This is a genomic window from Lysinibacillus sp. RS10, from assembly GCF_041956855.1.
Taxonomy (GTDB): domain Bacteria; phylum Bacillota; class Bacilli; order Bacillales_A; family Planococcaceae; genus Lysinibacillus; species Lysinibacillus xylanilyticus_A.
This window is the reverse complement of record NZ_CP167122.1, coordinates 692,056-807,398: the sequence shown is the minus strand read 5'-3', so window position 1 is coordinate 807,398 and position 115,343 is coordinate 692,056. Positions and strand designations below refer to the sequence as shown.

The following is a 115,343-nucleotide window of genomic DNA, read 5'->3' as shown; positions in this document are numbered from 1 at the left end:
TCATATTTTTTTCTTCAACTAAAGCCTCGGTTACTTTGAATACATTTCTTCACAAACTTTATACTGAAAGCAGCTATTAATAGGTATGTTCAATATTAAATTGAGTTATTATTTCGATGATAATTTTTAGCTTACTTTAAAAATTCTAGCTCTTTTTCGGTAAAAGGGTTTTAAAATAAAATTGGTTCTGTAAATGGCAACTTTTCTTTAATTGAATCTAATTTTCCTTTTGCAGTTTCATCCATTAGTTTTAGTAGTATTTCTATTGTTTCTGATATTTTTTTGTCTTGACACTTAATTGTACTAGTTTGTATTATAATGATAATTACATATAATACCCATTAATATTAAAAGGAGCTTATTCATGAAACTAAAAAAACCGTTAACAATTATGGCAGGTGTTATGCTTACAGCTGCACTAAGCGGATGTGCAACAGAAAAAGCACCTGAAACAAAGCAAGAATCTGTTGTAAATACGGAGTCCAACAATGAAACAAACAAAGCAACGACTTCTGAGAAAAGTGAAATCGTTTCCACTGATGTTACAGTTGAAAATGAAGGAAGAAAAATTCCAGCAACATTAGTTCTTCCTAAAGGAGAGGGCCCTTTCCCGTTGGTAGTAATCAATCATGGTTTTGCAGGAAACAGACATGAAGGAGAAGGTTTAAAAGCTATTGCACAAAGTTTAGCGGAATCTGGAATTTCATCAATTCGTATGGACTTTGCTGGATGTGGGGATTCAACAGCTGATTTCCTTGAATTTAACCTAACAAATAACGAATCAGATTCAAATGCAGTATTAAACTACGCCTTAAAAAATGCACCGATTGATACCAATAAACTAGGAATTTTAGGCTACAGTCTGGGTGGGCGTTTATCACTGATGATTACGGATCGCGATGATAATCCTTATAAAGCAATGGCATTGATTGCACCTGCTGCGAATAGTTATATAGATAATAAAGCAGAGTTGGCAACTGCACAAGAAAAAGGATACAATGAGATTGAATGGTTTGGTAATACATTACATGTCGGCGCTAAACATTATGAGGATTTAATAGCTTCTAACGCAATTATCGAGAAGTTGACTAAAAAAATTGATACAGTCGTTATCAGCGGAAGCAAAGATGACTTGGTTACACCTGAAGTAGCTATGGATGTTGCTAATAAAATTGGAGCAGAATTTGTTAATGTTCAAGGTGCTGACCACGGCTATGGTTTCTATAGTGATCAAACGGAACACCGTGAACAAGTGGTAAAAACAGTGACTGAATTCTTTTCAGAAAAAATTAAATAAATAAAAAAGGATGACTGAAAAATAATAACGGGTTCTCCTTTGGGAGAGAAAAGTAAGAAATAAATCACTAATTGACAGACCAAATAGCAAAACGATGGTCTGTCTTTTTTATTGTAGAATCAATCCTTTTTCTACAAATCGAAAGAAAAACACAAAAAATTAGCATACAAAACGGCAAAGGACAATAACTATTGTCTTTGATGCTTTCACTGCGATTTCAAAAGTTAAAATTGATACTAAACATGGTGTGAAAATCACCCAAGAACAACAACTGGGAATTGTCTCCAAAAAATTCAATATAAATGATATATTATATTTGAAATAATGGCGGGGTGATGAAATGGATTATCATCAACACTTCTGATATCGTAAACTCTTCCATGTCTCAATTCTTCCGTTTCAATAAGTCGGTGCCTCCCGTGGGAGGTAAACCTCTTTTAGTCTTACGAGAACCTTATTAACCGTTAAAGATTTGCCTTGCATGATTAAATGATTCTTCATTAGTCTAGTGGCTATCCCTCCATGTTGATTAGACACTTCATTGGTACTGTTCCACCACTTTCACTGATATAAAGATAAGTTATACAACAGCTACTCTCACTCCTGCTTTCCTTATCAACGTTTCTTTAGGAGTAAGCCCTCCACGTTATCAGCTTACAATGTTGAATTATATCTATTATAGAATGAACTTAGGTGCTTCCTGTAAGCCTGTTAGCGTTCATACGCCTGTAACGTATCGTGGATTTTCATATTAGTTAGTCTTACTCACCCACATCTAACCTCACAATTTGGTGATATACACATTTCTATGTATCGCAGTTATAGACCCGTACATTCAGAAGTTCGTCAGCTTAACCCTTTCTTTTAGGTTTATTCGCATTCTCACCATATTCATTCAAATCAAGCATCATGATTTACACCACCCCCGCGGGTAGGCTTTCGACAGCCGAACTGTTACGGTAAATTCTTACGCCTTTTCACCGAGCTTATAACACTATTATTCTTACTAGGAACATTTCGCACAACTAACCTGCTTACATTAGTTGAATAGCAGCAATCTTTTAGAAAACAACCTTTTAAAAAAACCCATAAAACCTTATACATTCCCATACATTATAGGTTGACATAACAACTGAATTAGGCAGTAACGATAAAGAATAAACCCTTGTCATTACTGCCTGTTAAATTCGACACCTTACAAATAAAAAAGCCGTTACAAAAGCTCCTCTTAGCAGAAGTTTACTTTTGTGACAGCTCCAGTTACTATATATTACTTATTGTTTGTTTCCGCTGATTTAGTAGCTTCAGTTGTTTCAGCAGCTTTTGTCAGCTTGCCCTCTTTTTCAAGCTGAGCAATCAGTTCATCTAATGTGACCCCTTTTTCTTTAGCCATTTCTTCTAAGTTGACAACTTCAGTTGATTCAATAGCCTCTGTTGTTTTTGCAGCTTTTGTCAGCTTTCCTTCTTTTTCAAGCTGAGCAATCAGTTCATCTAATGTGACCCCTTTTTCTTTAGCCATTTCTTCTAAGTTGACAACTTCAGTTGATTCAATAGCCTCAGTTGTTTCAGCAGCTTTTGTCAGCTTTCCTTCTTTTTCAAGCTGAGCAATCAGTTCATCTAACGTGATTCCTTTTTCTTTAGCCATTTCTTCTAAGTTGACAGGTTCACTAGATTTAGTAGTTTCCCACATGTCGTTGCTCGCAGCATATGCTGATCCTGCAACAACAGATAACCCTAGCACTAATGTCGCAATTGATAATGTTTTCTTCATATTAAATTCCTCCTAGAATGTTTTTAGCCTCTACCCTACGATGGGTAAATTCCATAATATAACAATAGAATCTGGTTGCCTGCACCCTTTCTATTGGATGTCACCAATATATAACAATCCATGTTAAATCCGTGTTAAGAGGAATACTTCTTATAAATTTTTTCAAAAAAAGCTTTAAATAAACAGTTTCAGCTGCCATTCAAAGCCTTTTTCATTTTCTTATTTTATTTTACCAATTGTAATTTCGAAACAAGTACCGCCGTTTTCATTATCCGTAACTACGATGTTTCCGTTGTGCTTGGTTATGATACTTTGCACAATGGAAAGTCCCAAGCCTGAGCCACCCAATTCACGAGAGCGTGATTTATCCACTCTGTAAAACGGCTCAAATATATTCTTTTTTTCCTCATCAGGGATACCAATTCCCGTGTCTTTAATTTCAACCATTATCTGCTTTTTATCCGATTTAACTTTAATCATTACCTTACCGCCGTCGATATTGTATCTAATACCATTTTCAATAAGGTTATAAAACGCTCGATAAAGTAAATCTGTATTTCCGTAAACAACACTATCAGCGCAATCCAAATATAGTTTAACCTCTTGTTCATCAGCAATATGAGAAAGTTCGGAAACAATATCCTCAAAAACATCCTTCAAGCAGATGGTTCCATTCTCAAATCCATCATTCATATTTGTCATATCTAAAAGGGTAAATACAAGCTCGGATAATCGCTGTGTTTGCTTTTCAAAAACGTTAATGAGTGCATCATATTCTTCTGTAGAATGTGCGTTTTTCTTTTTAAATACATCAACTTTTGTTTTTAAAACCGCAAGTGGCGTTCGGAGTTCGTGGGCTGCATTTGCGGAAAAGCGACTTTGTATCAAAAAAGCATTGTTTAGCTTATCTGTCATTTCATTAAAAGATTGCGTTAGCTCAGCTATTTCATCATTGGTTGGTGGAATGTCCATCGTTTCCGATAGATTATGCACAGTCCTATTCTTAATTTGACTATTTAGTGTATCAAGCGGTTTTAACACTTTGCCCGATACATAATATGTCAATACGCCACCACAGACAATGATTAAAAGCATATAAAAAATACTTTCAAACTGAAAGTCCGTTTTTGCTTTTTGTACATCTCCAGATGGTGTAAGCATCATGTCATTTGATGGCATTTGAAAATTGTCAATAACATTGCTATCTTCACCAACCTCTTGTGCAGGTAATAAAATGGCTGCATCAATTTTTGTTGCCATTATACCAGCAGAAAAATTCAAAATTAATGTTAGCCCTACACAACAAATCGTTAATAAAATTACCATCATTGCAGTAAGTCGCAGCCGAATTGGCATTTTTCTAAACATCAAGTATTACCATCATTTTTAGTAATAAAATAACCCTCACCAATCTTTGTACATATTGGATCATAATCTAAAAGAGCTTTAAGCTTTTTTCGTAATGTTGCTATGTGAACTCGAATAACTCCACTAAAACTATCAGCATTTTGGTCCCATACATGTTCAATTAATTCTTCTTGACTAACTACTTTTTCTTGATTAAGCAGAAAGTATTCAAGCAATCCGAATTCTTTTTTTGTGAGTATCAGTTCTTTTTCACCCACAAATGCGGTGCGTTTTGATAGATTAATAGATATATTACCGCAAATCAAAAGGCTATTTTCCTGCACAAATTTCCATCTTAATAAATTCCTTATTCTTGCTTCCAATTCCGCAAATTCAAATGGTTTAGTTAAATAATCATTCGCACCAATATCTAAGCCTTTAACTTTGTCGTTTACGCTACTTCTTGCACTAAGGATTAAGATTTTTAATTCTTTATTTTCTTCTCTTAACTTTTCTAAAACCTTTAATCCGTCCATTTTCGGAAGATTTAAGTCAAGGATTATTAAGTCATAATTTTCAACGTACGCCAGTTCATAAGCATCTTCTCCATTACTACATGTATCAACTGCATACCCTTCTATTCTAAGTCCCTCAGCGATAGCTTCCTGTAAATCCAACTCATCTTCAACAACAAGAATTCTCATATCTTAATCACCTCATTTTCATAATTATAAAGAGTGTGTGTTAAATCTATGTTAAACAATTATTACCAAGAAATAATTTCCATCCCTGAAGGAATACATCCATGGTCACTGATTTATGTTTACAAGTACCAAACACCTATAATAGTGTAGCTGTCACTTTGGGCGATAAATAGTAGTGCGAGACACGCCACACTTTTTCCGCGATACCCTTTATAGGTGTACCACTTTCGATAAGTGATTTCTGTAGCTTTAGAATAAAGATTCATCAAAATGGAGTTTCTCTTTTTAGCTAAGTATGAGACTTCTATAAAAAGTTTGATCATTTCAATAAGTCTTCTTTCACAACCTGCGTCGTTAGTTTAAGTGCAATCCTTCACAATCTTTTCTATATTCTAACATAAATATCCAATCCTTTTTAAAGGTTGCTCCACAATATGGCCCTTTAATGAAAACGAGCGCCGATCCTTATTACAGTATCGCGCCCGATTGTTGAATAAGCAGCCAAAAGCAACCCCCATTCAAAATAAATGGGGGGTATAGTTACCTAACTTGCGTTTGAGAACGATATTAGGTTTATGTTATAAATCCTTGTTGCACTAAAGAACCCAAGTAGAGTTAAAATTATTGTGTTATCTGTTCAATGGATTTACCGTCTGAAGACAAACCTGTAATAGTAGAGCCTATAAGGTCTTCTCCGTTTGTGACTAAAAACCAAAACTTCTCAACATTGTTATATTTTATTAATTTGGCTTTATACTGGTTTCCACCATTAGTTTTAACGTTCACTTCTTCTATTTGAGGGTCAAGTATCTTCCCTTTTCTTCCTATTCTTTGAATAAAGAATCATAAATATTAGTTAATTTATGCATACCCTTCCTAATTTTCTGTTCATTCACAAAGGAATAACTGAGCCTTATATACGGAATATCTTTCTCATGTGGATCACAGATATACCCTGAAACATAGGATATAGAACTTTCTAGTGCCATGTCTTTTAACAAGTCTTTATCTATTTCCTCATCAAACCGAACCCATAGATTTAGTCCTCCTGCGGGGCTATCCCATTTAAAGTGGTTTTTGAGGGCTGCTTCCATTGTCTCTTTTCTTATCTGTAAAGCAATCCTTAGTTTTTCCATATGTGTTCGGACTCTATCGGAAGTAAGATAAACCAAAAAGGCTTTCTGATTTAGTAAGGGGGTTCCAATATCCGCAAGCGCCTTTCCTTTAATGAGCCATTTAACTAAGTTCGGGTGGGCAACCATCGCACATATTCTCAATCCTGGAGACATGTATTTACTAAAACTGCGTAAATAAATGACATAGCCTCCTATATCATAAGCAAAAATAGGCGGCGGCGGAGGCTCTCGAAAATAGATTTCATGAACAGAATCATCTTCTAGTATTATACATTTATATTTTTCTGCCAGCTCTGCGAGTTGCTTTCTTTGTTTAGCTGGCACCGTATAACCTGTCGGGTTATGAAAAGTTGGATTTGTATAAAAAAGTCTTGGTTTATATTTTTTCATAAGCGACTCCACTTCTTTCAGGCAAAAACCTGTTGCTGATATGGGCAAAGAAATTAGTTTTGCTCCCCTGTTTATAAATATATCAGTTGCTCCACTGTATGTTGGACTTTCAATCAGTACATAATCACCCCCTTGGATAAACACCTTCGCAATAATATCAATGGCTTGCTGTGCTCCAGTAGTAACTACAATAGATTCTTCATCAATATATAGTTGGTCATACTTTCGGAAATAGACGGATAATGCTGCAATTAATTCACCATCCCCTTTTACAGGAGCATGAGTTCCAAGCAAATATGGGTACCTGTCAAATAACTCCTTCACATGTTGGGAAAGGTATCTATTGGGCATTAAGGACGGATCTATAATAGCGGTAGAAAATTCATAGAAGGTAGGCTCAAGATGGATTTCCGACAGATGGCTATTTTTAATATAGGAATGGATAACAGGTTGTTCCGTCTTTTCGTGTAAATGGTCAATGTCCTTATAATAATAGCCCGTTTTGTCTTTTGCATAGACATGACCTTCCTCTTTTAGAAGTTGATATGCTTTTAAAACTGTCAGTCTGTGAACCCCTAGCGACTCTGCAAGATTTCGTACAGAAGGTAGCTTGTTGTCTTTTTTCCATTCTCCACTTTTGATATGAGTTAAAATATATTCAGAAACTTGCTTGTACAGCGCAGTATTTTGTGATTTTACCTTCATTAAAATCCCTCCTACTCTATTATCGTCCTATTTGCTTAAATCTGGTCTGTATAAAATCATCTGGTCTGTGCTATCTAGTTTACAATTAAGCGCAGGAGGAATTACAATGATAATAATTTTGTATAGTATTATGTGTTTTATTTTTGGAACTACTTTTTTGGCAATTAAGGTTGGAGTAGACGTAGGATTCCCCCCCTTCCTTTCCGCAGGTATTCGTTTTTTAGTTGCAGGTGCCGTACTTTTTCTTTATCTGCTTATACGCAAGCGAACATCGTGGAAACTACTATTGCGGAAAGAGCTCATGCTCACTGGATTTTCTTTAACCTTCATTACTTTTGCGAGCCTGTATTGGGCAGAACAATTTGTTTCCTCTGGTGTTGCAGCAGTGCTTTCGGCTTCAGGAACCATTTTGATTATCCTCTTCCAAACTGTCTTTTTGCAAGTAAAGATAAACAAATCAAGTATATATGGAGTAATAATAGGATTTATCGGTGTCTTCTTTTTATTTTTGCCAGGCCTTACAATTGACTGGAGCATGCAATGGATATTAGGATGCGGGATTATCCTCATTGGGGAAATGGGTTATGCAGCTGGTTCCATTTATTCAGGAAAAATTATTCGCTTGTTTAAGGAAGAAAGCCCAATAGCATTGAATGCTGTGCAAATGATTTATGGAGGTTTATTCTTGCTGCTTTTATCTCTACTTACTAGGGAAACAACACCTGTACTAACAATGCCTGTGTTTGTATCGATTGTTTACCTGACGATTGCAGGATCAATGATTGCCCAAACTATTTATTATTATCTAGTGGCAAAAACAAATGCCTTTCTTCCTTCGACATGGTTGTATGTGTCGCCACTAATTGCTTTAGCTATCGGACACTTTTTCTACGAAGAAGATGTCCATCCAGTTATGCTTATTGGGGTGATTTTAATATTAAGCAGCCTTGTTTTAATAAATCTCAAAAAAGTTATTCAATTAGTGTCAAAAAAAATGCCATCCTCTAATTGAAGATGCCATGCATTTATCATAAGAATGTACCATTCTCAAAAATAAATTTATGGCACAATTTTATTATTTAATAAGTGAGGACTTCTTCGTTTGAAGTCCTTTTTCTTATGATAGGTCTAGGAACACCTTCTTGAGCTAACCTGCCCTGTTAGCTTAAGTACATTGTTTCACAAACTCACATCAAGATTAACATAAAATCCTATTTTTAATTTAGAAGTGTTATTCAATTAAATGGCCCTTTAATGAAAACGAGCGCTGATCCTTATTACAGAATCGCGCCCGATTGCGGAATAGTGGAAAATGCGAAAGAGCTGCAAAATGTCATTTCTAAATTTTTTCTAATAAACCCCCATTCTTGATTATAGTAACATCTTTTTTAGTCTCGCTAAATTTCCTTTAAGAAATAATAAAGCATTTTTTTAATTCCAAGGCGTTTACACCACCCGATACTATTAAAAGCATCTGTAAATCGATAAAAAGCAATATAATTAACTGTTAAAGGATATCTAAAATAGCTTTTATCCGTTATTTATTTTGGTGCAATTATTTCTTTACCACCCATGTATGGTCTTAGAACTTCTGGAATTACTACGCTTCCATCTGCTTGTTGGTAGTTTTCTAAAATAGCAGCAACTGTACGTCCAATAGCAAGACCTGAACCGTTTAATGTATGAACATATTCTGATTTTGCATTTGGCTCACGACGGAAGCGAATATTCGCTCGTCGTGCTTGGAAATCCTCAAAGTTAGAGCAAGAAGAAATTTCACGGTACATGTTTTGTGCAGGAATCCAAACTTCTAAATCATATTTCTTCGCTGCAGTAAAACCTAAATCAGCAGTACACATTTTTAGTTTACGATACGGTAAGCCTAGTAATTGCAGTACTTTTTCAGCATGACCTGTTAACAACTCTAGCTGTTCATAAGATTCCTCTGGTTTTACAAAGCGTACTAATTCCACTTTGTTGAATTGGTGCTGACGGATTAAACCACGTGTATCACGACCTGCAGAGCCTGCCTCTGAACGGAAGCACGCACTATAGGAAGCAAAGCTTTGTGGTAAAGACTCGGCCAGTAAAATTTCATCACGATAGAAGTTTGTTACAGATACCTCTGCTGTTGGAATCATGAAATAATCTGTTTCCTCTAATTTAAATACATCTTCTTCAAATTTAGGAAGATTTCCAGTACCCGTCAAGCTATCACGATTAACAATGACAGGTGGTAGCATTTCTTCATAACCATGCTCTTCTGCATGTAAATCCATCATAAAGCTCATTAATGCACGTTCCAAGCGAGCGCCAAGTCCACGATAGAATAAGAATCGGCTACCCGTTACTTTTGCGCCGCGTTCAAAGTCTACAATTTGAAGATCTGTAGCAATGTCCCAGTGTGCCTTGATTTCAAAATCAAAAGTTGGTACTTCACCCCATTTTAATACTTCAACATTGTCATCTTCTGTTGTCCCTACAGGCACAGATTCGTGCGGAACATTTGGTAAGCGCATCATCATATCTTTGAAGCGATCTTCTACATCATTTAACTGTATGTCTAGCTCTTTAATTTCGTCGCCTACCTGACGCATACGTGCAATTACTGCATCTGCATTTTCTTTGTTACGCTTCATCACAGAAATTTGCTCAGATACTTTATTACGTTCAGCTTTAAGTTCTTCTGTTTTAGCGATTAACTCACGACGTTTCGCGTCTAAGCCATCAAAGTCGTCTAAATTTCCTAAATCTTCATTGCGTGTTAACAACATTTCTTTAATTTCCGCGAAATTGTCGCGGACGCGTTTAATATCTAACATAGTTCATACCTCCAGTAGATTGATAATGATGGCAGTAGGTTTTATAAATGAACACAAAAAAGCCCTCATCCCATGAAAGGGACGAGAGCTACCCGCGTTGCCACCCTAATTGATTAGACATTCGCCTAATCCACTTATCTCATAACGGCATTTCAACCGGCGACAGCCTACTTTACTCACTTCGACTGCGCAACTCCAGGACGGATTCACAAGTGCTTTTATCAGCTTCCACCACCCGCTGACTCTCTAAAAAAAACGTGATTGCTACTACTTCCCATCATCGTGTTCAGTTATTTAAATTTTAACAATACTGTACTATATGAAAATAGATTTTGCAAGCTATACCATAGGATACAAAATATTCTAGAATCCTTGAATCACCGGTTAATTCCGGATGAAATACACACCCAATAAAATGACCATTTCGCGCTAAGGTAATTTTCCCCTCATAATTCAGCAAAAATTTCAACATTTTTACCGACTGCTTAAATACGAGGAGCCCGAAGTCTTCAATGGAAAGTTACAATAAAGTAGTTATAATTCATCTAGAATACCCCTTTAAGTCTCTTTCTATTGTTTAGTTTAAGGACAATCCTTCAGAATCCTTAATACCTTTACAAGTTATTATAGTGATAGGTAAGCCTTTGAAGTTATCTCCAGCTTTTCCCCCACTTCACACCGTACGTGCGAGTTTCCCAGCATACGGCGTTCCAATTAATTCAATTCATTCGATTTCTATGTAAGGACAAGATGTAATGTGGAATTAGATTGCTTCGTTCAGACATTGCTCACGCAATTCATTTACTTTCATTAGTTGCTTTTTATCTAGTTGAAGTACTTTTATGAGTACTTCAATTTTCTCGAGGTCTTTAAGGTGGATTAGTCTATGAACTGATTTATGTAAAATGATTAAGTTGCTATAAGAATCATCTTGCGATAAATAATATGGAGTCCTGTGGTGACAGTGCCAGTCATCAAAGCTAAGTTCAACCCCAGTTACAGCACATTTACCATATTGCGCAATAAATCGACTAATCCGATTATCGTTATACTCAATGGATCGTTGAGGAATAAACTGTTGCATCACATTTATAAGCGTATGCTTGTTAATTGCTTTTAAACTCTGATGAATTTTATTTCTACCTTCGGTAGTATAGTTACAGATACTTTGCGAGAAGTTTAGATTTATTCGGCAACGTTGGGCATGAATTGGAGCAAGTGCCATATCTTTAATTTTATAAATTTTGCATTTGTATCCGTTATACCTTTTTCGTAAAGATTTCGTGAGGTCTTGAAGCGTCGCTTCTTTTCTAATGCCTTTTAAACGATTGTGTAGCGTTCTATGAATACGGTAGTTCAGCTCAATTAAATCATCTGTTATGTGTGACGCTGCGGCGTAATAGTTTTGAATCCCCGTAACAACCGTATTAAATCGCCAGACATTTTCAATACATTGATGTTTTTGTATTGTTTTTACCGCTTTTTTCAATTTTATTTGTGCATTGTTTAGAGCCTTTTTTGTCATATGTGAATGCGCAACATATAGGGTACGCTTCGCAGTTTTCTTAGAATGAGCTTTAATACGAAAACCTAGAAATTCGGAAGAATTTTTCTTAAGATTCACGACTTGCGATTTTTCATCGCTAATTTCTAGATGCAAACGTGTTGTGAGGAAATCTTCAACTGCATAAAACATACGTATTGCTTGTGAACGTGTTCGACAGAGAATTTTAAAATCATCGGCATACCTCACAATATAACAATGCTTTAAGTTCGATTTCTTTAATGCCTGATTCATATTCGCTTTGTTTTTATAAGCTTTCTTTGATTCAAAGTTTTCCCATTGATTACTAACCCACCAATCAAGTTCATTCAATACAATGTTCGATAGAAGTGGTGAAAGTATTCCTCCCTGTGGGGTTCCTTTTATCGGAAAACCTTCGCCTATTATTTCTGCTTTTAAAAGTCGTGAAATTATAGAAAGTAGTGCTTTATCACGAATCCCCAATGTCCACATTTGTTTTAACAGTTTCGCATGATTAACATTATCAAAGAACCCTTTTATATCAACATCTACACAATGGTACAAACACGCTCGATTTATCAAAGTTTCAAAACGTGCTTTAGCATGATGTGTACTACGATTGGTTCTGAATCCATAGCTATGCTTATAGAATTTTGCTTCACAAATTGGTTCTAATACTTGTAAAATACACTGTTGAAATAACCTATCCCAAATTGTAGGAATACCTAGCGGTCGTGTTTTTCCACTTGCCTTTGGAATAAAAACACGTCGTACTGCTTGTGGGCGATAATATTTAAACATCTTTTGTATCGTAGATACAACTTCTTCTACTGGTAATCGCTTGATATCTTCAATTGTTTGGCCATCAAACCCAGTCGTTTTACTACCCGTATTTTTCTTGATATTACGGTACGCTAATTGAATGTTTTCACGTAATTGCATTATATCTACTAAATCATAAAAATTTTGACCATCAACACTGCGAGCATATAACATATCAAATTGTTTTTGCATGTCATAGTACTCGTTATGTCTCAGTTTCTTTCGTTTTAACAAGTCGGTGGCTCCTTTTGGAGCTGAACCTCTATTAGTCTCACGAGAACCTTATTAATCGTTGAAGAACTGCCTTTCATGGTAAATAAACCTTGTATTAATCTAGTGGCGATCCCTCCACGTTCATTACACGCTTCAACGGTACTGTGCCACCACTTTCACTGATATAAAGGAAAGTTATATTATCGCTAATCTCACGATTATTTTCCTTTCCAACGTCTCATCGAGAGTAAGCTCTCCACGTTATCAGCTTACCACGTTGAATATTAACTATTATGGAACAAACTTAGGTGCCTCCTATAAGCCTGTTAGCATTGCATGTGCCTGTAACACAAGATGGACTTTTATATTGTTGATTCTTACTCATCCATAGCTAACTTCACATTTAGTGATATACACATTTCTATGTATTGCCATTCTAGACCCGTACATTCAGAGGTTCGTCAGCAATTTAGTTTATTGACCTATTATGTTGCATTCTCACCTTATTCGTTCAACCCAAGCACCATGATTTACACCACCCCATCGGGTAGGATTTCGTCAGCAAAACTGTTACGGTAAATTCTTGCGCCTATTAGCCGAGCTTATAACACACTTTTCCTTACTAAATAGCGTGCTATTCGACGCAGGGGGAGCCTTTCAGAGCGTTACTTCATCATTCGACTCCTTGTTAATATCCTTCAATTAAATATAAATTGCCCAGCCTTTACCGAGATTGTGTTAGCCACATCTCATTTAAGCTAGGAACGTGTCGCACCAACAATCTGGCCCGATTGTTGAACAAAAGTTAAACAACGCTCTTCATACAGATAGGTAAGCCTTTGAAATTATCGCCAGCTTTTCCCCCTGTTCACACCGTACGTGCGACTTTCACCGCATACAGCGTTCCAACTAATCCAATTCAATTAATCATCAACACTTCTGATATCAAAATACCTTCTATGTCTCAATTCTTCCGTTTCAATAAGTCGGTGCCTCCCTTGGAAGGTGAACCTCTTTTAGTCTCACGAGAACCTTATTAACCGATAAAGATTTGCCAAGCATGATTAAATAATTCTTCATTAGTCTAGTGGCTATCCCTCCACGTTCATTACACGCTTCAACGGTACTGTGCCACCACTTTCACTGATATAAAGTAAAGTTATATAACCGCTAATCTTACGATTATTTTCCTTCGCAACGCTTCAAAGAGAGTAAGCCCTCCACGTTATCAGCTTACAATGTTGAATTATATCTATTATAGAATGAAATTAGGTGCTTCCTGTAAGCCTGTTAGCATTCATACGCCTGTAACGTATCATGGATTTTCATATTAGCTAGTCTTACTCACCCACATCTAACCTCACAATTTGGTGACATACACATTTCTATGTATCGCAGTTATAGGCCCGTACATTCAGAAGTTTGTCAGCTTAACCTTTTCTTTTAGGTTCATTCGCATTCTCACCATATTCATTCAACTCAAGCACCATGATTTACACCACCCCCGCGGGTAGGCTTTCGTCAGCCGAACTGTTACGGTAAATTCTCACGCCTTTTCGCCGAGCTTATAACACTTTCATTCTTACTAAATCAAGTGCTATTCGACTAAGAGAGAACCCTTCCGAGCGTTACCTCTTCATTTGATTCTTCGATATAACCCTTCAATTCCGAAAGGAACTGCCTAGCTTTACCAGAGTAATGTGACCATTCTCCATTTGAGCTAGGAACATTTCGCACAACTAATCTGCCCCGTTAGCCATCCATGAAATGCAAAAATCAGCACTTCACCACAGAAAATGAAAGATGATTAAGTTCTTTCATGGGAGTACAATAAGAAAAAAGAGCTGTCTAAAACAGCTCAATGATCTTATACAGATAGGTAAACCTTTGAAGTTATCGCCAGCTTTTCCCCCTGTTCACACCGTACGTGCGACTTTCACCGCATACGGCGTTCCAACTAATCCAATTCAATTAATCATCAACACTTCTGATATCAGAATACCTTCTATGTCTCAATTCTTCCGTTTCAATAAGTCGGTGCCTCCCTTGGGAGGTGAACCTCTTTTAGTCTCACGAGAACCTTATTAACCGATAAAGATTTGCCACGCATGATTAAGTGATTCTTCATTAGTCTAGTGGCTATCCCTCCACGTTCATTACACGCTTCAACGGTACTATACCACCACTTTCACTGATATAAAGAGCAGTTATACACTCGCTAATCTCACGATTATTTTCCTTCTCAACGCTTCATCAAGAGTAAGCTCTCCACGTTATCAGCTTACCACGTTGAACATTATCTATTATGGAACAAACTTAGGTGCTCCCTATGAGCCTGTTAGCATCGCATGTGCCTGTAACACAAGATGGATTTTTATATTCTTGATTCTTACTCACCCATAGCTAACCCTACATTTAGTAGTAAATACATTTCTATATAACGTGCGTCTAGACCCGTACATTCAGAAGTTCGTCAGTAATACAGTATCTTATTGTATTTCATTGCATTCTCACCATATTTGTTCAACCCAAGCACCATGATTTACACCACCCCATCGGGTAGGCTTTCGTCAGCCGAACTGTTACGGTAAATTCTCACGCCTATTAGCCGAGCTTATAACACGCTTTCCCTTACTAAATAGCGTGCTATTCGACGCAGGAGGAGCCTTTCTGAGCGTTACCTCATCATTCGGCTCCTTGATAATATCCTTCAATTTAAATCGTAAATTGCCTGACCTTTACCAAGATTGTGTTATCCACATCTCATTTGAGCCAGGAATGTGTCGCACCAAGTAACGCACCCGTTATTTGAAGTTTAATTCTTCACAAACATTGCTGCTAATTTATATAATTACAAGAATGCTGCACAGGTTAGTACGAATTTAAACTCGTTTAACCCCCCACCTTATAAACTTTATTTTTACCAGACAGGTCTTAATCTCAATGATGATTTACATTCATTTTCTTTATAAACAAATTTTGATAAATCTTCTTTTAGCATTTGAATTCGTTCCGTGCCGATGTATTCTATCCATCGTTCCTCAATCTCATTTAGTATCTTCTCTTTTGCTTTTACTACTAACCATCCACGTTCGGTCAAAACAATGATTTTCCCTCTCTTATCAATGGGATGCGCTTTGCGCATTACATAACCACTTTTCTCAAGATAATCCACCATATTACTCACAGCTTGCTTTGTAATTCCTAAATATTCGGCTAGTTCTATTCCTGTTGCTCCATTAGGGGTGATACATTTAAACATATAACCATGTGCAGGTCTAATATCCTCAAATCCCAATTCACTCAATCTGTCATGTAGTTCATTAATTGATGTACTTAAAGATAAAGACAAAAGTGATATAAGATCCAACTCATTATCTACTTTAATATTCATATATACCTCCGTTGTATATAGTCAACTAAGTTGACTATATGGTAAATCTATTGTACTATACGTAAAGTAGTCAATCAAATTGACTATAATCCAATTGTAAAAGAAGTGTGACTCACCGAAACAAATTTAATATATTATGGAGGTTCTAATGACTAATATCGTTAAAGTTAGAGCAAGTGTATTTATTCCAATGTCTTGGATTGATAAGAAAGATACTCAAACAGGAAACCTGATTCAATTCGAAGGTGACTCACGTGAATTTACACCATATGCTGTCAACGCTATGCGTTCTAGAATTGAACAAGAAGTAGTAGTTGATTTTTATAAAAAAGAGATCTTCACATACGCGAATACTGGCATAACAACAGAAAAAATCACAACACCTGATGGTTCCGTTCATAAAAGAACAGGAAAAGCTAGTACGGAACGAATTTTGTGCACGGATGTTATCTGGGGAGAAGATGACGTCAAATTTCAAATGAGTGCTAGTGCTAGTAATCCATTAAATGAATTTGCGCCGCCAGCTGATTATCTATTACTGATACATGCCAAAAATGATGGTACTTTCGATATTCAAGGGGAACATGACGGATTCCCATGCTATGAATTTTATAAGCAAGTTGACTTCGGTCCGTTTGAGAAGATTCATACACATGACTTCAGAGAAACTGGTCATACAGCTGCATCTCTAGGTGGAGATATGGATTGTAGCTTTAAAAAGAATTTGTAAAAAAATAATAAAAATTCAATAAATCACATCATAAGAATGAACGACAGGAGAAAAAGGGAATGACAACAGTTTTATTTGTAAAAGCAAACAATCGCCCCGCAGACCAATCGGTGAGTGTGAAATTATATGAGGCTTTTTTAGCAAGTTATAAAGAATCCCATCCAAATGATACAGTGGTAGAACTTGATCTATACAATGAAGAATTGCCATATGTAGGAGTAGATATGATTAACGGTACATTTAAGGCTAGTAGAGGATTGGATCTTACGGCAGAAGAAGCAAAAACAGTAGCAGTTGCTGATAAATATTTAGACCAATTCCTTGCTGCTGATAAAGTCGTGTTTGGTTTCCCATTATGGAACTTAACAATTCCAGCTGTACTACACACATATATTGATTATTTAAACCGCGCAGGCAAAACATTTAAATATACGCCAGAAGGACCAGTAGGTCTTATTGAAGATAAAAAAATTGCAATATTAAACGCTAGCGGCGGTGTATATTCTGAAGGACCAAAAGCCGAACTAGAAATGGCTGTTAAGTATGTAGTAAATATGATGGGCTTCTTCGGTGTAAAAGATATAGAGAAAGTAGTCATTGAAGGTCACAATCAATTCCCAGATAAAACAGAAGAAATTATTGCTGCAGGGCTCGAAAAGGCTGTTAAAGTAGCAAGTACATTCTAATTTACAAAACACTCTTAAACTGAAAATGGCAGTGTCAGCGCTTTTATTGCGGTGGTACTGCTTTTTTATTCGCATATCTCGCTACTGTATGGTTAGAACTGAATTAAAGCGTGCTTTCATTCTCAACTTATTGAACCACATAAAATGGATTTTCGTGGATAAAAATCATATGAATTTGATTTCTTTATAAAACTAAACTGCTCCATTAGTTCAATAAGAAAAAAGAGCTGCCTATGCAACTCAATGATCTTCAAGTAATGCACCTCGTTAGTTGAATAGTACTATTAATGGCGGCACATCCAACACGTTTAATCTTCTGGTACTTCCAACACTTCATCAAAAACCAGTTTTCCGTTTTCATCACGTATATATGCAGTTCCTGGTGTTGAATCAAGTAATGGTATTATATCTCTGTCGAAATTACAAATCGTGTTAACTTGATATACCGAATGGTTATCGGGATTGTCCATATATTCATCACTTTCGTCGCCAGCCATAAATCTCCAACCGCTATCTGGATTTCCATTTTGGTATGGTTCTTCTCTATACATATAACCAACTTTACATCCGTCAACTGTTATTCTGTCAGTAGCAATACATCCCTCATTAGATTCAATTAATCGTTTAATCTTGTCACCTGATATAACGAATTTTTTACCTTTCTTTTTAAACCCAAACATTTTTCCTAACCACCTATTAATAATTTATTTTAATGGTCTCTTATTGAACAAACCTGCACCGTTAGTTTAAGTACAATTCTTCACAAGATAAAAATCAAATTCAACATAAATGTCCAATAAAAAAATCATCCCAAAGAATAATTAAAGAGGTGTTTTTATCAAACTTTATTACAAATTATCAATCTTTATTATAAACGATCAATCTTTTTTACAAAGCTACACTAAGAACTCTCTAGAGAGAAGATGATTTTAATCAATCTTTATAAAATAAATGCCTACAATTTTAATCGATTGTAGGCATCAAATGAAATAAAATTCCCATTATGTCAATAAAAAGACAAGAGCTCTCGAAATTTAATGTATTCGGTCTCGAAGCAAATTGAATAATTCACATTTCTGGAATTATTAGCGATTTTGCAATACTTTCAATAAAAGTCTTTACGACTAAGTTCTAGAACTTCCTTTATGTAATCCCGAATTTCAGGATTTGCAAATTGCTTCCCTACTTTAACCTTGCTCTGAATGTAACTCTTATTAAGCACTTTCCCTTCTTCAAAAGCTGTAGAAACACATTCACTAATTTGCTGTTTTATTTTTTTTAGTTGTTCAGATTTTTCTTTGGATTTATACGCTTTATATCTGGCGCTTATTAATCGGCATTCATCTGGAAAAAACGCTCTTAATGATTCATTACTTTTATATCCAATTAGTTTAGTTACATCACTTAATTTAAGTGGAGGATACTCTTCACTATTAATATACTGATTCAGTGCAATTCTTTTTTCTTCAATGCTAAGTCTTATAAAGCTCTTTTTGTTAAAAAATTCTTTTTTAATTGGTTTAATTTGATTTATATTAATACTAAACTCATTTTCTTTAAATAGAATTTTTTCTATAGCAACGTTTACGCAAAAGCTTAATATTAATAATGATTCAAAAGAAATCTTCTGAGATTTCTTTTTCCATTGGGCTATAACTCCTCTATTAAAACCTATATTATTCGCCAAATTGTATATCGAATTATTAGTCGGATTGAAATTTTTAGTCAATAAATTACTTACTGCATTTAAAATATTATCACGATTGAGAAACTCTTTCATTTCACTTTTCATAAGTTCTTCTACATTTTTGTATACCCACTTCTGCCACTCGGTAGTTTCTTCACATGTATTATTATTTATTACAAGATTAGAACCTAACCAATTCTTACATTTCGAACAATAACCAATTACAGAATACAAATCTAACTGTTTATTTTCCTTTTTACAGAACGGGCAAATTGATTCCAAATAACAATTATGAATTAAACATAGTGTAACTGAATTTAAGGACCATACAAGCTTCTCATAGGCAATATTTTCACTTTTTTGTTCATATATACAAGCGGGACACCAATGCCTTGAAACTTTAATATCACCTTGAGATAACAATGGCGCTATCTTCAACCATGTTAAATCATCTAAGTCTTTTCTACCCGTTAATTTCCTCAATGCATGTAAAATAAACGAAGCCTGTTGATTAAATCCATTTATAGAATACGATTTATAATACGATTTATAAAGTTTATTAGCGGTATATTCCTGAGTATCATCTGCATATATAGTTGGAAATATTAAATGCTTAACTAAGCTTGAAACAGCTATGGTATGAGCTTCAGAAATCCGTTGGATATAACTAGTCAAACTCTCAACGTCTATACTATCTTTATACATTGGTTCTAATGGGTAGCATATACTTCTCTCAGGCCTTTTAATGTTTTCATCATTCCATAAAGTAAGCATTTAATCACCTCAATTTGATGTATTTATTTTGGCTCTTTGTATTCATCGAGTCCAATTCGATCTCGATTTGGTTTTCTTTCACCTACCTTTCCTCTTTGCTTCGAAGATTTATGAGATGTGCTTATTTCTTCACTTTGATTGGCACCCATTCCAAGCTTTAGGCTAATTCTCTCCCTAAGCTTATACTCATTATCGCTATCTTCTACGTACTTCTCCATTTCGGTTGCCTCATCCGCCATTTTCTCTACCTTTTCTAAACTAAGTTCAAATTTTTCGAAATCATTTATAGTCAAAGTCTTTTTGTTCATATCCTTAGATAAAGAATAATCAAGTGTTCGATTAAACCACAACTTCATGTTGCCAACGCAGCCTACCGAATGCAAGTAAAAATACTCCCAGTGACCTATCAAATTCGGCTCTTCATTAAATGGAAGATGCTTTTGAAATGTCCACAAAACATTTTGAAAAGCCTCCCTGTCATCTGCTATATCGGCTTTGTACCTTGGTAAATGTATGTCAATTCCTCGACGAATTAGTTGACCACTTAGATTTCTAAATTTAAGAATTTCATAGGTTCCAAATAAAACAAACGGAACCATACTGATGGAGGCGAGAGACTTTATTGTATCCATCTGGTTTCTAAGACTTTTTCCTCGTGCTATCCTAGAAATATGTTGAGCTTCATCAATTAAAAATGCATGTGGCTTTCTATATATTAATGCGTTTTCCATTGCCCTTCTATAAGCATTTTTGCTTTTATCAGTTGGCACGATTCCTTTAGAATGAACTTCAATATTAACTTTATAATTTATTAATGGCTCATTAAGAGCTGTCAAAGATCTAATATAGAAATCTTTCCAATCAAAACGCCCATCATCAGGTGCAGCTGCTTCTGTACCAACAATAGATATTAAACCTTTATCTAGAAGCATTTCTGTCAAATATGTTTTAGTATAATCTTCAAATATCCTATTAAATAATGTAGATTTTCCAACGCCACTGGGTCCAAAAATAAGTAAAATCTCATTTTTATCGGCAACACTAATCTTATTTTTAAATTCTTCATAAGCTTTCATCAAATTGGGATGAGCCACAGTGAGGTTTTTAAAGTAAACTATTTTTTCATTAGCTGATTTAAGCATTAGTTCTTTAGGAAATAGCTGTTCATCCATTTCTAAAACTCCTCATAGGTGACGAATTTTTTTGCATCCATTTCCTCCTGTTTTTTAGAAGGAATTATATTTTCTTCACTCACAATAGAAAGATGCTTTCCTTTAGATTTAGGAGCATTATTATTATTTTGATTATCTTCCCCATCAGTCACTTTTGCCGATAATCTCGCTGCCTTATCTTTTAAATGTTGTATTTGTAGAACTTCTTTTGACTCTGCTGAATCAAGGAAATTTGCAATTATCTTTCCTGTAATTTCAATAGCTTTTCCAGCATTCTTCATACGTTTTCTAATTTCGATAGTAGCCATTTGTATCTCTTTTTCAGTACGGTCTTCAAAAAGCATAAAATTTTCAGACCGAAGTTTAATCCAATATTTATTTACATAGGCATAAGCAATAGACATATCAAATGGATCATACCTTACAAAAACATTCTGTCCTTCCAGTTCCGGGTGATCAAGCATATCTCCCCAATAATAAATGTTATTAATACGAACCCCTCGCCCAGGTTGAATTTTAGCCTTTTGTTTTGGAGTAGAGGGCAACGTCATTATTTCAAATAATTCATCATATCTAACAAAGGTATGCTCTCGCTTACCAGTTTTATATAATCGATTTTCATAAAAATTCCTTGGAGAAGTACCTAATGTTGAATGAATTTGCTGATCATATATTTGATAGCACCATTCATCCATCATTTCGTTTAATGATTCAAATGTCCAAATGGCATTATGTTTAGGGTTGAATTTTTTAGTTACTTCTCTAACTTTCTTCATTATTTGTGTATTCCCTAATAGATTATGAATAAATTCAGTGTTAGTAGTACCAAACATTCTTTCACAGACAGAACCGAATTTAGGCTTTGCTCCCGGCCGCTGTGCTTTAGTGACATTATATTTGGCTAACAGTGTATCAAAATAAACACTATGAAATTCCTTACCACCATCTACTACTAACATTTTTGGTAATCTTGAATTTTTCTTAACGCATTCTCTTAAAACCATCATACAAGATCGGTAACTAGGTGGATCGAATGTTAAATGGAAAGCTAGTACTCTTCTGGAATAGGCATCAATTAATAGGCTGAGCCAAGGTCTACCTAAGTTTTCATGTGTATCTGAACAAATTAATTCAATATCTAGTTCAGTATGGTCTAAATGACAAATCTGATATGGGAAATCTCCGTGCCTTGGAGTAGTTGTTTGTATCTCAAAATAGAACTTTTCTGTGTCATATGCAGCTTTCGGCCCTTTTCTTTTTTCTGTTTGAACATGGATGGATCTCTTTTTAGATGCTTGCCAAAATGTCACGTTACTAGGGGGAGTCCATCCTCTATCTATACACTCTTGATAAAATCGCTTATAGATTGAATTAAGATTAGAACTGCGAGGATTTTCATATTTCTCTTTAATATATTCATCCATTAATTCTATAATCTCAGGAGATATCTTTCGTTCTCTATTTCCTTGATTATTTCTTTTGTTTATTAGACCTACAAAACCATTTCCATATTGACTTTGGGCATCTTTGTATTTCTTTACCCAATCCCTAAATGTTCTTGGACTAACCTTTAACTCTTCTAAAGAGATTCCATTCCAGTGGTTTTGCAAAACATTGTATTTACGATTAGCCTCCTCTAAACTTTTGGGTGAAGCACTAAGTATAATGTCTATAACTTCTTCTGAAGTGGTTGATTCATTATTAGAATCATTGAGGGGTTTTATTGCACCTTCCTGATATAGTTTTTCGAAAAGAGCATGTGGGATTTTAACTTCCCGTTCGCCATTCATAATAGAAATACTTGATTCACTTATACTTAAAATTGTACAGGGTTCTGCAGACCATAAGAGAGGTTGTAACGGATAAATGTTGAGAGTTGATACTTTTAATGCATCTTTTACATTTGCGCTAGCCATATTGTAAAATGCATTCGATGACTCTTTATTTAGAAATATTGAGAACTTATCAAAATCGGTGATTAAACTATCTTTGATATCAGCATAAATCTCATTTTGTGTAAGAAGATGGTAAATATCATCAGCGTCAAAATCAAGTTTCATATTTAATAATCTTTCGAGACTAATACCTGGTTTCTCTGCTATCAGATTAATAATAAGCTCTTTCTTTGTTGAAGAAATATCAATTTGATCGTCAACTAGATAATCTTCTAAAAATCTAATATTCCTTTGAAGTATCCAATCAATTTCGCTAGAAGTACGAATTCTAAAAGATAATCCACATGCTTTTGCATACTCTTCGGCTGGTGGACATCGGAAAGAACCTGCATCATCTACACTATATCTACCAGGATACTTTAGAATCAAATTGGATAATTCTTTTTCTGTCTTCCATTCTTCATAACCTATCCATTCTTTTTCAATAACGAAAAAATCTGGAGTATAATAGTGTCCAGTATTACGTCCTTTATTTTGGTATCGAATTGGAAAAGTTTCTGGTTGGTCGTAATACTCAACTACATTTGAATTGAATTCCTTTTCATAGATAGCTGCTAACTCAAGCGTCCTACTTTCAAACTGAATAGTTACCCCCATTTTTTTACTTGGATAAAAGCCAGAAACATTTTTTCCACTTGATCTTACTTTTCGTGATGGTTGTGATTTTCTTATACACTCTATTTTTTTTATTACATCTTCCTCGATATTCAAATTAAGAAACAGTTTCCTTAAATCCTTTTTCAAAATTATTCCTCCCTTCTTCTTTCAAATTGATTTTTATTTTGTCAGCGATGATTTCTTATCTTTCCAATAATCTTGATACTTTTTTTCATGTAATTTTCCATTACCGATTATTTCCTCTACTTTCCCACTACTTGGATAAGTACCCCGTTTCATTAAAGTATAAACTGCATTATCAATACTTTTTTTCATAGCATTATTTTTAAATTGTTTTTTCATTTCTAAGTCGTCCAAATAATTTATTTTTATTTGTTGACATTCGTTTGGATAAATCTGGGTTAATAGCTTTCTGTCACACTCCATCAGATTCGCTATCTCACTTAATGAATAGGGCCTCTTTTCCGCGATTATCAATTTGAGAAAGTCTTGAATCTTTTTATGATCCTTTTTAACTCTTCCAGAGGAAACTATTCTATCAAAACAATCATTTTTTAAAGTTATTTTAGATTTCTCCATATTAAAGAACTCAGCTAGACTAATCTGTAATTTCATAGTAATTTTTATCAATGCATTTAATGGGGGCAGATTAGTACCTTCCTTCCATCCCCATAAAGTTGACTTGGGATATCCGAAGAATCCAGCAGCCTTTGTTAATGAACCTTCAAAATTTCTTTCTAAATAAAAGGATATTGAACGTGAAACACAATAATTTTCAAATGACAAGTTGATAAATGCCGTGAAAAAAGTTCTCATTGAATCATCATTGGTCTCGCCATCATTAATAGTAATATTTTGGCTTTCCTCAAAGTTTCCTAACCAATAAAAACATTTTGAACAATAACCGGTTACACTCTTTCTTTCTAATGTATACATACTTGACTTACAGAATGGACAAACACTTTCTAGTGTCCTGTCGTGAATAATGCATTTAAGAAACGGTTGAAGATTCCAACTTAGCCTTTCATAAACAATCTGTTTACTTTCTAAATCAGCTTGGAAACAGGATGGACACCAATGCCTACTACTTTTTAGTAACCCTCTAAACGGAACTATTTCCCTGCAATTAACAAACGTAGTTTTCCCAATATCCCTTCTCTTTGTTAAGAATGCGATTACTTCAATAAAATTATCTGCAATGTTCCCATGACCGTTAATAGCAGATGATGATTTATAAAAACCATTTCCACCTTTAAACACCAAATTATTAATGTATTTTTTGTCTATTTTAGATGTAATCAAATGAGTCATAATATCACCAACTGTCACACAGTGGGCGTCTGCTAATCTAGAGATATAACTGCTAAGAGACTCTACATTAATTGTTCCAATTCCAATTGGTTCAATTGAATATAAACAACTTCTTTCCAACTTACAATGCACCCCATTTCATATTGTTTATTATCAAAGTGAATAAACTATAAACATAGAATTGTCTAGAATCCTTTCTTTTATGCCATGCTGTCAATAAAATCATATAATATATATCAATCCACACTTAAATCTTGAACTACTATTCTATTTTAAAAAAACAGCTCAATCAGTCGGAGTAATTCAGACTGACAGAGCTGCCTTATCATTAATATAATCATCTATTCCTTTATTTCTATTTCGTTCCTTTTCGTTCTTTTTCGAATTGCATACACGACTACCAACAAAAGAGGTAAGAAAAGTCCAATTGTTAATGTTAAAGAATTACCTGTTGTATCGTCAAAATGTTTTTGATAGATAATATTAGGATAAATTACAAGAGAAAGAACAACGGCAATCATGCCTAACGGTAATGTTAAAGGGCGGTAATCTTTTAAATTCAGAATTTGTGCCATCCCTAAAACGGAAACGTAAAAATAAAGGGTCGTCTTAAAATAGAGAGTGATAATCCAAAGTGATGCCATTAATCCCTCAATACGTTGTATAAAATTCCCGATATTAATCTTTTTGGTCAATTCATAACTTGGATAAATCTCTCCTGCAGTTTTCTCAAAACCTAATACTGTAACACACAAAAATGTAATAAAGATGATGACGATGCCGCCTATTAAGTTTCCAATTAAAAATATTTTTTTCCCTTGTTTCATTTTATTAACAAAAGAAGGAAAAATCATTAAGAGAACAACGGCATTTACTGAAGATACTATGACATAAAAAATGGATGATTGAATGATTTTTTTTGTCCCCATCTCATATACAGGCTGTATGTTTTCAAACTTCATTTCAGGTGAAAGACACACCACTAAAATGAAAAAAAAGACGAAGAACACGACAATTAATATTTCTGCAGTACGAGCGAAGGTTTCCAATCCAAGACGGACTCCCATCACCACAATCCCGGCCATAAGAATATTAAGGACTACCATCGGTGTGTTTGGAAGCATATGGATGTTTAGGAATAGCCCAAAATAATATAAAAGTTCTGAAGCATAAAGAAGAGATATGAATACAAAAAAAGCAGAAAAGGCTTTACCTATCCATCTTCCAAATAGTTTTTCAATGATTTGGACATAGGTGAGGTGAGGGAACCATTGTGCTATAGTGATGAATAGCCATACGACTAATAAACCGATTCCCGTACCAATTATAGCCGCAATCCAGGCGTCTTGTTTTGCGTCGGTTGCTAATGCTGATGGTACAGTTAAGATGCTCGTACCAATCGTAAATAAAATAACTAAAACTAAAAATTGGTATGAATTAATTTTAACGTCTTGCATCATTTCATATCATACCTTCCCCTCTACACTGTTCTTTTATTTCAACAAAAGAGAAATCAAGTCATTAAGCGGTTTAAAAATAAAAGTAAGTAAATCAAATGGATTTGGAATAGATTTTTCAAATCCAAAAAGTGTAATACTTAGACCTACCCCAATTGCGAGAAGAATTGAAAATACAAGTAACTCTTTTTTATATTTTTTTTCCAAGAGAGGTGGAACTTCAATCCACACAATAACTGCTGCAATTAGAATTATTCCTATAATTTTTATCATGATTATTTAACCTCTATCTTTTCTAAGAAGGAATTACCTTCTGTACCCGTGTGCACAAGTTTTACGTCTACTTTAACATTCGCTGTCACCCCAAGGAATTCCTCATCCCACTGCTCTTTCATCTTTTTCCATTCTTTCGGATTAGATCGATGAATAGCTTCACCAAATCCAAAGATGTCTGACTTATATTGTTTTTGTGCCGTTTCAATGGCCATCTTAACAGTTTCTTCCATCTGTTTTTCCGTAATCTTCTCTAGCTCAACAATCGTATCTAGGTCATTAAGATTAATTTGACACTCAACTTCCCCAACATTTCCTTTTACTTTAATATTGACATCCACTTCAGGCATACCTTTGTTTATTTTGCCTGTCACTTTAGAATCCGCTTGAATAATCTCTATAGTGGCTTTCCCCTCTTCAGGACAAGATATAGCAGTTACAGACTTTTGCACTTCGTTGACGATGCCATTATACCCTCTGCTTTCTCGTTCAGTTAACCAGCCAACCAGTTTATCTTTTTTAAACACCGCCAAATCATCATATTCAATTCGCGCAGAAGGAGTAATCGATTCCACATTCTGTTTGCTTGATCCCTTTTCTTGTTCCCCAGTTACTAGTATCCCTGTTAATACAGCTTCCTTTCCATTACTTGTCATAGAGGCTATCAACTCATCTAACTTAATGCCGTTCGTTGCAGCCCAAGAAGCTTCTGACGTCTGAAGGATGTTAAACATTTTATTGGCGGGTATACTTTCAATCGTTGTTCTAACATTCAGTACCTCCTCTGCGGTCCCATCCTTAGCAATTGCAACAAAGAAATCAGATCGAAGTTCCCAATCTCTTGACAGTAAATCTAAGGATTTTGCTATCCCTTCTTCAGCTAAATCCTCACCAAGCACAAGCATTCGAAGATGTCCTGGATATATTTTTCGAGGCGATGACTTTGTAATTTTTCGAAAAGCTTCATATACCGTTTCGCCTTTCTCCTGAAACAGGATGACTGGTGAACGCCCAGTACTTGTTTTCGTGGGTATTTCCGAAGGTACAACCACTTGAGCAGTTACTTGGTATTCATCTTCTACTTTATCGATTCCTATTGCCAACGTAATACCAAGCTCATTTAATTCCCTCTTGTCCCAACATCCCGTAAGAATGGGGCTAAGAATCAAGAGAACAAACATGCACTTTTTCATCGTTTAACCCCCTTCATTTTTTGGTGGTCCTGGTTTTGCAGAGGCTGAATCTTGTTGCCTAACGATATTTTGTTGATTGATTAGACGAGGTCGAGTAAACATTTTCCATATAGGCAAACGAATAAACGTATCCTTTTGATTGGAAAGATTATATGGAGCTAGTGAAGACATATAAGGCACACCAAAAGAACGCAAACTACATAAATGCAGAAGTAGAGCGATTAAACCAATCGTTATTCCTAATAAACCAAAAGAAGCAGCTAGTGCCATAAACCCAAAGCGTAGCATCCTTCCTGAGATAGCTAAATTGTAAGTTGGAGAAACGAAACTAGAAATGGCGGTTATTGAAACCACGATTACCATCGCAGCAGAGATTATGCCTGCTTCAACCGCTGCTGTTCCAATTACAAATGCCCCTACAACAGAAATGGCTGAACCGATGCTTCGTGGCATTCTTAAGCCTGCTTCACGCAAGATTTCAAAGGTGACTTCCATTATGATTGCTTCAACAAATGCCGGAAATGGAGCACCTTCTCGTTGGGCTGCCAGACTTATAAGGAATCCAGTAGGTAGCATTACATGATTAAAAGTTGTGACCGCAATAAATAATGCAGGTGCCAGCATTGCAATTGAAAATGCAAAAAAACGAAGGAGTCGAACAAGACTCGCAATATCCGCTCGTTGATAGTAATCTTCCGAAGATTGAAAAAATTGAACAAATAATGCTGGAACTACTAGGACAAATGGTGTTCCATCAACCAAAATGGCTATACGCCCTTCCAATAATGATGCAGCTACTACATCCGGACGTTCCGTATTAAAAATAGTTGGAAAAGGTGAATAAGGTGCATCCTGAATCAATTCCTCGATATTTCCACTTTCAAGAATTCCATCAATATCTATTTTATCCAAACGCAAACGGACTTCTTTCACTATTTTGTCATTTGCAATTCCTTTGATATACATCATGGCAACATTTGTTTTCGTACGTTTTCCAATAATTTTTGATTCCATCCAGAGATCTGGGTCTTTTAGTCTTCTACGAACTAAGGCGGTATTGACACGCAAATTTTCGGAGAATCCTTCACGGGGTCCTCTTACTACCACCTGGGCTGTTGCTTCCGTTACGCCACGCTCAACCCAATGCCTATTGGAAATGATTAAACCTTGGGCATATCCATCGATTAAAATAATTGTATCCCCCGATAATAGTCCAGTAAGAAGCTCTTCAAAATTAGTTAGTTCTTTAATTTCTCCCACTGTCATGGCAAAATCTTTTAATATGCTAATCAGATTTTGTTCAGGAGATAGCTTTTTCTGTAATTCGGTACCTTCGAAATCTAGCATGAGCGTTTCTAAAATGAAATTTTGTAATGAGATTGTATCAGTTAATCCATCTGTATAGATTATACCGGCTTTAATAGTTTCTTCTTTTCCTACTCGAATTTCTCGAATGATAATATCCGAGCTTTTCCCAAGAGAATCTTTTATTCTTTGTAAATTTTCTTGAAGATTTGTTTTTAATTCGTTTGCTAAATTTGTCTTCATCATTTGGCTAGTTGAAATAGAATTGGAATGCATTTTAGAATTATTTTTCTTTCTGAAAAAGCCCATAAACTACCTCACATTTACTTTTTATTTTTTGGCTAATTAGAAAAATATCGATGGATCCGTTTACTTTTCTATTAAGCATGTTGATAAGATATAGATTCTCATGTTCTTTGCATGGGAATCTCCTTTTAACAAATATTTTCTAATTAAATAAATCATACTACTTTTATTAAATAGCAGGATTTTTTCGACAAAACTTCTAATTAATGAACAAAAAAAGCAAATGGAAAAATACACTTCTCAAATTTACCTGTGAATAAAAATACTGGCTAATCACCATAACGTGTTGTTGATTTCCGTTCCAACTGGGCGCTTTGCTCTCAATGATTAGTGACAATAGTTTTTGCTATAGAAAACTTTGGAATTCAATTCGTATAAATGTCCTTTAGCTTTGTAATAAAGTTTGATTAAATTAACGATATCAACCTTGATATGAGAACAAACCTAAAGAGCATGTTTTGAAAAAAGATTGATCAAAACATGCTCTTATTTAATGTGGCAGATTAACTTCTTTATAAAAAGGTTTGATTATTTTTGAAACCCTTGTTGAAAGCACCTGTTAGCCTTCCATGTAGCGCAAAACTCAGCACTTCACCACAGAAAATGAAAGATGATTAAGTTCTTTCATGGGAGTTGAATAACAAACTTTTATCTTGATAACCGAAAGCATTTAGCTGCTTATATCTATTAACTACAAGTATCCCTATTACCCTTGTTACTTCGAAGTTTTTGGCTTACTGTATCTACAAAATTTTAAACCTTATTGAAAGCGTTATTAATTTTTAATAAGCTTAGATGTATCTCCTTCATCTACACAACACTTTCCAATTAATGCTCGAATTTTTCCTGCTACATCTGCTCGTTCGATGTTTTCTTTCGCATAACGTTTCACGTCATTATTCCCGACGCATACGCTATGTACTGCATGTTCAAACAAGCATTGATCGTTACTATCGTTCCCAAAAGCAATAAACTGTTGAATGTTCAACATATGAAGTCCTCTAACTTTATTAATACCGAGAGGGCTTATATCGATGGCGTGCTCAGTTTTATAGTGTGTGACTGTGACAGGAATTGCTTGAAGAGCTTCTAATACTTCCTCATTTGGTTGGAATAAAACTAATTTGCAGACTGGCAGTAATTGTTCCAACGGAATGTTCGTTGAATTAGTTTTATCGATATTTCGATAAATAGGATGTGCAACATTACCTATAAAGGCGTAATTCCACTGACCATCTGCTAAATATTTTAATTGATGTTGATGAATGAGTTTAATGAGTTTGTCTAAAATTTGTTGTTCAAAATGTATTACTTGAATTTGCCCATGATCATAAGTAAATGTACCATTTCCTCCAACCAATAGACCTTCATGAAAGCTTTTTGGTATAACAGGTACTAAATCTCTAATCGGCCTAGCTGAGGCAAAAATCACTTGATGCCCTGCTAATTTTAATTCTTGAAGTGCATCAATAATTTCTCTATCAATACTCTTGCCATCAAAACAAAGTGTTCCATCTAAATCGAATACAAAGTTCATTTGAATCCCTACCTCTTTATTAATTGACTATAACTATATTAAAATAAATAAAAACAACGATAAAGGACAGATGTCCCGGAGGGAAAAATGAGTCAAAATCTATTTCAATCTATTTATCACTACACTTTAGCAAAAGAGCTAATATCGTCCCTTTTTGTACGTACTTTTCAACCTAATGAATTTATTTTAAAAGCAGGTGACAAGATAGATGGCATATATTTTTTACTTTCAGGAAGATATATGGTGTCTAGCTTAGAAGTGACAGGAAAAGAATTACTATTACGCTACTGTCAACAACCAGCAATTATGGGCGATATCGAAATCTTTGCAGATTGCTTAGTTGTATCAAACTGTATTGCAGTAGAGCCATGTGAAGTATTATTTATTCCTTTAGAAGTGTATGAAACAAATTTAAAATTTGATAGTAAATTTAATCAACTATTGTTGAAAGAGCTAGCCTATAAGCTTTTAACTTGTACCATTTCATCAAAAGTCAATGCACTCTCACCAGTAAGTGTACGTCTAGCTGCTTATTTATGCTCGGTTGAATCCCCTTCACATGTAAATCAATATATAAAAACAAATTCTTTAGATGATGTTGCCTCGTTGATTGGTACTACAAAAAGACATCTAAATAGAATACTAAAGGACTGGACAGAGAAAGGGATTATCAAACGAGAAGAGAAAGAAATTCAAATTTTAGATTGGGACAAGATTAAAGAAATCTCAGAAAATGTACGATTTGAATAGTTTCAAATCGCGAAAAATTTTATAAAACATTCTAATGCTTACATCCAAACTAATCAGGGAACCCCTTCTTGTTAAACTAATCTGCACCGTTAGCCATCCATGAAATGCAAAAATCAGCACTTCACCACAGAAAATGAAAGATGATTAAGTTCTTTCATGGGAGTTCAATAAGAAAAAAGAGCTGCATTATGCAGCTCAATGATCTTCAAGTAAAGCACCTGTTAGTTCAATAGTAAAGTTCTATTCAAACAATGGAACTTTTGGGTCTATTCCATAACAATGAATAAGCATAGAGTGTAATTGCCCTCTGTGATGATAAATATGAGCTACTATCTCTAACAACCATTCATATCGTGAGTATGTAACACCCCAAAAAGAAGTAACTTCCTCTTGAAGTTCGACTTCTGTGAAATTCATAAATTTATCTTCTAAAAATTGATGATTTTTTATCAATGCTTCTTTAATCTCATTTAGACTTTTATATGAAACACTTGAATAAAATTTGTTCATCTTGTCTTGAGATGCCCCGTCCGAAATAAGCGAATCAGCTTCACAAATAATAGCAATATGTTCTAACAGCTCTCCTATGGACTGCTTATTAGGTGTAGGCCTTTTTTGCAAGTCATTTTCTGTTAACTTTTCTATCATTTCAACAATTGTCGTTACAGCGACTTTAATTTGATGTAATGCACTCTTACAATATATATTCATTTTATCCTCCTTTACATCAATCCTCTATTCGACTAAACTCCCTCTATAAACATTGATGTATCAACGGTTTCCACCACTCAGTGATGAAGAAAAAATATTTTTCCACTTGATTTATAAACAGTATTTTTAATTTATAGTTATAATTTACATTCTGGGTGTACGCTTCGCTAAAACTAATGGAAATCATTAGCTTTTTAATCCACTATGTGATGCACAATGGATCTCTGCGTTACTTATGACGACGTACCCTCCCATGTCTCTTAGCGTCATTTGCGCTTACATTCCTTCGTTCGGTCTATTCATAAGGCAGAGGCCTGCTATGCTGCTCCAGAGACTCATAGTCTGAGTTTAGTTATTTTGCTGGCTTCTCCGTGTCATCCTTCTTTTTATAGTTCGATGAAAGAATTAATTACGCTGCCTCTGCGAGACAGTAGAGGTCATTCATCATATGTTGCTCGTTAAAAAAGACTTTCTTTTTGCATATGCCATGTAATACCTTCAGTAATTTACCACAGAGTATCACCATGGACTGCTTTCCCCTTAAGGGATTTTGTTGTCTTGTTGTGTAATATTCATGAAGCTTTTTAAACGCATCGTTATGACGAATAAGCGGGACTATAACCTTGAATAGAGTGTTTCTAAGCTTCTTTCGTCCTCGTTTAGAGATATGTTTTTGTCCCTTATGTTGACCAGACGAGCTTTCACGTAATGTTAATCCCGCTAGTTTTATAAGTTGGCGTGGATTTTCATAAAGTGAGAAGCTTCCTACTTCTGATAGTAAATCAACGATTGTCGCGTCTCCTAAACCAGGAACTGAAGCCAGTATTTCATATTCCATTGTCTTTTGTGCCATTTCAGCTAATTGATTATTTACAGTTTCAATTTCGTTTTCTAATAACCGATACTGACGTAAGAGCGTGGCGATTTCGTGTTGGGCCATCTGTGTTCCTTCTGTCAGTCCGATAGAGCTTTTCGCGGCTTCGATAAGAAGCTTGGCTTTCGGTAACTGCGGAGCTCTCATTCCCTTTACCTGTCGGTAAAGAAAGACTAGCTCTTCAGCTGTTTTCTCTTTAATATCTTTTGGTAATGGCGTCATTTCTAGTGTTGCAAGTGCCATCTTCCCGAAATTAGGAAAGACTTGAGTAAACTCTGGCAAGTAGCGATCAAGCCAACGAATGATTCGATTTTTAATACTAGCCAAATCCTCCGTCAATTTTGAACGAAGAGTAGAACCGATACGAAGCTCAGCTTCAATGTCTTTCAATATACGTGGATAACTGAAACGTCCATCCTTTAATAAGCGAGCGATGACTAGTGCATCTTTTTTATCGTGCTTTGTCGGTAAGTTATCATCTAGTTCTTTCGAACGTCTTACGTGCATTGGATTCACCATGACAAGTGGGATTCCATATTGATCTAAGAAATAGGCTAAGTTCATCCAGTAGTGACCTGTAGGCTCAATCCCTATTATTACTTCAGTTTTCTTAGCTTCCTTCATCGTTTGAAGAATCTTTTCATACAAGTTTTCGAAGCCTTCTTTCGATTGATGTACCGCAAAGGCTTTTTCTATTACTCGCCCGCGTTCATCGACAAAGCATGCGTAATGAATACGCTTTGCAATATCTATACCGACAACGAGTGTATTTTCAGTAACTTGATTAATTTTATTATTCCATTTAAAATGCATAAAGGAGTCCTCCTTGTTTGATGATGGGTCAATGGTCGTTGACACTCATGCATCATACTAGAGAGCTCCTTTTCTTTCAAGACCTCGAATATCCTTCAAACAGGAATGCTCCCTCATTAAGGTCACTTCACTCAGTGACCTTTTTTAAAGGTTGGTTAGTGCCACCGCCATTACATGCAGGATTATCTAGAAAAGTAAAAATGATTTACCTGACAAACCGTCGAGGCTGGGACAAAAAGAAAAAATGTTAGACCGATTGCATTGGTCTAACATTTTTTTGATTTAGGAAGGAACACTCTACTCATTGAAGCGGAAAAGTTATTATCTGTTTTCGCTATTTTTCAAAATAATCGAGTTCTGTCCCAGCCTCTTTTTTGTTTCCTTTTTAACTTCAAAATTATTGTCGAAACCTTCTCCTGCAACTCAAAAAAGGTTCTTTCGATACATGTCTTGGGTGTGCCGAACGCCTACAAAAGAGTCTTTTTTAAACCATAAAACAAAGACATTAAAAAGGCTTAGGAATATCTCCTAAGTCTTTAAATCTTCTTATTTTACAAATTGATTACTTCTTTCTAAATCCTTATATTTTTCACTCAATATACTCCAATTATCTGGTAACAAAATAACACTCTTTTTTTCAATTATGTTAAATAGACTTGTTCTAATTAAAGTTTCTAATAATGTTTTATCTACCGTAATAGTGTTTTCGTTCAAATTATTAGTAAGGTCATCTAATAGAGCATTCAAGCTTTCTGATTGTTTTTCAAGTTCGCTTTCATATTTATTTTTAAACTCTTTAGTTACTTCTACTAGTTTATGTAGTTCTTTTTTTGTGATCGTAACATACTTTTTTACTTCTTTTAATTCAATAGATTGGTCTTGGAACTTAGGAAAATTAGTTACATTTTTTGTTGCTTCTTTTATGGCAGTCTTTTCATCAAATAAATTTTCATAAATAAATCTTAAAGCATGAATAGTAGTAGTAAAATCGATATTTTCAATTTTCACCTTGTCTTTGTTTATAACTGCACAAAGCATTCCATAAATTTGTGTTTCAATAGGTTCGATCAAATCTTTTATCAAAAACCCTTTAAACCTTAATTCATTATCTATTCCTACAAGATGAGGGGGCAAAAATGTTATTGCATTTGCTCTTGTTCGATAATTGTTTGATAGATATAAGTCCATTTTAACCTCCGAAACAAAGTATTTTTTAGAGCTCCTTGTAAATATTAATTGAAAATGTGCTATAGAAGCAAAGCCCGATGCTACTTTTGCACATGTACACACCATTCGCACGTGGTTTGTTTATTTATATACTGACATCCTTGTAAAGGGTTATATATATTTGTTGGATGTTCATGTGTAACAATATGCTCAGGTTTTAACGTTTCTGAAATCCATACTGCAAAGTTGCTATTTCGAGGATTATAATGTTCAGATATAAGATCTACTTGATATTGTGGTAATAAGTCTATCGGTATATCACAAACAAAAATGGTAGGGATTCCGCTATTGGACAACATATCGTGATATTCCCCATATATGCCTTTATCTAATTGCCCAGCAATTGCGGCAAGGTATTCACTCCCCCAACATAAATAGTGTCCGCTTCCGTTGAGTAGTTCTTCCTTGAACAAGCTAAAATAAACATGTTTGGAATCGGAATCTTGCAGTGTAGCTTCGTTTTCCGTAACTATGTTTAATGATATTCCAAAAGTTTCAGCTGCAATTTGACGCATTTCCCCTACGTGAAAAGGTATTATACCCTCTTCAAGGTAGCTTTCCATATTAATAGGACGACAGGCATGATATGCACGAATATGTGTATAATTCCCAAGGTCAATCCCTTGTTTCTTATTAGCTTTATCATCAGGTACAAATACTTTCTTGTTGCTATACTCCATCGCTCTAACTCCTTTTGCAATAATTTGGACTTTGCATTTCCTAGATAACCCAATACTTTCCATTATCCATCGAAGAGTACATAAACACAAGGGAGTTTTTTACGAAACTTTGCTATAAGATCTGCAAAAGTCGCCACAACATTATCTGCCGTTTCGTTTAAGGACGTACCATTTTCAATCATAAAATTTAGTACATCCATTAGAGGGCTCCTTTTCTCTCGACCTCGAACATCCTTCAAACAGGAATGCTGCTCCGTTAGCCATACATGTAGCGCAAAAACCAGCGCTACACCACAGAAGATGAAAATGTATTCAGAACGGGTATTGAATACTACGGCTGGGAGAGGAAGGTCGAGATCGCACCCAACGTGAATTGCGAGAATTAGTTCGGTATCGTCAGAGTATGATTGAAGAACGCGCTCTGGTTAGTGTGAGGTCCATTATCGATAGCGGCCCCTTAGTCACCTTCAGGATATATACGGCACTCCTCTTCTTCTTTTCAATATATATTTCGCTATATACAACAATTATTTATTGATTTACGATAAATTCCGTGATAATCTGTTACCAACATTCAATTGTGAGGTGCTCTATGAAACGATGCAAAACTACTTTCCTGAAGCAGGCTATTGTGACTCTGGGTATTATTGCTCTTCTGTCATGTATATACTGGTTGCCAGGCTATACCAGGAATATGGCATAGACGAATCCTGATTATGCCTATTTAAGATTTCCTGTGCTAATTTTCGTGTACATTACAGTAATACCGTTTTATATTGCGCTGTATCAGGCGTTTAAACTATTGGATTATATCGAAAGCAAAAATGCCTTTTCTGAATTGGTGGTAGAGTCTTTGAAACACATAAGCTACTGTGCCATTGCAATCATTGCATTATATCTAATAGGTGTGGTATTCCTGTGGTTCCAGAACGGTTTGCATTCTTCAATCGCAATGATGGGAGCAGTCATCATCTTCGCAACTTCGGCAGTCGCGGTTTTTGCAGCTGTTCTACAGGAACTGTTAAAAAATGCACTTGAAATCAAATCAGAAAATGATTTGACAATCTGAGGTGTTTATATGTCGATCATAATCAATATTGATGTCATGTTGGCTAAAAGGAAAATGAGCGTTACGGAGCTTTCCGAGAAAGTAGGACTGACCATGGCGAATATCTCCATACTGAAAAACGGTAAAGCGAAGCGAAGGCGATTCGCCTGTCAACTTTGGATAAAATATGCGAAGTGCTGGATTGCCAACCCGGGGACATACTGGAGCATTCGAAAGATTCAACAACAACTAATGAATAGCTCAATATTACATTGAAGTTAATGAAATTATTTTAAATAATTATAGGAGATTTTAACGAATATGAAACTAAGATATTTTCCAGCTTTAACGTTATTTATTGTAGGAATCGGTTGTCTAATTGCCCACAGTATAATCGGTGCCAAAGTCGGTGTAGATGGTACTCTCATAGAACCATTCTACCTTATCCCAGTAGGATACTTACTTGTGGCTCTCGGTATAATAACTAGACTTGCAGTCGGTATTGTATCGCAGGTCCATAACACTAAAAATCTTTCAAATGATTATTTTACTTAGGAGGTGCAAATGAAAATAGAACAACCAAAGAGGATTGGATCAAGCAAACGGCGCCGAATTCTTTGTGGGGAATCACTATTGCAATTGCTTCATTTCGGGTACCAGCAGGCGATGAGCTGCATATTTCCAGTCGCGATATTCGGGACGTTAGCCATTTCCAAATGGATTAACTTTCCATTTATCTACAGGTACGATCTCATTTTGCTGGTGCTGATTGCTGTGCAGTATCTGATGTACCGCAGCCGTTTGGAGACGCTTGACGAAATCAAGGTCATTTGCCTGTTTCATATCATCGGTCTGGCTCTGGAGCTTTATAAAGTGCAAATGGGATCCTGGTCATACCCTGAACAGGGGTATAGCAAATTGTTCGGGGTCCCTTTATACAGCGGTTTTATGTACGCAAGTGTGGCGAGTTACATGTGCCAAGTATGGAGGCGGCTCAAGATGGATATGACCCGCTGGCCGGGAATGGTTTCTGCCTCCGCGCTTGGAGCTGCGATATACTTAAACTTTTTCACTCACCACTTTATTCCTGATTTTCGCTGGTGGTTCATGGCGCTTGTGGCTATTGTTTTTTGGAAAACTTGGATTCATTACACTGTTCGTACAAAGACTTACCGGATGCCGCTAACGATTTCCTTTTTACTTGTTGGCTTTTTCATATGGTTGGCAGAAAACATCGCAACATTTTTCGGCGCCTGGAAATATCCCAATCAACAAGAAATATGGCAGCCTGTCGGTTTTGGTAAAATCAGCTCATGGTTCTTAACATGATTTGAGAACATTCCAACTGTGAATATGTTTGAAAAACGATTTAAAATGACAAGGGCTATTACTAAAAATATTTTTGATTAAATCGTTGTACATAAGTAGCAACCTGTGCAGATAACGCGGCAATTGAAAATTTCTTTGGCATTCTAAAACAAGAAGTGTATTATGACGAGAAACTGGTATCTTATAAGGAGAAAAAATAGAAGATTGAACAATATATTGATTACTACTGTATTCTGTTGCACAGTCTGGCCTGTACCCGATTTACGAGAGTCCAATTGTATACCAGTCATTTAATGCAATTGATGGAAAAGCATTATTTGAAGAGGAAGTTGAGGAAGATGTAGCTTCCTTCACCAAGTTTCCTTACGTACAACCACTCGAAAAGCAGAAGACACTTGAAAATATTATAGGTGTAACAGATTGTATGGAAAAACTACGGGAAGTCGAAATGGATGAAAATACACTGGGCATTGTATGGCGAAAAAAAGATTGGAAAGCTCCGAAAGATAAATCGATGGAAAATTTCCTGCTTGAACGTATAGAGGATACGGTGAAGGCGAAGGTTGATAAGCATTCAAGGAATTTAAAGGAGTTCATGTGGTTTAAAGAGCGTACAGGTGAACTGGATCTTTCGTTCGAAGCTTGTCGCGATATTGCTTGTACATTTATTGCGACATATTTTAAACAATATGTTCCTTATTTACAAATGCAAATCAAGAAACCATCCTTTAATGAGGTGAACCGTGCATTTTTCACTTTTCCGCTGCACGAAGCTCATGGCTTACAAATAGAGTGGGAACATTTTTACGTTGGTTTAAACAAAACGACGGGATTCATCGATATATTAAGGTCTCCTAGTATTGACCTAGAACTTCTTTACTCCTATGATTCTGCAACTATTCAACCTATAGAGAACGTAATACCTGCCTTAAAAGAGGCCGACCTTTTTGCAATGGTCTAGACAGTATGATGAAAATAAAAACGATGAAGTATTACAATATCGATTGGGACAATCGGAAACAAAAAAGCGGATTGTATAGATGCAACGACAGGACAACTTATCGTCAGTAAACTTTAAATAAAGCGGAGTAAAATAGCCCCGAGAATATATAACTTTTAAAAGCCTACAAATGAAACAAAGAGACCCAGAACAAGTTTCTTTTTATACCAAATTGTTTCAAACTAAAAACTCTCCTATTCATTCTATAGAGAAAACCACGCTTAAACTGCTTACGTTAGAACAAGAAGCGATTGCTATAATTGAAGAATCGCACTCGTTACTTTAAGTTGTAAGTAACTCTAAATCAACTTGATGAACTAATATTTTTATTTTTCTACACATTCGGTTTTTTCTTTCATACTACGATGTATCATATTAAATAAAATTGAAGCCAAAACCCCTATCGCTAAAAATATTAACCAACACCCGGAAATATGGTTGAATTTATTTAACCAAGCTCCAAGATAGTTTCCTAAAGAACCTCCAAAAGCCCAACAGGCTTGAAACATTCCGAAATACAAACCTGCTGGTTTGTTAGCGCTAAATTGTGCTACCGTCATTTCAGCTCCTGGCAGTACAAGTGTTTCTCCTAACGTATAAAGAAAAATACAAAATAGCATCCAATAAATAGATGACATGAGAGGAATCATCCCGATTGCTACTCCCATAATCAAGACACCAAGTTTCACCATAATCATAGGATCTTGATAAATAAATAATTTTCTTAATAAAAACATTAAGAGTAATCCTGAAATCCCATTTATTATGAAAATGGAACTCACTAATTGTTTATCACCGGATAAATCATATGCTTTAATTGGAAATGAAATATTTAATTGAGCAAACATGATCCAAAACAAAGGCATTATACATATAAATAATACAAACAATTTATTTGAAATAGCTGCTTTCAAACTTAATAATACTTTTTGGTTATCCTTAATAGTTCTAGGATATTTACTGCGATAGATAAAAAGAATAAAAGATAAAACTAACATTGCAATACCTGCGATAGTAAATGGATATACTGGATCAAATTTAACCAATAATCCTCCAACTAACGGACCTATAATCACTCCTGTGTTAAGCATTTGGTTAAAGTAAGTAAATATTTTTTTTCGAATTGTTTCTTTTTGTGATGTAAAGAAAGCAGTCACAGAAGGATCAAATAATGCTCCTCCAAAGCCAATTAAGAATGCTGCAATAGCCACAGACCAAAAACTATTCGCAAAAACAAATGCCCCAAACCCTAATGCTCTTACCATCACTCCTAAAATAACATTTACTGTATGACTTACACGATCACCTATAAAACCTGTAAATACTGGTAGCCCACGCTGCGAAACGAGGATTGTAGTTAAAATAGTCCCCACTTCCAAAGAGGAAAAGTGGAGATCGTTTGTTAAATGCAGTGCTAAAAAAGGCATGATCATAAAACTTCCTGTATTCATACATAACACAGCTGTAAGTAATATCTTGATGGGAACAGGAATTCTTGTATTAATCATTTATTGTTACTCCTTTCCTTCTAAATTTACTGCAACATTTAGTTCCATTATGTAATATCCTGTATTGTTCTAATGTGTATTTTTGAATATTGGGAAAAACAAAATTTTCCCCTCAAAAGTGTAACTATCACTCAATTTTGTTAACCTTCTTAAAAGGTTGATGGTTAACACGTTCTTTCGTTATGTTACCAATGATTGTATAATAAAGTCAATGTTAAAAATTAAGAGGTGAGCAGGATTGATTAATAATCAAGTAGCACCAGGAGAGCTAGAAATTGTCCGTAGTTTCTTAAATACTTGGGAGATTCCAAATGATACACGTAAACCATTAGATCATTTAAATTGTGAAGAAGATATTGAAAATTTTATATCAAAGAATTTTAGTGGTATTAAATTTTCTGGTAAGTTAGAGGATGTGCATCGATTTCGGAAAGATGTTCGCATGTCATTAGAAACAAATAATGGTGATAATTTATCCAAGTGGTTAACAAGTTATCCTATAAATGTATCTATTTTAGATGTTGATAATATTCAATATAATGCTATTAAAAAACATGACTTTTTTAGTGGAATTTTGATTATAATTGTTAAGAGCATCTCCTTAAGTCAGTGGAAACGTCTTAAAGCATGTCCAGATTGCAAATGGGTTTTTTATGATAATTCTCGAAATGGAAGTAAGCGTTGGTGTGGGATGTATGCATCCGAACCAAAAGGGAGATCATGCGGTACCATAGCAAAAGTGCAACGACATCGAAAAAAGAATAAAGCTAGTTCAAAGATATAGGAATAAATTTTTTTGTGTGCAAATATATAACGTAGATTAATAATAACAAAAGATTTCTAATGATTATCTGCACACAACTAAGTAGTACCCTAGCGTTGGTTTGGAATAAAGTTTGTTTAGAAACCACTCAAAACCTTAATTTACTGCATATAAAAAGCTGTCGTTTTGAGGTTGATCAAAATGACAGCTTTTTTAATATTTAATAACTGTTTTCTATAAAAAAGATTGATTATTAATGTTTCTCTGTTCAATTAAAGCACCCCGTTCAACAAGAATCAATACTTACTGTTTCTTATTAACTGACTCTCGGCTTCTTTCACAATAGATGTAATTAAGGCTTCCTTAGTTAGTTTTAAGGTATTATCTCCATACCCAAAATCATCTATAATTTCGCTAATGTAGTACCATTCCGATAACTCTTCAGGATAATCAAGGTCACGGTACACCCCATATATCTCACAAGCTATATCTATGGCAAGACTTTCATCTTCAAGTATCTTTTCAGACAAATGCCGAATGTAATGTATAGCACACTCTTTATATGATGGCTTCAGCAACCCTAACTCTTTTGAAGCCCTTCTAAAATAATTTTCTACCTCAAAAACATTGAATGGTTTTCTTAGAGAAGAGAGGATATTCAAAGAAGACGAGGAGTAACCATCCTCCAACATCCATACCAAAAATTTTTTATATTGGTATCAGAGTTAGGTTAAATAGTACTTTGTATATTAATGATAGTTCATATGAGAATCCAATAAAATATTCAGCCTGCTATCTATAATAAATGTCCTTTAATTCAACTCCCATGAAAGAACTTAATCATCTTTCAATTTCTGTGGTGAAGTGCTGATTTTTGCGCTTCATGGATGGCAATGGGGGGCTTTAGTTGGTGGACACGTTCCTAGATATCGCCGCTAGAAGTACCGAATCAATTGATGAATAGGGCTTTATCGCTGATAACATAACTTAATTGTACTAATCAAAAAAAGAGCTACATCGTTCGCCATGAACCATGTAGCCGCCCTTTTTTTTATTGTTTTGAGTAATATTCCAAAATCCCTTTGTAGATCGATTCAGCAAATATTTCAATATATTGATCATCTGTCAGTTTAGCACGGTCTTCACTATTTGAAAGGAAGCCTAGCTCAACTAGAATAGCCGGAATACTCGTATTTGCAACTACAATGTATGGAAAATATTTGACCTTACGATTTTTCATATTCGCATTTTTAACAATTTGATTGTTTACAAACGTCGCAAGATCAATGTCTTCTAGATACATATCACCTGGTGTTTTAGCGTAGTATGTTTCAGTACCTTTTGCATCAGTACTCTCTGCTGAGTTAACATGAATACTTACGAAGATTTCGCCGTAGTTAGCATGTGCAAAATCAATTGTTTTTGTGGCGGAGAGAACGTATCATCAGTACGAGGCATCAATACCTTTGCGCCTGCAGCCTCCAGTTTATTCTTGACAAGAGTAGCAACCTTTAATGTTATATCTTTTTCGTAAATTTTATCGAAAAAGGTTCCTACATCCTTGCCACCATGACCTGGATCAATAATGATTATTCGATCTTTTAACGGATTACCACTTTGATTTAATAATTTTAAATAAGATTTATGGACATACCCTTTTTGACCGTTATAAGTAACTTGTGCCCAATAACCGTTAATACTGTTCACTTGAACATATTCGCCCTTTTTCAGCTTACTTACTACCGCAGAAGTAGAGTTAGCTTCTTGGCGAATATTTAAATTGTCAACTGTCACTCGACCAAGTAAGTCACCTGTAACTGATGGCGTGTTTGGATCTGGAGTTGGTTTTGGGGCTGGAGTAGAAGGCTGTTCTACTTTAACATCCTCTGTACTATTTGCTACGATATAACCTGGTAAACCGTTCACTTCTGTTAAATAGTAGCCATTTACTGTCTTATAAACTGGTAATTTCACTTTACTATTGACAGTCGAAATAACCTTTGAAGATGAAGTTGGTTTTACGTAAAGGTTTATACTTTGTGTTGTAGTAACTTGCTTTTGAACATTAGCTAATGCATTACCGTCCGCATCTAAAAACTGTGCATACTTTTTAGAAATATAAGCATAGGTATCTTTTGACGAAACTTTTAACCAGTCTCCTTCAACTGCATAGACTGATAGTTTACCGCCTTTATTCAATGTACCCACAATGTTAGCATTAGATGAAGCATCTTTAGATTTACGAATATTTAATCCGTCAGTTGTTGAGGCAACTAATCCAATGACCTGTGACGCATCAGGTACAGCTACACCTTTAACAGGTAGCTCTAAACGATACTTTTCACTTTTTGCACGCGATACAAATAACGCAAATTGTGCACGTGTCACTTGACTACCTGGGTTATAATTTTGACCGCTTCCCTTTGTAATACCATTATAGTAAATCGTATTCACGTATTGAACGTAGTCATGTGTAATATCTACGTCCACAAAAGGAGAATCGACATTCTCATATTCACTTGTATCAAGCTTAAATGCTTTCGTTAATACATAACTCATTTCATCACGAGTTAAAGGTTTGTTCGGTAAGAATTGTCCCTTTGTATTTGTTTTAAAGTAACCAAGCTGTACAGCACGTTCTACATAACCTGAAAGCTCACTGCCAACTTGAACATCTGTGAAGCTTGATTTATTAACAACTAGTGGTTTATTACCTGAAGCAACAACAACCATTTTGGCAACTTGTCCACGCGTTACGTTATTATTAGGTTTAAAATACGTCTTCCCTTTTTCTGTATACCCTTTAATAACACCTAAATTAACTAAATAATTGATCTCTTCATAAGCTTCATGCTTTGGAGAAATATCTTCAAAACCTTCACTTGCACTTGCATTATGTATGGTAAATATTGAAGCTGATATGAATAAGATACATAACATAAGACTGATTTTCTTGAAATACAATGCTCTATTTCCTCCCTTTCTATTCTCGAATTTATTTTAACAAAATTTAACACTTAAAACCATCATACTAATTTAACTATTAGTATTTTTAGGTTTTATAGGGTTTATCGCCAAAAGTTGCGGATGATATTTTTTTGGGCATGTGGATTATTGACAAAACTGTTAGTATAAAAGGCTCATCACCATAATAAGTACAGGGCCTTTATTTATATACGTTATTTGAGTACAGACTTATTTTCTAAGTATAGTCTTGCCTAAAATAAAATTAAGTATATCCCTGCCAACGCGGCAAAGATATACTTAAAATCACAACGTTCATTGAAACTCAATGAAATCGTATTATGGAGACGGCGGGAGTCGAACCAACCGTCTCTAAGTGTTGTTATATCATGTGTTGCGGGGGCAATTGATTTTTTTGACTACGTTTTTGACTAGATAAAATGCATTGCGGGGCGCTATTTATCAATTATTACTATATTAAAAATTGAGCTCCAAAAACTTTTTCTTCTTTCTGGGTCAAAGTGATTTTCAAAAATATTATTAATTGTTACACCGTTCTGTATTCTATTCAATTCTTAATTATTATTTTAATCAGTATCAATGCTCTTCAGTAATAACATACTGTTCAATCTAAATAGTCCTTTTTGTAGCTACATAGTTTTTATTCTACTTTCAATATGGCTGATTTCTTCACCAGATAAACCATATTTTTTATACAACTGATTTTCCAACTCTTGTACCGTAACTGACCAATCAATATCAGAATCGTTAGAAAAATCTTGTATAGGAACAAATCTAAAAGTCCTAGATGTAGCGTCCTGACTACCCTTTGCTAAACTATGAAGGTATCTAGCGAATCTTGTTTTAAGATACTTTGAAAGGTTATTGCATGATGCTTCATCTAAGTCTAAACCTGCCCCAATTACAAGATATGATTCTGTACAAATTGTTTTTGGTGCTCCAACAAAAGTGTTCAAATTGTCATCATTTAATTCTGTACCTATATTATTTGCTCGGGGAGTATATAATTTCCAAACATCAATCCACTCAGGGCGAACTGTAACCTCATCTCTTTCAAGATACCCAATTACTTTCCCTTTTCCGTAACATATAATTGAATCAGCCAATCCTGAACTTGTTGGTCGGAACTTCTCATCATTTGTAAAATATCCTCTAAAGCCAAATGGTCTAAGTGGTGAAATATAGTTGAGCATAATTTCAGCATTTTCATCAGCAAATACTTTAGCAAGAATAGGAACTGACTTTCCATCACGAACAAAAATGTTAGTGCCTTCGATTTTCATTGGTCTAATAACATCATCAATGACAGCATTATTTTCGTGAGTTACAACTCGTGTAAGGTTTTGACTATTGTCGTAATTTTTATCCCACAAGAAATAACAAACGCCACCACGAATATTAGTATTAGGGAAAATATCTTCAGGAGTTAACCAGTCGTGAAGCTCACGAAGATGAATATCGTTAATCATTTCATCTCGGAAATCATCAAGACCTTTCCCTCCTGCATACCAACGTGTCGGCATGATGAATGAAACTAATTCTGGATTTAGTTCTTTTGCCAAACGAACAAAATGGTGATAGATCGGGCTAGCACTTGCTTGCGCCCCACCATCCATTTCTTGATATGGTGGATTACCAATAATTACATCAAACTTCAAATTCTCATCTCCAAAAAATTCTAGTAATTTCTCTTTCGCTTCATCTTTTTTTGCATAATCGGTTAAATCACATTGAACAATATTTTTGCTCGAAATATCTTTAAAATCAGCAAAAATGTAATTTTTCACAACGTTGTAAATGATGTTACTTGGTGCACACGCGTAAACTTGATTTTCGAGAATCCACTTAATTCGCTCTTCAGAATTTGGAATTTGTTCTTTCAATCCCTCATTCAAGCGTTTCACGATTTCAGTGATATAAAGTCCACTTTTCGTATATAAATCAATGAATTTAACATTATATTTGCTGAAAATACCTGGGTTATTTTCTGCAACTAAATCCACCATCAGGTTCACTACTCTTCTAGGAGTGAAAATTTGGTTTGTCTGTTGTGGAGGAATATAATCAAAAATATCCTCGGTAAGCGTTTCATCAAAATAGTTTGACAATCTATTCTTCGTATTGAAGAATTCTTTGATACTAGCGTTAAATACTACCTCATTGAATAGGCCCGGAACTTTACGGTTTTTCCCACCTTCGTCTACATAGTCAAAACCATCACGTAGTTTCTTGAACTCATCTATGCTAATACTTGTTAATTCCTCAAAGGTTGGTTCATCAATGTTTTCTTCAAAACTAGCCAAAGTCGTATCATCATCACCATAAGCCATAAGAAACGCAGGAATAGTCCTAGCAAATCCACGTAAGTGATCCCGAACATCATCCTCAGTGGTCTTTTTCTTCTTCTCTTCCACTTTGACAATTTCTTTTTCGACTGCAGTTTCAACCGTTGCACTTACTTCTATATTAAGGTTTTCAGTGAACGTTTTTTTAACTTCAACCTTTTTCTGTTCATATTCCGTTTTTAGTTGTTCTACTTTAACTTCATCATGAGCTACTTGGGCGGTTTGAATTTGTTCCGTAAAATTGTGTTCGATTTCTTGAACTTGACTGTGATACGTTTCTATACTTTCTTGAACCACGGCTTTAATTGCTGAAGTTACTTCATTTTTTGCTTTATCCGTTTGAGTTTTATTCAGGTTGAATGTTCCTTTCAACTTGCTGAACCCTTTATCTATAGTGTCTTTGATTTCTGTAGTAATAGTTGTAACTTCAGGTATTTCAGGAATATCTGTTTCAATAACCGTATAGATTGCGTCTCCAAATATATCTTTCGTATGGTTAATTACAATGTCTATAGGAACATCAACGTTTCCATCATCATCAATCATCGGGGTTGTTACGTTGACTTCTCTACGGTCAGCCAAACGCTTATTCTTTTCAGGCTTAATCTTATCTAAAATTTCCTTGAATGGTGAATTCCCACCAAAAATACCTGCAATATTTGCAAATAAAAGGTTACTCATAAACCCGCGTTTAACTACCTCTGTTGAAGTGATATGTGTTGGAATAGTTAAGACTTCAGTTGCGTCCAACTCGTGCATATTACCTTCTTCATCTTCCCCAATAACCGGGAAGAAGTTCAATAGCTTTTTAATCTTCTTCTTGCGCTCCTCACTCGTTTTAGAGCTACCACTTGATAAGTTATTAGCGAATTCGTCAAAAAGCAATAGTGTACGTTCTGGAGCGAAATCGAAGATATATGCGTTTTCTTTCCTATAAAGCTTACCGTCCTGAACAAACTCATAAGCGTTTTGGGCACGAAATGCGGCTTGGAAATATAAACTAGGCGACTTAATATTGCTAAGCATAAGCACCGCAGACCATTCAGGAATTGTGATACCAGTTGTTAGCTGACCAACGGATAACGTTATTGATTTTTTGTTTTCAGAAATTGCCTTTTTAACCTTATCAAAACTCTTCTCATTCTTTTTGTAATCCTGTCCTTCTTCTCCAAGGTTCGGATCATTGATAACACTTATTCCGTCACCAGCCGCTAGTACAATCTTATACTCACCAAAAACAGGGTGAGATATCAACAACTTTTCAAGTGCTTTCGCAGAGTTAACACGAGGTAAAAGCCAAAAAGTATGGTTTAATTCACCCCTATGTTCATCTGTAGAGAAAGGAAACTTACCTGAAGATAGGTTATCAAGGAATTTTTTCACGCTTGCTTCATACTCAAACTTGCCGTCTTCTTTAACCCTAAAGAACTCATTCAAGTCAAAAGCGTAATCAACATTTATATCATCATCTAACGTTAAGCCTGTAGACACCCGATCCTCAACCATCTTGCTCATTTGATAAGTGAATAAGCTTAGTGTCGGCAAATTTTCGTATGGGTTACTTCCAGTTGTATAATCCCAATTTGTTTTTGCTTCTTGTTCATCGACATACGACCAATTGAATATTTGATTTTCATTAAATTTGTTGTTTGCCAATGCCTTGAAAGGTGTACCTGACAAGTGTAAAGTGAAGTTCCGTTTAATGTTATCAAACGCTACATCTGTTTTTAGAGTATCAACGCCCTCATGTGCTTCATCAATAATTAGTAAATCCCAATTTAGTTGACTCACCCATTCAAGTTTTTCATAGCTACCACCCGCAAATCTAGCACCTTTCAAGTCTTGGAGTGAAATGAATGTAATTTGTGAAGGGTTCTCAAGGTCCGTAGAACTTAAAAAATCTATGTAGTCTGCACGTGATAATGCCTTGTTTTTCAACGCATCTGTTTCAGAAACAAATTTCATACCTATTTCTTGCCAAGAAATAAATTTCCTAAAATCATCAAACCACGAGTTTGCTATAGCAGGTCTGTTAGTTACAATCAATACATTGGTTGCTTTAATTTTTCTAACAAAATCATACGAAGTCAATGTTTTCCCAAAACGTGGTTTGGCATTCCAAAGAAATTCTTTTGGTTGTTTATCACTATTGAAATAATCAATAGTTTTCTGAACCGCCTTTCTTTGCTCATCTCGAAGCATATAATCTGAACGGTTTTCATCAATTTGAACTTCATCGTAATCACAATTAATATATTTATCGGTCAGAATTTCCGCATTTTCTGGAGTTCCATTAAAGTAGAACCATTCATCTGCATGACCATTAAAATCCTTTTTCTGTATACCGTTCTGCAGAAGGAAACGATGAAGTGCCTTATCATGAAACCATGTACCATCTGATTTTTTTGCTGTTTTTTCAAATAGAATATTAGGTTTAAGTCCTGCTGTTCCAACTTGTTCAAAAATACGTTTTCTGACCTGCCTATTCGTATCACCAATTTTTATATAACCATCATGAGTAGGAACCTCAGGCAAGGTATAGGCATATATTTTCAATTCCAAATTTTCATATGGTTTAATAATCGTTTTATTCATCGACTTCCTCCATCTCTTCCTTATAAACATCAGTTATTTTTACAGGAACATATTTCATTCGCTTTTCTTTGGGTTTATCAATTTCATCATAGAAGTCAAACAAATCAAGTTGCACGTCTCTTAATGCATGAACTGAAGTCTCTCCACTTTCTTTTTGCACACCATCTAGAAGGTCATTAATTGTATATTCTGTGCGTTTAATTTTGATTACCTTAGCATCCTTTCGAATATTAATAGGCTGCCATTCACTGAAAATGATTGGATTTCCATTCGCAGATAATTTTGTTAAAAAGTTTCCCTGTGCAATATTTTTAGAGATAATCAATTTCGCACTATCAAGGACGATGTTTTTTACTTTTGCTCCATGAATTTGTGCTTGCTGATAATATGTCTCGTAATAGACTTGATACATATGCATTACACATTTTTGAGCGTTATCTTCTAGCAACTCAATCCCATACAACGTTGATAACGCTAATAGTGAATAGTTCTCAAATCGAGTTAAATCATCTCCATAATTCTCAGCTACCATTTTCATTTTTCTTTTTAATACTCCAACGAGGAATACACCTTCCCCAGCAGCAGGTTCAAGAAAAGTGGAAGTTAAGTTTTGGCATGCTTCACGAATGTTAGGCATATCAAGCATTTTTTTAACAATCCTTTTTGGCGTGAACACCTCGCCATGATTCTGCACGCGTTTTTTACTTTTAATTATTTTTTCATTAGCTGATTCAGATAAATCACTCATCTATTTGTACCTCCATTCACAAGCAATTTGTTTCATTATCAACAACAAGTAGCTTGGAAATATATCTATTCACTATTATACAACTTACTTTGTATGTACGGACAATTAACCACAAATAGTTCTCTACAAAAATCTAAACGTTTTGAAAATCATGTATATTTTCTCTAAGCACCTGGTCACTTATATATCAAAGGGGGTACCTGTGTTTCATGCCCCACCCCTCTACACATAAGTCGTTATGTATCCATTTGGATATGTAGCGGCTTTTTTTGTGTTACAGCGAAAAGAGGCGTAGTGAGAAGAGCGCCAGTATTGAAAGGAAGTGAAAACGATGAATAAAACATTGTTGCGTATTTTAGTTCGTGCGAAGGAAGTAAACAAATGGGTTGCTACTAAGCATCTTGTAGAATTCTCATTGCAGCGTTCGATTCTGTTGCATTTAGAAGATCAAGGGTTGTTATTAGTACATCGTCATCAAGAAGAAGGCACTCTCATCAAGTTGACGGTGAAAGGTTATCACCAATATAAAAATGTATCGGAGGAATAAACATGTTAAGACGATTCAAACACCTTGTTCAAGCATCGTCGTTAGAAGATGGTGTTGATTTAACAACGAAAGAAATAAAAGAGCTTCATATGGATTTAACGCATCAACTTCACTTAGTTGAGGAAGCAATTCTGCGTGCTATCGACCGAAATAATTACACATTGTTTTCTGACTTAATCATTGAACGAAAGAGAATTCACGTTGTTATTGATACTGTAGAAACGACACTCGATCAAACACATCGACGTCGTTTCTTTTCGTCTACAGCCGTTGCTACATTGTCGACAAAGCTCGATGATTCACTATCATCCATCAACAACACATCAAGAAACATCACTGGCACTGTCATCAACCGCGCTGCAAAAGGATTAGCGTATAGTTCTCAACTTAGCGAAAAAATGCAACATGCGCTTCAACAATCATCAACGCGTCTATCTCAATTATCAGAGCAAATCATTCATCAAACAAAGGAACGAAAAAACAAATGAAACAACAAAAACAAGAATCTGCAAACAACGTCGTTCATCTACAAAAGGAAGCAACAACAAATCCATCGTCGACATCGACACTACCTGATTTAATCATTACGTCAACAGAAGCAAAGAAACGTATAGACAAGCTTCAAGAATTCGTCAAGGCATCGATGGTGCGCGGTGTCGATTATGGCTCAATCGATGGTTTCTCGAAGCCTACATTATTAAAGCCAGGAGCTGAAAAGTTATGTGATGCATTCGGCTTCTCTAAAACTGTCGACGTCATCAACCGCATTGAGCAATGGGATGTTGGGATTTTTTCTTATGAAGTACGTGTAACATTATCAAATAAGGAAACAGGTGTCGCGGAGGCTGAAGGGATTGGCTCATGCAATAGCAAAGAAGCTTCTTTCCGTTATCAAGATCCATTTACAATCGTCAACACACTCTTGAAGATGGCAAAGAAACGTGCACTGATTGACTCTGTATTATCTGCTACAAGAGCATCTGGGCTATTTACGCAAGATATTGAGGACTTTCCTAAAACAGACCGTAAAGGAGGTGATGCCCCAGCTACTAAGCATCAATTAACAACACTATTCCGCATCGTTAAACAAATGGATATGTCTAACGGTGTAGCAAAGGAGATGATGAAGATTAAGTTCGACGTCGACAAAAGTATCTTGTTGACGAAGCAACAGGCACATGAATTTATTCAAGATCTGTTATTACTGCAATACGCTCAACAACATGGTAACGAAGCTGTCATCGACCATATTCAACAACAGTAAAACCCATCCATTGCATACGCAGTAGATGGGTTTTCGTATGTGTAGATTCATTTCGCAGATGCATCTACACGCATAATTATCGTAATTCAATTTTAACACACACAAGGGAGTGGCGTCGACGCTGCTCCTTTTTGCATTAAAAAAACTTATACAAATCGGAGGAATTAATTATGACTACAATCAACGAAAACAATTTCAAATCATTAATTGCATCGACATTACGTGAAAAGGAAGATGGCTATATCCTTTCAGAAGTCTTCACTCGTTACCCATCAATCCAAGAATTATTGGATGTGACGGAGGAAGAACTATTAAACATTAAAGGCATCGGTAAAGTAAAAGCACAACAAATCATCGCAGCACTTCAATTAGCACGTATGAACCCAGTAACAACTGAACAACGTTTTCGTATTCGCTCTCCACAGGATGCGTATGACTACTTAAAAGATATGCAGCACCTTCAACAAGAGCATTTTGTTGTACTAGGATTAAATACGAAAAATGAGGTAACATTCCGTAAAACAATCTTTATTGGGTCATTAAATGCATCTATCTGTCATCCACGTGAAATCATGAAAGAACTAATTAAACGTTCATGCGCTAGTGCAATCCTGTCACATAATCACCCTTCGGGGGACACGGCACCCTCTCCAGAGGATATTCAAGTTACTGAGCGATTAATAGAAGCTGGTTTAATCATCGGCATCGACATTGTCGACCATATCATCGTCGGCTCAAACAAATATCTGTCCATGAAGGAAAAAGGATACTTCTAACAAAAACGCATAAAAGAGGCTGCGTCTTCTCGCTGCCCCTTTTATAATTTTGTATATTGGGCTTAATTTAAACAGTTAAATCAAATTTGCTTCCAGTACCAGTTAAAATATCGACTTTTTAATATAATCATGTGATTTTTAGTACAATCAGACAAATTATCACGAACAAACGTTTCACACTTCTTACTCTATCTAATTGTAACATTGAAAAAATTATTTTTCCCTATCAGTTAGTATAATTAAGTTTTCTATTTTTCATTTCAATGCGATCTTTTTCCATAACATAAATGCGTGCAGGTTGTTGATACTCTATATCATTAATACCCTTATTGAACATGTCTAAAATAAAACGTTCATACTGATATACCATGGCATCAAAAATCTTTTCTGCAAGAGTATTATCATGTAATTCAACATACAAATTGTGCCCATCATTATCTGAAAGAGTTATAATGTATTGATTTCTTTTGCAACCACGCTTTAATTTAACGTTTACAAGACTCAATACTGCATCAATTGATACTCTTGCTATTGCATAAGTATCATATTGTGGAAATGTATCAATTATTTCAACGGTAACATTCATTACTACACCACCTAATCTATTTAGTGCTTTGTTTTAACGCATTGAACATCCATTTCTTTAATGCTAAAATTCAATTATATTCATTTAACACTGGCTGTCTTCTGTTCCGCAAAAACAGGAGCAGTCATTTTTTGTTTCTTTATAACATTTAGAGGAGGAAGTATTACATCACCAATTAATATTTCATCAATCCCTAACAGTTCTCTTAACTTTTTCACATTTTTCCAATAGGATGATTCAGCGTATTTTTGTCGACACCCTTTTTTCCCACTTACCAACCACTCTGTTACAAATGCTATCAAAGAAGATTTCGATCTTATACCTAGGTTCGGCAAACTATTAATCTCATCTATTATTTGTTGATGTGAAGTATATTTTACCCCTTTACTTAATCCATTTCGTTCTAGAGACTTTTGCAACACATTTCTTGCGTTACCAAATGTTAAGATTTTAGTTGCTAACCTATCTCGATTGATACTTCTTAACTCATTGTCAGAAAGCTCTACTTCAAATCTTAGTATCCCTTTAGCCAGCTTTAGTTGTTGGTTTTTTTCGGGGTAGTTTTTTTGTTGTCTAATCTCTGCCTCTTTATCATAAAATTTCTCTTTTCTATTCGAAGCCTTCCATTCCACAGTTTCAATATTGGAATCTCCAACTGTGAAGTATAATTTCCTCTTGTATTTAGCAATTGTACAAGTTGAAATTGCTTTTAAATAAGATTGTTTGAGATCTCCAACATTGAAATTTTTGCATATATGAACCTTTTCCGCCGTCCATAGATTATCATGAGGTATTTTGGATTCTAGCATCCCTAATTCTTTCGCTAGATACCTTCTTATCTTTATATAGAATCTAGGAAGATCACTTTCCCTAATTTCAATCACATTTGTACCATAAAGAAACTTCGGTATAGAGACTTCTACTTTTAACCAAGCTTTTGAAATATCATCTCTCTTATATGTATACCGAATAAAAGGACTTCCACTAACTCTATTCTTATTAATGACTTTGAAAGTCGTTTTTGAAGGATTATTATTTGTTTTATCCTTTGAGTCGGAATCCGTCCATTGAACATTTTCTATTTCTTGCTGTGTTAGAATTATGGGTATTCCAAATTTAACTGTATCGAACAAAATACTTCACTCTCCTTGAGTAGATAGTTGTGCACGTATTACAGAGAATTGTGAATTCCATAATTCTTGTAATAGGAGCTATTTTGCATTTTCATTTTAGTCACCTCTCTTTCACATTCCTGATTGAAAGCATATCACACACAAATTTAAAATTTCAATACCCCTTTTCAAATTTTTAATTTAATGTTATGATTCGTTCATCATAAAAAAAAACGGAGGAAAAATAAATGCAAAAGTTCACACTAGTTCAAACACATTTATCTGAACTGGCTAATTTGTCACTCGGAAAAAGAATAAGATTTATTCGAGAGCAATTACAGAATGAATTTGGAAATGTATTTAGTGGAAAGAGTGTAACAAATCGAATTCAGCTCATCTCACCTTCAACTCTAACTATGATTGAAAAAGAGAAAGCAAAAGATGTATATTTTGGGGTAGTTAGTGCATTAGCTAAAGACTTCGGAGTAGAAATTAGATTATTCACTGATGAGTTTTACAACGAAACTCTACCCATCAGTATTGATTTGATACCTGCATGTCTCAACTTAAATGAAAAAGAAAGTTCCTTATCTGACGCAATTGGAAATTCAAAACAAAACGAGTTACCAGGAAGTAATCCTCTACTTGAAAGCTCAAATATAATTAAAATACAAATCAGCAAAGTAGCAACAAACTTAGATGAACAACAAATGTTTTCATTTAAGAGCCAAGAGAAATTTTCTCAACAACAATTATTTTCACTACTGTCTACAGTGATAAATCATATTAACACTTTGGATGTTTTGATTAATCCCGTACTTAAGAATAAACAACAATTCAAAGATCCATTAAAACTAGCAACGGAATATATATTTCATGCTGAAAATTCTCTTGCTGCATTCCCATGGTATGACTATGAGAAAAAGGTATCTTTTGAGAACCAACTACACACAGAAGCGGTTACCTACACACAGTTTTTACAGCAAAATCTCGATAAGGAATTAGAAGTAAATTTAAACGAAGAAAGTACAAAATAAAACAATACAGGGGCAATGAACATGATAAATACTTTCAAAACTACCGAACCATATATCGAAGAATTAATCATAAATGTAGTGAACCAAACATTAAAAACAGCAAAACAGACTTTCGCTATTAACGAATGGATGTCCTTAAAAGAAGGGGCAAAATACGCCGATGTTTCTTACAACACGTTTATGAAGTTCCGAGGAATGGGCTTGAAGATTTCAGAGGTTGATGGAGTTAAACGCGTTTCGCGAAAAGAAATCGATCAATTTTTAGAAAGTCATAGCTTTTAATTGTTAGCGAGAGGATTTACCTTGCGAATCGATTATAATGTCGATAGAGGGTAAATCCTCTCCTTTTATATCTTGCCCCCGCAACGAATATAGGAGGAATATTTATGACTAAAAAGAATTCGTCATCAATCACAAGCTACCAAAACAAATACGGTAAAACTTTGTATATGTTTCGTGTGTATTTAGGTGTAGATGAGTTAACAGGCAAAGCTAAAACTACAACTCGCCGTGGCTTTAAAACTAAAAAGGAAGCTGAACTAGCACTTAGCAAAATTAAAATTCAAGTTTCTGAAGGAACATATAGATCATCTAGAGCAGAAACGTATCAAGATGTATATGATCTATGGATTGTTCAATATGAGAAGACTGTTGAGGAAAGTACTTTTGTAAAAACAGTAGGATATTTTAAAAATCACATTTTGCCTAGTATGGGTAACTATCGGATTGAGAAGATCAATATTGCTGTTTGTCAAAAACATTATGATGAATGGGCTGCGAAGGTTAAAAAAGCTAGAACAATTAAATCCTATGCTAAGAAAGTTTTAGATTTTGCGATTGTTCACGGCTATATCGAAAATAACCCATTTAATCATGTTGAAACGAAGGTAAAACAAGTTTATGTTGATCCAATCGATGAAGAAGAAGAAAATTTTTATTCTCGTGAAGAGTTGGTTACATTTTTAAATAATGCTGAAATTCACTTGGATTATAAAGCATATGCTCTTCTTCGATTAATCGCTTATACTGGGATGCGTAAAAGTGAAGCATTAGCACTTACTTGGAATGACTTGAATTTAGTAGATAATGTGTTGACGATAAACAAAGCCATTGGACGCGGGAAAAATACTCAACTATATTTAAAATCTACTAAAACTGGTAAAGCCAGAACAATTAAAATAGACGACACTACTGTATCCATTTTAAAGGAATGGAAGAAACTCCAAATACAAAAGTATTTTAAATTTGGTATCAATACACTTCAAAAAAGCCAATTAATTTTTAGTAATAAGGACAATACATTTATTCAACCTGGCCAAGTTCAAAAGTGGATGTACAGCGTGCAAAACAAATTCTCAATTAAGAAGGTATCTCCTCACGGACTTCGTCACACTCATTGCTCTCTTTTATTTGAAGCCGGTGCGAGTATTAAAGAAGTACAAGATCGTTTAGGACATTCAGATGTTAAAACAACATTAGACATATATACTCACGTTACTAAGAAAGCAAAAGAAGGTGCTATTCAAAAGTTCGTAAGCTATTTAGAGGGTTAATTCATTGACTCTCATTTGACTATAAATTGACTATTTTCAAATGAATCCAGATGAAATCGAATGAAAATTAAAAAGTGCCAAAACCCCTGTATATCAAGGATTTTGACACTCATTGAAATCGTATGATTCCATAAAATGGAGACGGCGGGAGTCGAACCCGCGTCCAGAAACTCCAATACTTCAGCTTCTACGCGTGTAGTTTGCCTATTTACAATTCACGTAACATTATGCCGACAAACAGGCGTCCTGTACGCTAACCTGGAAATCTCTTGTCGGTGACTCAGGTGGCACCATCGACCGTATCCCACTAAAGTTGGGCCCCACGTTCTCTACATGGGCGATAGAGAGGCAGAGCGCTTAAGAGCTTACGCTGCGAAAGCTAAGTTTTGTTGTTTGCCAGTTATTATATAACTTCCGTTGATGACGGAGCCGAGACCTCCGACGCGCGACCAAAGCTTGAACCATCCCTGTCGAATCCGTAACGTCCCCTTGATGATGAATCGAAGCACGTAGCCTCGTTCAAGTAAAGGAGCTAGAATTTCTTCTAGTACGGTGGGAGCTAAAAGTACGCTTCCATGTAATCTGGCAATCAGTAATTCATATTATAAAACAAATCTTGCTATAGTTCAAGTGTCCCGCTACGATAGAAAAAATTGGCTAGCTCAACATGATTTGCTTATCTCATAATTATCAATTATTCATTCAAAATTGACTGCCTTTAGAACTCGCCCTGAGAATTCTATGCGTCAGTTTGTCATTTCTATCATCGCCTCAACTGTTCTATCCATCTCTCCTCAAGTTCTATCTACAAAAAGCTCACCATCCGAAAATAGTGAGCTTTCTAACAATCTATTATTATTGGTTTTTCGCTTTGAAGGCGCGTTCTATGTCACGTTTTGCTTCTTTTTTACGCATGTCATTGCGTTTGTCGTAATCCTTTTTCCCTTTGCCGACGCCGATTAATAGCTTGGCGTAGCCGTCTTTAATGTACATTTTTAATGGGACAATTGTGTAGCCATCGCGCTTTACGGCACCGACTAGCTCGCCGATTTGCTTTTTATGAAGCAATAGCTTGCGGGCGCGCAGTGGGTCGTGGTTGAAGCGGTTGCCTTGTTCGAATGAGCTGACGTGCATATTGTTGATCCATGCTTCACCGCTGCGGATTTGTACATAGGATTCTTTTAGTTGGACCCTTCCTGCACGGATGGATTTAATTTCTGTGCCGGTTAGCACCATGCCCGCTTCGATTGTCTCTTCAATGAAGTAGTCGTGCCCGGCTTTTTTGTTTTGTGCTAATACTTTCCCAGTACCTTTTGCCATATAAATTCACCCTCTACTTAAAGGATAGCAGGGATAACCTGCTTTATTATTGATTAAGCGAAAGCACCCGTAAAGTGATCATTGGTGCTTTCGCCTTTGCTTTTATTTACGTTTTGTTTTTTTCTTTTTGTTTTTCTTGGCGACGCCCTCGTAGAACTTTTGCTTTTGCTTCACGCCTTTTTTAGGGCCTGGGCTTGAACCATCTTTGCGGCGTCCTCGTGGATCACGGTCGTTTTCACGTCGCTCTCCTTGTCCGCCTCGTCCTTCTTCATCGCGACCTCTACGACTGCCACGTCCGCCTCGTTCTTCTTCGTTGCGACCACTGCGACTGCCACGTCCGCCTCGTTCTTCTTCGTTGCGACCACTGCGACTGCCACGTCCGCCTCGTTCTTCTTCGTTGCGTGCGCCTCTGCGATTGCCACGACTACTACGATCGCCCTTGTTCTCGTTGTAATTTTTACGGGCGTGAATAACAGTAGGTGCTGCTTTACGAGTTCGTCCATACGACGTTACCATTCCAACGATTTCAAAGTCAATCGATGACTCCTCAATAATAACATTCGCTACACGTACCGTTACTTCATCTCCAATACGGAATTGACGATTTGTACGTTCACCAATCATAATCATTTGACGGTCATCAAAACGATAGTAGTCGTCTGTCATATTGCTAATATGAACAAGTCCTTCAATCGTATTTGGAAGCTCCACGAAAATCCCGAAGTTGGTAATAGATGAAACGATCCCTTCAAACTCCTCACCAATTTTATCGGACATATATTGAGCCTTTTTCAGTGCGTCTGTATCACGCTCTGCATCGACAGCACGGCGTTCACGCTCTGAAGTATGATCCGCAATTTCATCCATTGCCATGCTCCACTGTGCAACTGTTTCTCTCGATGTATCTTTATTAAGTAAATACGTTCGAATTAAACGATGCACGATTAAGTCCGGATAACGGCGAATCGGTGACGTAAAGTGTGTATAGAAATCAGTTGATAAACCAAAGTGGCCTAAGCTTTCCGGATAATATTTTGCCTGTTGCATCGAGCGTAGCAGCATCGTTGAAATCACAGGCTCCTCTGGCATGCCTTCAATGGCTTTCAATACATCCTGTAGTGCTTTCGGATGTACTGTATTTCCTGTCCCTTTAATTAAAATACCGAAATTCGTGACAAATTCAAAGAAGCGTTGAAGCTTTTCTGGCTTTGGATCTTCGTGAATACGGTATAGGAACGGTACATTCATCCAATGGAAGTGCTCTGCTACTGTTTCATTCGCTGCTAGCATGAAATCTTCAATTAATTTCTCAGCTACTGTACGTTCACGTAATTCAATATCAACTGGCCAGCCATCTTCGTCCACGATTACTTTCGATTCTTTAAAGTCAAAGTCAATGGCACCACGCATTTGACGTTTGTTCCGTAAAATGTTAGACAGCTCAGCCATATGTTTAAACATTGGTACAAGCGGCTCATAGCGGGCCATTAACGCCTCGTCCTGCTCTTCTAAAATTTTGTATACATCTTTATATGTCATACGTTCTGTCGTTTTAATGACACTTTGGAAAATTTCATGTGAAACGACATGACCATTTGCATCAATAATCATTTCACAGGATAGTACTAGTCGATCAACCTGTGGATTTAATGAACAAATACCATTCGATAGTCGATGTGGAATCATTGGAATAACGCGGTCAGTTAAATATACACTTGTTGCACGATCATACGCTTCAATATCTATTACAGAGCCTTGAGTTACATAATAACTAACATCTGCAATATGTACACCAAGTTTATAAGTACCGTCGACGTTTTTCGTTACGGTAACAGCATCATCCAAGTCCTTTGCATCAGCACCATCGATTGTCACAATCGTTTCATGGCGTAAATCACGGCGCCCTTCTAAATCTGCCGCTGTAATTTCATCTGGCACACTTTGTGCAGCAGCAACCACTTCTTCTGGGAATTCAGGTGGAATGTCATGCTTATATAAAATAGATAGAATGTCGACACCTGGGTCATTTTTGTGCCCTAAAATTTTCGTGATATAGCCTGTAGCTGATTTTAAATCCTCTGGCCAAGTAGCTACCTCAACGACAACTTTGTGACCATCGACAGCTCCTAATGTATCACCCTTCGCAATGAAAATATCCATCGGTAGTTTTTTATCGTCTAGCACAACAAAGCCAAAGCCTCGATTTGCTTGGAACGTCCCGACAAAGCTTGTTTGTCCACGTTCTACTACCTTTGTTACTGTTCCTTCACGTCGATCACCGAATGATTCCTTCAACACACGGATCAGAACGATATCGCCGTTAATTGCACCGTTTACTTCATGCGGTGGAATGAAAACATCATCCATTCCTTCAATATCAGGTGCGACGAAGCCGAAGCCTTTCGCATGCCCGATAAACTTACCTCGAAGTAAATTCATGCGCTCTGGTGAACCATAACGATTAGAGCGGGAACGAACAACTAAGCCTTGCGCCTCCATGCGCACTAACGTTTTCACTAGTTCTTTAAATTCGTCAGCATCCTCAAAGCCAAATACGTCCTCGATTTCGCCAACTGTTAATGGTTTATACTCTTCTTCACCGAAAAAATCGAGTAAACGACTTTGTAGTGAATTATTTTGGTCTTTCATATATTTCCCTCCTTCATGAGAAAATCCTTCTTATAATTTATTGTGCCCAATTTAGGCTTTCTAAAAAGTGATAAATATCTTCATGTAACTGATCTTTTTCTTGATCTAACGTAATAACATGTTTTGAGTTTTCATACCACTTGATTTGTTTTTCAAGTGACTCAGTTTGATTATATATAATGTTGGCAGATTCTGTCTCAATTACCTCATCATTTGTCGCTTGAACGACAAAAATTGGTGCATAAATCATGTCAATTTCCTGACGTGTACGAGCAATAAATTCTCGCAACTCTTGTAGAGAAGGCATGCCCTTTTCAGCAATTAACGAAACTTCAGCTTCGATTTGCTCTTCGTCTTTACCTTGGAATTTTTTGTAGTCCCTTGCATATTTCAGTACACCTTCGAACATAATGTCCGTTGTGCGCATCGTCATTGGGGAACACATTGTCACGATCCCTTTAACTGGATTATTAAGCGCAACGTTTAATGCCATCACACCACCCAATGACAGTCCAGCCACAGCAATTTCCTGATAGCCCGCTTCCTGTAGCTGTTTGTATGCGGCTACGACATCCTGCCACCAATCAGCAGGACCTTTTGTGATGAGTTCTTCCGGTTCCACACCGTGACCTTTATAATGAGGTGCTAATGTAGTATACCCTTTTTTCTCTAAAAATCTTCCGAGCATTCGCACATCTGCCGAGCTACCTGTAAAGCCATGCAGTAATAAAACGGCTCGTGAACCTGCTTGAAAGAAAAAAGGCTGTGATAATGATTTTTTCATTGCGAGCTCTCCTTCATCCTTATACATACTATTACCATTATAGCCATACAGAAGCTTCCTCAAAAGCTTTGGCGATTGTTACTTTTTTTATGAGGTTTTATCGGTTAATTTCATGGATCTTTTTGGCATTCCGATAGTCTTTCTGGCATTTTGAGGATGCTTCCATCATTTTGGCTCTTCTATCCACGGTTTTGGCTCTTCTATCCACGGTTTTGGCTCTTCTATCCACGATTTCGGCTCTTCTATCCACGGTTTTGGCTCTTCTATCCACGATTTCGGCTCTTCTATCCACGATTTCGGCTCTTCTATCCACGACTTCATGGGTTCTATCCACGATTTTGAGAATTCTATCCATCAGGCTTTCCCTGCTCCGCGCCGGGTATTCACTTTACTAAACTAACTATGTATTGGTGTCCAAATAATTAGTACTATAAAAGAAAACGCCCAACCAGTAAGGTTAGGCGATATATCTTCAACTATTAGATTTTTGTAATAGCGAGTGCTAAAATAAAGAATAATATTGCTAACACAACTGTTGCACGATGAAGGATCAGATCCATACCGCGTGCTTTTTGCTTTCCAAATAGTTGTTCAGCTCCACCCGAGATGGCACCTGACAAGCCTGCACTTTTACTTGATTGAAGTAATACTACAACGATTAACGCTATTGATACGATAATTAATGAAACTAATACTACTGAATGCATCCACTGCACCTCCCGAACTTCGAACATCACAACAAATTACATTATAACAAAAAAAGGTTCCCTTGACAAACTGAGATTAATAAATAACCTTATTTTTCCCATATAAGTTAGTTTTAGAGCCGTTGCCATAACGTGAGGTTGATTTCCGTTCCGACTTATAAATATGGCATACGTTTTAATAAAAATATCATTTCTATCATTTGGTGATGAATCTAGTTTTACGAAAAATAGTATAACACCTCCCCAACACATTAACCTATAATAGTTAAAAATGTAATATTAATGGGGGTAAATATGAAAAAGTATGTATGGCTGATTTTTTTGCTTATTCCTTTAAGCTTGCTTACCGGTTGTTCAGCTACGATCAAGGCAATCGATGCACTAATAGAAGAGGAACCTGAACCGAGAGAAGAAGCCTTTACGGAAGACAAGCAACCTGCTAGCAAAGCACCGTCGGCCGATTTTACAACGGACGATCTTTTTTCAACGACATTATTCAAAGAAGATCCTGCTTTGCTTCAATTTTCAAAGAAAGTTGAAAAGGGAATATCAAAATTTGAGCCAAATTTTAAAGTATTGTATAGAGGAAAATTAGATTGGGATACATTTGAAGTACAGCTAAATGATTTGATTAGCTTAATTTCCTTTGTTAACCCTTATACTGCAGGATATATTGAAAGCGCTACATGGGAAGCAATGGAAAGGGATAACGGTTACTTAGTCGAATTTAACTTTACATATTACACAGATGCCGAGCAAGAAAAGATTGTTGATTCGTATGTTAAAGATTTTGCTAATTTGTATATCACAAATGACATGGATGACTTTAGTCGTGCAAAAACCGTTAATGACTATATCGTACAACTTGCCACTTATACTGAAGAAAGTGAGTCTTATGGTCAATCAGTTTATGAATTAATCAGTGAAGAAACTGGGGTTTGTCAAGCTTACGCATTATTAGCCTATCGTTTATTTTTGGCGGCAGGTCTCGACACAAAATATGTCTATGGCTACAGCGATAATCAGCTTCATGCATGGAATTTAGTAAGTGTTGACGGTAATTGGTACCATATTGATACAACTTGGAATGATGTCGATCCGGATGAGCCTTACGCTATTTCCTACGCATATTTTTTAGTGAATGACGAAAAACTAAGTGAAGATCATCTATGGGTAAAGGAAAACTATTTTGCTGCTACAAGTAATGCTTACGACTTTATGCATGACATGTGGTACGCAGATACCGTTGGAGACGTTATTTATTATAATAGCATGGCCGATAGCATGGTATACGCCTATAACGTAGCAACAAAACAAACTGCACGAATTACTGAAACAGCCTGCTACTACTTAGCTGCTTTTGACGATGTGATTTATTGCAGTGATTATGACAATGCAGGCTATTTAACAGAGATTAATGTAAACGATGGCTCAGAGGAAGTGTTATTAGAGGAGGAAGTTCTAAATTTATTCGTTGATGATGATGGTGTTTTATTTTATGAAACCATCGACGGTGAGGAACATTCTTTCTAGCCAAGCCATAAAAATTACCCAAAGAATCTGCGAACTTCCATCAATGGATAGTAAGCAGATTCTATTTCTCCTTCAATACTTCTTTTTAAATGCCTCTTTCATTTTTGGCCCATCATCAAAAGTTATGGATAATATTTGTTAAAACCTATGACATGTAAATTAGGTTGATTGGAGTGGAGACTGGGCGATTCCTTGGGGATCAGCGATAGAGGAACAAAGGCTAAGAGCATCACGTCCTGTGATAACGCCTTCGTGACCTACATCGTGTAGGCCCAAGCGGCTCATCAGACGCCCCCAGGAAGCTTTGCTCTGTGCGACAGCAACAAATGTTTTATCTGTGCGAAAGCGAAGCGTCAGCAACAAATGTTTTATCTGTGCGAAAGCGAAGCGTCAGCAACAAATGTTTTATCTGTGCGAAAGCGAAGCGACGGCGGCAAATGTTTTATCTGTGCGAAAGCGAAGCGACAGCAACAAATGTTTTATCTGCGCGAAAGCGAAGCGACAGCGGCAAAGCGCCCAGCCGAAACGGAAATCAACCACACGTCTTGGTGATGAAGATCATTTTTACAATATACCCACAATTTGTTAACAATTTATTAATCCTACCTTTACAACCTTCCTTTACACTTATTTATGGATTAACCAAAAGGAGGAAAATTATGAAATACTAGAAAAAATAGTTCATAGCTTTAACAACTTTACATATCATCTATTATGTCCATTGCCATCTTTTTCTTAATTATCCAAAAAATATGATTTCTCATCTCTTTTAACCTGAGGTACTGTACCCACATACCACTATTTCGAGATGGTTTTAATGTCAATGGAAAGCAACTTTTAGTAAGTCACCAATAGGAAGATAAACTTTTAACAAAACATAGAGGAGGAAAATCATGAAATACTCAAAAAAATGGAGTTCATTATTTTTAGCAAGCGCCCTTACTTTATCGACATTTAGTATCGCTCAACCACAAGTACAAGCAGCTGAGGTAGAAAAACCAACAAAACCAACTAATGTTATTATGCTCGTGATGGATGGTAGTAGTAATAATGCCGTGACACTTTCTCGTTGGTACAAAGGTGGAAACTTGGCCATGGACGAAATTTTATCAGGTGGCGTACGTACGTATTCTGCTGAATCAGCAATTACAGACTCAGCTCCTGCCGCTACTGCGTTAGCAACTGGTCATAAATCCAATGATAAATTTGTCGGTGTGTTACCAGCTACGGTTAGTTCACCTGGGCTAGAGCAAGTTGCTAAAGAGGATGCCTTTAAACCTGTAGCCAATGTGTTAGAAGGGGCGAAACAACAGGGCAAGGCAACTGGAATAATTTCTACTTCCGAAATTCAACATGCGACACCAGCAGGCTTCTCTGCACATGCTACTAATAGAAGCCAATATGATAACATCGCTGAGCAGCAAGTTTATCAAAACATTGATGTTGTGTTAGGTGGCGGATCGGAGTCACTGACGCCAGGCACAACAAAAAATGCTCGTAAAGATGGCGAGAATTTAGTGAATGTCCTAAATGAAAAAAATTATGACTTCGTCAAAACGCGTGATGAGCTCCTAAATAGTACTTCATCAAAAATTTGGGGAAGCTTTGCTCCAAGTGCTCTTGCCTACGATTTAGATCGTGCTAAAACTAGACCAACTGAGCCAACGCTTGCTGAAATGACTGGTAAAGCTATTGATACCCTTAAAAAGGATGAGGACGGCTTCTTCTTATTTGTAGAAGGCAGTAAAGTAGACTGGGCAGCTCACAGTAATGACACAATCGGCATAATTTCCGATATTTTATCGTTTGATGATGCTGTCAAAGAAGCCGTTGATTTTGCAAAAGAAGATGGCAATACAATGGTCATTGCTGTTACAGACCATGGTAATAGTGGTATTACGATGGGTAATGCTAACACGTCAAGTACTTACTCTAGCATCCCTGTATCTGCCTATATCGACCCTCTGAAGAAAGCTACGATGACAGTTGAAGGTGCGCTAAGCCAATTAAAAGAAGATAAATCAAATCTTGTAGAAGTCGCGGCACTTTATGGATTAGATGATTTAACGGAGGACGAGCTTGCAACACTAAAATCGGCTAAAGACATCGGCGACGAAATGGTAAAAATGCTTGCAAATCGTGCAAACATTGGCTATACAACGGGTGGGCATACTGGTGAGGATGTATTCTTATACTCATACGGACCATCTAAAATTACAGGACTTGTCGAAAACACAGACTTAGCACATTCAATGGCACAGTTTATGGGCTTTGATTTAAACAAACTTACTGATGATTTATATATCCCAGCTACAAAAGCATTCAAAGATAAAGGCTACACAACTAAAATTGACTTAGCTGACAAAGAAAACCCTAAGTTTATTGCACAAAAAGATGATGTAACGTTTACAATCCCAGTGAATAAAAACACGTTGATTTATGAGGATGCATCAACAAAGACGACAAAGACTCATACGTTTGACACAATCAATGTCTACAACGGCACTGAATTTTACGTTTCAAAAAAAGTTTTAAATGTAATCAAATAATAATTGGGGTGCTATCATAAATTGAGTTGATTAACTTATGATAGCACTTTTCTTTTTGCTCAAATATGGATTGCAACAGCCCTCAAAAGATCGCCAATTTCATCATCTTCCCACTATTCCCCCTCCTTTCATTTCATCATTACAGCTGCTGCTCTTAAAAAATACCAACATTTTTCATTGAATTTACTTTGATTTTACTTTTATTTATTAAGCTTAATATAACGGAAGAGCTGGACCGGAAATCAGCCCCATGTTATAGTGATGAGCCATCTTTTTAGGTGCAGACGAAGATGGAAAAATGACTTTAATAAACCAATTTCTTAGCTTCATTTTAGGACACTTTTCCAAAACCTTAAATTTTCCTTAAACTTTTCTTATGGTTTAATGAATATTTTGAAATTCAGCAACATTTTTCTCCACATTCCGTCAAAACAGTGATAAAAATTTAATAAAAGGATAAAAGGTTACTTAAAATAACTTGAAAAAATATCTATTTCTTTAGTATATTTACAAAGTTATAGTCTTTTTTTATTTATAATTGGAGGTGGACAAATGCAATCCATCAAAAATAATGAGCTTTTTCGTTTTATAGGCTTTACGCTATTTTATTTCCTCATTATGGTGCTCTTGTTTCTTATTCATGGCTTCCATGATATGAACGCAGGACCATTTATATATACGGAATTTTAAGAAAAGGAGATCTAAATTATGTTAAGTATTTTAGAGGCTATTCAAAATGTGGCACATGAACACCCACATCGAACTGCATATCAAACCAATAATGAGTCCTTAACGTATGGTGAGCTTTGGCATCTATCTGATTGTGTAGCACACTATTTAAAAGCTCTTGATTTAAAAAGGCAACAACCCATTGTCGTCTATGGGCATATGTCACCTTTACAAATTGTTGCTTTTTTAGGTGCTGTAAAGGCTGGGCATCCTTATGTACCTGTTGACTCGTCTACACCGTCTGAAAGGCTACAAATCATTATAGAAGCGTCTCAGGCTTGCTTACTACTTAAGACTGAAGCATTAAGCACGCACCAGTCCGTTCCTGTAGTAGAGGTAAGTGATATAGTGACTCAAACTACCAACATTTCAACACAGCCTTCAACATGGGTTCAGGAGCAAGAAATTCATTATATTATTTACACATCTGGTTCTACTGGTAAACCAAAGGGTGTCCAAATTACAGCTGATAATTTAGCGCACTTTGTTGCTTGGATGCATGAACACTTCCCCTTACAAGAATCTGGTGTATTCCTAAATCAAGCGCCTTACTCCTTTGATTTATCTGTAATGGATTTATATCCTGCACTCGTTAGTGGGCAGACGCTTTACGCGATCACGCAAGAGCAAATTGCTAATCCGAAAGCGTTATTCGATTCATTAGCTACTTCTGGTATTCGAGTTTGGACTTCCACACCTTCCTTTGCAAAAATTTGTTTAATGAACAAAGAGTGGCATCAAGCGTTAATGCCTTCTTTAAATACGTTTTTGTTCTGCGGAGAGGTTTTACCAATATCCTTAGCAAAAGAATTAAAGCAACGCTTCCCACAAGCATCTATTTTTAATTTATATGGTCCTACTGAAACAACCGTTGCCGTATCTTATGTAGAAGTAACAGCGGAGCTTTTGGAGCAATTTGATCAATTACCAATCGCTCCTCTATCTGAGCCTAATCTATCCTTGCTAGAAGATGGCGAGATTATTATTTCTGGACCAACTGTTAGTGCAGGCTATCTTGGGGCGCCTGACTTAACACTTACAGCCTTTCCTACAATAGGGGATCAACGTATTTATAAAACTGGGGACATGGGTTATGAAAAGGATGGTTATCTGTTCTTTGCAGGACGAAAAGATTTTCAGGTAAAATTGCACGGTTATCGTTTAGAAATCGAAGAGATTGAAAAACAAATTGGCAATCTTCCACCTGTTTCTAGCTGTGTTGTTATCCCTATCTATAAAAATGATGAGATTGTTTCACTAAGTGCTTATATTGTTCTTCGAGAGCCTTTAACAGACTCTGCCTTCAAAATGACGAAGCAACTGAAAGCCTTGTTATCGGATTATTTACCATCTTATATGATTCCGAAAACATTCAAATACATTGACACTTTACCTTTAAATACTAACGGTAAAGTTGATCGTAAAGGATTGGCGGTTATGGAGACAGTATGACGCCTTTTGGAAATATAGGTTTTTTCATCATCATTGGTATTCTGTTATTGCCAACAATTATTTTAGGGCTACGTGGAAAATCAGCTAAAGGCTATAATATCTTTATTTCGATTATCGTTTTAGCAATTATTTTTGGTCACTCCCTTAACGGCTCAATTTCTCTTATACTATTTACACTATTTCAGTTAGTATTAATCATCGCTTACCAAAAATATCGATTACAGAAGAATAGCACTTCCGTATTCGTAATCGCTGTGCTCTTGTCCATTTTGCCGCTTGTACTTGTGAAGGTTCTTCCAATACTTGGTCTTAAAAATTTATTCGGCTTCTTAGGGGTATCCTATATCACCTTTAAAGCGATCCAAATGATTTTAGAGACACGCGATGGCTTAATTAAGGATAAAATTTCAGCAGTGGAGCTTGCCTATTTCTTACTGTTCTTCCCAACTGTATCTTCGGGACCGATCGATCGTTGGCGACGCTTTTCTAAAGATATGCATACAGTGCCGTCTGGTGAAGACTATCAAAAGCTACTGTTAAGTGGGATCAATTATATATTTGTAGGCTTTTTATATAAATTTATTTTGGCTTATTTAATATACAACTACGCACTTATGTATTTACCAAATCATACGTATAACTATTTGACACCTTTTCAAGGGCACTTAGCGTATATGTATATGTATAGTTTTTATTTATTTTTCGATTTTGCGGGCTATAGTGCTTTCGCTGTTGGTGTCAGTCGCATTATGGGGATTCAAACGCCTATTAACTTTAACCGTCCATTCACAAGTCGAAATATTAAAGACTTCTGGAACCGCTGGCATATGAGCCTTTCATTCTGGTTCAGAGATTATGTCTATATGCGCTTTGTGCTTTGGATGACGAAGAAAAAATGGATTAAAAACAAATATGCAATTTCGTATCTTGGCTTCTTTTTACTTTTCTTTTTAATGGGGATTTGGCACGGATTGGAATGGCACTTTGTTGTCTACGGTCTCTACCATGCCTTATTGATTATCAGCTTCGATAAATTTGAACGCTGGAATAAAAAGCATAAGTTTTGGCCGAAAAATAAATGGACACATGCAATAGGCGTGTTTATCACTTTTAATGCAATTTGCTTTGGCTTCTATATTTTTTCAGGAACATTATTTTAAACAACGGCTTGTTATTATGAATCATTGCTAAATAACACAGCCTATACAATAAAGGAGAATTATTATTATGGATAAACAACAAGTTTTAGAAATGTTAGTAGAGTTATGCGAGGACGATATTGTTTCAGAAAACCCAGATATCGATTTATTTGAAGAAGGACTTCTTGATTCATTCGGTACGATTAATTTATTAGTTGAAATTGAAAACCGCTTTGACATCTCAGTGCCAATTACTGATTTTAACCGTGAGGAATGGAACACGCCAAATCGTATTGCAGCGAAATTAGCTGAAAGACAATGATTAAGAAAGGCTTTTTATCACTTTTAATTGCGTTTGTTCTTTTTGCTGCCTTTTTATTCTTCCCTAACTCCTGGATCAAAGCTTGGATTTCAGATGAAGATGTAGAGCAGGTAAAAACCAGTATGTCTCCGTTAGTGTTCCAAGGTATGTATTACCAGGAGCGGATGTTGCAGGAGCCTAATTCCTTGCCTTTATATGGCTCCTCAGAACTAAATCGTTTTGACCCCTTCCACCCATATAATTATGCGCGAGCTACGGATGCCCCGTATACGCCGTTTATGATTGGGCGAGGAGGTATGCAGTCGATTACACACTTTTTAAATTTTGCTGCACAGGAGAACAATTTAAAGGATAAAAAAATTGTATTCATCATTTCTCCTCAATGGTTTACGAAAAAAGGAATGGATGAATTACATTTTTCTCCTAACTATTCGATGTTGCATGCCTACGATTTAGCATACAATAAGGACATTGATGAAGAGCTTCGAAATCGAGCAATGAAACGGCTTTTAGAATTCGATACAGTAAATCGAGATCAACTGTTAAAAACGATTTATGAGTATAAATTATCTGACGGGAAGAAAAGACCTGTCGTTGGACGCCTTGCCCTGATGGCTGGTCGTGTTCAAAAGGAAATGCTAGAGAAAAAAGATTTGTATTACTCCATTTTCCCGCGAGAGTCTCATAAATTAAAAAGTAATGACAAACTAGTAACGAATCAAACATTTGAGCAACAATTGCAACATGCTGAGGAATATGGCGACAAACGTGTATCCAATGATTTAATGATTGAAAATAAATTTTATAAACGGCTTGTAAATTCGAATTTATCTAAGTTTGAAGGTATGCGAAAGGACGAAGATTATACGGATTCACCCGAATATGAGGATTTACAGTTAGTCATTGATGTGTTAAAGGATGCTGGTGCAAAGCCACTATTTATCTCTATTCCGGTCAATGGTCATTGGTATGACTACACGGAATACCCTGAGGAACGTCGACAAAAGTATTACGCAAAAATGGAGCAGATCTTAACGGATGCGAATGTTCCATATGTTGACTTCTCTGACCATGAATATGATCCGTATTTTATAATGGATACGATTCATATCGCATGGAAAGGCTGGGTATATGTAGACCAAGAGCTAGACAAATATTGGGAACAGCAATAACAAGCAAAGAGACAGTCTAACGTGTTAACCACGAAAGACTGTCTCTTTTTTATACTGTGCTTCTATCTAATGAAAAGAGTCTTAGTTCTTCTTCATCATTCGAAAGTTGGACTAATCTCTCAAACTTCAAGCCTACCTTTTCGAGTAACTTTGCTGAAGCGTAATTATCTTGAGTTGTGATCGCTACAATACGCTTTAGTCCTAGTGTATCTAGACCATATGATAATACTGCTGAAGCGGCTTCATAGGCGTATCCTTTTCCCCAATACGTAGGGAGAAAAGCGAAGCCAATATCCACATCTTCTAGCGAATCTCTTTTAACTAAACCGCAAATTCCAAGCGGGATATTATCTTCTTTTCTTTCAACTAAATAAAAACAGAAGCCAGATTTCTCATACATGTTAATTGAATTCAATATATATTCACGTGCATCCTCTACTGTTCTCACACCACGATCACCAATGAACTGCAGCCACGAAGGATCATTCACTAGCTCAAGGATAAAATCCGCATCCTCTGTTGTTTGTAAGCGAAGCGTGAGTCGTTCTGTTTCAAGAACTTTCATAGTTTCCACTTTCCTTTCAGTATTGTATTCTCCATTTTCTAGGATCATCACCATAACGTGTGGTTGATTTCCGTTCCAACTGGGCGCTTTCCTGGGGGCGTCCGATGAGCCGCTTCACTCGCTAAAGGAACGAAGGCTAAGTTCGTCACGTCCTGTGACAATGCCTTCGTGACCAACATCGTGTTGGCCTCAGGGTCTCATCTGTGACGCTAATCCCCAAGGAGTCGCCCAGTCTCCACTCCAATCAACTAATATACAAAGCATACGTCTTAACAAATGTCATCCACAACTTTTGGTGATGAGCCATTTTCTAACCTTTTTAACTATATAATAACGGGCGAACAACTGCACTTGCATAGCTCTGAAACTAGAAAAAGTAAATCCAATTTCACTGGGTCATCTAAAGATGGACAAACGAAAAAAATGCATCCATTCCGTTAAAAGCAGTACAAGGTTCACTTACAATATTTGCCGAATAATAATATATAAAATAAGTTGCCTTCATTAATAAGGGGCAGTCAATTCATAAAAGGCGAGGTTGATGTATTGAGAAAAATTTTTAGTATCGTATCAACATTACTTTTGTTATTGCTTTCAGGTTGTGCTAATCAAAAGGATACAGAGTTAGCGACTATTTCAATTAACACGGATTCTGAATATGTGACTACTTTTGAAGAATTACATTTAGGGATAGTATTCGACTTTGATTTCAAATTAAATAATGCCGATAAAAATTGGGTTGACCTTTGGGTTGAAAGTTACAAAGATGGACAATTGGAGTCTAAATCATTAATCGCACTTTCCTATGGGCTAAGTCCAAAGAAAGTAGAGGAAGGTAATATAGGACTTGGCATCATCAATGCTGACGATAAATCTCTTGCTTTTCTTTATGGGCCAAGTGTTAAAACAACTCCTCAGAAAATCGACAAATCTCAATCTGTTGCTAGTATTAGTGGATGGGACTATGCAATTGGAGATGAAACAGTAAAATTAGAATTAAATGAAACCTATTTACTGGGAGTATACAGAGAATCAAAAGGAAACTCTATACGAACATACGACTTACAGGACGAGATTGAAGTAAAAAAAATGATAGATGATGACCATCTTGTCTATTTATTAAAATTAAAAATAACTGAAAAGTAAACCTAATTTCAAGGGCATATACGGTGCACTTTAATTATAGTGGGGGTTTTATCCTGCCAGAGCAGTTCTCTTAGGGACTCTCGCTCTTTTCTGCCCTACCTTCTTGGATAACCCGAGCAACAAAAAAATCGCCTCAAAAGTATTTGTATACCTTTGAGGCGATGTCCGTGAAGCTACTGAATAATAGCAGCTAACCATGATTATTTTAAATTATAGAATGACTTTAAACCAAGGTACTCAGCTGTTGCACCAAGTTGATCTTCCATGCGAAGAAGTTGGTTGTATTTAGCTACGCGGTCTGTAGTGCTTGATTCATTTCAACTCAAACCTTGATTTATCAGCCTTTCTTGAACAATTCTCTGATTTATAAAGTTATGATATTACATAGTTCACATACTACCGAATATTAATAATTCAATCCATGTTGTGTTAATTCACATTATAACAACGCTATTTATCATATAAGTCATATGTTAAATTGTGTTCTACATATTCTTTTTCTTCCTCGTCAGTCAATAAACGAGTTGCTTTTCCTGAATTTCTTGACTCGTCACCTCCTTGCATCTCCCAAATGGAATTGTGGTCATCAATTGCTTGAGAAAAATCACCTTTCGACCATCTCTCCAATATTGAAATGTAAAGTTCTTTATATTTATAATCGTTCATTTTGACAACAGCTAACAATCGGTCAACTTTAGCCTGTGTTATTTGCGTGTGACCCCATTTTACTTTAGCTTCAACTTTTTGATGAGACATGCTATGAATGGCTTCGTTCACTTTGTGCTCTATTAAATTGTTAGGATATAACAATTCTTCTTTTGTAACAATTTTATCTTCAAGCACTACTCCGTCATGTTCAACAGTTGCTTTTTCTTTTTCGGGAGCAGGTTTGTCTATTTGATTACTGAATTTGATGTAACCAAAAATCCCTCCAAAAATGACCAATACTTAATACATCTGGTAACTGACGTGTTCAGTAAACTCATCAAGTATCTGCTAGGAACAGTGTTCCGAGCAGGTCAACATACCAATGCAAACGATATGAAACGCAGTGAATCACAAGCGCTTGAAATATTAGTTCAAAAAGAATTGGGATCGCGTGGATACTTAAAATAATTGAAAATTAATATTCAAAAAAGGTGAATTGTCAAATGAAGAAAGATAACACGAAGCGAATTTTCGAACCAGAAATGGTGTATTACCTATTTGCTAATGGTTGGTGCGTGCCATGATGTTTAACGTGACATACTCTTCTGCCACCAAATACGGTAAAACGACCTCAACGATTTAATTACAGTGTTAATGTAAGTCGCCTTTTTATCAAGATTTAATTGATGTTGAATATATTTTTTTACATGAACTGTAGAAACGTCTTCAATTTCATTCACCTCATGAAACTCGTCCAAATATTGAATGAAGTGAGTTGTATTGTAATTATAAGTTTCTGTTGTTCTGCTTGAATAATTTTTAATCTGTAATTCGAATGTAAATTCTTTCAACAAATCTTTAATGAGCACAAAAAAACCCCCAATCTATAAGTGTTTATCACACTTATAAATCAGAGGTTGAAACAATACATAAGTATTGCTAAATTTACTTAAATGTACAACATAGTTCAGCTTGCTCAAAAAAGCCGTATATTACTAAGTTCAAAAGCATTTTCGCTCAAAAATATTACTTTTTAAGGTTATAGAAAGATTTTAAACCAAGGTACTCAGCTGTTGCACCAAGTTGATCTTCAATGCGAAGAAGTTGGTTGTATTTAGCTACGCGGTCTGTACGAGATGGAGCACCTGTTTTAATTTGACCAGCGTTTGTAGCCACTGCGATATCAGCAATAGTTGCATCCTCAGATTCACCAGAACGGTGTGAGATAACGGCTGTGTAACCAGCGCGTTTTGCCATTTCGATCGCTTCAAATGTTTCTGTTAACGTACCGATTTGGTTTACTTTGATAAGGATTGAATTGCCAACACCTTGCTCAATACCAGCTGTTAATTTTTTCGTATTTGTTACGAATAGATCGTCGCCTACTAATTGTACGCGAGCGCCAATGCGATCTGTTAATAATTTGTGTCCAGCCCAGTCGTTTTCGTCTAAGCCATCTTCAATTGAGATGATTGGGTATTTATTTGTAAGCTCTTCGTACCAGTCAACCATTTCTTCAGAAGTTTTGACAACACCTTCACCATCTAAGTGATATTTGCCATCTTCTTTATTGAATAATTCAGATGAAGCAACGTCCATTGCAAGTTTTACTTCTTCACCTGGTTTATAGCCAGCTTTTTCGATTGCTTCTAAAATTACAGTAATGGCTTCTTCATTAGAACCAAGGTTTGGAGCGAAACCACCTTCATCACCTACAGCTGTATTATAGCCTTTAGCTTTAAGTACTGCTTTTAAGTTGTGGAAGATTTCAGCACCCATACGTAATGCATGACGGAATGATTCTGCGCCTACAGGCATTACCATGAATTCTTGAATATCTACGTTGTTGTCAGCGTGAGCGCCACCATTTATGATGTTCATCATTGGTACTGGTAGTTGTTTTGAGTTAAACCCACCAAGGTATTGATAAAGAGGTACATCTAAATAATCTGCCGCAGCATGTGCAACTGCCATCGATACACCTAGAATGGCGTTGGCACCTAATTTACCTTTGTTTTCTGTGCCATCTAGCTCGATTAAAGCTTTGTCGATCACTACTTGGTCAAGAACAGAATAGTTATCTTCTAACTCTTCTGCAATGATTGTGTTTACATTTTCAACTGCTTTTAATACACCTTTACCTAGGTAACGTGATTTGTCACCGTCGCGTAATTCTACTGCCTCGTATTCACCTGTAGATGCACCTGATGGCACGATAGCGCGACCAAAAGCGCCTGATTCTGTAAATACTTCAACTTCTACTGTTGGGTTCCCACGTGAGTCTAAAACTTCGCGCGCATAAATTTGTGTAATAAATGGCATAATTAATTCTCCTCTTTTTCAATTAATGATTGTCCTGTCATTTCAGAAGGTTGTGACACCTCTAATAATTCTAACATGGTAGGCGCCAAATCGGCTAAAATGCCACCATTTCTTAACATTAAATTTGGTTTTGTCACAATTACTGGAACAGGATTTGTTGTATGAGCTGTCATTGGCTCCCCTACTAAAGTAAGAACTTCATCAGAGTTACCATGGTCAGCTGTAATAATAGCTGCGCCACCTTTTGCAAGGAGTGCATCTACTACTTTACCAAGACATTCATCGACTACTTCAATGGCTTTAATCGTTGGCTCTAACATTCCACTATGCCCAACCATATCTGGGTTAGCGAAATTAAGTATGATCCCATCAAATTTATCAGCCGCAATCTCTGCAAGCAATGCTTCTGTTACCTCGTAGGCACTCATTTCAGGCTTTAGATCGTATGTTGCAACCTTTGGGGATGCAATTAAAATACGCTCTTCACCTTCAAATTTCTCCTCACGACCACCACTCATAAAGAATGTCACATGAGGATACTTTTCTGTTTCTGCAATACGAAGCTGTGTTTTACCATTAGAAGCTAGCACTTCGCCAATCGTATTTTTTAAGTTGTCGTTTGCATAGGCAACTTGAGCATTTACTTCATCACTATAATGTGTGAATGACACAAATTTTAAATTTTGTGGATGTTTCGCTGATAAAGCAAAACCATCAAACTCACTATTAGTAAATACTTTTGACAGTTGAATGGCACGATCAGGACGGAAATTAAAGAAAATAACAGCGTCGTTATCGTCAATCGTTGCCACTGGCTCCCCATGCTCTTGAATGTTAAATGGAATGACAAATTCATCTGTTACATCACGCTCATATGATTCTGCGACACCACTTCTTGCACTGTCAGCTGTTTGACCAACACCATCCACTAGTACATTGTAAGTAAGGGCTACACGATCCCAGCGTTTATCACGATCCATCGCATAGTAACGACCATGAACGGAAGCGAATTGACCTACGCCAATTTCCGCCATTTGTTTTTCTGTTTCTTCAATATATTCTAAAACAGTTTTTGGTCCAACATCACGACCATCTAAGAAACCATGTACAAATACCTTGTCTAAACCTTGTTGTTTAGCAAGCTTTAATAGTGCAAACATATGCTCATAATGGCTATGTACGCCACCATCTGAAAGTAAGCCCATAACATGAAGCTTCGATTGATGCGCTTTAGCATGCGCTATTGCATCCAAAAATGCTGTATTCGTAAAGAAATCCCCCTCACGAATCGATTTGTTTAAGCGTGTTAAGCTTTGATAAACAATACGCCCAGCACCGATATTCAGATGTCCAACTTCAGAATTCCCCATTTGACCATCAGGTAAACCTACCTCTTCACCTGCCGCAGTTAATGTTGAGTGCGGGAACTCATTCCAAAAACGATCGAAATTAGGTTTGTTTGCTTGTGCTACTGCATTCCCGAAAGTTTCATCACGAAATGCAAAGCCATCTAAAATAATTAAAGCTACTGGCTTTTTAGGCATTTGCTGCCGCCTCCAATAATGTTAAATAAGATTCTGGTTGTAAGCTTGCACCACCGACTAAAGCGCCGTCGATATGCTCTTTTGATAATAATTCCTGAATGTTTTCAGGTTTTACGCTACCGCCATATTGAATGCGTACTGCATCGGCTGTTTCAGCGTTATATAATTTTTGAACGACTGCACGAATTGCTCCGCATACTTGGTTAGCATCTTCTGCAGTAGCCGTTTTACCCGTACCAATTGCCCAAATCGGTTCATAGGCGATTACCATATGCTCCACTTCTTGTGCCTCAAAACCAGCAAGAGCCGCTGTAATTTGACGAGCAACCTTTTGTTCTGTAGTTCCCGCTTCACGTTCCTCAAGCGTTTCACCACAGCAAATAATTGGTACGATATTATGTGCAAGTGCTGCAGCAACCTTTTTATTGATTGCTTCATCTGTTTCATTATAGTATTCACGACGTTCAGAGTGTCCTAAAATAACATAGTCTACTTCCACACTTGCTAGCTGTGCTGGACTAATTTCTCCAGTGAATGCACCTTCGTTTTCATAATGCATCGTTTGTGCGCCAATGGCTAGCTCTGATTCACTAGCAACCTGCACAAGTGTAGGTAGATAAAGTGCTGGTGCGCAAACAACAGCGTCTACTTTATCGTTTGAAGGGAGTTTGTCCTGTACAGCATCGACAAACTGGATCGCCTCTTCAAATGTTTTATACATTTTCCAGTTACCTGCAATAATTGGTTTACGCATCGTTTTGCCTCCCAAATTGTTTTATTTATCGTTTAATGCCACAATTCCTGGAAGCTCTTTACCTTCCATTAATTCAAGTGATGCACCGCCACCAGTTGAAATGTGGTCCATTTTATCGGCAACTTCAAATTTTTCGACTGCTGCTGCAGAATCTCCACCGCCGATCACTGTATAACCAGTTGTTGTTGCCATTGCGTCAGCTACAGTTTTTGTACCATTCGCAAATTTATCCATTTCAAAAACACCCATTGGTCCATTCCAAATAATTAATTTAGAATCTTTAATAACCTCAGCATAATTCGCAGCTGTTTTCGGACCGATATCTAAGCCCATCCAATCAGCTGGAATCGCATCTACACCTACAATTTGAGTTTCTGCATCTTTTGAAAATTCATTTGCGACAACTGCATCGACTGGCATATGTAATTGCACGCCTTTTTCTTTCGCTTTTTCAATAAAGGATTTTGCTAGGTCGATTTTATCTTCTTCTAATAAAGATTTACCGATATCGTAGCCTTGCGCTTTAATGAATGTGAATGATAGACCGCCACCGATAATTAGGTGATCTACCTTTTCTAATAAGCTTTCAATAACACCAATTTTATCTTTAACTTTGGCACCACCGATAATTGCTGTAAATGGTCGCTCTGGGTTAGATAATGCCTTACCTAGCACATCTAATTCCTTTTGCATAAGGAAACCAGAAACAGCTGGTATGTGCTTTGCAATTCCTTCTGTTGACGCATGTGCACGGTGAGCGGCACCAAACGCATCATTCACATAAACATCCGCTAATTTTGCAAATTGCTCTGCTAATGCTGGATCATTTTTCTCTTCGCCAGCGTGGAAGCGTACATTTTCAAGTAGAATCATGTCGCCATTTTGCATGTTTGCAACAGCTTCTTCTACAACTTGACCAATTGACTCATCTAATTTAGTAACAGGTTTAGCCATTAATTCAGCTAGACGAACCCCTACTGCAGTTAGGCGCATATCTTCTTTTACTTCACCTTTTGGACGTCCTAAGTGAGAGGCTAAAATTACTTTTGCACCTTGCTCAACCAAATATTCAATTGTAGGGATTGCTGCTCGAATACGTGTTTCGTCAGTAATCACACCATCTGCCATCGGTACATTAAAATCAACACGTACAAATACGCGCTTGCCTTTTACATCAATATCTTTCATCGTCTTCTTGTTTAACATGAAGAAACCCCCTTCAAAGTTTTTAGTCGTGAACTCCTTGGATTCACCCATCTTGGCTCCTCACATCATTCACTAACTTATACTGTATTAGATAAAATTATTCGGTCTATCATCATTTTGTTGAATTGATCCTATTCGACAAGCTTTAAAGCTAATATCACCCAACTATTGATAAAGTACCCTTTTACTTGTTTTTAATAGTAGCAAAAGTCTTGTTCGATGTCTTGCATTAGCATAACCATTCATGAGAAAAGCACACTTACTTATATAACGTATAAAAAAAGAGTAAGGGTAAATTTCCCTTACTCTCATTACCCTTGTATATTATATCTTTTAGATATTATAAAGGCTATACTTTTTGTGCGTAAAAAGCGGTATTATGTCACACTTTTTACTTCAAATGTCGAATTATGATACTTATTTATGATCTAATCCTTTTTCTGCGATATATAAAGCTAAGTCCATTAATCGAGTAGAATAACCAATTTCGTTATCATACCATGCTAGAACCTTCACCATACTATTTTCTAATACCATTGTAGAAAGTCCATCTACAGTTGAAGAGTTATGGTTACCATTGTAGTCAATTGAAACTAATGGTAGTTCGTTATATCCTAAAATACCTTTAAGCTCGTTTTCTGAAGCTTCTTTTAATGCAGCATTAATCGATTCTTTTGTTACTTCTGATTTTAGCTCTACTACTAAGTCAACACATGACACGTTTGGTGTCGGTACACGCATAGAGAAGCCATCTAATTTACCTTTTAATTGAGGTAATACTTTTGAAACCGCTACTGCCGCTCCCGTTGTTGTTGGAATCATTGACACTGCACCAGCACGTGCGCGACGTGGATCAGAGTGCGGGAAGTCAAGGATACGTTGATCGTTTGTGTAAGAATGAATTGTCGTCATCATACCGCGCGCAATACCGAATTTTTCATCAAGTATTTTAGCTACTGGTGCTAGGCAGTTTGTTGTACAAGAAGCGTTTGAAATAACGTCATCTGTGTCTGGGTTATAGTCCTCGTGGTTAACACCCATTACAAATGTCGGCATGTCACCCTTCGCTGGAGCTGAAAGAATTGCTTTTTTAGCACCTGCTTGAATATGCTTGCCTACCTCTTCCATTGAGCGGAATCTACCTGTACATTCAAGTACTACATCTACACCTAGCTCACCCCAAGGTAAATTAGACGGATCTTTTTCAGCATAAACTCTAATATTTTGTCCATTTACTACAAAAGAATCGCCTTCTGCATAAACATCAGCATCGTAGATACCGTGTACTGAATCATATTTCAATAAGTGTGCAAGCTGACCAGCATCTGTTAGGTCATTTACTGCAACCACTTCAAATTCATCGTGTTTCAATGCTTCACGAAATACTAATCGTCCAATACGTCCAAATCCATTAATCGCTAATTTTAATGCCATTGTCAATTCCTCCAATAATGTTTAAATTATAGATTTTGCTTTTATCCTCATTCAGAGGGTGTTATTGCACCCGCTGAGCTACGAGTTACCTATTACTTTTTCCATCTCTAAAGATGGTGTATTCATTTATAAGAAGGTAATCCTTCAGCGATCGCTTTTGCAGCTGCCTCATCCGTTATAAAAATTGTTTGCTTTGGTGCTACCTTAAAGTACGATAGCATGGCCTTCACTTTTTGTTGACCGGCAGCAACTGCAATGACTTGCTTACTTCTTTGAACTTGCTCAAGCTGAATACCGATTGTTCGAATTCGATGTACAATTTCGCCTTCCGCATTGAAATAATAGCCAAATGCTTCACTAACTGCTCCCTTTTCTTCGAGAATCCGCAAATCCTCAGGTGATGAATTACGACGAACAGCCATTTCCTCTGCCGAGCCAATACCATGAATGACACAATCTGCACGATCATAATAATCCATCATTTCAGTTACCATTGGCTCTGTTAACATCGCTTGATAAGCCTGCTCACTTAAATGCTCAGGTAAAAACAAGGTACGATATTGTGCATCCATCTGCATGGAGAAGGTCGAGACAAGTGTATTAGCTTGCATTTGCATTTCATGTCCAATGCCTCCACGTGCAGCAACAAATGTAATGTTGTGTGTATCAGCTGGATGTAAGAATTGCGTGATGGATGCAACCGACTTTCCACCCGTAACAGCTACTATCTGACCATCAAAGCTTGTTGATATAAATTGATGTGCCGCCTCTTTTCCAAGCAATGTTAATACCGTATCGTCTTCATTGTAATCACCTGGAACAACAATTACGCGCTGTAAGCCAAAATGATTTTCCAGAAATTTAGCTAGCTGTGTAAGACCAGACCATTCATAGACTAGTGCTCTTAGTTTTTCAATAACTACTTCACCGTCGTCTGTACATACCATACCCGATTTTAGAGAATCTAATAACCCTTGCTCACGTAAAATATCCGTTTCTTTACGAATTTCTCGTTCGGTCATTTTAAGTGAATCTGCAAGTGTTCGACGCCCAATTGGCTGCATTAGCTGAACTGTTTGCAAAATACGATATCTTGATTGAAGAAGCGGATATATTTCTGGAAGTAGCTTTTGCTGTGCCTCAGGTACAGATAACATATTCATCTACTCCCTTTTTGATAATGATGGGTTAAATTTTGTCCCACTGTATAAAATTGTGTCCCACTTATAGTTTCATTATAATACGCATGAAAATAAAGAGCAAGTAAATGCTATGTATTGGCATAAAGAATTATTAAAATCATAGTGACCTATTTGCGCGTATGTTAGGGTTCATTGGAATGAGGATTCTTTAACTGGTGTCATAAAGTAGCCCTTCGGCACAACGAGCGGTTGATTTCCGTTCCGACTGGGCGCTTTCCTGGGGGCGTCCAGTCTCCACTCCAATCAACCATTTACACTTATTATGTCACTCTAATTTATAGTTATAAAACGAAACTTCAACAATGTTTTTTGTGCGAAAGAGAAGCGACAGCAACAATGTTTTTTGTGCGAAAGAGAAGCGACAGCAACAATGTTTTTTGTGCGAAAGCGAAGCGACAGCAACAATGTTTTTTGTGCGAAAGCGAAGCGACAGCAACAATGTTTTTTGTGCGAAAGCGCAATGCTAACGTAGCGGCAGCAACTTGTTTATCAGCTCGATGTTCGTCCACAGCATAGCTAGTAGCTCAGAACGGAAATCATCATCATTTAAAGCGTCACAACGTTCACAAAGATTTCTTTATCATTTTGTTTTTCCACATAATAAAAACTCGTAACCAATTTAGACATGGCTACGAGTTTTTAGTTAGCTTATTTTGTGAAAGATAATATGGCGTTTTTCTTAAATCCACCTAAAGCTTTTGTTGCTTCATTTTTATTTGTGTATTCAAAAATACGAACGTCCTTTTTCTCAAATACTGTAATAACCCACATCGTAAAATCTCCCTTCAAATATGTTTATGTTTTTGTAATATAACAACCACTAAAATCGTGATACTTTTGAAAACTGTTTTATAACAACCTCTTACTTGATTCCTATTCTACTCCGATTTTTATAAAAATAAAGCCTAATGTGAAGGTCTTCACAAACTGTTCAAATTCATAACGCTTTCATTGAACAATTTGTGAATTGTGGTTTTTCCCCCTTAAGATTTGGGTACAGTAACAAAAAAAATTCCGCTCCTTCTTCACGCCACATATGTAGCAGAAGAGATGCGAAATTTTTAGGAAAGGTTTCATTCACTTTATATTTTGCTTCATTAAATGAGCGATTTGCTGCTCATTTGTATGTTTGATTTCTTCTAACTTTTGTATAACTAATTGCTGCCTTTTATTTGAATGATTCTAAAAGCCACTGGTATGTACATTAGCAAATTCCCCCTTTGTTATTCGCTACACAAATGCTCCATGAGTGTTGCATAATCCAAATTGCCGTACTGTATAACTTGCCCATCCTTTTCTACTACTGGAATCATTAACATATATTTTTCATGTATGCCTTCATCTTCTTCAATGTCAATGATTTCAATATCGAAATCATTATCCTCCTGTACAAGCTTTAATGTATGCAGTCCCTCTACACATAATCCACAATTAGCTCGACTAAAAAATTTCACGTTCACTTACAGCACCTCCATAAAGTAATAATAAAACGAAACAATTATCTATAAGTAAGATACTGTAATTCCCCCTTACTTGCCAACTCTCTTATTAGTATTAATCCCTTATGATAAGGCCTCTAACTAAAAAAAACTGTGCAAGAAACTTACTTCCTGCACAGTCTTCTCGCATATTATTTTTTTAAATGACTATCTAAGAATTTAATCATTGCATTATAGAATTCAATACGGTTTTCTTCATTTCTGAAGCCATGACCTTCATTGTCCTTCAGCATATATTCGACGTCAACGCCTCTTGCACGTAATGCCTCAACGATTTGATCAGATTCAGCCTTATTGACACGTGGGTCATTTGCGCCTTGTGCTACAAATAATGGCGTTTTAATTTTATCCACATGGAAGACAGGTGAAGCTGCTGTTAATAGCTCTTTATCCTTCTCCGGATGCCCTACGCGCTCATAAAGTTGGTCACGCATTGTTTCCCAATATGGAGGAATTGTATTTAATAATGTAAAGATATTCGATACACCTACATAGTCAACTGCTGCTGCATATAAATCTGGTGTAGTCGTGATACCAGCTAACGTTGCATAACCACCAAATGATGCACCGTAGATTCCGATGCGTTCAGGGTCTGCAATACCTTGGTCGATTGCCCATTGTACACCATCTGTAATATCATCTTGAATTTTTAGACCCCATTGCTTATTACCCGCTTCTAAGAATTCTTTTCCGTAACCCGCAGAAGAACGGAAATTCACTTGTAGCACGGCATAACCACGGTTTGCTAGTAATTGCACTTCTGGATTAAAGCCCCACATATCGCGTGCCCACGGACCACCATGTGGATTGACGATCAGTGGTAAGTTTTTAGCCTCTTTGTTTTTCGGTAAAGTTAAATAACCGTTAATCGTTAAGCCATCTCGACTCTTATAAGAGATTGGATGCATTTCTGCAAGCTCCTCTGGGTTTAACCAAGGGCTTAATGTAGCCATTTCTGTTAATTCATCTGTTGTTGAATCATAGTAATAATATTTCCCGTAAACAGTGTCACTAGAAACGCTAACAATGAATTTTGTCATCTCTTTGTTGTAATCATTGATGCCTAATTCACTTTCAGGCACTCCTAATTTGTTTTGGATTTTACGGAATAGTTTTTCAAATTCCTCGTCAAAGAATTGATAATGTAGCTTATCTGTTACATATGCCCCATACAATACTTTATCTTTCTCAGCATTATATAATACACTTGATACATCCACTTCTGAGTTGGACATAATTACTTCTTCTTTACCTTCTAAATCATATTTAACCACTTCTACTTTATCTCTTCCTTTATTAGAAGTAGCGTAAATATATTTATTGTCTTTGGAGAAACTAAAAGGACTTACATCATCCCCGGCTTCTATTTCAATTAATGGCTTGAATTCATCTTTTTCTGAATCACGATAAAGGACCGTTCCTTCTACACCGTCTGAAACTACTGCCACTCGAACATTGCCATCACGATCTGCTAACCAGCTACTAACATTACCTGGATTTTTAGCAACGTGTGTTGTTTTACCAGTCTTCACATTCAGCTTGTACACATCAAAGACTTTGGCATCTTCTTTATTCATCATAATAAGGATTTCGTCTTTAACGCCCTCTAAACCACTTAGTAACCCAACTGTTACATTTGGATAAGGTGTTAAATCCTTTTCCTCATTACCATTAAATGATGTTGAATAAATGTGGAAGTTTTCATCTCCACCTTTATCCTTTACATATAGTAAATTATCATCTTTCCAGAAAGATCCACCGATATCGCGATCCGTTGAGCTAGATACACGTACTGGCTCGCTATCGTCATTCATTTTTTTCACGAAAACATTTGAACGATTTTCCCATTCAGCATTATACGTAATGTAATTACCATCTGGTGAAAGTGAATAGCCAAAGTTTCCTGGATTTTTCACGAAATCTTCAACGGAAATTTCTTTCACACCTTCATTATTCACACCGTTTTTCACAGCTTTAGCATTGTTTAAAATTTTCACTGCATCTTGTTTAGAAATCGTTTCACTATTTGAAAGACCGTTAAATAAACCAAGCTTATTGGCTTTTTCCTGATACTCAGCAAGGGTTGCTTCTTTTTCCTCTTTATCTAAGGCTCTTACTAAAATACGTGCTGCTTCATCACGTTTAATTTTCGCACTTAAATCTTTTAATTCTTCACCTTTTACCCACTGATCAATAATTTGCTGGCGCATTGTTTGTGATCCATGTTGGTATGTTAGTGCTGTTACAGTTAAATCTAGAAACTCCTTAGCAGATAAACTTTCCTCTTTTACTTCTACTTGACTGCTAGTTTCATTGGCAGCGCGCACTTCCTGCATAGATACAGGAATGACAACAGATGTTGTTAAAATAACTGCTAATGATGCTGATAAAAATCTTTTTTTCAAAATGATTCCTCCTTATATCAGTCTGCGTTATATCATTTGTCAACACAATGAAATTATAACAACTTTAGCATTTTTGTCAATTAATGGGTTCGATAATTAAAAGAAATCAAAGCGATTAAGAACAAGAGATATCCTGAACCCCTTGCTTTTGGATATTGTTTTAAATTTCCATGATCTGTGTATTCAATAACCATATTTTATTTCATTTTTACTTAATGCAAAATGTTCATCTTTGTGATCACCAGATGTTACACTTCCATCTTCCTCTTTAACACTCAAAATATAGCATTAATTTTAAAATTTATAAAATCAATATTTGTTTATTTTGGAACACGTTTTGATAATCTATTGTTGTATTTGGACAACCGTTGTTACTAAAGAGCCCGAAGCAAAAGCAAACGCTCCGCCACTTTTGCCTGAGGGATCGAAGCGATGTAGCGCTTTAGCCTAGACGAAAATTACGCCCTTGGTTACCCACAACTTAAAAATCTATAGTTTCCTTAACAACTAGAAAAAGACTGTGTAAGAAGCTTACTTCCTGCACAGTCTTTCTTTTGTATTATTTTTTTAAATGACTATCTAAGAATTTAATCATTGCATTATAGAATTCAATTTTGTTTTCTTCATTATGGAAGCCATGACCTTCATTTTCTTTCAGCATGTACTCTACATCTACGCCTCTTGCACGTAATGCTTCAACGATTTGATCAGATTCAGCTTTATTGACACGTGGGTCATTTGCACCTTGAGCTACAAATAATGGTGTTTTAATTTTATCCACATGGAAGATAGGTGAAGCAGCTGTTAATAGCTCTTTATCCTTTTCTGGATGACCTACACGTTCATACCACATGTTACGCACTGTTTCCCAATATGGAGGGATTGTATTTAATAATGTAAAGATATTCGATACACCTACATAATCAACTGCTGCTGCATATAGATCTGGTGTAGTCGTGATACCAGCTAACGTTGCATAACCACCAAATGATGCACCGTAGATTCCGATGCGTTCAGGGTCTGCAATACCTTGGTCGATTGCCCATTGTACACCATCTGTAATATCATCTTGGATTTTTAGACCCCATTGCTTATTACCCGCTTCAAGGAATTCTTTTCCGTAACCAGTTGAAGAACGGAAATTCACTTGCAGTACTGCATAACCACGGTTTGCTAGTAATTGCACTTCTGGATTAAAGCCCCACATATCTCGGTACCATGGACCACCATGTGGATTAACGATAAGTGGTAAGTTTTTAGCCTCTTTGTTTTTCGGTAAAGTTAAATAACCATTAATCGTTAAGCCATCTCGACTCTTATAAGAGATTGGATGCATTTCTGCAAGCTCCTCTGGGTTTAACCAAGGGCTTAATGTTGCCAATTCTGTCAATTCATCCGTTGTTGAATCGTAGTAATAATATTTTCCGTAAACAGTGTCGCTAGCAACGCTAACAATGAACTTTGTCATATCTTTGTTGTAATCATTGATGCCTAATTCACTTTCAGGCACACCTAATTTGTTTTGGATTTTACGGAATAATTTTTCAAAGTCCTCATCAAAGAATTGATAATGTACCTTATCTGTTACATAGGTACCGTATAATAATTTATCTTTATCAGCACTATATAATACGCCTGTTACATCCACTTCAGGGTTGGACATAACTACTTCTTCTTTACCTTCTAAATCATATTTCACTACTTCTACTTTGTCTCTTCCCTTATTAGAAGTTGCATAGATATGTTTATTGTCTTTAGAGAAAGTAAGTGGCATTACTTGTTCCCCTGCTTCGAACTCTATAAATGGCTTGAATTCATCTTTTTCTGAATCACGATAAAGCACCGTTCCTTCTACACCATCTGAAGCAACTGCCATACGCACATTGCCATCACGATCCGCTAACCAGCTAATAATATTCCCTGGGTTTTTAGCAACATGTGTAGTTTTACCAGTCTTTACATTCAGCTTGTACACATCAAAGACTTTGGCATCTTCTTTATTCATCATAATAAGGATTTCGTCTTTAACGCCCTTTAAACCGTTTAATAATCCAACTGTTACATTTGGATATGGTGTTAAATCCTTTTCCTCATTACCATTAAATGATGTTGAATAAATGTGGAAGTTTTCATCTCCACCTTTATCCTTTAGATATAGTAGATTATCATCTTTCCAGAAGGATCCAGCGATATCACGATCTGTTGAACTAGATACACGTACTGGCTCGCTATCATCATTCATTTTTTTCACGAAAACATTTGAACGATTTTCCCATTCAGCGGAATACGTTATGTAATTACCGTCTGGCGAAAGTGAATGACCAAAGCTTCCTGGATTTTTCATAAAATCTTCAACGGAAATTTCTTTCACGCCTTCATTATTTACACCGTTTTGCATTTTTTTTGCATTATTCAGAATCTTAACTGCATCTTGTTTAGAAATTGTTTCACTATTTGAAAGACCGTTAAATAAACCAAGCTTATTGGCTTTTTCTTGATACTCAGCAAGTGTTGTTTCTTTTTCCTCTTTATCTAAGGCTCTTACTAAAATACGTGCTGCTTCATCACGCTTAATATTGGCACTTAAATCTTTTAATTCTTCACCTTTAACCCATTGATCAATAATTTGTTGACGCATTGTCACTGATCCGTGCTGGAATGTTAGAGAAGTGACAGCTAAATCTAGAAATTCCTTAGCAGATACATGTTCCTCTTTTACTTCTACTTGACTGCTAGTTTCATTGGCAGCGCGCACTTCCTGCATAGATACAGGAATGACAACAGACGTTGTTAAAATAACTGCTAATGATGCTGATAAAAATCTTTTATTCAAATTTTCTTCCTCCTTATATCAGTTCACGTTATATCGCTTGTCGATACAATGAAAATTATAACAATTATAGTCTTTTTGTCAATAATTGAAAATATTTAAAGAAAAATTTCCTTTTAAACCAATGAAAATGTGAATTGCACATATACCGTATGAAATTTGTTTAGAACGACATACTAAATACTGCAATAAACTATGACATTAAGGAGGCGTTTTTTTGTCACAATCGTTTTACAATGAACCATCTAACCAAACATCATTCAACCAACAGCACAGCCTGAATCATGGTGGACATGAAGTAATGGACATGCATGAAACACTTGGCGAAATCATTGCTGGTATGAATCAATCTATTCTTTTACGACCTCAGGTTAAGGACACTGAGTTACTTAGCATTTTGGATCGCCAATATAATTTCACATTAGGCATGTATAACACAATTGTGGAGTCATTTAAAACTGGTCATGATCCATCTGTTCCTACAGGTCGTTATCAAATGGAAACAGGGCATGATTTTAAATTCGGCTTAAACCCTGGACAGCCAAAAAAGCCTATGCAAAATGCGAGTGAGATTAATGATGAAGCAATTTCTGGCTTCTTACTTGGTGCTCAAAAAGGCGCGGCAAAATGTATGACTGCGGCTGCAACAGAAACGACAAACCCTGTCGTTCGTCGTGTTGTTGCAGATAGTATTCCCAACTGCATCGAAATGGCATACGAATTATCTATTTTCCAAAATAAGCATGGCTATTATCAAGTACCTCAATATTCTCAACAAGATATGCAAACGATGCTTAATTCATTTGACACTACAAAAAATCCTCTTCATTAAATACAAAAAGAGCAGTCCCTATTGTGATGAAAAATCACTAGGGATTGCTCTTTCCTTATTAAAGTACTTTTCCTAAAAAGGCTTTTGTTCGTTCATTTTGTGGGTTACTGAAAATTTCTTTAGGTGTTCCCTCTTCAACAATATAGCCACCATCCATGAAGACAACACGATCGCCAACTTCACGAGCAAAGCCCATTTCATGTGTAACAACAATCATCGTCATTCCTTCAGCGGCTAGATTTTTCATAACATCTAACACCTCTTTTACCATTTCAGGGTCAAGTGCAGAAGTAGGTTCATCAAATAAAATAGCTTTTGGCTTCATTGCTAAAGCACGAGCAATGGCAACACGTTGCTGTTGACCACCTGAAAGCTGTTCAGGATAGTTATAAGCCTTACTATCAAGACCAACCTTTTTCAAGAGCTCATGTCCGAGTGCTTCCGCTTCCGGCCTTCCCATTTTACGGATTTGCATTGGCGCCATCGTCACATTATCAATAACAGTCATATGTGGGAATAAATTAAATTGCTGAAACACCATCCCCACTTCAGCTCGAATCGCATTAATATTTGTTTTTGGATCATTAATTTTGACATTCTCGATATAAATTGCACCATCTGTTACTTCTTCTAGCATATTGATGCAGCGTAAAAATGTACTTTTCCCCGAACCTGAAGGACCAATAACACAAACAACTTGCTTTTCTTGTATTTCATAATCAATACCCTTTAATACTTCCAGCTTGCCAAAATATTTGTGTAAATTTTCAATCTTAATCATCGTGCTTCCCGCCCTTCTGCCTTACGAGGGACATAGCTATTACTAAATCGTTTTTCAATAAATGCTACAACCTTTGTTACACCATACGTTAAAATTAAATATAATAAGGCTGCAACAATATATGGTTCCCAGAAACGGAAGCTAGCACCTGCTACTACTTTACTTGCATATAAAATATCGGGAGCCGCAATAACGGTTACTAAAGATGAATCCTTTAATAAGGCGATAAATTCATTGCCTAGCGGCGGAATCATACGTCTAAAAGCTTGGGGTAAAATAACTTTACGCATCGCTTGGTTATGCGTTAAGCCAAGAGAACGAGCTGCCTCCATTTGCCCTTTAGCAATACTTTGAATGCCCGCACGGAAAATTTCTGCATTGTATGCCGCACAATTTAAAATAAGTGCCGTAATCCCTGAAACCATATAGCCTAATGAATGTCCAAAAATTGTCGGTATCACCGCTAAGTGAATTAATAAGATTTGCACGAGCATCGGAGTCCCACGGAATAAATCTACATATAACTTACATGGCCAATAAATCCATTTTTTATTTGATAATTTTCCAAGACCTAAAAATAACCCTAAAAGAATTCCTCCAAAATAACCACTAAGTGTTAAAACAAGCGTCACGCCAATACCACGTATAAACATATCACGGTAGTTCCAGACTGTGTCCCAGCGTAAGTCAAAGATGTCCATCCGAAAACCCCACTTCCCCTTTAAAGTTAGTCCAAAAAATCAATTTCGCCTTGGTGTAATTGTGTTTTGAATTGTGCCTAGACCTTCACGAAGGCCGACACGAGAACCTCATACTCATTCATCCTGCCACCTTCAGAGGTGGGAGTCTTCTGTAGCTGACGCTTTGCTTTCGCTACAGAAGACATTTGCTGAATGAAAATAAATGAGCCGCTAGCATAACTATACTAGTGGCATCATGCATTTATTTTTTTTCCTTAAATTCTGTGCCTGTAATTTCTTTTAATTTACCGTTTTCTTTAATTTTTTTCAGACCTTCATTTAGTAGGTTTAACAACTCTGTATTCCCTTTTTGAACCATAAACCCATAATATTCTTTTTCAAATGCATCATCTTCTATTACTTTAAGTTTTTCGTTTGGATGTGCCTTAATATATTCATACACTACCGCATTATCACCAATTGCTGCGTCTACGTTTCCGTTTAGCATCTCTTGAATAGCGATTGGTTGACTTTCAAACGCCAAAATATTCGTACTTGATTCCCCTTGAAGCTTTTTAGCAGCTTCGTGTCCAGTCGCATTAATTTGTACTGAAATCTTTTTATCTTTTAATTCAGCTAATGATTTAATCTTTGAATCTTCCTTTACAACGATTAATAATTGAGATTCATAATATGGCTCAGTAAAGTCAAATGACTCTTTACGCTTTTCATTAATTGTTATGCCAGATGCACCGATATCTGTTTCACCATTTTTAATCGTTTGGAATACAGGCTCCCAACCAATGTTTTGCCATTCCACTTCAAAGCCCATTTCATCAGCAATTGCTTGTAAAATATCGACATCAATTCCTACAACATTTCCTTTATCGTCAAGTGATTCAAAAGGCGCAAAGGTAGCTTCTGTTCCTACCTTATAAACTTTTTTACCATCTTCACCCGCAGATGGCTCACTACCAGATGATGTCTTTTCTTTAGCACCACAGCCAGCTAGAACTAGTGCAAATGCTGCCACGATCATTAGTATCATCGATAAACTTCTTTTCATAGTATTTTCCCCCTTATTCAATTACCTTCCCGAAACATATTTTATTATTTATTAATTCGGAAATGTTAGACTATTAGGTCAATTATAGTGACATTATTCACTTTAGACAACAACAATTCGCATAAAAGTAATTGTTTTTTCATAAAAATTAATTTCAGTTGGTTTTTTTTAGTAGAAAACGGTATGAGTGAACAAAAATCTAATCTAACTTGTATATTTATACATATTTGAACTATGCCAAAGATAGATATATTTTGGCAAAAAAAAAGAATCCCCTCAGATAGGATTCTTTTTTCCGACTAGTATACTAGTCTTCACGTACGGTATGTTCACTAAAAAATAATTTGGAGTTGTTGCTTTTTTGAAGGTTTGAAAGGAACATATATGGGAATAATGCTACTAAGCAGAATTTCCACTATTTTCCCCTCATTCTCCAGTAAGCAGGCTGCTAAACTACTTATTAGGAGAATTGAGCTATAAATGTAAATCAAATAATCAGTAAAATGGCGCCCTCGGAGGGAATCGAACCCCCAGTGCAAGAACCGGAATCTTACGTGTTATCCATTACACCACGAGGGCAATTAGACACAAAAAAAAAGTACTCACTCAAAGGCTTTCCAAAAAGCATGTTGTAGATAATCCTCATTTGAAGCATACCTGCAAAATAGTGTACTGTACTTTAACTTATGACCTTATCAATTATACAAACGTATTGCTCATAATTCAACTATAGAATGCAAAAGATTTTAATTTTTTTTAGGGTCTTCATCAAAATATGTACTTGACTATCCATTTCACTACAGGAGAAGGCTTTCCTTGGCGTGACCTAAGCCTCCTTGGCGCTTACACTTCGCTACATCAACCATACTGTTTTAGTCATGAACAGTTTTCAGTATTGGCTATTTATTTAATTTCACTTTAGCAGGTTTAATATTTGACCTTCCCTGACTATAATGTGTATGATAAGGATACAGCTGAAACACAATGGATGTTATCAGCAAAAGTATTCGAATTTAGTTTTTTAAGGAGGATTTAACATGAATTTAATTCCTACAGTTATTGAACAAACAAGTCGTGGTGAACGTGCTTATGACATCTATTCACGACTACTAAAAGACCGTATTATTTTATTAGGAAGCGCGATTGACGACAATGTAGCTAACTCAATTGTTGCACAGCTTCTATTCCTACAAGCAGAAGATCCAGATAAAGATATCTTTCTTTACATCAACTCACCAGGCGGATCAATCACTGCTGGTATGGCAATTTATGACACAATGCAAATTATCAAGCCACAAGTACAAACAATTTGTATTGGTATGGCAGCATCTATGGGTGCTTTCCTACTTGCTGCTGGTGAACCTGGTAAACGCTTCGCATTACCAAATGCCGAAGTAATGATTCACCAACCTCTTGGTGGTGCACAAGGTCAAGCAACTGAGATTGAAATCGCTGCAAAACGTATTTTATTCTTACGCGAAAAATTAAATGGCATTTTATCAGAACGCACTGGTCAACCGCTTGAAGTAATTTCAAGAGATACAGATCGCGATAACTTCATGACTGCTGAACGTGCAAAAGAATACGGCTTAATCGATCAAATTATGGAACGCAAATAAAAAAATCAAAGGCATCCCAGATTATTTCTGAGATGTCTTTTTTTATTCGACATCCATGTATGTATGGTTTGATGGGGTGATCCACCACTTTGGCGGTTCTATCCACCATTCTGATGGTTCTACCCTATATTTGACTTTTCTTTCCGTCGCTTCAGCCTTTCTTTCCATCATTCAGGCTCTTCTTTCCGTCGCGGTTTTTTCTTTCCGTCTCTTCGACCTTTCCTTCCGTCGCTCCGGCTCTTCTTTCCGTCGCTTCAGCCTTTCTTTCCATCATTCAGGCTCTTCTTTCCGTCGCGGCCTTTTCCTTCCGTCGCTTCGGCTCTTCTTTCCGTCGCTTCAGCCTTTCCTTCCGTCGCTCCAGCTCTTCTTTCCGTCGCGGTTTTTTCTTTCCGTCTCTTCGGCTTTTCTTTCCGTCGCTTCAGCCTTACTTTCCGTCGCGGTTTTTTCTTTCCGTCTCTTCGACCTTTCCTTCCGTCGCTCCGGCTCTTCTTTCCGTCGCTTCAGCCTTTCTTTCCATCATTCAGGCTCTTTCCGTCGCGGCCTTTTCCTTCCGTCGCTCCGGCTCTTCTTTCCGTCTCTTCGACCTTTCTTTCCGTCGTTTCGGCTTTTCTTTCCGTCGCTTCAGCCTTTCTTTCCGTCGCTTCATCTCTTCAATCCATCTCTTTGGCTTTTCTATCCGTCGTTTCGGCCTTTCTTTCCGTCGACCTATCCTTACTTTCCATCATTTTGGCTCTTCTTTCAGGACTTATTTGTTCTGTGCAAAAACGCAAAAAAACTGCCCAGCATGTAAGTTTTACTGCTTGGACAGTTTTCGCATTATGGGTTTTTTAATCTTCTTCTTCGATTAGTGCTGCCAATGCTGTAACCGCTTGCTCAGCATCGTTACCATCACTACTAAGGACAACCTCTGTTCCTTTTGCAATAGCTAAACTCATTACACCCATAATGGATTTAGCATTTACTTTTTTCTCTTCTTTCTCAAGAAAGATATCTGCGCTAAAACGATTTGCCTCTTGTACGAATAGCGCCGCTTGTCTAGCTTGTAGTCCTAATTTTAATTTTACATGGACTCTTCTCTCGGTCATTCTTCAAACTCCCCTTTACTACCGTTCATTTTATTAGTTTTATCTTACCTCACTTACTAGCAAAAGAACAATACGCGATTACACATGACATTCATACCTGAAAAGTATGAAAATTTAACTATCAATTTTTTCACCACGTCTTAATGCATCGGCAATTTCATCGATTTTCCTTAATCGATGATTGACACCTGATTTACTAACCGTTCCACTTGATACCATCTCACCAAGTTCTTTTAGGGTTACATCTTGATATTCTACTCGTAATCGTGCAATTTCACGAAGCTTTTCAGGCAATTGATCTAGGCCTATCGAATTTTCAATAAAACGAATATTCTCTACCTGTCGTAATGCTGCACCTATTGTTTTATTTAAGTTTGCTGTTTCACAGTTAACAATGCGATTAACACTATTCCGCATATCTCGCAATATGCGAACGTCTTCAAATTTCATCATAGCTTGATGAGCACCTACAATATTAAGAAAATCAGAAATTTTTTCCGCTTCCTTTAAATAGGTTACAAAGCCTTTTTTTCGTTCAATTGTCTTTGCATTTAGCTCAAATTCATTCATCAAATCCATTAAAGCCTCGCCATGCTCTTTATATAATGAATAAATTTCTAAATGGTAGGCTGATGTTTCTGGATTATTGACAGAACCACCTGCTAAAAATGCGCCTCGTAAATACGCTCTTTTTTGGCCACCCTTTTTTATGAGCTCTCGAGAAATAGTATGATTAAATTGAAAATCGTCTGAGATGATTTCTAAATCGATTAGTAGCTCACGCGCACCTTCTCTTACACGGCAAATGTATACGTTATTTTTTTTCAAACGCATTTTTTTTCGAACAAGTAACTCTACATTATATGGATACAGCTTTTTCATAATCGTATAAAGTCTTCTTGCGATTGCAGCGTTTTCCGTTTGTACGTCTAAGCTTAACTGTTTATTAGCAAAGGATAATGAACCATTCATACGAATTAGGGCAGATACTTCTGCTTTCATACAATGATTGTCTGCTTCTACTTGGGTTAATTCCTTCTTAGTTTCAGAAGCAAAAGACATATCAAGCCCCCCCTTTCCTATCAACCTTTAGTTCTATGTATATGTCCATCTTATCATATACAAATAGCGCTTTATGATTCTATAATTGGTTCACTTACATTTTGCTTATAGATATTTGCGTAATCTACGAGCCATTTTGCAACGTTTGCTGCATTATGACGAACCGTCCCATCTTTGCGAATCGTGGCAATATCTCGTTTAATAACCTCTAATCCCATACTTTCAAGCTTTGCAACGTCAAATGTTACTGGCTCCGCACATTCTTCCTTATAAAGCTCTTCTACAGGATGAGGTAGTTTTACATCATTGACTAAAATAGAATCAATAAAGGAATCTCCAACATGTTTGTATATAGCTTGCACATGGTCACCTGCTGTATAGGAAATCGTTTCACCTTTTTGAGTCATTAAATTACAAACGTATATTTTTCTTCCTTTAGCCTTTATAACGGCTTCACCAATTCCTTTTACAAGAAGGTTTGGAATAATACTTGTATATAAACTTCCCGGACCAATTAAAATATAGTCAGCACGATTGATTGCTCGAATTGCCTCTGGTAACGGTTGCACGTTTTCAGGCACTAAAAAAACACGACTCAATCGTTTTTTAGCCATTGGAATTTTAGATTCACCTTCAATTATTGAACCGTCCTCTAGCTCTGCATGTAAATTTATCTTTTTGTTGGCTGCTGGTATGACGCGACCATGGACCTTTAAAACCTTTCCCATTTCACTAATAGCATGGTTAAAATCTCCAGTAATTTCCGTTAAAGCAGTCAACATTAAATTCCCTAATGAATGTCCACGTAAATCTTCTGATGCTGAAAATCGATATTGAAACATTTGCTCTACAAGTGGCTCAACATCCGATAACGCAGCAATAACATTACGAACATCACCAGGTGGTGGAATATCATAGTCATCCCGTAAGCGTCCTGAAGAACCACCGTCATCAGCTACTGTCACAATTGCAGTAATATCAAATGGGTGGTGCTTGAGCCCTCGTAGTAAAGTAGAGAGCCCTGTACCACCACCTATTACAACAAGCTTTGTTCGCTTCTTTCCCATTCACTCAATCCTTTCTACGATTGATGTCACGATGTGTAATAACAGCATTTTCCTTATTGGCTAAAAATGCCCCGAAATATTCAGCTAATGTCACCGAACGATGCTGTCCTCCAGTACAACCAAAAGCAATGACAAGTTGTGATTTGCCCTCTTGTCTATAGAGAGGAATCATAAATTCAAACAGATCCGTTAGTTTTTGAATGAGTGTTTGCGTATCTTCAAGTGCCAGCACATAAGAAGATACCTCCGTTTGTAAACCCGTTTTATGGCGTAACTCTTCTACATAATATGGATTTTTTAAAAAACGAACATCAAACACTAAGTCTGCATCTATCGGCATACCATGTTTAAATCCAAAAGACATGATATTTACTGAGAAAATATTATCGGCATCACTGGCAAATTCTTTAACGATTTTTTCGCGTAGCGCTTTTGGCTTCATGTTAGATGTATTATAGATAAATTTAGCGCGACCCTTTACTTCCGATAAAAGCTTCCGTTCTTGTTTAATGCCATCTAACGGTAACCCATTTACAGCCAATGGATGTGCACGTCTTGTTTCCTTATAACGTCTAACTAAAGTTGCATCGTCCGCATCTAAAAATAAAATTCTTGCAACAATATCGCCTTCTTTAAGAATATGGTCGAGTGCGCCAATAAGAGAATCAAAAAAGTCGCCACCACGCATATCCATGACAGCTGCAATACGTGTAATATTTTTACCCGAATCCCTGAGCAGGGTTAAAAATGTTGTGAGTAACGCTGGTGGTAAATTATCAATACAGTAATACCCTAAATCCTCAAAGCTTTGAATCGCTACTGTTTTTCCAGCGCCAGACATTCCTGTAATAATAACCAATTCATGTGTATTTTTTCGGTCTTCAACCACCACTGTCATGCAGCCCCTTTATTGTTCTATTGATATTTGTATTTTCTCATGAAGTAATTCAAAATCAGTCGTATATTCAAACGTACCGTACTGAATGCCTGATTGTGAGATGGCAAATTGTAAATTTGTTCGATCACCTTCAGCCATAGGCAAATGTTTTAAATCCTCTACTGGGTGCCATGCAAGTTTGCCCTCTCTAGTTTCAACAAACGGTACACCTTCTACATCCTTTGCAACAAATGTATAAAGCATCCATTCATCAACTATCTCATTATTTTCTTTAATAATCATCGTATAAACACCCTTTAAATGAGCATTTAATGGTGTGACATTTGTTTCTTCTTGAAACTCACGTACAGCAGCCTCATAGATTGACTCACCACACTCCATTTTACCGCCAGGAGCTACGTACCAGCCGCGTCTCGGCTTTTGAAGTAATAATATTTGACCGTCTTTTACGGCTATTAAATTTGCAATTCTTTGCATAGGCACACCTCTAATCACTTTTGCATTCTACCTTTTATTATAACAAGACCAAACAAGGTTTGTCCTCCATTCAGAACTTTAGGTGCATGGCAATTTTAGCTTCACTACTATCTACGGGAACTATGTTTTAACCGCTACTTAAACATATGAAACGGCGCAATAAAAAATCAAAATTTTTTATCACAACAAAAATAGGTTGCTCCACCTAATTTGGTGGAAACAACCTACTAAACAAATTAAAAGGGGGATTGCTAATTACACTTTATATATTACACCTTTTATATGTCATTCAAGTTACAACAATATTAAAACCGTATTAAAATTGTATATTTTTCCTTAAAATTTTATCAAGAGAATCATCACCATAACGTGGGGTTGATTTCCGTTCCGACTGGGCGCTTTGCCGCTGACGCTTCGCTTTCGCGCAGATAAAACATTTGTTGTTGCTGTCGTTGCACTTTCGCACAGTTAAAACATTGCTGCCGCTACGTTAGCACTACGCTTTCGCACAGAGCAAAGCTTCCTGGGGGCGTCCGATGAGCCGCTTGGGGCAACAGGATGTTGGTCACGAAGGCGTTATCACAGGACGTGATGCTCTTAGTCTTCGTTCCCCTATTGCTGATCCCCAAGGAGTCGCCCAGTCTCCACTCCAATCAACTTATATTACATTGCATAAGTTTTAACAAATGTCATCCACAACTTTTGGTGATGAGCCAATCAAAAACAGATTTTAGTCTTGATCTACTTTAAGCGTTAATTTTTTCTAATAATTTTTCCACATAATGCTGTACTGCTTGTGCTGCAATACTTCCGTCACCTGTCGCTGTAACGATTTGACGAAGTGACTTTTCACGCACATCTCCCGCAGCGAAGATACCTGGTACGGTAGTTTCCATATTATCATTTGTCAAAATATAACCAGCTTCATTTAAAATCCCTAGAGACTCAAATGGTTTAGTTAACGGTAGCATACCAATGTATACAAATACGCCATCCGCGACAAAATTAGATTCTGTACCATCTACAGTTGATTGTAGTGTTACACTTCCAACTTTACCATCAGCCTCATTGATTTCTTTGACTGTTGCATTCCAAATGAAATCAATTTTTTCGTTAGCAAAGGCACGATCTTGGAGAATTTTTTGCGCACGTAATTTATCACGACGGTGCACAATTGTTACTTTGTCCGCAAAGCGAGTTAAGTAAACCCCTTCTTCAACAGCAGAATCTCCGCCACCTACGACAACAAGATTTTTTTGCTTGAAGAATGCACCATCACATACTGCACAATAGCTGACACCACGACCTCCAAGTTCTTTTTCGCCCGGCACGCCCATTTTTTTATACTCCGCACCTGTAGAAAGAATAATTGCTCGTGTTTTGTATTCTTTTGCACCTGATTTTATTGTTTTATATTCCTCACCATCAATAATTTCAGTCACATCGCCATACACATACTCAGCACCGAATTTCTTTGCATGGTCGAACATTTTTGTAGAAAGTTCAGGCCCTAAAATTGTATCAAACCCTGGATAGTTTTCTACTTCTTCTGTATTCGCCATTTGTCCACCAGGGATACCACGTTCAATCATTAAAGTTGAAAGGTTGGCACGCGACGTATAAACAGCTGCAGTCATACCAGCAGGACCTGCACCAATTATTACAACATCATAGATTTTTTCTTCCGACATAAATACTTCCCCCTAAAACAAATGTTTTTTTATGATAACTTCATCGTATGTGAAAGTAAAAAGTTATTCAACTATGTTGCTCACAGTCTACTTATGCGTGTTTGGTAAAAATTTTAAAATTTCATCAATGTACTTCGACAAAGTTGACACGGATACCCCGTATTGCTCAGCAATCTCTTTTTTTGTAACCTTGAGCATTCGGGAAGAACGAAATAAATAATCATTTGCTCCTGCAATAGCTGCTGGATTGGTAAAACGATAATTATTAATCAGTGCTTGTTCACACAGTACAAACCACATTTGGAACATAGGTGCAATAAGTGTCGTCAGTTTGCCATACTGTTCTAGTAAAATTTCTGGCACACTTACTGCGCGTAAAAAGCTAGCTTCCACTTTATTTTTCATATCAAACTCATGGCCAAGTGAGTATGCCAAGAATAATTTTTCAAACGTATCGAATTTTTCAACGTCTATCCATTTTGGATGCGCAATAATTTCTTGTTTATGTGCTGTACAGCTAAGTAAAAACAACCCAAAAATGCGCTCACTTACATAACTGCTCTCTAGTTTATCCACGATGTAGTCTCGGTCATGCTCTAATGCATCAAGCGCATATACATTTTCCTCTTGGCGCCAAGGTTCAAAGCCTTCTTTATCTGGATCTAGCTCAAGTAGCTGCTCCCATGCACTCTTTGAAATTTCTTCATGTTTAGAAAAATACGCTGCGTGTGATAACCAAAAGTAAAAGCCAGCATCTCCAACATAGCCTCGTTTTTGCATGCTGCGTAACCATTTAAATGCTAAATCATACTGTCCAACAAGCGCTAATGTTGCACCCAGTTTGTACCGATGTTCCCATGTGTATGGCTGAATTTTCACAAGTACTTCTAAAAGATCCTTTAAATCCTCTTCATTTTTTTCATAATACGCAATAACAGTTAAATTACAAAGTGCATGTAAATTCCCCTTATTCTCACGTAATACCTTGTTTAGAAGAGCCTTCGCCTGTTCTGCTTCCCCTACATAAAAATAAGCAAGAGCTAGGTTGTTATAGGCCGACCAAAAATCTGGGCTACCTTCAATTAAATCTTCAAGAATAGTAATAGCTTCAGGGAAATCTCCCTTTTCCATACAGCGTCTCGCCTGTTCCTGACGATATAAATCTTCACCAGAACCTTCAAGCTCCTCAAATTCATCTTGCTCAAAAGCAACAAACTCTAATATTTCCGCCGCTTCAACTGCATAGGCACCCTCTGGCTCTATTTGTAAATATTGCTCTGCAAAGCGTTTAGCATCTTGTATAATACCAACACATCCAGATACCTCTGCCATGTAAAAAATAATTTCTGGATTATCTGGATCTATCTCATAAGCGTGACGAAGAAGATCATACGCTTCCTCGAAACGTTGACCCTCTAACTCAATAATCGCTAATTGCAATAAAATCATTGGATCATCAGGACTTAAATCAACTGCTCGCTGTAAATATTTATATGCTTTATTCATTTGTCCGCTATTCATTGCTTGAACGGATTTTTTATAATAATAGTCGCCTGTTGGAATGAACGACACTATATTCGTTTGATTCTCTTTTTGACGTTTCTTTTCCAAAATATTTCCTCCGAAACAAGAAATAAGGAACGTTTCACACGTTCCTTTACACAGTAACTTCTATTATAGCATACAATAAGCGATATGCCGTTATTTCTCTTCATGACGTTTTTCTAACACTTGTAACACGTCATAAACACTTACTTTTTGCTCTTGTAGTAACACTAGTAGGTGATAAATTAAATCGGCAGCCTCCCATTTTACCTCTTCTGCATCACGATTTTTCGCACCGATCACAACCTCTGTTGCTTCTTCGCCGACTTTTTTACAAATTTTATCGATTCCTTTATCGAATAAATATGTAGTATACGCGCCTTCAGGCATTTCTTGTTCACGCTTTTCAATGACATTTACAAGTTTAGAAATAATCTCAACAGATCCGACCTTGGCATTTTGCTGAATGATCTCTGTAAAACAAGAAGTTGTTCCGTTATGGCAAGCCGGGCCAGCAGGAATTACTTCTACGACTAATGCGTCACCGTCACAGTCCGCTTTGATCGACACAACTTTTTGTGTATGACCACTTGTTGCCCCTTTATGCCAAAGTTCTTGACGTGAACGTGAGAAGAACCATGTTTCTCCCGATTCAAGTGTTTTCTCCAATGATTCTTTATTCATATATGCTACAGTTAAAACCTCTTTTGTATTCGCATCTTGTACAACCGCAGTGACAAGACCCTTATCATCAAATTTAATGCTGTCAATCATCTTACTGCCACTCCTTTTTCACGTAAGTATTCTTTTACTTGCGCTACGCTCGTTTCTTTATAATGGAAGATGGATGCGGCAAGTGCTGCATCTGCATCGATTTCTTCAGCTAATACCTCGTAAAAATGTTCGGCATTTCCTGCACCGCCACTTGCAATAACAGGAACTGTCACAGCCTCTCTCACGGCTTTTGTTAATGCTAAATCAAAACCTGATTTTTCACCGTCCTGATTCATACTCGTTAATAATATTTCCCCAGCACCTAAACGAACCGCTTCCTTAGCCCATTCAGTTGCCTGCCAATTTGTCTTGTTCCGGCCACCATGCGTATAAACCATCCATGTGCCGTCTTCCTCACTATAGCGCGCATCAATAGCTACAACAATACACTGTGCGCCAAAAAAGTCAGAACCTTCTTTAATAAGCTCTGGTCGCTCTAAAGCAGAAGTATTCACTGATACTTTATCGGCACCTGCACGTAAAATGCGTTTCATATCGTCTAATGTACGAATTCCACCACCTACTGTAAATGGAATTGCTAATGTCGCCGCGGTTTGCCGCACTACATCAACCATTGTTTCACGTCCTTCATGTGATGCCGAAATATCAAGAAACACAAGCTCATCTGCCCCTTGCTCATCGTAAAACTTGGCCAGCTCTACTGGGTCACCCGCATCACGTAACGACACAAACTGTACACCTTTTACAACTCGCCCCTCTTTCACATCAAGACATGGAATAATGCGCTTCGTTAACATGAAACCACCCCCTTCAACCATTGCTCTAATAAATATACTCCTAGTTCACCTGATTTTTCGGGATGAAACTGCATTCCAGTAATAGAACCATTTACAACTATCCCCGGAACCTTAATACCATGATAATCCGCATAAGCAACAAGCTCTGTTTCATCTAGATTTGCTGCATAAAATGAGTGAACAAAATACACATGCTTTGCCGATCCTTCACCCTTTAACCATGAAGGACGCTTTGCCACTACGAGCTCATTCCACCCCATATGCGGTACGCGATACGCCTGTCCAGCGTTGTCTCCACTAAATCGTTTAATCCTTCCTTTGAAAAAGCCCAAACCATTCGTTGGTGACACCTCTTCACTTTGCTCAAATAATAATTGCATGCCTAAGCAAATTCCGAGAAGTGGTCGATTTTCAGCTTTCACCTTGTGCAAATATCGATCTAAATTCGTTTCAGTTAAACGTTTGATGGCATCTGGAAATGCCCCAACACCAGGAAGCAACAGTGCATCCGTTGTGTCTAGCATTTTTTCGTCAGCCGTGACAATAACCTCACAACCAAGTCGTTTTAATGCCTGCTCAACACTAAATAAATTCCCCATTCCATAATCAATAACACCTATTTTCACGTTAACAGCCCCTTAGTCGACGGTACACCTTTAACACGTGGATCAATTTCTACTGCTGCGTCAATAGCACGTGCTAACGCCTTAAAAATAGCTTCAATGATATGATGTGTATTATGTCCATAAGGCACAATGACATGAACATTCATCCGAGCCTCAAGCGCAAACTTCCACAAAAATTCATGTACTAATTCAGTATCGAAGTTACCAACTTTCTCCTTTAACTGTGGTACACGATATTCTAAATGCGGACGATTTGAGCAATCTACTACTACTTGTGCAAGTGCATCATCCATTGGCACAAATGCTGTACCGTAGCGCTTGATTCCTTTTTTATCACCGAGTGCTTCACGAATCGCTTGACCTAATACAATTCCGAGGTCTTCTGTTGTATGATGATCGTCTATATATGTATCACCATTTGCTTGTATCGTCCCATTAAAAAGACCATGTTTGATGAATAGATCTAGCATGTGATCCATAAAGCCAACACCCGTTTTAATATCCGCCTTTCCTTCACCATCTAACTCGATAGCTACTGAAATTTGCGTTTCATTTGTTGTACGTTCAACTTTTGCATATCGTTTCTTTTCGGTCATTGTGCTACTCCTTTTCCCATCCACGTGATTCGACTGCACGAGCATGGCCCTCTAAGCCTTCCATACGTGCTAGACGTGCAATTTTCGGTGCATTTTCTGCCCAAGTTTTTTCACTATAAAAGACGACGCTCGATTTTTTCACAAAATCATCAACGTTTAATCCACTTGCAAAGCGTGCAGTGCTATTCGTTGGTAGCACATGATTTGTCCCTGCAAAGTAATCACCAACTGGTTCAGAGCTATAACGGCCGATGAAAATACCACCTGCATGTCGTACTTGTTCCGCTACAGCCTCAGCATTTTTTGTCACAATTTCTAAATGCTCAGGAGCTAGCGAATTAATGGCATCTACGGCATCTGCCAACGTTTCAGCCACATAAATGGCACCAAAGTTTTCAATAGATGCACGCGCTACCTCTTCACGCGGTAAGGTGATTAGCTGCTTCTCTACTTCTTCAGCCACTTTTTTAGCCAACTGCTCAGAAGTCGTCACCAATATGGCACAAGCCAATTTATCATGCTCAGCCTGAGATAAAAGATCAGCTGCAATTTCATCAGCAAATGCTGTGTCGTCTGCTAACACGGCAATTTCACTTGGACCTGCAATCATATCAATCGCTACCTCACCAAATACCTCACGTTTTGCTAATGCTACAAAAATATTTCCTGGACCTGTAATTTTATCAACAGGAGAAATCGTTTCTGTACCATAAGCTAGAGCCGCAATCGCCTGAGCTCCACCGATTTTATATATTTCCTCTACCCCTAAAATATGCGCCGCAGCAAGTACACCTGAAGGTAATTTTCCATCGCGACCTGCTGGAGACGTAATAACAATGCGTTTGACACCAGCAACTTGTGCAGGAATAACGTTCATCAAAACTGACGATGGATACGCTGCTGTACCGCCAGGAACATAAAGTCCTACAGCATCAAGAGCAGTAATTCGTTGCCCAAGCCACGACCCATCTTTTAACTCTAAGCGATAACCTGAACGCTTCTGCTGCTCATGATAAAAGCGAATATTTTGTGCAGCCTCTGTTAAATCAGCATAAAGCTGTTGATCAAGAGAATTTGCGCCCTCTTCTATTTCATCCTTCGTTACCCGTAAATGATCAGGTGCAAAGCCATCCCATTTTTCTGTATAAAAACGTATGGCTGTGTCACCTTGTGCACGAACATCTGCTAATACTTGACGTACAACCTTTAACTGTTCTTCATTGCCACCTTCAAGTGGTCGTTTTAAGGAAATACCTTTTGCTAGCTTTGTTATCTTCATAGGATTAATCTCCTTTAATTCTAGGTATACATGTAGTTGTCCATTTTCGATGACTGTGAGCATGATTTATTTCACACATTTCTTTAAACGTTTCACAAGGTCGATAATGCGGTCTCCCTTCATACGATAGCTTACTGGATTAGCAATTAACCTCGATGACACATCCGTAATAAATTCATACTCCACTAAACCATTTTCCTTCAGCGTCCGTCCTGTTGAAACAATATCAACAATGCGATCTGCTAAGCCAATCATTGGTGCCAATTCAATGGATCCATTTAGCTCAATAATTTCAACTTGCTCCCCAATGCCCTTATAATATTTCATCGCGATATTAGGATATTTAGTCGCTATTCTTGGGGCGATTTCATTCATCGTAGTGTTAGGTAAACCTGCCGATGCGATATAACATGTACTTATTTTTAAATCCAGTAATTCATGTACTTGTCGTTGCTGTTCTAACAAAACATCTTTTCCAGCGATACCAATATCCGCTACACCGTGCTCTACATAAACAGGAACATCCATCGGCTTTGCTAAGATAAAACGAATTTTCTCTTCTGGAATTTCAAGCATTAATTTACGGGACATTTCGACTTCCTCTGGTAAATTAAAGCCAGCTTCTAACAGCATTTGGTATGCCTCATCAAAAATGCGCCCCTTCGGCATAGCAATCGTTAATTCATTCACTGCCAACGTCCTCCTGTCCCACAACAACTACTTTTTTAAAGTGTGCTAAAAAAGCTTCTTCATCAACTAGGCTATTTCTTAACTGTAAGGTAGCCTGTTTACCAGCAGTTCGAAGCGTCTGTACTTGTGCAAGAGCCGCTTCAAATTGTTGTTCCTCAAATAGCACTACTGTCGCTTCTTGTCGTTCATCAGATTGCTCATCCAGCGTTTCTAGTAGGCGATCAACGCGAATACTAAATCCTGTAGCGCCTACTTTTGAGCCAAACACCTCAAGTAATCCGTCATAACGTCCGCCATTACCTAATGGAAAACCACTGCCTGTTGCAAACACTTCAAATAGCATTCCTGTGTAATAACTCATATGACTAGAAAGTGTAAAATCAAAAGCTACATAATCCGCTAAACCTGCAATTTCAAGTAGTTTAGCGAGTTGTTGCATATATTCTAATGCGTCATTTTTCCGGACATATTTTTCAATATCTTGGATTTCTTTTAAATTCATAGCTTCTTCAATAAATTGTAGTAATGCATCCGATTTTGTTTTAGGTAAATCAAATGATTCCACTGCTTCTTCAAACCCTACATAATTGCGTTGTACTAGAAGTGTTCGAAGTATATGTTGTTGTTCAATGCTCTCTGTATAGTCTTGTAAAATACAATTTAATATCCCTGCATGGCCGATAGTAACTTTAAATTGTGCTAATCCAAATTGCTGTAATAGCTCCATTGCCGCCACAATAACCTCAGCATCAGCAAACACAGAATTGTCTCCAATTAACTCGATCCCCATCTGATCAAATTCTGCTGGACGCCCACCTTCTGCCTCTTGTGCACGAAAGACACTAGCAAAATAAGCAAGGCGTAATGGAATCATCTCTTTTAATAATTTTGATGTTGCTACACGAGCAATCGGTGTAGTCATATCAGGTCGTAGTACTAACGTGTTTCCTTGGCTATCTACTAACTTAAATAAATGCGCATCGGCTATTGCTGATGCTTTACCGACTGTATCAAAATACTCTACTGCAGGTGTCTTAATAAACTCATAGCCCCTGCTGCATAAAAAGTCTCGCCCCGTATTTCTTACAGCCTCTATCTTTTCGTATATTTGCGGAAATGTATCGCGCATTCCAAGTGGTTTCTCAAACATTTTAATCGACGACATTTTGACACTTCCTCACGTTTCACTTTAATTCACTAGAGTGTTAGAGAATTAGATTATGAAAGAATTCTAACTTATTTCTCCCTTTCCGTCAATGCAACTCTCTATGAATTGTCGAATAATTTCATTACTGATTATTCTGTTAATTATACTCGAAAATAAATAAATTGAAACTTTATTCAACATAGTAAGCTTTATCCTTCTTAAATTAGTTAAACTTTAAAATCGTAAACAAAATGACCTAGGAAATCTTTGTGAATGTTGTGGCATTTTAAATGAGGTGATTTCCGTTCCAGGCTACTCGCTTTCCTGTGGGTGAGCGTCGAGCCGCTTCCTCCGCTAGTTTTGCTGCCGCTACGTTAGCACTCACGCTTTCGCACAGAAAACATCCGCTCCGTGCAGGGTCTCGCCTGTCTCACTTTCCCACGGGAGTCGAGTAGCCTTCCACTCCAATCAATGATAGTGTAGAACTTTTATAAATTTTATACATTTCAAAAGTGAATGTTATGACAGCTCACTATATTTGAACAGGATAGACTTACAACAGTGATGCAATTGTATCTGTTGTTATTGTCATTATGTCTTCGCGTATAAAAGCAATTGTTGCTGACGTGTTGTTTTATTACTTTTAAATAGAGTGACATCTCAAAAAATACATGCTAAGTAGTGGTTGATTGGAGTGGAGACTGGGCGACTCCTTGGGGATTAGCGGTAGAGGAACGAAGGCTAAGAGCATCACGTCCTGTGATAACGCCTTCGTAACCTACATCGTGTAGGCCCGAGACCCTGGAGCGCAGCGAAGCGGCTCATCGGACGCCCCCAGGAAGCTTTGCTCTGTGCGAAAGCGTAGTGCTAACGTAGCGGCAGCAACAAAGCGCCCAGTCGGAACGGAAATCAACCACTCTTTTTGCCGTAGAGTCATACTTTAATTTCATTGTCACAATAATTTTTCAACACTAAAAAACTGTGCACAGTAAGCATGCACAGTGTTGATCTTATTATTTTTTTGGCGTGCACCATTGCACTACTTCATTACGTTTACGCTCCGCCATTTGTTCAGCTGTATAAATAATTTGCATAGGATTACCGCCTGCAAGACAGCCAGCTGGCACATCCTTATGGACAAGGGTTGCAGCCGAAACAATCGCACCGTCACCTATCGTAACACCTGGTAGTATCGTTGAATTGGCACCAACCATTACTTCATTGCCAATATAAACATCTCCCAGACGATACTCCTCTATTAAATACTCATGCGCCAAAATAGTTGTACTGAAGCCTATAACGGTATTGTCACCGATGTGAATTCGTTCTGGAAACATTGTATCTGGCATCACCATTAAAGCTATTGAAGTTTTTTCACCAATCTCCATCTTTAAAAAAGTTCGATACAACCAGTTTTTCACACGTAAAAATGGTGTGAAGCGTCCAATTTGAATGACAATAAAACACTTCATCACCTTCCAAAAGGACACCGTATCATAAATATTCCAAAGCGAGTTTGCTCCTTCGACACGGTAGCGTTCTGTTTTACGTGCCATTTACTAACCCTCTTTCACAATTTCAAATAAATCCGTCATATGATGCAACATATATTCCGGCTTGAACTGCTGTAAGTATTCCTCACCTTTAAAAGCCCATGCGACACCAGCCGCTCTAATTCCAGCATTGTGTCCTGCCTCAATATCATGAGAATTGTCACCAATCATAATGGCTTCTTCCTTATTTACACCAAGGCGTTCAAGGGCAAGCAAAACTGGTTCTGGATCAGGCTTTACATTTTTCACATCATCCGTACCAATACGGACATCAAATAAATGATTTGCACTGAGCACCTTAAGTCCACGGTCAATCATCCCATTACGCTTTGTAGACACAATCGCTAACTTGATACCCATAGCCTTTAATTGCTCTAAAGTTGATACAACATCAGGATATTGAGTGACAAGCTCATCGTGATGTATTTCATTATATTCGCGATATTTAGCAATCATTGCATCCTCTTCACCAGGAGCAATGTCACTCATTGTCTGTTTCAAGGACGGCCCAAGGAATTTTAGGCAATCTTTTGGCGAATATTGCCCGGGAAATCGCTCGTTTAAAACATGCATAAATGTTTGAATGATTAAATCATTTGTATTGAGTAATGTACCATCAAAGTCAAATAGTAATGCCTTTACAGCCATTGTCCTTGCACCCCTTATTAATCATCTAAATACTTCACTGCAGGTTTTACTGTTATACGTCGGTAAATAATCGCCACAAGACCCACTACAATACCAATTATTGAAACAACCTGAGCTGAGCGTAAATCTCCTACTAAATATAGACTATCTGTACGCATGCCTTCTATATAGAATCGACCGAATGAATACCAAATGATATAGCCAAAGAATATTTCCCCACGATTTAAATTTACTTTGCGTAATACTAGTAAAATGATTAGCCCAATGAAATTCCATACGGATTCATATAAGAACGTAGGATGTACATATGTTCCTAATTCTTCAACATACATTTGATTAATAATCCAATCAGGCAGCCTCAGATTTTCTAAAAATTCACGTGACACCGGACCACCATAAGCCTCTTGGTTCATAAAATTTCCCCATCGACCAATTATTTGGCCAATCAAAATACTTGGTGCCGCAATATCCGCTACTTTTAAAAAGCTTATATTTCTTTTACGAGTGAATATGTAAGCTGTTATAAATGCCCCAATAAGAGCTCCGTGGATCGCAATACCACCATTCCAAATCTCAATAATTTTCTCTGGGTTCTGACCATAATAATCCCAACGCATCGTTACATAGTAAATGCGTGCGCAAACTATGGATATAGGAACAGCCCATAGTAATAAATCCGCCAAAAACTCCTCCGGTAATCCCCGCTTCATAGCTTCTCTTTGTCCTACAAAATAAGCTAAAATAATACCCGATACGATTAGCAACCCATACCAATGAACAGGGATAGGTCCTAAATTGAAAGCAATCGGATCAATTTGTAATAGTAATAAGTCCATCTTATGCTCCTCTCAACATTCTTCTATTACTAGGTCATTGTATCTTATTAATAAACCATTAATCATCTAATTCATCTGTTGAAGTAATAACCTCATCTAAACGTCTAGAAAACTCCTCCGCTGCATTAACACCCATCTTTTTCAAACGGTAATTCATGGCAGCTACTTCAATAATAACAGATACATTGCGCCCAGGTCTTACAGGAATTGTTAACTTCGTTAATTCCGTATCAATGATTTTCATTTTCTCTTCCTCTAGACCTAAACGATCATATACCTTTTCTGGATCCCAAATTTCTAGTTCGATGATTAACGTAATTCGTTTGTACGGTCGCACCGCGCTTGCTCCAAACAGCGTCATAATATCAATTATGCCAATACCTCTAATTTCAAGTAAGTGTTCTAAAAGAGGTGGTGGACTTCCGATTAAGAAATTCTCTGATTCCTGACGAATTTCCACGCAATCATCAGCTACTAATCGGTGCCCTTTCTTTACAAGTTCAAGTGCTGTTTCACTTTTCCCTACACCACTTTTCCCGATTATCAGTACACCAATGCCATAGACATCGACTAAAACGCCATGAGCAGCAGTCATTGGTGCTAAACAACCTTCTAAATAGTTAGTCAGCCTACTTGAAAACTTCGTTGTTGTCATATGTGTTTTAAATACAGGGACGTGCTTTTCATTAGAAGCCTGTAAAAGCTCCTCAGGTATCTCTAAATCACGAGAAATAATTATAGCTGGCGTATCCTGCGAACACAGTAAACGCATACGCTCCAATTTCACATCTGCAGGTAACATTTCAAAAAATGAAAGTTCTGTTTTCCCAAGCAATTGTACTCGATTCGCAGGATAATGTGTAAAATACCCGGCCATTTCAAGTCCTGGTCTTGAAATATCACTCGTGACAATCGTTCTTCCTATTCCTTCCTCACCAGCTAATAGCTCTAACTTAAATTTCTCCATTACGTCTCTTGTTAATACTACGACCAATATTAGTAGCCCCCATTCATCTGGCGATTAACTAGCCCGATTGGTTCAACTAGCAATCAGCTTCACTGATTGCAGTATCACTTTATTTTAGCATGTCTAGGAATAAAAGAAATGTATTTACTCTCTTGTCTGTTAGCTGAAAATTACACCACAAAACATAAAAAACTAGCGGTTCTCCAAATCCGCTAGTTTTTTATGTTTTATTTTTGAGAAGCTAACCATTTGGCAACTGCTTCTGCATCCTCACCTTTAACAACATTTGGAGGCATACCATTTTTACCATTTTCAATAACATCTAAAATTTCTGTTTCTGATAAACGAGAGCCTACATCTTTAAGTGCAGGTGCATTACCTTGACCTTGTAGTTCGCCACCGTGGCAAGAAATACAAGATTTCATAGCAATTGTTTCACCGTCTGGAGCGGCAGTTTTCCCTTCATCTTTAGTTGCAGTTTTATCTCCGCCACCACAAGCAGCTAGGAAGATTGCTGATCCGAACACTAATGTTAACATTGCCTTTTTCATTAGTACCCCTCCTCATTAGTTAAAAAATATCTTTCCTCGACATTATACCAAATTTATGCACGTTTGAAACCTTTGCCTAATACCTCATAAGCATCGGAAACAATGACAAACGCTGATGGGTCAACGCTTTTAATGAGTTGTTTCAGCTTTGTGAACTCTGTTTGGTAAACAACAACCATCAGTACTGGTCGTGCTTCCCCTGTATACCCTCCAATTGCAGGTAACTTTGTCACGCCACGATTAATCTCGGCATAAATAGCATCACGTATCTCATCTTGTTTCGTCGTAATAATATAAACCATTTTGGATTGACTAAAGCCGAGCTGAATAATATCGATTGTTTTAGTAGTGACATAAAGTCCAATAAGTGCATACAAACCTTTCTCTAAGTCAAAAACAATTGCTGCACTAATCGCGATCATTCCATCAATAAATAGTACACTTGTACCAAGAGTAATTCCGGTAAACTTTGTAATAATTTGCGCTAGTAAATCAGTGCCACCTGTAGAAGCATTCCCTTTAAAGACAAGTCCTATTCCTAAACCGACAACAATTCCCCCAAACAACGCACCAAGTAAAGGATTATCGGTCCAAGGCTCCCAACTATGTGTTAGTAATACAATTAACGGTAATGTCACAGTTCCAATAAATGATTTTATCCCAAACTTTTTTCCAAGTAATAATACACCTGCTATAAATAATGGAATATTAAATGCATACTGTACATAACCAGGATTCCAGCCAAATAAACCGTGTAAAATTGTACTAATCCCGCTTACACCGCCTGAGGCTATTTGATTTGGCAGTAAAAATACATTGAAGCCAATGGCAATGACTGCCGCTCCAACAACGACGTATACATATTCCATAATGCTATCTCTTGCACTCTGTGCATGATTCATTTCCCCACGTCCACTTCAACTTTCAGAATTTTTTAAGACGAGATGATTATAGCAAATAGCTTTCACATTGAGAACTTCATTTTGATGAAGGAAACATGAAATAATTACTCCTCTTATTTAAAAAACAAAAAAATAAGCTACCTTTAAAATTTTAAGGTAACTTATCAGGTGTGTTGATTAACCACTTTTATCCACCCTAATTAAATTAGAAGGCTCTGATTTCCACTGCGGGAGTCGAGTAGCCCTACGCTACAATCAGTTAAAAATGAGAATATATTAGCAAAATAGCCACATAAAAATCCTTTTATCGCTCAATAATATACCTATTTTTTCTTAGCCAACACGCCTGGTAGCTTATTTCTATTTTTTTGGCTCTTCACCAAAATATGTACTTGACTGCAAATTTTGTTTCAGCAGGATGCTTTTTTCGCGAGTATTGGACTGAACCTCTCAAAGCTCCATGTAGATTTATACTTTTTAATCAAGAACAGATTTTTTGGTCCAATTAGAAAGATTTTTCTGCCCATTCCATTGCTTCTTGGTATAAAAGATCAATGTTCGTTAGATCAAAATTGAGTTGAGGAGCTAATACTTCTAAGCTTGACCAATCTAATTTATCTAACGCAATACTAAATTCAAGATAAGGTGTCATTTCAGTTGAATTACCTAAAATCGTTTCTGATATAGCTTCTGAAAAAGGTAACTGTTGCAAAATAACATTCATCGGTCTTTGCAATAAAGTATCTATCAATGAAAACATCCCAATTAAAAAATATTCAGAAAAGTTCTTCTTATAGGAAAGCTTAGCTAATTTCTCACATACTTTTGCTCTAAATAACGATGTACGCATGACTTCTTTAAAAATATCATTATCAGCATTCATATCAATTTCTCGCATCGCTAATAAATAAATCCACTTTCGTAAATTTGATACTCCAAGTAATACAATCGCTTGTTTGATCGAACGAACCTTGGATTTAGAGCGCTTCTCTGAATTATTAACCATTTGCAATAATTTATACGTCAATGAAATATCACGCTCAATATTTTCAGCTAATAACTGGATATTCGGTTCCTCTTCTTTTAATAGGGTAATAATATATAAATATTGAATAGTATTAGCTGGTATATCGGTTGCTGTAATTATTTCGGGCTGCTCAAAAAAATAGCCTTGAAATAATTCATAGCCAGAATGCTTTGCAACTTCAAATTGATTACGTGTCTCGACCTTTTCAGCGAGCAATTTTATGTGAGGGAAATTTTCTTTCACTTTATTTTCAATTTCCATTCGCTCCAGTAATGGTGACAATAAAAAATCAACTTTTATATAATCGATATAAGCAAATAACTCATCATAAACTTGTACTTCATCATTCAAAATAAAATCATCTAATGCAATAGTAAACCCATATGATTTCAATTCAATGACTCTCTCTACTAATTGAGGTGTAAGAGGGACGTCCTCTAAAATCTCAATAACAACTTGTGATGGATTCAAGTATTCATTTATCTGACTCATCAGCAAGTTTTCTGTAAAGTTAACAAAACTAGGCTTACCTTTTGTTACCTCTTCAATACCAATTGAAAGAAATGAGTTTACTAGTACGTCAATTGTTGCAGCATCTGGATCTACCTTCGGAAAAGTATTCACGTTTTTGCTACGATATAATAATTCATACGCAACGATTTGTTCATGAAGGTTAAAAATAGGCTGTCTTCCGATAAATACTTCCATTTCGTCGCCCTCCATTTTCTAGTAATCAATATTATAACATTTTTCATTCCTGTCTGCTTATCATTCAAGGAATTGTCTAAAAGTCTCCTTACAATAACTAACACCCTATACTGTTGTCACATAAATTTTTTACTCCTTTTCCAGAGCGACCTTTTTCAACTGCGCTCAATCCTTCTTAAATACTTC

At 36.6% G+C, this 115,343-nt stretch carries 100 protein-coding genes, 1 tRNA gene, 1 other RNA gene, 4 pseudogenes and 1 other annotated feature; of the genes and pseudogenes, 31 read left to right on the top strand and 75 right to left on the bottom strand.

Annotated features, from left to right (window positions below; all coding sequences use genetic code 11):
* The first annotated feature begins 364 nt into the window (after positions 1–364).
* Positions 365–1,297 (top strand): alpha/beta hydrolase family protein, encoded by a 933-nt coding sequence (locus tag ACB089_RS04085; protein WP_374965406.1) that lies wholly within the window; start codon positions 365–367, stop codon positions 1,295–1,297.
* 1,270 nt (positions 1,298–2,567) lie between these two features.
* Here the strand turns inward: ACB089_RS04085 and ACB089_RS04080 are convergent.
* From ACB089_RS04080 to ACB089_RS04065, 4 genes are all read right to left on the bottom strand, one after another.
* Positions 2,568–3,068: a hypothetical protein gene (locus ACB089_RS04080; protein WP_374965405.1), complete on the bottom strand. Its 501-nt coding sequence runs from the start codon at positions 3,066–3,068 to the stop codon at positions 2,568–2,570.
* 219 nt (positions 3,069–3,287) lie between these two features.
* Positions 3,288–4,436, bottom strand: coding sequence for a sensor histidine kinase (locus ACB089_RS04075; RefSeq protein WP_374967660.1), 1,149 nt, complete (start codon positions 4,434–4,436; stop codon positions 3,288–3,290).
* A complete protein-coding gene (locus ACB089_RS04070) occupies positions 4,436–5,119 on the bottom strand; it encodes a response regulator transcription factor (protein ID WP_374965404.1) in 684 nt (227 codons plus the stop codon). The genes ACB089_RS04075 and ACB089_RS04070 overlap by 1 nt, the downstream gene beginning before the upstream one ends.
* A gap of 824 nt (positions 5,120–5,943) precedes the next feature.
* Positions 5,944–7,350, bottom strand: a complete 1,407-nt coding sequence (locus ACB089_RS04065) for a PLP-dependent aminotransferase family protein (protein ID WP_374965403.1) — start codon at positions 7,348–7,350, stop codon at positions 5,944–5,946.
* Positions 7,351–7,456: 106 nt separating this feature from the next.
* Between ACB089_RS04065 and ACB089_RS04060 the strand changes: the two genes are divergently transcribed.
* A complete protein-coding gene (locus tag ACB089_RS04060) occupies positions 7,457–8,362 on the top strand; it encodes a DMT family transporter (protein WP_374965402.1) in 906 nt (301 codons plus the stop codon).
* Positions 8,363–8,891: 529 nt separating this feature from the next.
* On the opposite strand, the gene serS is transcribed toward ACB089_RS04060, so the two are convergent.
* The 3 genes from serS to ACB089_RS04045 all read right to left on the bottom strand — a co-directional run bounded on the left by serS (position 8,892) and on the right by ACB089_RS04045 (position 16,126).
* Positions 8,892–10,172 (bottom strand): serine--tRNA ligase, encoded by a 1,281-nt coding sequence (serS, locus tag ACB089_RS04055; RefSeq protein WP_374965401.1) that lies wholly within the window; start codon positions 10,170–10,172, stop codon positions 8,892–8,894.
* Positions 10,173–10,246: 74 nt separating this feature from the next.
* Positions 10,247–10,462, bottom strand: a binding site (T-box leader).
* Positions 10,463–10,935: 473 nt separating this feature from the next.
* Positions 10,936–12,711 (bottom strand): group II intron reverse transcriptase/maturase, encoded by a 1,776-nt coding sequence (gene ltrA, locus ACB089_RS04050; protein ID WP_374967580.1) that lies wholly within the window; start codon positions 12,709–12,711, stop codon positions 10,936–10,938.
* Between the two features lie 2,941 nt (positions 12,712–15,652).
* Positions 15,653–16,126: a MarR family winged helix-turn-helix transcriptional regulator gene (locus ACB089_RS04045; RefSeq protein WP_374965400.1), complete on the bottom strand. Its 474-nt coding sequence runs from the start codon at positions 16,124–16,126 to the stop codon at positions 15,653–15,655.
* Between the two features lie 148 nt (positions 16,127–16,274).
* On the opposite strand from ACB089_RS04045, the gene ACB089_RS04040 reads away from it, so the two are divergent.
* Together ACB089_RS04040 and ACB089_RS04035 are read left to right on the top strand one after the other, a co-directional pair.
* Positions 16,275–16,856 (top strand): DUF3238 domain-containing protein, encoded by a 582-nt coding sequence (locus ACB089_RS04040; RefSeq protein ID WP_374965399.1) that lies wholly within the window; start codon positions 16,275–16,277, stop codon positions 16,854–16,856.
* 59 nt (positions 16,857–16,915) lie between these two features.
* A complete protein-coding gene (locus ACB089_RS04035) occupies positions 16,916–17,542 on the top strand; it encodes an FMN-dependent NADH-azoreductase (protein ID WP_374965398.1) in 627 nt (208 codons plus the stop codon).
* Positions 17,543–17,850: 308 nt separating this feature from the next.
* On the opposite strand, the gene ACB089_RS04030 is transcribed toward ACB089_RS04035, so the two are convergent.
* From ACB089_RS04030 to ACB089_RS03985, 10 genes are all read right to left on the bottom strand, one after another.
* Positions 17,851–18,222 carry a DUF2185 domain-containing protein gene (locus ACB089_RS04030; protein WP_374965397.1) on the bottom strand — a complete coding sequence of 124 codons (372 nt, stop codon included), beginning with the start codon at positions 18,220–18,222 and terminating at the stop codon, positions 17,851–17,853.
* A gap of 425 nt (positions 18,223–18,647) precedes the next feature.
* The gene (locus ACB089_RS04025; protein ID WP_374965396.1) at positions 18,648–20,003 is read right to left on the bottom strand and encodes a TniQ family protein; all 1,356 of its coding nucleotides are present in this window, start codon (positions 20,001–20,003) and stop codon (positions 18,648–18,650) included.
* Positions 20,004–20,026: 23 nt separating this feature from the next.
* On the bottom strand, positions 20,027–21,175 hold the full coding sequence (locus tag ACB089_RS04020) for an AAA family ATPase (protein ID WP_374965395.1): 1,149 nt from the start codon (positions 21,173–21,175) through the stop codon (positions 20,027–20,029).
* 2 nt (positions 21,176–21,177) lie between these two features.
* The gene (locus ACB089_RS04015) at positions 21,178–23,874 is read right to left on the bottom strand and encodes a TnsA endonuclease N-terminal domain-containing protein (RefSeq protein WP_374965394.1); all 2,697 of its coding nucleotides are present in this window, start codon (positions 23,872–23,874) and stop codon (positions 21,178–21,180) included.
* Positions 23,875–23,907: 33 nt separating this feature from the next.
* Entirely contained in the window at positions 23,908–25,179 is a 1,272-nt protein-coding gene (locus tag ACB089_RS04010; RefSeq protein ID WP_374965393.1) for a TniQ family protein, read from the bottom strand.
* A gap of 221 nt (positions 25,180–25,400) precedes the next feature.
* Positions 25,401–26,519: an endospore germination permease gene (locus ACB089_RS04005; protein WP_374965392.1), complete on the bottom strand. Its 1,119-nt coding sequence runs from the start codon at positions 26,517–26,519 to the stop codon at positions 25,401–25,403.
* A gap of 33 nt (positions 26,520–26,552) precedes the next feature.
* The gene (locus ACB089_RS04000) at positions 26,553–26,789 is read right to left on the bottom strand and encodes a hypothetical protein (protein WP_374965391.1); all 237 of its coding nucleotides are present in this window, start codon (positions 26,787–26,789) and stop codon (positions 26,553–26,555) included.
* A 2-nt stretch (positions 26,790–26,791) separates the two neighbouring features.
* Positions 26,792–27,982, bottom strand: a complete 1,191-nt coding sequence (locus ACB089_RS03995; protein ID WP_374965390.1) for a Ger(x)C family spore germination protein — start codon at positions 27,980–27,982, stop codon at positions 26,792–26,794.
* A gap of 3 nt (positions 27,983–27,985) precedes the next feature.
* Entirely contained in the window at positions 27,986–29,596 is a 1,611-nt protein-coding gene (locus ACB089_RS03990) for a spore germination protein (protein ID WP_374965389.1), read from the bottom strand.
* Positions 29,597–30,368: 772 nt separating this feature from the next.
* On the bottom strand, positions 30,369–31,130 hold the full coding sequence (locus ACB089_RS03985; RefSeq protein WP_374965388.1) for an HAD-IIB family hydrolase: 762 nt from the start codon (positions 31,128–31,130) through the stop codon (positions 30,369–30,371).
* Between the two features lie 87 nt (positions 31,131–31,217).
* Here ACB089_RS03985 and ACB089_RS03980 point away from each other — a divergent pair, with 87 nt between their 5' ends.
* The gene (locus ACB089_RS03980) at positions 31,218–31,880 is read left to right on the top strand and encodes a Crp/Fnr family transcriptional regulator (protein ID WP_374965387.1); all 663 of its coding nucleotides are present in this window, start codon (positions 31,218–31,220) and stop codon (positions 31,878–31,880) included.
* Positions 31,881–32,120: 240 nt separating this feature from the next.
* On the opposite strand, the gene ACB089_RS03975 is transcribed toward ACB089_RS03980, so the two are convergent.
* The 5 genes from ACB089_RS03975 to ACB089_RS03955 form a co-directional block, all read right to left on the bottom strand.
* The gene (locus ACB089_RS03975) at positions 32,121–32,591 is read right to left on the bottom strand and encodes a DinB family protein (RefSeq protein ID WP_374965386.1); all 471 of its coding nucleotides are present in this window, start codon (positions 32,589–32,591) and stop codon (positions 32,121–32,123) included.
* Between the two features lie 409 nt (positions 32,592–33,000).
* Complete coding sequence (locus ACB089_RS03970) at positions 33,001–34,278, bottom strand: IS110 family transposase (protein WP_374965385.1); 1,278 nt, start codon at positions 34,276–34,278, stop codon at positions 33,001–33,003.
* Positions 34,279–34,824: 546 nt separating this feature from the next.
* A complete protein-coding gene (locus tag ACB089_RS03965) occupies positions 34,825–35,466 on the bottom strand; it encodes a hypothetical protein (RefSeq protein WP_374965384.1) in 642 nt (213 codons plus the stop codon).
* Positions 35,467–35,546: 80 nt separating this feature from the next.
* Positions 35,547–36,185 carry a hypothetical protein gene (locus tag ACB089_RS03960; protein ID WP_374965383.1) on the bottom strand — a complete coding sequence of 213 codons (639 nt, stop codon included), beginning with the start codon at positions 36,183–36,185 and terminating at the stop codon, positions 35,547–35,549.
* Positions 36,186–36,247: 62 nt separating this feature from the next.
* The gene (locus ACB089_RS03955) at positions 36,248–36,385 is read right to left on the bottom strand and encodes a hypothetical protein (RefSeq protein ID WP_374965382.1); all 138 of its coding nucleotides are present in this window, start codon (positions 36,383–36,385) and stop codon (positions 36,248–36,250) included.
* Positions 36,386–36,903: 518 nt separating this feature from the next.
* Here ACB089_RS03955 and ACB089_RS03950 point away from each other — a divergent pair.
* The 5 genes and pseudogenes from ACB089_RS03950 to ACB089_RS03930 all read left to right on the top strand — a co-directional run.
* Positions 36,904–37,254, top strand: a pseudogene (locus ACB089_RS03950) (DUF2975 domain-containing protein); the annotation flags it as partial.
* Between the two features lie 9 nt (positions 37,255–37,263).
* A pseudogene (locus tag ACB089_RS03945) lies at positions 37,264–37,493 on the top strand (helix-turn-helix domain-containing protein).
* A 61-nt stretch (positions 37,494–37,554) separates the two neighbouring features.
* Positions 37,555–37,788: a DUF3955 domain-containing protein gene (locus tag ACB089_RS03940; protein WP_374965381.1), complete on the top strand. Its 234-nt coding sequence runs from the start codon at positions 37,555–37,557 to the stop codon at positions 37,786–37,788.
* A gap of 9 nt (positions 37,789–37,797) precedes the next feature.
* On the top strand, positions 37,798–38,562 hold the full coding sequence (locus ACB089_RS03935; RefSeq protein ID WP_374965380.1) for a DUF817 domain-containing protein: 765 nt from the start codon (positions 37,798–37,800) through the stop codon (positions 38,560–38,562).
* A 226-nt stretch (positions 38,563–38,788) separates the two neighbouring features.
* A complete protein-coding gene (locus ACB089_RS03930; RefSeq protein WP_374967659.1) occupies positions 38,789–39,523 on the top strand; it encodes a YcdB/YcdC domain-containing protein in 735 nt (244 codons plus the stop codon).
* 365 nt (positions 39,524–39,888) lie between these two features.
* Here the strand turns inward: ACB089_RS03930 and ACB089_RS03925 are convergent, their stop codons facing one another.
* A complete protein-coding gene (locus tag ACB089_RS03925; protein ID WP_374965379.1) occupies positions 39,889–41,070 on the bottom strand; it encodes an MFS transporter in 1,182 nt (393 codons plus the stop codon).
* 238 nt (positions 41,071–41,308) lie between these two features.
* On the opposite strand from ACB089_RS03925, the gene ACB089_RS03920 reads away from it, so the two are divergent.
* Positions 41,309–41,854: a CGNR zinc finger domain-containing protein gene (locus ACB089_RS03920; RefSeq protein ID WP_374965378.1), complete on the top strand. Its 546-nt coding sequence runs from the start codon at positions 41,309–41,311 to the stop codon at positions 41,852–41,854.
* A gap of 275 nt (positions 41,855–42,129) precedes the next feature.
* Here ACB089_RS03920 and ACB089_RS03915 read toward each other — a convergent pair whose 3' ends face one another.
* The 4 genes and pseudogenes from ACB089_RS03915 to ACB089_RS03900 form a co-directional block, all read right to left on the bottom strand.
* Entirely contained in the window at positions 42,130–42,522 is a 393-nt protein-coding gene (locus tag ACB089_RS03915; RefSeq protein ID WP_375122131.1) for a hypothetical protein, read from the bottom strand.
* 362 nt (positions 42,523–42,884) lie between these two features.
* A pseudogene (locus ACB089_RS03910) lies at positions 42,885–44,773 on the bottom strand (N-acetylmuramoyl-L-alanine amidase).
* A gap of 674 nt (positions 44,774–45,447) precedes the next feature.
* Positions 45,448–49,758 carry an Eco57I restriction-modification methylase domain-containing protein gene (locus ACB089_RS03905; protein WP_374965376.1) on the bottom strand — a complete coding sequence of 1,437 codons (4,311 nt, stop codon included), beginning with the start codon at positions 49,756–49,758 and terminating at the stop codon, positions 45,448–45,450.
* Positions 49,751–50,506 carry a methylase gene (locus ACB089_RS03900; protein WP_374965375.1) on the bottom strand — a complete coding sequence of 252 codons (756 nt, stop codon included), beginning with the start codon at positions 50,504–50,506 and terminating at the stop codon, positions 49,751–49,753. Before ACB089_RS03900 ends, ACB089_RS03905 begins: the two co-directional genes overlap by 8 nt.
* Before the next feature lie 331 nt (positions 50,507–50,837).
* Here ACB089_RS03900 and ACB089_RS03895 point away from each other — a divergent pair, with 331 nt between their 5' ends.
* The 4 genes from ACB089_RS03895 (at position 50,838) to radC (ending at position 53,093) form a co-directional block, all read left to right on the top strand.
* Positions 50,838–51,053, top strand: a complete 216-nt coding sequence (locus ACB089_RS03895; RefSeq protein ID WP_374965374.1) for a hypothetical protein — start codon at positions 50,838–50,840, stop codon at positions 51,051–51,053.
* 2 nt (positions 51,054–51,055) lie between these two features.
* Positions 51,056–51,541 (top strand): hypothetical protein, encoded by a 486-nt coding sequence (locus tag ACB089_RS03890; protein ID WP_374965373.1) that lies wholly within the window; start codon positions 51,056–51,058, stop codon positions 51,539–51,541.
* Positions 51,538–52,317, top strand: a complete 780-nt coding sequence (locus ACB089_RS03885) for a hypothetical protein (protein WP_374965372.1) — start codon at positions 51,538–51,540, stop codon at positions 52,315–52,317. Before ACB089_RS03890 ends, ACB089_RS03885 begins: the two co-directional genes overlap by 4 nt.
* Before the next feature lie 170 nt (positions 52,318–52,487).
* Entirely contained in the window at positions 52,488–53,093 is a 606-nt protein-coding gene (gene radC / locus ACB089_RS03880; RefSeq protein ID WP_374965371.1) for a DNA repair protein RadC, read from the top strand.
* 226 nt (positions 53,094–53,319) lie between these two features.
* Here radC and ACB089_RS03875 read toward each other — a convergent pair whose 3' ends face one another.
* Positions 53,320–53,679, bottom strand: a complete 360-nt coding sequence (locus ACB089_RS03875; RefSeq protein ID WP_374965370.1) for a hypothetical protein — start codon at positions 53,677–53,679, stop codon at positions 53,320–53,322.
* Positions 53,680–53,759: 80 nt separating this feature from the next.
* On the bottom strand, positions 53,760–54,812 hold the full coding sequence (locus ACB089_RS03870) for a hypothetical protein (RefSeq protein ID WP_374965369.1): 1,053 nt from the start codon (positions 54,810–54,812) through the stop codon (positions 53,760–53,762).
* 227 nt (positions 54,813–55,039) lie between these two features.
* Between ACB089_RS03870 and ACB089_RS03865 the strand changes: the two genes are divergently transcribed.
* The 3 genes from ACB089_RS03865 (at position 55,040) to ACB089_RS03855 (ending at position 57,381) form a co-directional block, all read left to right on the top strand.
* Complete coding sequence (locus ACB089_RS03865; RefSeq protein WP_374965368.1) at positions 55,040–55,828, top strand: hypothetical protein; 789 nt, start codon at positions 55,040–55,042, stop codon at positions 55,826–55,828.
* Positions 55,829–55,849: 21 nt separating this feature from the next.
* Complete coding sequence (locus tag ACB089_RS03860; protein ID WP_374965367.1) at positions 55,850–56,110, top strand: DNA-binding protein; 261 nt, start codon at positions 55,850–55,852, stop codon at positions 56,108–56,110.
* A gap of 104 nt (positions 56,111–56,214) precedes the next feature.
* Entirely contained in the window at positions 56,215–57,381 is a 1,167-nt protein-coding gene (locus ACB089_RS03855) for a tyrosine-type recombinase/integrase (RefSeq protein WP_374965366.1), read from the top strand.
* A gap of 133 nt (positions 57,382–57,514) precedes the next feature.
* Here the strand turns inward: ACB089_RS03855 and ssrA are convergent.
* The 6 genes from ssrA to secG form a co-directional block, all read right to left on the bottom strand.
* Positions 57,515–57,870: a transfer-messenger RNA gene (ssrA, locus tag ACB089_RS03850) on the bottom strand.
* A gap of 366 nt (positions 57,871–58,236) precedes the next feature.
* Positions 58,237–58,701: an SsrA-binding protein SmpB gene (smpB, locus tag ACB089_RS03845; RefSeq protein ID WP_068986822.1), complete on the bottom strand. Its 465-nt coding sequence runs from the start codon at positions 58,699–58,701 to the stop codon at positions 58,237–58,239.
* A gap of 102 nt (positions 58,702–58,803) precedes the next feature.
* The gene (gene rnr / locus ACB089_RS03840; RefSeq protein WP_374965365.1) at positions 58,804–61,350 is read right to left on the bottom strand and encodes a ribonuclease R; all 2,547 of its coding nucleotides are present in this window, start codon (positions 61,348–61,350) and stop codon (positions 58,804–58,806) included.
* Positions 61,351–61,387: 37 nt separating this feature from the next.
* Positions 61,388–62,134, bottom strand: a complete 747-nt coding sequence (locus ACB089_RS03835) for an alpha/beta hydrolase (protein WP_374965364.1) — start codon at positions 62,132–62,134, stop codon at positions 61,388–61,390.
* Between the two features lie 165 nt (positions 62,135–62,299).
* Positions 62,300–62,455: a hypothetical protein gene (locus tag ACB089_RS03830; RefSeq protein WP_374965363.1), complete on the bottom strand. Its 156-nt coding sequence runs from the start codon at positions 62,453–62,455 to the stop codon at positions 62,300–62,302.
* Between the two features lie 158 nt (positions 62,456–62,613).
* Complete coding sequence (gene secG / locus ACB089_RS03825) at positions 62,614–62,841, bottom strand: preprotein translocase subunit SecG (RefSeq protein ID WP_374965362.1); 228 nt, start codon at positions 62,839–62,841, stop codon at positions 62,614–62,616.
* Positions 62,842–63,135: 294 nt separating this feature from the next.
* Between secG and ACB089_RS03820 the strand changes: the two genes are divergently transcribed.
* The 8 genes from ACB089_RS03820 to dltD all read left to right on the top strand — a co-directional run bounded on the left by ACB089_RS03820 (position 63,136) and on the right by dltD (position 71,737).
* On the top strand, positions 63,136–64,374 hold the full coding sequence (locus ACB089_RS03820) for a transglutaminase domain-containing protein (RefSeq protein WP_374965361.1): 1,239 nt from the start codon (positions 63,136–63,138) through the stop codon (positions 64,372–64,374).
* A 304-nt stretch (positions 64,375–64,678) separates the two neighbouring features.
* Positions 64,679–64,963, top strand: a complete 285-nt coding sequence (locus ACB089_RS03815) for a hypothetical protein (RefSeq protein WP_374965360.1) — start codon at positions 64,679–64,681, stop codon at positions 64,961–64,963.
* Between the two features lie 304 nt (positions 64,964–65,267).
* Positions 65,268–66,923 carry an alkaline phosphatase gene (locus tag ACB089_RS03810; protein WP_374965359.1) on the top strand — a complete coding sequence of 552 codons (1,656 nt, stop codon included), beginning with the start codon at positions 65,268–65,270 and terminating at the stop codon, positions 66,921–66,923.
* Positions 66,924–67,475: 552 nt separating this feature from the next.
* Positions 67,476–67,613: a teichoic acid D-Ala incorporation-associated protein DltX gene (locus ACB089_RS03805; RefSeq protein ID WP_374965358.1), complete on the top strand. Its 138-nt coding sequence runs from the start codon at positions 67,476–67,478 to the stop codon at positions 67,611–67,613.
* An 18-nt stretch (positions 67,614–67,631) separates the two neighbouring features.
* On the top strand, positions 67,632–69,104 hold the full coding sequence (dltA, locus tag ACB089_RS03800) for a D-alanine--poly(phosphoribitol) ligase subunit DltA (protein ID WP_374965357.1): 1,473 nt from the start codon (positions 67,632–67,634) through the stop codon (positions 69,102–69,104).
* Positions 69,101–70,264 carry a D-alanyl-lipoteichoic acid biosynthesis protein DltB gene (dltB, locus tag ACB089_RS03795; RefSeq protein WP_374965356.1) on the top strand — a complete coding sequence of 388 codons (1,164 nt, stop codon included), beginning with the start codon at positions 69,101–69,103 and terminating at the stop codon, positions 70,262–70,264. Before dltA ends, dltB begins: the two co-directional genes overlap by 4 nt.
* A gap of 67 nt (positions 70,265–70,331) precedes the next feature.
* Positions 70,332–70,565, top strand: coding sequence for a D-alanine--poly(phosphoribitol) ligase subunit 2 (gene dltC, locus ACB089_RS03790; RefSeq protein ID WP_068986831.1), 234 nt, complete (start codon positions 70,332–70,334; stop codon positions 70,563–70,565).
* Positions 70,562–71,737 carry a D-alanyl-lipoteichoic acid biosynthesis protein DltD gene (gene dltD, locus ACB089_RS03785; RefSeq protein WP_374965355.1) on the top strand — a complete coding sequence of 392 codons (1,176 nt, stop codon included), beginning with the start codon at positions 70,562–70,564 and terminating at the stop codon, positions 71,735–71,737. The genes dltC and dltD overlap by 4 nt, the downstream gene beginning before the upstream one ends.
* A gap of 49 nt (positions 71,738–71,786) precedes the next feature.
* On the opposite strand, the gene ACB089_RS03780 is transcribed toward dltD, so the two are convergent.
* Positions 71,787–72,302 carry a GNAT family N-acetyltransferase gene (locus tag ACB089_RS03780; RefSeq protein ID WP_374965354.1) on the bottom strand — a complete coding sequence of 172 codons (516 nt, stop codon included), beginning with the start codon at positions 72,300–72,302 and terminating at the stop codon, positions 71,787–71,789.
* A gap of 47 nt (positions 72,303–72,349) precedes the next feature.
* Positions 72,350–72,481, bottom strand: a complete 132-nt coding sequence (locus ACB089_RS03775; RefSeq protein WP_374965353.1) for a hypothetical protein — start codon at positions 72,479–72,481, stop codon at positions 72,350–72,352.
* Between the two features lie 367 nt (positions 72,482–72,848).
* Between ACB089_RS03775 and ACB089_RS03770 the strand changes: the two genes are divergently transcribed.
* Entirely contained in the window at positions 72,849–73,448 is a 600-nt protein-coding gene (locus tag ACB089_RS03770; RefSeq protein WP_374965352.1) for a hypothetical protein, read from the top strand.
* A gap of 200 nt (positions 73,449–73,648) precedes the next feature.
* Here the strand turns inward: ACB089_RS03770 and ACB089_RS03765 are convergent.
* From ACB089_RS03765 to ACB089_RS03725, 9 genes and pseudogenes are all read right to left on the bottom strand, one after another.
* A pseudogene (locus ACB089_RS03765) lies at positions 73,649–73,756 on the bottom strand (hypothetical protein); the annotation flags it as partial.
* A 142-nt stretch (positions 73,757–73,898) separates the two neighbouring features.
* Positions 73,899–74,393: a DUF6241 domain-containing protein gene (locus ACB089_RS03760; protein WP_374965351.1), complete on the bottom strand. Its 495-nt coding sequence runs from the start codon at positions 74,391–74,393 to the stop codon at positions 73,899–73,901.
* A 290-nt stretch (positions 74,394–74,683) separates the two neighbouring features.
* Entirely contained in the window at positions 74,684–74,965 is a 282-nt protein-coding gene (locus ACB089_RS03755) for a site-specific integrase (RefSeq protein WP_374965350.1), read from the bottom strand.
* Positions 74,966–75,122: 157 nt separating this feature from the next.
* Entirely contained in the window at positions 75,123–76,418 is a 1,296-nt protein-coding gene (eno, locus tag ACB089_RS03750) for a phosphopyruvate hydratase (RefSeq protein WP_374965349.1), read from the bottom strand.
* 2 nt (positions 76,419–76,420) lie between these two features.
* On the bottom strand, positions 76,421–77,962 hold the full coding sequence (gpmI, locus tag ACB089_RS03745) for a 2,3-bisphosphoglycerate-independent phosphoglycerate mutase (RefSeq protein ID WP_374965348.1): 1,542 nt from the start codon (positions 77,960–77,962) through the stop codon (positions 76,421–76,423).
* Complete coding sequence (gene tpiA / locus ACB089_RS03740; protein ID WP_068986837.1) at positions 77,955–78,716, bottom strand: triose-phosphate isomerase; 762 nt, start codon at positions 78,714–78,716, stop codon at positions 77,955–77,957. The genes gpmI and tpiA overlap by 8 nt, the downstream gene beginning before the upstream one ends.
* A 21-nt stretch (positions 78,717–78,737) precedes the next feature.
* Positions 78,738–79,922: a phosphoglycerate kinase gene (locus ACB089_RS03735; protein ID WP_374965347.1), complete on the bottom strand. Its 1,185-nt coding sequence runs from the start codon at positions 79,920–79,922 to the stop codon at positions 78,738–78,740.
* A gap of 417 nt (positions 79,923–80,339) precedes the next feature.
* Positions 80,340–81,356: a type I glyceraldehyde-3-phosphate dehydrogenase gene (gene gap / locus ACB089_RS03730; RefSeq protein ID WP_374965346.1), complete on the bottom strand. Its 1,017-nt coding sequence runs from the start codon at positions 81,354–81,356 to the stop codon at positions 80,340–80,342.
* A gap of 122 nt (positions 81,357–81,478) precedes the next feature.
* Entirely contained in the window at positions 81,479–82,513 is a 1,035-nt protein-coding gene (locus ACB089_RS03725) for a sugar-binding transcriptional regulator (protein WP_374965345.1), read from the bottom strand.
* A gap of 381 nt (positions 82,514–82,894) precedes the next feature.
* Here ACB089_RS03725 and ACB089_RS03720 point away from each other — a divergent pair, with 381 nt between their 5' ends.
* A complete protein-coding gene (locus ACB089_RS03720; RefSeq protein ID WP_374965344.1) occupies positions 82,895–83,074 on the top strand; it encodes a hypothetical protein in 180 nt (59 codons plus the stop codon).
* Between the two features lie 132 nt (positions 83,075–83,206).
* Here the strand turns inward: ACB089_RS03720 and ACB089_RS03715 are convergent, their stop codons facing one another.
* From ACB089_RS03715 to ACB089_RS03700, 4 genes are all read right to left on the bottom strand, one after another.
* The gene (locus ACB089_RS03715; protein ID WP_263297453.1) at positions 83,207–83,329 is read right to left on the bottom strand and encodes a hypothetical protein; all 123 of its coding nucleotides are present in this window, start codon (positions 83,327–83,329) and stop codon (positions 83,207–83,209) included.
* A gap of 452 nt (positions 83,330–83,781) precedes the next feature.
* The gene (locus tag ACB089_RS03710; RefSeq protein WP_374965343.1) at positions 83,782–84,018 is read right to left on the bottom strand and encodes a glutaredoxin family protein; all 237 of its coding nucleotides are present in this window, start codon (positions 84,016–84,018) and stop codon (positions 83,782–83,784) included.
* 170 nt (positions 84,019–84,188) lie between these two features.
* Positions 84,189–86,462 (bottom strand): prolyl oligopeptidase family serine peptidase, encoded by a 2,274-nt coding sequence (locus tag ACB089_RS03705; protein ID WP_374965342.1) that lies wholly within the window; start codon positions 86,460–86,462, stop codon positions 84,189–84,191.
* A gap of 559 nt (positions 86,463–87,021) precedes the next feature.
* Positions 87,022–89,295: a prolyl oligopeptidase family serine peptidase gene (locus tag ACB089_RS03700; protein ID WP_374965341.1), complete on the bottom strand. Its 2,274-nt coding sequence runs from the start codon at positions 89,293–89,295 to the stop codon at positions 87,022–87,024.
* A gap of 214 nt (positions 89,296–89,509) precedes the next feature.
* Between ACB089_RS03700 and ACB089_RS03695 the strand changes: the two genes are divergently transcribed.
* Positions 89,510–90,124 (top strand): spore coat protein, encoded by a 615-nt coding sequence (locus ACB089_RS03695; protein ID WP_374965340.1) that lies wholly within the window; start codon positions 89,510–89,512, stop codon positions 90,122–90,124.
* A gap of 58 nt (positions 90,125–90,182) precedes the next feature.
* Here the strand turns inward: ACB089_RS03695 and ACB089_RS03690 are convergent, their stop codons facing one another.
* From ACB089_RS03690 to ACB089_RS03675, 4 genes are all read right to left on the bottom strand, one after another.
* On the bottom strand, positions 90,183–90,905 hold the full coding sequence (locus ACB089_RS03690) for an amino acid ABC transporter ATP-binding protein (RefSeq protein WP_068985961.1): 723 nt from the start codon (positions 90,903–90,905) through the stop codon (positions 90,183–90,185).
* Positions 90,902–91,606 (bottom strand): amino acid ABC transporter permease, encoded by a 705-nt coding sequence (locus tag ACB089_RS03685; RefSeq protein ID WP_374965339.1) that lies wholly within the window; start codon positions 91,604–91,606, stop codon positions 90,902–90,904. The genes ACB089_RS03690 and ACB089_RS03685 overlap by 4 nt, the downstream gene beginning before the upstream one ends.
* A 241-nt stretch (positions 91,607–91,847) precedes the next feature.
* On the bottom strand, positions 91,848–92,651 hold the full coding sequence (locus tag ACB089_RS03680) for a basic amino acid ABC transporter substrate-binding protein (RefSeq protein ID WP_374965338.1): 804 nt from the start codon (positions 92,649–92,651) through the stop codon (positions 91,848–91,850).
* 504 nt (positions 92,652–93,155) lie between these two features.
* Positions 93,156–93,230 (bottom strand) — tRNA-Arg (locus ACB089_RS03675).
* Between the two features lie 458 nt (positions 93,231–93,688).
* On the opposite strand from ACB089_RS03675, the gene clpP reads away from it, so the two are divergent.
* Together clpP and ACB089_RS03665 are read left to right on the top strand one after the other, a co-directional pair.
* A complete protein-coding gene (clpP, locus tag ACB089_RS03670; protein WP_068985964.1) occupies positions 93,689–94,270 on the top strand; it encodes an ATP-dependent Clp endopeptidase proteolytic subunit ClpP in 582 nt (193 codons plus the stop codon).
* Positions 94,271–94,325: 55 nt separating this feature from the next.
* Positions 94,326–95,060 carry a hypothetical protein gene (locus ACB089_RS03665; protein WP_374965337.1) on the top strand — a complete coding sequence of 245 codons (735 nt, stop codon included), beginning with the start codon at positions 94,326–94,328 and terminating at the stop codon, positions 95,058–95,060.
* 37 nt (positions 95,061–95,097) lie between these two features.
* Here the strand turns inward: ACB089_RS03665 and ACB089_RS03660 are convergent, their stop codons facing one another.
* The 21 genes from ACB089_RS03660 to ACB089_RS03560 form a co-directional block, all read right to left on the bottom strand.
* A complete protein-coding gene (locus ACB089_RS03660) occupies positions 95,098–95,355 on the bottom strand; it encodes an HPr family phosphocarrier protein (protein ID WP_068985967.1) in 258 nt (85 codons plus the stop codon).
* A 114-nt stretch (positions 95,356–95,469) separates the two neighbouring features.
* The gene (whiA, locus tag ACB089_RS03655; protein ID WP_368637119.1) at positions 95,470–96,417 is read right to left on the bottom strand and encodes a DNA-binding protein WhiA; all 948 of its coding nucleotides are present in this window, start codon (positions 96,415–96,417) and stop codon (positions 95,470–95,472) included.
* Between the two features lie 71 nt (positions 96,418–96,488).
* Positions 96,489–97,484, bottom strand: a complete 996-nt coding sequence (gene yvcK / locus ACB089_RS03650; RefSeq protein WP_374965336.1) for a uridine diphosphate-N-acetylglucosamine-binding protein YvcK — start codon at positions 97,482–97,484, stop codon at positions 96,489–96,491.
* A gap of 4 nt (positions 97,485–97,488) precedes the next feature.
* Positions 97,489–98,382 (bottom strand): RNase adapter RapZ, encoded by an 894-nt coding sequence (gene rapZ / locus ACB089_RS03645; protein WP_068985970.1) that lies wholly within the window; start codon positions 98,380–98,382, stop codon positions 97,489–97,491.
* A gap of 9 nt (positions 98,383–98,391) precedes the next feature.
* The gene (locus ACB089_RS03640) at positions 98,392–98,859 is read right to left on the bottom strand and encodes an NUDIX domain-containing protein (protein WP_068985971.1); all 468 of its coding nucleotides are present in this window, start codon (positions 98,857–98,859) and stop codon (positions 98,392–98,394) included.
* 746 nt (positions 98,860–99,605) lie between these two features.
* Positions 99,606–100,550, bottom strand: a complete 945-nt coding sequence (gene trxB / locus ACB089_RS03635; RefSeq protein WP_368637117.1) for a thioredoxin-disulfide reductase — start codon at positions 100,548–100,550, stop codon at positions 99,606–99,608.
* Between the two features lie 87 nt (positions 100,551–100,637).
* Positions 100,638–102,161 carry a tetratricopeptide repeat protein gene (locus ACB089_RS03630; protein ID WP_374965335.1) on the bottom strand — a complete coding sequence of 508 codons (1,524 nt, stop codon included), beginning with the start codon at positions 102,159–102,161 and terminating at the stop codon, positions 100,638–100,640.
* A gap of 90 nt (positions 102,162–102,251) precedes the next feature.
* Positions 102,252–102,869: a bifunctional phosphoribosyl-AMP cyclohydrolase/phosphoribosyl-ATP diphosphatase HisIE gene (hisIE, locus tag ACB089_RS03625; RefSeq protein ID WP_374965334.1), complete on the bottom strand. Its 618-nt coding sequence runs from the start codon at positions 102,867–102,869 to the stop codon at positions 102,252–102,254.
* Positions 102,866–103,627, bottom strand: a complete 762-nt coding sequence (hisF, locus tag ACB089_RS03620) for an imidazole glycerol phosphate synthase subunit HisF (protein ID WP_068985975.1) — start codon at positions 103,625–103,627, stop codon at positions 102,866–102,868. Before hisF ends, hisIE begins: the two co-directional genes overlap by 4 nt.
* A complete protein-coding gene (gene hisH / locus ACB089_RS03615; RefSeq protein WP_374965333.1) occupies positions 103,621–104,253 on the bottom strand; it encodes an imidazole glycerol phosphate synthase subunit HisH in 633 nt (210 codons plus the stop codon). The genes hisF and hisH overlap by 7 nt, the downstream gene beginning before the upstream one ends.
* The gene (hisB, locus tag ACB089_RS03610; RefSeq protein WP_068985977.1) at positions 104,250–104,849 is read right to left on the bottom strand and encodes an imidazoleglycerol-phosphate dehydratase HisB; all 600 of its coding nucleotides are present in this window, start codon (positions 104,847–104,849) and stop codon (positions 104,250–104,252) included. Before hisB ends, hisH begins: the two co-directional genes overlap by 4 nt.
* Before the next feature lie 4 nt (positions 104,850–104,853).
* Positions 104,854–106,128, bottom strand: coding sequence for a histidinol dehydrogenase (gene hisD / locus ACB089_RS03605; RefSeq protein ID WP_374965332.1), 1,275 nt, complete (start codon positions 106,126–106,128; stop codon positions 104,854–104,856).
* Positions 106,129–106,194: 66 nt separating this feature from the next.
* On the bottom strand, positions 106,195–106,818 hold the full coding sequence (gene hisG / locus ACB089_RS03600) for an ATP phosphoribosyltransferase (RefSeq protein ID WP_068985979.1): 624 nt from the start codon (positions 106,816–106,818) through the stop codon (positions 106,195–106,197).
* Positions 106,811–107,983, bottom strand: a complete 1,173-nt coding sequence (locus ACB089_RS03595) for an ATP phosphoribosyltransferase regulatory subunit (protein WP_374965331.1) — start codon at positions 107,981–107,983, stop codon at positions 106,811–106,813. Before ACB089_RS03595 ends, hisG begins: the two co-directional genes overlap by 8 nt.
* 995 nt (positions 107,984–108,978) lie before the next feature.
* Positions 108,979–109,521 (bottom strand): DapH/DapD/GlmU-related protein, encoded by a 543-nt coding sequence (locus tag ACB089_RS03590; protein ID WP_368637110.1) that lies wholly within the window; start codon positions 109,519–109,521, stop codon positions 108,979–108,981.
* A 3-nt stretch (positions 109,522–109,524) separates the two neighbouring features.
* Complete coding sequence (gene ppaX, locus ACB089_RS03585; protein ID WP_374965330.1) at positions 109,525–110,166, bottom strand: pyrophosphatase PpaX; 642 nt, start codon at positions 110,164–110,166, stop codon at positions 109,525–109,527.
* Positions 110,167–110,183: 17 nt separating this feature from the next.
* The gene (gene lgt, locus ACB089_RS03580; protein WP_068985984.1) at positions 110,184–111,002 is read right to left on the bottom strand and encodes a prolipoprotein diacylglyceryl transferase; all 819 of its coding nucleotides are present in this window, start codon (positions 111,000–111,002) and stop codon (positions 110,184–110,186) included.
* A 58-nt stretch (positions 111,003–111,060) separates the two neighbouring features.
* Positions 111,061–111,996: an HPr(Ser) kinase/phosphatase gene (gene hprK / locus ACB089_RS03575; protein ID WP_068985985.1), complete on the bottom strand. Its 936-nt coding sequence runs from the start codon at positions 111,994–111,996 to the stop codon at positions 111,061–111,063.
* A 200-nt stretch (positions 111,997–112,196) separates the two neighbouring features.
* Positions 112,197–112,520 (bottom strand): cytochrome c551, encoded by a 324-nt coding sequence (cccB, locus tag ACB089_RS03570; RefSeq protein WP_374965329.1) that lies wholly within the window; start codon positions 112,518–112,520, stop codon positions 112,197–112,199.
* A gap of 53 nt (positions 112,521–112,573) precedes the next feature.
* Positions 112,574–113,389, bottom strand: coding sequence for a YitT family protein (locus ACB089_RS03565; protein WP_374965328.1), 816 nt, complete (start codon positions 113,387–113,389; stop codon positions 112,574–112,576).
* Between the two features lie 538 nt (positions 113,390–113,927).
* The gene (locus tag ACB089_RS03560; protein WP_374965327.1) at positions 113,928–115,157 is read right to left on the bottom strand and encodes an EAL and HDOD domain-containing protein; all 1,230 of its coding nucleotides are present in this window, start codon (positions 115,155–115,157) and stop codon (positions 113,928–113,930) included.
* Positions 115,158–115,343 lie beyond the last annotated feature (186 nt).

Excerpts from the sequence above, each read along its gene's own strand:
- ACB089_RS04085 (WP_374965406.1), top strand. The coding sequence starts at position 365 with ATGAAACTAAAAAAACCGTTAACAATTATGGCAGGTGTTATGCTTACA.
- ACB089_RS04080 (WP_374965405.1), bottom strand. The coding sequence starts at position 3,068 with ATGAAGAAAACATTATCAATTGCGACATTAGTGCTAGGGTTATCTGTT.
- ACB089_RS04075 (WP_374967660.1), bottom strand. The coding sequence starts at position 4,436 with ATGTTTAGAAAAATGCCAATTCGGCTGCGACTTACTGCAATGATGGTA.
- ACB089_RS04070 (WP_374965404.1), bottom strand. The coding sequence starts at position 5,119 with ATGAGAATTCTTGTTGTTGAAGATGAGTTGGATTTACAGGAAGCTATC.
- ACB089_RS04065 (WP_374965403.1), bottom strand. The coding sequence starts at position 7,350 with ATGAAGGTAAAATCACAAAATACTGCGCTGTACAAGCAAGTTTCTGAA.
- ACB089_RS04060 (WP_374965402.1), top strand. The coding sequence starts at position 7,457 with ATGATAATAATTTTGTATAGTATTATGTGTTTTATTTTTGGAACTACT.
- serS (WP_374965401.1), bottom strand. The coding sequence starts at position 10,172 with ATGTTAGATATTAAACGCGTCCGCGACAATTTCGCGGAAATTAAAGAA.
- ltrA (WP_374967580.1), bottom strand. The coding sequence starts at position 12,711 with ATGCAAAAACAATTTGATATGTTATATGCTCGCAGTGTTGATGGTCAA.
- ACB089_RS04045 (WP_374965400.1), bottom strand. The coding sequence starts at position 16,126 with ATGAATATTAAAGTAGATAATGAGTTGGATCTTATATCACTTTTGTCT.
- ACB089_RS04040 (WP_374965399.1), top strand. The coding sequence starts at position 16,275 with ATGACTAATATCGTTAAAGTTAGAGCAAGTGTATTTATTCCAATGTCT.
- ACB089_RS04035 (WP_374965398.1), top strand. The coding sequence starts at position 16,916 with ATGACAACAGTTTTATTTGTAAAAGCAAACAATCGCCCCGCAGACCAA.
- ACB089_RS04030 (WP_374965397.1), bottom strand. The coding sequence starts at position 18,222 with ATGTTTGGGTTTAAAAAGAAAGGTAAAAAATTCGTTATATCAGGTGAC.
- ACB089_RS04025 (WP_374965396.1), bottom strand. The coding sequence starts at position 20,003 with ATGCTTACTTTATGGAATGATGAAAACATTAAAAGGCCTGAGAGAAGT.
- ACB089_RS04020 (WP_374965395.1), bottom strand. The coding sequence starts at position 21,175 with ATGGATGAACAGCTATTTCCTAAAGAACTAATGCTTAAATCAGCTAAT.
- ACB089_RS04005 (WP_374965392.1), bottom strand. The coding sequence starts at position 26,519 with ATGATGCAAGACGTTAAAATTAATTCATACCAATTTTTAGTTTTAGTT.
- ACB089_RS04000 (WP_374965391.1), bottom strand. The coding sequence starts at position 26,789 with ATGATAAAAATTATAGGAATAATTCTAATTGCAGCAGTTATTGTGTGG.
- ACB089_RS03995 (WP_374965390.1), bottom strand. The coding sequence starts at position 27,982 with ATGAAAAAGTGCATGTTTGTTCTCTTGATTCTTAGCCCCATTCTTACG.
- ACB089_RS03990 (WP_374965389.1), bottom strand. The coding sequence starts at position 29,596 with ATGGGCTTTTTCAGAAAGAAAAATAATTCTAAAATGCATTCCAATTCT.
- ACB089_RS03985 (WP_374965388.1), bottom strand. The coding sequence starts at position 31,130 with ATGAACTTTGTATTCGATTTAGATGGAACACTTTGTTTTGATGGCAAG.
- ACB089_RS03980 (WP_374965387.1), top strand. The coding sequence starts at position 31,218 with ATGAGTCAAAATCTATTTCAATCTATTTATCACTACACTTTAGCAAAA.
- ACB089_RS03975 (WP_374965386.1), bottom strand. The coding sequence starts at position 32,591 with ATGAATATATATTGTAAGAGTGCATTACATCAAATTAAAGTCGCTGTA.
- ACB089_RS03970 (WP_374965385.1), bottom strand. The coding sequence starts at position 34,278 with ATGCATTTTAAATGGAATAATAAAATTAATCAAGTTACTGAAAATACA.
- ACB089_RS03965 (WP_374965384.1), bottom strand. The coding sequence starts at position 35,466 with ATGGACTTATATCTATCAAACAATTATCGAACAAGAGCAAATGCAATA.
- ACB089_RS03960 (WP_374965383.1), bottom strand. The coding sequence starts at position 36,185 with ATGGAGTATAGCAACAAGAAAGTATTTGTACCTGATGATAAAGCTAAT.
- ACB089_RS03955 (WP_374965382.1), bottom strand. The coding sequence starts at position 36,385 with ATGGATGTACTAAATTTTATGATTGAAAATGGTACGTCCTTAAACGAA.
- ACB089_RS03940 (WP_374965381.1), top strand. The coding sequence starts at position 37,555 with ATGAAACTAAGATATTTTCCAGCTTTAACGTTATTTATTGTAGGAATC.
- ACB089_RS03935 (WP_374965380.1), top strand. The coding sequence starts at position 37,798 with ATGAAAATAGAACAACCAAAGAGGATTGGATCAAGCAAACGGCGCCGA.
- ACB089_RS03925 (WP_374965379.1), bottom strand. The coding sequence starts at position 41,070 with ATGATTAATACAAGAATTCCTGTTCCCATCAAGATATTACTTACAGCT.
- ACB089_RS03905 (WP_374965376.1), bottom strand. The coding sequence starts at position 49,758 with ATGAATAAAACGATTATTAAACCATATGAAAATTTGGAATTGAAAATA.
- ACB089_RS03900 (WP_374965375.1), bottom strand. The coding sequence starts at position 50,506 with ATGAGTGATTTATCTGAATCAGCTAATGAAAAAATAATTAAAAGTAAA.
- ACB089_RS03895 (WP_374965374.1), top strand. The coding sequence starts at position 50,838 with ATGAATAAAACATTGTTGCGTATTTTAGTTCGTGCGAAGGAAGTAAAC.
- ACB089_RS03890 (WP_374965373.1), top strand. The coding sequence starts at position 51,056 with ATGTTAAGACGATTCAAACACCTTGTTCAAGCATCGTCGTTAGAAGAT.
- ACB089_RS03885 (WP_374965372.1), top strand. The coding sequence starts at position 51,538 with ATGAAACAACAAAAACAAGAATCTGCAAACAACGTCGTTCATCTACAA.
- radC (WP_374965371.1), top strand. The coding sequence starts at position 52,488 with ATGACTACAATCAACGAAAACAATTTCAAATCATTAATTGCATCGACA.
- ACB089_RS03875 (WP_374965370.1), bottom strand. The coding sequence starts at position 53,679 with ATGAATGTTACCGTTGAAATAATTGATACATTTCCACAATATGATACT.
- ACB089_RS03865 (WP_374965368.1), top strand. The coding sequence starts at position 55,040 with ATGCAAAAGTTCACACTAGTTCAAACACATTTATCTGAACTGGCTAAT.
- ACB089_RS03860 (WP_374965367.1), top strand. The coding sequence starts at position 55,850 with ATGATAAATACTTTCAAAACTACCGAACCATATATCGAAGAATTAATC.
- ACB089_RS03855 (WP_374965366.1), top strand. The coding sequence starts at position 56,215 with ATGACTAAAAAGAATTCGTCATCAATCACAAGCTACCAAAACAAATAC.
- smpB (WP_068986822.1), bottom strand. The coding sequence starts at position 58,701 with ATGGCAAAAGGTACTGGGAAAGTATTAGCACAAAACAAAAAAGCCGGG.
- rnr (WP_374965365.1), bottom strand. The coding sequence starts at position 61,350 with ATGAAAGACCAAAATAATTCACTACAAAGTCGTTTACTCGATTTTTTC.
- ACB089_RS03835 (WP_374965364.1), bottom strand. The coding sequence starts at position 62,134 with ATGAAAAAATCATTATCACAGCCTTTTTTCTTTCAAGCAGGTTCACGA.
- ACB089_RS03830 (WP_374965363.1), bottom strand. The coding sequence starts at position 62,455 with ATGAAGTCGTGGATAGAAGAGCCGAAATCGTGGATAGAAGAGCCGAAA.
- secG (WP_374965362.1), bottom strand. The coding sequence starts at position 62,841 with ATGCATTCAGTAGTATTAGTTTCATTAATTATCGTATCAATAGCGTTA.
- ACB089_RS03820 (WP_374965361.1), top strand. The coding sequence starts at position 63,136 with ATGAAAAAGTATGTATGGCTGATTTTTTTGCTTATTCCTTTAAGCTTG.
- ACB089_RS03810 (WP_374965359.1), top strand. The coding sequence starts at position 65,268 with ATGAAATACTCAAAAAAATGGAGTTCATTATTTTTAGCAAGCGCCCTT.
- ACB089_RS03805 (WP_374965358.1), top strand. The coding sequence starts at position 67,476 with ATGCAATCCATCAAAAATAATGAGCTTTTTCGTTTTATAGGCTTTACG.
- dltA (WP_374965357.1), top strand. The coding sequence starts at position 67,632 with ATGTTAAGTATTTTAGAGGCTATTCAAAATGTGGCACATGAACACCCA.
- dltB (WP_374965356.1), top strand. The coding sequence starts at position 69,101 with ATGACGCCTTTTGGAAATATAGGTTTTTTCATCATCATTGGTATTCTG.
- dltC (WP_068986831.1), top strand. The coding sequence starts at position 70,332 with ATGGATAAACAACAAGTTTTAGAAATGTTAGTAGAGTTATGCGAGGAC.
- dltD (WP_374965355.1), top strand. The coding sequence starts at position 70,562 with ATGATTAAGAAAGGCTTTTTATCACTTTTAATTGCGTTTGTTCTTTTT.
- ACB089_RS03780 (WP_374965354.1), bottom strand. The coding sequence starts at position 72,302 with ATGAAAGTTCTTGAAACAGAACGACTCACGCTTCGCTTACAAACAACA.
- ACB089_RS03775 (WP_374965353.1), bottom strand. The coding sequence starts at position 72,481 with ATGTTGGTCACGAAGGCATTGTCACAGGACGTGACGAACTTAGCCTTC.
- eno (WP_374965349.1), bottom strand. The coding sequence starts at position 76,418 with ATGCCATTTATTACACAAATTTATGCGCGCGAAGTTTTAGACTCACGT.
- gpmI (WP_374965348.1), bottom strand. The coding sequence starts at position 77,962 with ATGCCTAAAAAGCCAGTAGCTTTAATTATTTTAGATGGCTTTGCATTT.
- tpiA (WP_068986837.1), bottom strand. The coding sequence starts at position 78,716 with ATGCGTAAACCAATTATTGCAGGTAACTGGAAAATGTATAAAACATTT.
- ACB089_RS03735 (WP_374965347.1), bottom strand. The coding sequence starts at position 79,922 with ATGTTAAACAAGAAGACGATGAAAGATATTGATGTAAAAGGCAAGCGC.
- gap (WP_374965346.1), bottom strand. The coding sequence starts at position 81,356 with ATGGCATTAAAATTAGCGATTAATGGATTTGGACGTATTGGACGATTA.
- ACB089_RS03725 (WP_374965345.1), bottom strand. The coding sequence starts at position 82,513 with ATGTTATCTGTACCTGAGGCACAGCAAAAGCTACTTCCAGAAATATAT.
- ACB089_RS03720 (WP_374965344.1), top strand. The coding sequence starts at position 82,895 with ATGTTTTTTGTGCGAAAGAGAAGCGACAGCAACAATGTTTTTTGTGCG.
- ACB089_RS03715 (WP_263297453.1), bottom strand. The coding sequence starts at position 83,329 with ATGTGGGTTATTACAGTATTTGAGAAAAAGGACGTTCGTATTTTTGAA.
- ACB089_RS03690 (WP_068985961.1), bottom strand. The coding sequence starts at position 90,905 with ATGATTAAGATTGAAAATTTACACAAATATTTTGGCAAGCTGGAAGTA.
- ACB089_RS03685 (WP_374965339.1), bottom strand. The coding sequence starts at position 91,606 with ATGGACATCTTTGACTTACGCTGGGACACAGTCTGGAACTACCGTGAT.
- ACB089_RS03680 (WP_374965338.1), bottom strand. The coding sequence starts at position 92,651 with ATGAAAAGAAGTTTATCGATGATACTAATGATCGTGGCAGCATTTGCA.
- clpP (WP_068985964.1), top strand. The coding sequence starts at position 93,689 with ATGAATTTAATTCCTACAGTTATTGAACAAACAAGTCGTGGTGAACGT.
- ACB089_RS03665 (WP_374965337.1), top strand. The coding sequence starts at position 94,326 with ATGTATGTATGGTTTGATGGGGTGATCCACCACTTTGGCGGTTCTATC.
- ACB089_RS03660 (WP_068985967.1), bottom strand. The coding sequence starts at position 95,355 with ATGACCGAGAGAAGAGTCCATGTAAAATTAAAATTAGGACTACAAGCT.
- whiA (WP_368637119.1), bottom strand. The coding sequence starts at position 96,417 with ATGTCTTTTGCTTCTGAAACTAAGAAGGAATTAACCCAAGTAGAAGCA.
- yvcK (WP_374965336.1), bottom strand. The coding sequence starts at position 97,484 with ATGGGAAAGAAGCGAACAAAGCTTGTTGTAATAGGTGGTGGTACAGGG.
- rapZ (WP_068985970.1), bottom strand. The coding sequence starts at position 98,382 with ATGACAGTGGTGGTTGAAGACCGAAAAAATACACATGAATTGGTTATT.
- ACB089_RS03640 (WP_068985971.1), bottom strand. The coding sequence starts at position 98,859 with ATGCAAAGAATTGCAAATTTAATAGCCGTAAAAGACGGTCAAATATTA.
- trxB (WP_368637117.1), bottom strand. The coding sequence starts at position 100,550 with ATGTCGGAAGAAAAAATCTATGATGTTGTAATAATTGGTGCAGGTCCT.
- hisIE (WP_374965334.1), bottom strand. The coding sequence starts at position 102,869 with ATGATTGACAGCATTAAATTTGATGATAAGGGTCTTGTCACTGCGGTT.
- hisF (WP_068985975.1), bottom strand. The coding sequence starts at position 103,627 with ATGTTAACGAAGCGCATTATTCCATGTCTTGATGTGAAAGAGGGGCGA.
- hisB (WP_068985977.1), bottom strand. The coding sequence starts at position 104,849 with ATGACCGAAAAGAAACGATATGCAAAAGTTGAACGTACAACAAATGAA.
- hisD (WP_374965332.1), bottom strand. The coding sequence starts at position 106,128 with ATGAAGATAACAAAGCTAGCAAAAGGTATTTCCTTAAAACGACCACTT.
- ACB089_RS03595 (WP_374965331.1), bottom strand. The coding sequence starts at position 107,983 with ATGTCGTCGATTAAAATGTTTGAGAAACCACTTGGAATGCGCGATACA.
- ACB089_RS03590 (WP_368637110.1), bottom strand. The coding sequence starts at position 109,521 with ATGGCACGTAAAACAGAACGCTACCGTGTCGAAGGAGCAAACTCGCTT.
- ppaX (WP_374965330.1), bottom strand. The coding sequence starts at position 110,166 with ATGGCTGTAAAGGCATTACTATTTGACTTTGATGGTACATTACTCAAT.
- lgt (WP_068985984.1), bottom strand. The coding sequence starts at position 111,002 with ATGGACTTATTACTATTACAAATTGATCCGATTGCTTTCAATTTAGGA.
- cccB (WP_374965329.1), bottom strand. The coding sequence starts at position 112,520 with ATGAAAAAGGCAATGTTAACATTAGTGTTCGGATCAGCAATCTTCCTA.
- ACB089_RS03565 (WP_374965328.1), bottom strand. The coding sequence starts at position 113,389 with ATGGAATATGTATACGTCGTTGTTGGAGCGGCAGTCATTGCCATTGGC.
- ACB089_RS03560 (WP_374965327.1), bottom strand. The coding sequence starts at position 115,157 with ATGGAAGTATTTATCGGAAGACAGCCTATTTTTAACCTTCATGAACAA.